This is a genomic window from Streptomyces flavalbus (assembly GCF_042674625.1).
Taxonomy (GTDB): domain Bacteria; phylum Actinomycetota; class Actinomycetes; order Streptomycetales; family Streptomycetaceae; genus Streptomyces; species Streptomyces flavalbus.
The window spans coordinates 1-114,274 of sequence record NZ_JBHTEB010000001.1 but is presented as its reverse complement, the minus strand read 5'-3'; the positions used below and the strand labels follow the sequence as shown (position 1 = coordinate 114,274).

Genomic DNA, 114,274 nt, shown 5'->3' with positions numbered 1-114,274 from the left:
GTCCGGGAGCGACCCCTCAAACTGGCGGAACCGCAGGTGCAGCGCGCGGGAGCGGGCCAGCAGCCAGGTCTCCAGGGTGAGCCGGTCCAGGGCGGCGACCCGGTCGGGGTGCTCGGCGTAGGCGGCGACGTACCCGCGTGCCGTCTGTCCGTCGGCCAGGTCGAGCCGGGCGCGGACGGGGGCGGGCGGCTCCCCGGCCGGGGCGAGCGTGGCGACCAGCGCCGGACCGGGCACGGCCGCCGCCAGCTCGGCGCGGCTGAGGCGGCGCCGCAGGGGACGGGCGCTGCCCCAGGGGGTCTCGTTGTGGTAGGCGTCGACCACCAAGATGCTGCCGTCGTCGGTCTCCACCGTTTCGGCGAGGAAGCTGTGCTCCATGTGCCGCCGCCCGTGGTACGGCACCCACGGCAGGTCGAAGGCGTCGGCCACGACGTACCGGCCCGGGGCCGGGCGGACGGACTCGCCCGGCCGGGTCGTACGCCACTCCAGGACCGCCAGTCCCAACGCTGCGGCCGAGTCGAGGAGTTCCTCGCGCGCGGGCCGCTCCACCGTGGGCAGCCCCCCGGGACCGTCCTCGGGCCGGAACCGCAGGACGGCGCCCAGGCGCAGATGGGTGCCCGCGCCGTACCAGCGGTCGGCCAGGACGGCCAGGTTGACCTGCACGCAGTCGAACAGCCGGGCGTCCACGGTGTCGAGGGCGCTGTCAGCGCTCATGACCGGCCCCCGCTCCCACGGGCTGCTGCCCGACACCCGGCAGGTCGGCGACGGCCCGCCGCAGCGCGCCCTCGTCCGGACCGTCCTCGGTCAACTCGCCGTCCATGAGCTGCTGGTAGGCGCCGAGGTCGAGATAGCCGTGGCCGCTGACGCAGACCAGGACGCCCTGTTGGGCGCGCGCGTGCCCGGTGGTGCTCTCGGTGCCCGCACCGGCGAGCCGCGCCGCGGCGGCCAGCGCGTGCCCCGACTCCGGCGCGGGCAGCACCATCTCGGCCCTAGTGAACCGGCGGCCCGCCTCCAGCGCCTCCACCTGGCCGACCGCGGTGGCCGTGATCTGGTCGCGGTGGCGCATCGCGGACAGCACCTTGGCGGCGCCGTGGAAGCGCAGCCCCGCCGCGTGCGAGTCGGGGATCGGGTAGGAGCTGCCGATGGTGTACATCGCCTCCAGCGGCCCGGTGCCGGTGGCGTCCGTACGGTCGTACGCGTACGTGCCCCGGGTCAGCTTGGGCGTGGTGCTGGACTCGGCGGCCACCAGCAGCGGCGGCCGGGTGCCCGTGGCGGCGGCCTCGGCGAAGAACGGCAGCGCGATCCCGCCGAAGTTGGAGCCCGCGCCGACACAGCCCACGACGGCGTCGACCCCGGCGCCGAGGGCGGCGAGCTGGTCACCCGCCTCCAGCCCGATCACGGACTGGTGCAGGATGCTGTACGTCTCCCCGCTGCCGATGCAGAACGCCGCGCCCTCGGTACGGGCGGCGTACTCCACCGCCTCCCCGATCGCCAGCGACAGGCTGTTCACCCCGGCCTCGCTCTGCCGGGCCACCTCCGTCAGACCGCTGGGGCTGGCGTGCACGGTGGCGCCGAGGGTGCGCATCAGCGTGCCCCGGTACGGCTTGCGGCGCAGGCTGGTGCCGACCATGAAGACGGTGCACCTGATGCCGAACATCGCGCAGGCGGCGGCCAGGGCGGTGCCCCACTGCCCGGCGCCGGTGCCGGTGACCAGTTCACGGACCCCGGCCCGCGCGTAGTAGTACGCCTGGGCGAGCGCGGTGTTCAGCTTGTGGCTGCCGGAGATGTTGCCGCCCTCGTACTTGACGTAGATCGGCACCCGGGCGCCGACCGCGCGCTCGAAGGCGGTGGCCCGCCACAGCGGGGTGGGCCGGAACGCCCGGTAGGCGTCGACGACCTCGGCCGGGATGTCCCAGTACTCCTGGCGGCGCACGCTCTGCCGGACCAGCTCCATCGGCAGGTTGACCTGGACGCCCTGGCCGCCGCCCGGGGCGACGGGCGGGGTACGGTCCGCGGGAAGCTGCTCCTCCAGGTGCGGCAGGACGCCGCGCCACCTGGTGGGCAGGTCGACGCCGGTCATCGCAGCGGCTCCGCTCCGAGCAGGACGACCTCGATCAGGTCGTGCACGGTCTTGAAGGCGCGACCCACGAACAGGTCGTCCGGGAGGACCACGTCGAGTTCGTCCTCCAGACGCACCAACATGCCCACGAAACCGAGGGAGTTGACGTTGAGGACGTCGCCGTTGAGGGGCTCGTCGTCGGGGATGTCGGCGGGGCGCAGCGGCAGCCGGGACTCGGCGATGACCACGCGCTTCACGGACTCGGCGACCGCGTCACGGTCCAGTCCGGTGATCATGGTTGCTCCAAGGGGTGTGGTGGTGGGAGAGGGGTCAGAAACGGGAGGCCGCGTCCGGGCCGCCGCGCAGGGTGCCGTCGGCCCGCACGACCACGCTGTGGGTGAGCAGGGAGCCGAGCGTGACCGGGCCGCGGACGTGCATCCGGCCGGTGCTGATGGACAGTTCGGAGCCGAGCTGGAGGGTGGGGCCGTCGTGCAGCCGCAGCGAGCCGTTGACGACGAGCGCGGCGGCGTCGGCGCGCCGGGTGAACTCCTCGGCCACGGCGGCGTCGGTGGCGATGACGCCCTCGGTGTGGCCGGAGCCGTACCGGCGGACGTGCGCCAGGGCCTCGTCGAGGCCCGCCACCGGGTACACGCCGATCGTGGCGTCCAGGAACTCCCGCCCCAGGTCGTGCTCCCGCAGTTCGGAGAGCCGCCAGGGCCGCCCCTCCGAGTCCTCGGCGGCAGGACGCGGCGCGGGTATCCGCGGGTCCAGCCGCAGGGTCACCCGCCGGTCGCCGCGCTCCGCGGCCCGCAGCAGCGCCGCCACGAAGTCCGCGGCGACCTCGCGGTCCACCAGCGTCATCTCGGCGGTGTTGCAGGCGGTCGGCTCCGGCAGCTTGCTGTCCAGGGCTGCCTCGGCGGCCAGGTCCAGGTCGGCGCTGCGGTGCACGTACAGGTGGTTCACGCCGCCGCCGCTGGCGATCACCGGGATCGAGGACGCGGACCGGCAGTAGTCGATCAGCGAGGGGCTGCCGCGCGGGATCAGCACGTCGATCGCGTCGGGCCGCTTGAGCAGCGCCCGCAGCCGCGCTCGGTCGGGGTCGTCGAGGACGGTGACCAGTCCGGTGGGCAGGTGGGCGGCCTGCAGGGCCTTGTGGGCCACGGCGGCCAGCACCTCGTTGGTGCGGGCTATCTCCTTGCCGCCGCGCAGCAGCACGGCGTTGCCGACCGCGACGGGCAGCAGGGCGCCCTCCACGGTGACGGTGGGGCGGGCCTCGTACACCATGAACACCACGCCGAGCGGCTTGGGCACGCGCAGGCGCACCCCCCAGTCACCGACCGGGACCCCGGCCCCGGGCGCGGTGACGTCGGTGAGTTCGGCGCGGACCGTCTCGGTGAGCCGCCGCAACCCGTCGAGGTGGTCGTCGGTCAGCCGCAGCCGGTCCAGGAGTACGGGGGACAGTCCGCGTTCCTCGGCGCGGGCGACGTCCTCGGCGTTGGCCGCGAGGACGGCGGGCCAGTGCTCGGTGAGCGTCTCGGCCAGGGCGGCGCAGTAGCGGTCGTAGGCGGGGTCGCCGGGGGGCGGCGCGGCCTCGGCGGCGGCGCGGGCGGTGGTGAGCTGTGCGTCGGTCATGGTCTCCTACCACATGAACTGGCCGCCGTCGACGATCAGCTTCTGGCCGGTGACATAGCCGCCGAGCGGGCCCACCAGGTACTCCAGGGCGTCGGCGATGTCGTCGGGGGAGGCGATGCGTCGTTGCGGGATCTCGGACAGCACGGCGGCGCGGTGCTGGGGGTCGTCGAGGCGGAACCGGGTGATCAGTTCCTCGGTCTCGGTCATGCCGGGGATCAGGCAGTTGACCCGGATGCGGGGGGCCAGCTCCAGCGCCAGGCACTTGGTGAGCTGGAGCAGTCCGGCCTTCGCGGCGGCGTAGTTGGCGCCGTTGGCGCGGGGCCGGATGCCGGTGGTGGCGCCGACGTTGACGACGGTGCCGCCGTCGGCGGCGAGCATGGCCGGGGCGAGGGCCTGGGTGAGGTGGAACGGGCCGGACAGGTTGGTGTCGAGCACGCGCTGCCAGTCCGCGGGGGTGAGTTCGAGGAACGGCCGGTCGATGTTGATCCCGGCGTTGTTCACCAGGACGCTCGGGGTGCCGTACTCGGCGAGGATGTGCCGGGCCGCCTCCCGCACGGAGTCGCTGTCCGCGACATCGGCCCGCAGCACGTGCAGGCCGTGGGCGTCGGCGGCGGCCTGTGCCGCGTCCTTGTCGGAGTGGTAGAGGGCGACGGTGCGGTGCCCGAGGCGGACCAGCCGCCGGGACAGGGCGAGCCCGATGCCGCGGGTGCCGCCGGTGACCACGGCGAGCGGGCGGGGATCGGTCGTCATCGTGCGTTCTCCTGGGGGACGGCTGTGGAAGGGGTGAGGCGGGCCAGGAACTCGTCCAGGTGCCCGAGCAGGTGGGGCTGGTGCGCGGGCTGGAAGACGTCGAAGTGCCCGCAGGGCAGCTCGCGCACGGTCAGCCAGTCGGCCAGCCGCCGCCAGTCGTCGACCTGCTCGGCGCGGCGCGGGCTGGCGCAGCTCATCAGCAGCGCCGGACCGGTGTGCCGCGCGGTGACGGCGTAGTCGGTGCACGCGGTGAGGTGCGCGAGGGCGGTGGCGCGGGCACGGTCGGCGTCGGTGTCAGGTTCGCGGGGAGCACCTGGCTCACCGGGATCACCGAGGGAGCGTTCCACCGCCGCCAACAGGTCCTCCCCCACCGAGTCCTCGGCGGTCTGCCGCTCGGCGAAGCTGTCGATGAGGACGACGGCGGGCGCCGGACCGTCCACGGCGAGCCGCGTCGCCAGCTCCCAGGCGAGCACCCCGCCCAGCGACCAGCCGACGAGCAGCTTCGGCCGGTGGGTGAGGCCGCGGGCCAGCCCGAGGTAGCGGCGGACCATCTCCGGGATGCTGTCGTCCGGCCGCTCCCCGGCGAGCAGTCCGTCGGCGCGGACGGCGTGCACGGACCCGTGCCGGGCGAGCCGACCGGCGACCCCGAGGTACTGGGAGATCCCGCCCCCGGCCGGGTGGATGAGCAGGCTGTCCAGCGGCCCGGACCGCCGTGCCAGCGGCACCAGCAGCCGTGCGTCGCGGGTGGACGCGTCCACCACGCCTCCCGTACGGGCCGTGGTCATCATGACCCCTCCCGGACCTGGCCGTCGATCCACGCCGCCTGCGCGCGCAGGGTGGGTTCGCGGAAGAAGTCGAGGATCGGGATCTGCACGCCGTGGGCCTCCTCGATGGCGGCCCGCGCGGTCAGCACGTTCAGCGAGTGCGCCCCGTACTCGAACAGCGAGCGGTCGACGGGGAGTCCGGTACGGCCGAGCAGTCCCGACCACAGCTCCTGGAGCCAGGCCAGCAGCGGGTCGTCGGCCACGGTGACCGCGGCGGCGGCGGAGGCGTCCTCCTCACGGACGGCGCGCTCGGCCTCCGCCAGCAGGGCCGTACGGTCCACCTTGCCGTTGCGGGTGGTGGGCACGGCGGCGACGGGGAGGACCCGCGCGGGCACCATGTACCCCGGTACGGCACCGGCCACATGACGGCGTATCTCGTCGGGCGTCGCGGCAGAGCCGTCCTCCGGTACGACGAACAGCTGCAGGTGCCGGTCCTCGCCGCCCGTGCCGTGGACGGCGGCCACCGCGAGCCGCACCCCGGGGTGGGAGGCGGCGGCGGTCTCCAGCTCGCCCAGCTCGACCCGGTGGCCGCGGATCTTCACCTGGTCGTCGTCGCGGCCGAGGAAGACGAGGACGCCGTGCTCGTCCCGGACGACCTGGTCACCGGTGCGGTACATGCGGGCGGTGCCGGGCCGGTCGGCGCGCGGGTCGGGCAGGAACCGCTCCCGGGTGCGCTCGGCGTCGTTGACGTACCCGTGCGCCGGGCAGTCGCCGCCGAGGTACAGCTCGCCGGGCACGCCGGGCGGGGCGAGGTGGCCCGTGCCGTCCAGCACGTAGGCGCTGACGTGGGTGATCGGGCGGCCGATCGGCACGTGTGTCGGCCACGCCTTGGGGTCGGACTCCAGCCGGTGGGTGGTGACGGCGTGGGTCTCGGTGGGGCCGTAGAGGTTGACCAGGCGCAGGTGCGGCCGGTCGGCGAAGAAGCCCCGGACGCCGTCGTCGAGGAGGAGCTGCTCCCCGGAGACGCACACGTAGCGCAGGTCGGGCAGCGCGTCGCCCAGGTCCTGGGCGGCGCGGGTGAAGGGGCGCAGGGCGGCGACCGGCAGGTAGACGTGGGAGACGCGCCGCTCGCGTACCCGGGCGAGCACCGCGGGCAGGTCCCTGCGGTCGGCCGGGTCGCGGGAGACCAGGGTGCCGCCCGCGATCAGGGTGGGCAGGATCTCCTGGAAGGAGACGTCGAAGCCGAGGGGCGCGTACTGGAGGAAGCGGGTGTCCTCGTCCATGGCGAGGGCGTCGAGCTGCCAGGCGGTGAGGTTCACCAGCGGGCCGTTGCCCATCAGCACGCCCTTGGGGCGGCCGGTGGAGCCGGAGGTGAACATGATGTACACCGGGTCGTCGAGGTCGGCCGCGGTGTCCGGCGCCTCCGTGCCCTCCGCGGCCAGCAGCTCCGCGGGGGACACGGTGTCGACGGCGTCCAGACCGGGACCGTCCTCGCCGACGACGAGACGGCACCCGGCGCGCTCCACCATGTACGCGAGCCGCTCGCCGGGCAGGCTCAGGTCCAGCGGCAGGAACACCGCGCGCCGCTCCAGCGTGGCGAGGACGGTCACCACCGTGTCCACCAGCGTCGTCGTGGTGAGGCCGACGACGGTGCCCGGACCCGTACCGCGCCGGGCCAGCCCGGCCGCCGCCGCGCGGACCAGGGCGTCCAGTTCGCGGTAGGTCACCCGGCGCCCGTCCTCCTCGACGGCGGTCGCGTCGGGCCGCCGGGCCAGTGCGGCGCGCACCCAGGGGCGCAGCTCGGTGTGGGGCGCGGGGCGGCCGTAGCCGTCGTCCGCGCGGGACTCGGGGAGGGAGGCGTCCTCGAAGAGTTCCGCGAGGGGCGTGCCGGGCCGCTCCGTGACCCGGGCCAGCAGATCGGTCAGCGAGTCGGCCAGCGCGGACACGAAGGGCTCAGGCAGCAGTTCGCGGTCGTGCTCCAGCTCCAGGAGCCAGCCGTCGGGGCCCGGGGTGACACCGAGCCAGAGGTCGAACTTGGCGGTGCCGTTGCCGTGTTCGCGGACCGCGCGCACGACGGCGTCGGGGCCGTCTTCCACGTCGGTGCCGTCCTGCATGGCGAGCATGGCGGAGAAGACGGGGTTGCGGTCGGTGGTGCGGTCCGGCTGGACGTGGCGCACGACGCGGTCGAAGGAGACCGCCGCCTGGCCGCGCACCCGGTCCGCCTCGGCCCGTACGGTCTCCCGCACGAAGGCGTCGAAGCCCTGCTCCCAGCGGACGTCCACGACCAGCGGCAGCGTGTTGACGAAGAAGCCGCACAGGTCGAACGAGCCCAGGGTGCGGCGGGCCATCACCGGACTGCCGAAGACCACCGGCGTGTTCCCCGAGTGCCGGGCCAGGACGGCCGCGTAGGCGGCGGAGAAGAGGACGAACGGGCTGACCCCGAGGTCCGCGCCGAGCCGGTCGAGGGCCTTCGACAGCTCGGGGGAGAGCGGGAACGCGCGGCGGTCGCCGGTGAAGGCGGTGCCGGTGGGGCGGCCGGGGCGGGGCGCGAGGACGGTGGCGGGCACCGCGCGCAGCCGCTCGGCCAGTTCGACCGCCGCCCGCTCGGCGGACGCGTCGTCGGTGGCGGCGCTCTGCGCCTCCAGCTCGCGGCGCAGCGCCCGCTCCCGGGCGACGCGCACGGTGGCCACGTCGAGGGTGCCGCGCACGGCCGACCTCAGGTCGCGGACGAACTGGCGCAGGGAGAAGCCGTCGAAGACCAGGTGGTGGACGACGAGCAGCAGCGTCGCGCGGGTGTCGTCGGCGGCGCGCAGGTGCACGGCCCGCAGCAGCGGCGCCCGCGTCAGGTCGAACGCGGTGGCGCCCAGTTCGGCCAGGACGCTGGCCCGCCGCGCCTCGAACTCCGCGGCGTCCGCGGTGACCCCGCGCAGCGGCGCCCCGCCCGCTGGGTCGGTGAGGACGGCGTGCGGGGCGGGCCGTTCGCGTACGGCGGTCCGCAGCGCGGGCTGCACGGACAGCACCTCGGTGAGGGCGCGGTCGAGGTCCGCCTCGCCGAGCCGCGGGTCCAGCTCCAGCTCGGCGACGACGTTGTAGAGGTGCGGCACGTCGACGGTGCGGTGCACCATGAGCAGGCCCTGCTGGGCGGCGGTCAGCGGCAGCGGCGGTACGGCGCTCATCGCACGCCCTCCGCGGGGGTGAGCAGCCCGCGCAGCCACTGCCGCAGGTCGGCGACGGTCCGGGCGGTGGCCAGTCCGGTCGGGTCGATCTCCTGGTCCGGGTCGGGGACCAGCTCACCGGCGATGCGCAGGACGGACAGGGAGTCCAGCCCGACCTCGGCCAGCAGGGAGGAATCCTCGAAATTCCTGCGGACATGCCTGCGGATAACCGAATCTATTTCTCCGCCGGTCATGTCGTCCTTACGGATCATTACTCAGTCTCCTCGGAAAGCGGTCGCTCCTGACGGCTCACGAAAAGCATTGAGCAATTGCCGAGAGACAGTCAAACGGCGTTCGGGCGCCCATTGACAGACTTGATGGGAGCGCCGGGGACGGGAATCTTCGATCACCGACCGGGTGGTGAAAAGGCGGAATAGAGTTTCTCTATGGGCACGAAAAAGGAGGAGGCCGGTTACCCGGCCTCCTCCGCCGTGCCCCGCGTGGCGGGGTGGTGGCTGCTACGGCGTCACGACCCGCCGCTCGTCGAACACCTCCGCCAGCGTGGCGCGGGTGACGACGCGCAGGAACGGCGGGACGGTGACGGCGACGGAGACCGCGAACAGCAGGAAGGCGGGCCGCAGCCCGAACCACTCCGCGAGCAGTCCCATCGCCCCGGCGCCCAGGGGCATGGCGCCCCAGCTGAACAGGCGGCTGACGGCGTTGTAGCGGCCGAGCATGTCGTCGGGGACCAGCCGCTGCCCGATCGTGCGGGCGTTCACCGTCCACAGGGTGCCGCCCATGCCGCCCGCGAAGGCCGCGGCGGCGACCGCCCAGAGGTGGGTGGTCAGCACCGGCACGGCCATCATGGCGAAGGTGCCGACAAGGTCGGCGAACATCACCCAGCGGCGCCCGAAGAACCGGTTCACCCAGGTCACGGCGAGCGCGCCGACCAGACCGCCGACGCCGAGGGCGCTCAGCAGCGCGCCGTACTCGCCGGGGCCCAGGTCCATCACGGAGGTGGCGAACAGCGGCATCAGCGCCAGCCAGGCGCCCCAGCAGGCGCACAGGACGGTCAGGATCAGCGCCATGGTGCGCAGCAGCACGTGCCGCCACAGGTAGCGCAGCCCCCCGACGATCTGCTGGTGGACGCTGTCGCCCACCGCCGTCCCCCCAGCGGCCCCGTCCCCCTGCCGCGCCGGACGGAACCGGCCGACCAGCAGGACGAGCACGAACGAGGCCGCCAGGTACGACACCCACGTCGCGCCCAGGGCGACGCCCGTCCCGGCGGCGACGAGGAGGCCGCCGACGAAGGGGCCGCAGAACTCGTTGCAGACCGTCTCGGCCCCGGCGATCCAGGTGTTGGCGCGCTCCCGGTCCTTCGGCGGGGTCAGGGCGGGTATCAGCGCCGAGGCCGAGGTCAGCGCGATGACCTCGGCGATGCCGAGCACCGCGCCCACGGCACAGAGCACGGCGATGGTGACGCCGTCGGCCAGCGAGGTCAGGAGCAGCGCGCCGAGGGCGGCCAGCCGCAGGGCGTTCGCCCCCCAGAGCAGGCGGCGCCGGTCGACCCGGTCGACCAGGACCCCGACGTGCAGCGCCACCAGCAGCCAGGGCAGCGTCAGTGACAGCGACACCGCCGCGACCTGCGCCGGGGAGCCGGACGCCTGGGTCGCCAGCAGCGGCAGGGCGATCTTGGTGACACCGTCCGCGAGGTTGGTGACGGCGGTGAAGCCGAGCAGGACGGCGATGTTCCGCGAGGCGTACCGCGTGGCTGGCTCCGGTGGTCGGACCGGGGGTTCCACCGCGACCCGCACCGCCGTGCCGGGGCCGCTTCCGCCCTCGTGCGCCTGAGTGTCGGCCGTCGACATCATGCCGCCCTCCCCTAACCCCTTAACGCTTTCACTGGTTAGTTCCATGGAGTGAGTCTGACACGGAACGGCGCTCTCCTGCTACCCGGTCAAACCGTTAGCCGGTTAGCCGGGTGTAGGCTGGCAACCCCGTCCCGAGGAGGTGCCATGCCCGAAGCCCCGGCGGCGGCGCTGCTCGTCGAGTCCTTCGCCAACACCGTCGACGTCGAACTGGGCACCGACGCCCTCGACACCGCGGACGGCGTCACCGCCTGGCTGACCGGCAACGGACTGCTCCCCGACGGCCACCGCGTCGGCCCGGAGGACCACGCCCTGTGCCTGCGCCTGCGCACCGGCATCCGGGAGGAGCTGGGCGTGCACGTGGGCGACGCCGCCGACGCCGCACTCCTCGCCGGTGCCGAGCAGGCGCTGCGCGAACTCCCGGTACTGATCAGCGTCGGCGCCGCCCACGACGGCGTCCTCACCCCCGCCCCGGACCTCCCCCCGGTCCGCAAGGCGCTGGCGGCCCTGGCGATCGCCTGGAGCGAGCTGGCCGTCACCGGCGAGGCCGCCCGGCTCAAGCGCTGCGCCGAGCACGCCTGCGCCTGGGTGTTCTGGGACGCCTCCAAGAACCGCAGCCGCCGCTGGTGCTCGATGCGGGTCTGCGGCAACCGGGCCAAGGCCCGCCGCCACGCCGCCAAGCAGGCGGCCGACCGGCGTCCCTGACCCCCGTCGGCCGCCCGCGGTCAGCGCGGCGCCGCCGTGGGCAGCAGCTCCGCCGCGAGGTCCGCCACCCGGCGTACGGCGTCGCCGCGCAGCAGCGCGTAGTGGTCGACGGGCACCCGCGCCGTCCGTAGCGGCCCGGCGAACAGCGCCCGCCAGCGCGCCACGTCGGCGTCGGTCAGATCGGCGGCCACGAGGAGGGCGGGCACGTCGGCCAGGAGCGGCGCGTCCCGGTACCCGCGCAGCGCCGCCGTGTGCCGCTCGTGCAGCAGGTACCGGGCGCGCAGCGCGTCCGGCGGCGCCTCGCCCCCGGCGGCGCGCAGCAGCGCGGCGAGCGTGGTGACGCCCCGGTCCGCCCGGTCGCCGAGGCGCAGCAGGTCCGGCACCTCGGCCCCGCCGGCGCGCAGCACACCGTCCGCGAACACGTCGACGGGCGACCCGGCCTGCGTGAAGTCACCGGGCACGGGCGGGTCGAGCAGCAGCAGCGGCGGGCCGCCCAGCCCACGCCGCCGCAGCTCCGCCGCCATCGCGTGCGCGAGGAGCCCGCCCATGGACCAGCCGCCGAGCAGGTCGGGCAGCGGCCCGCCGTCGAGCAGCGGCTCCAGGTGGCGCGCGACCAGCTCCTCGACCGTCGTCGGACCGGTCCCGCCGTCCTCACCGACGGTGACCCGCCAGTCGGCGGGCAGCGCGGCGGCCAGTTCCCGGTACGGCACACTGCCCACCCCCGCGCCGTGCACCATGTGCAGGTGCGGGCCACCGGGCACCCCGTCCCGCAGGGTGACCCGCGTGATCCCACGCGCGGGGCCCTCGAACTCCTCGGCACCCGCGGCGGAGGCCAGCAGCTCCGCCATCCGCCGCGGCGTGGGCTCCTCCAGCCACTCCGGTACGTCCAGCTCCCGCCCCGCGGCGGCCTCCACCGCCGCGACGAGTTCCAGCACCTGCAACGAGTGACCGCCGACGGCGAAGAAGTCGTCGTCCGCCCGCACGGCCGTACCGAGGACGCGCTCCCAGTCGGCCAGCAGCCCGTCAACCGGCAGCCCCGAACCCGACGCGACGACCGGGCCGCCCCGACGCGATGCGGGCACCCCGGCGACGGCCCGGGACGACACCCGCAGGTCACCGACGAGACCGTCCGGAGCCGTCAGCACCGCCTCGACGTCGTCCAGGAAGGCCCGTACGGCGTCCTCCCGCAGTTGGTCCGTGTCGTACTCGACCTCCAGGACCGTCTCCCCGTCCCCCTCGAAGACGCCGACGAGGAGCTGGCAGCGCGCACTGGTCGACGGGCTGGGCAGCAGGCGGGCCGGGCCGCCGCCGAGGGTGAGTCCGGAGCCGATCCCGCCGTGGTGGGTGACCAGCACCGGAGGCGTCGAGCCGAGCGCCGCGCGGTCCTCGGCGGACAGTTCGGCGAAGACCTCGGAGAAGTTGACGTGCTGGTACGGCAGGCTCTCCCAGAGGCTGTCGCGGACCCGGCCCACGACGTCGTCGAAGCGGTCGGCGTCGGTGACCTCGTCCGCCAGGAGGACGGTGTTGGCGCAGTAGCCGACCCGCCGCTGGTCCTCCTGCCCGAGCCGGTTGGCGACGACGACCCCCAGCGCCGTCCGTCCGCTCGCCCCGCCGCGCGCCAACACCGTACGGACGGCGGCGAGCTGCACCGCGAAGGCCGTGGACCCCACCCGCGCGGCGATGGCGGCGACGGCGTCCCGGGCCGGCCCGGAGAGCCGGTGCCGCACCGCCGCCCTGGAACCACCGGAACCGTCGCCGTCGGGCACGAGGGCGGCGGCGCGCACCCCCCGCAGCCGCCCCGTCCAGTACGCCCGCTCGGCACGGGCCCCCGCGGACCCCTCGCCACCGCGCCCGAACGTCCGGTACGGCACGGCCGGTTCCGGGAAGACCCGGGCGGCGGTCACCGCCGACGGCCCGCCCGCGCGCACCGCCTCGTACGCGGTGCGCAGGTCGTCCACCACCAGGTGCATGGCCCAGCCGTCCAGCACCGAGTGGTGCACGGTGATCAGCAGGTCGTGCACCTCACCCACGCTGACCAGGGCGACCCGGGCCAGCGGCGCGGACTCCAGGTCGAAGGGCGCGGCGTGCAGCCGCCCGGCCACCGCGTCGAGCAGCGACCCGGGCGTCCATCCCGCGGGCGCCGTACGCCACCCCACCACCTGCACCGGCGCCACCGCGTCCTGGTCACCCACCGGGTGGATCACCTGCACGACACCCTCGCCACGGCGCGCGAAGGCGGTGCGCAGCGCCTCGTGCCGTTCCACCACCAGCCGCCAGGCCGCGTCGAGCACCCCGGCGTCGAGCCGGGGCACCCGCAGTCGCCAGGTCAGGTTGTAGAGGTCCTTGCGCTCGGCCCGGTGCTGAATCCACCACAGGGCCTCCTGCGCGGGCGAACTGGGAATTTCCTCGGGCAACGAAGTCATGGGGTCCTCACCGGGAACACGGGAATAACCGAGCCGCTCACTCACGGACTGGTGGTCACCGGAAGGATCACCCGGCCGGACCGCCCCGGCAAACGAGCAATTCGACTTCTCTATGACCGGACCCGGCCCGAAGAAAGCACCCTTGACTTCCCGCACCCGCGAAGAAAACCATCACTTCGCAGAAGCTCCCCTTTTTCCCCTTCACCGGAGCCGGGAGCGAGCCACGTACGCGTCCCGGCGGAGGATCGGACACCGATGAACACACCCAGCACCCTGTACGGCTGGTTCGCCGCGTCCGTCGCCGCGCACGGCGACCGGCACACCGCGCTGGAAGTCGCCGGGGACCGGCTGACGTACGCCGAGCTCGACGCCACCGCGGCCCGGCTGGCCGCACTCCTCGTCGCCGAGCACGGCGGCGCCCCCGCCCGGGTCGGGCTGCTCGCGGCCCGCAGCACGGCGGCCTACGCGGGCTACCTCGCCGTACAGCGGCTCGGCGCCACCGTCGTGCCGCTGAACCCGGCGTTCCCGCCGTCCCGCAACGCCACGATCGCCCGCGACGCGAAACTGGACCTCGTGATCGCCGAGGAGAGCGCGCGGGGCGGCCACACCGAGCTGCCGGTCCCGGTGGTGCTCCTCACCCCCGCGCGGCTGGCCGGACTCCGCACGGGCGAGGTGCCCGCACTGCCCGAGCCCACGGCCGGACCCGACGACCTCGCCTACGTCCTGTTCACCTCCGGCTCGACCGGACGGCCCAAGGGCGTCCCCACGACGCACGGCAACGTCTCCGCCTACCTCAGCCACGTCATCCCGCGCTACGAACTCGGCCCGGGAGCCCGGGTCTCCCAGGCCTTCGACCTGACCTTCGACCCGTCGGTGTACGACATGTTCGCCGCGTGGGGCTCCGGCGCCACGCTCGTCGTCCCCGGCAAGAAGGACCTGCTTTCGCCGGTGCGGTTCATCAACCAGCAGCGCATCACCCACTGGAACTCCGTGCCCTCGGTGGCGTCCATCGCGCTGCGGCTGCGCGCCCTCAGGCCCGGTGCGATGCCGACGCTGCGCTGGAGCCTGTTCTGCGGCGAGGCACTCACCCTGACCCACGCGCGGGCCTGGCAGGCGGCGGCCCCCCACTCCACCCTGGAGAACACCTACGGCCCCACCGAGACGACCATCACCTGCACGGAGTTCAGGCTCCCGGCGGACCCGGAGACCTGGCCCCGCACCAGCAACGGCACCGTACCCATCGGCGTCCTCTACCCCGGGCAGGAGTACCTGGTCCTCGACGAGGACGGCCGCCCCGCCGACGAGGGCGAACTGTGCGTGCGCGGCACCCAGCGGTTCCCCGGCTACCTCGACCCGGCCGACAACGTCGACAGGTTCCTGACGTTCGACGGCGACGGCGACGGACAGGCCCGCCCGTACGACGGCACGGAGCCGCTGACGGCGACCCACTGGTACCGCACGGGCGACCGGGTGACCTGGCTCGACGGGGCGCTGGTGCACCTCGGGCGGCTCGACCGCCAACTGAAGGTGCGGGGCTACCGCGTCGAGCTGGGTGAGATCGAGGCCGCGCTGCTCGACCAGCCCGGGGTGGCGGAGGCGGCCGTGGTCGCCCTGCGCGCCCAGGACGGCGAGGCCCAGCTCGCCGCCGCCTACACCGGTACGGCCGGTGACCCGGAGGTCCTGCTGGACGCGCTGCGGGAGCGGCTGCCCGGGTACATGGTCCCGGCGAGCCTCGCCGCGCTGGCCGAGCTGCCGCTCAACGCCAACGGCAAGGTGGACCGCGCCGCGCTGACCGCCCTGCTGTCGGCCCCGGCGGCGGCCTGACCGCCGTACGGGACGGCCCGGTGGGACACCACCCACCGGGCCGTCACCGTCAGCACGCCAACGCCAGTTCCCCGGAGACGTCCTGCTCGGCCATCACCTGCTGGGCGGTGTTGAGGACGAGCGGGAACACCGGGTCGCCCTCCAGTCCGGGCCGCCAGACGCACTGGGAGAACACCTCGAAGGACGGCTTCCAGCCCACGCACCGCAACCGCCCGGTCCGCAGCTCCTGCGCCACCGTCACGGTGGGCAGCAGCGCGACCCCGATGCCCTCGCCCACACTGCGCTTGACGGCGTCGACCGAGCCGAGGCCCAGCACCCCGGCGGTCGGCACGCCCGCCTCCGCCAACTCCGCCTCGAAGGCGCGCTGGTAGCCGCTCTCCCGGTGGGCGCAGACGATCGTGTGCCCGGCCAGCTCGGCGGTGGAACCGACGGGCGCCCCGGCCAGGGGGTGGTCGGGGTGGGCCACCAGACTCAGGCTCTCCGGCCGCAGCACCAGGTGGTTGACGTCCGGTGCGATGGAGCGCGGTCCGATGAAGAACGCGAGGTCGACCTCCTCGTCCCGCACCAGCGTCACCGGGTCGTCGTCCAGGGTCCGCAGGGACAGGTCGAGGTCCTGGTGCCGCAGGTGCAGGTACTCGATCAGCGGCAGCAGACGGTAGGTCGTGATGCACTCGGAGGCGCCCACCACCAGGGACGGCGAGGTGTCCACGGGCGCGGAGACGGACTCCTGGGCCAGTTCGCTGAGTTGGACGATCCGGCGCGCGTAGCCGTACAGCCTGCGACCGGCGGGCGTGAGCCGGGCGCCGGTGGCGGTGCGGTGCAGCAGGGACGTGTCGAGCGTCTGCTCCAGCGACTTGATCCGGGCGGTGACCGTCGGCTGGGCCAGCCCCAGCACCCGGGCGGCCTGGGTGAAGCTACGGGACTCAGCGACCGTCAGGAACGCGCTGAGGTGCTTGATGTTCACCGTTCCCCCCGCGTCGAAACCGTCGGTGACGTCCACATCCGTGACGGTGAGGGCGGCTGCTCCGACCCGGCGAGAACACCGCCACCCCTCCATGTCCGTAATCGAGTCACGCCGAACCTCGCTCCTCTTCGTCTCCCTACCAACCGACCGTTACGCCGACGAACGCCCCCCGCGCGCCACCCATTCCCAGCCAACGCCCCGCCACCGCCGCCCCCACGCGGCAACGCCCCGCCGTCCAGGCCAAACCCCTTGCCCTTCAGCCCTCAGCGAACACCCGCCGCGTCAAGCGTCAGCCATCCGCCGGTGAGGTGCGGCAGGACCAGCGCCTGATGTCAGCGGCCGTGGGCCGGGCCTGGTCCCCGCCGCTCAGGTACGAGGTGGGCAGGCGTTTCCGGAAGTCGCGCAGCCAGGCATCGCCGCTCACGTACGTCACCATGGCGTCACGGAGGCGTTCGCAGTCCTTGGAGTAGCCCTTGGGCAGGGCGATGCCGTAGGACTCGAGGTCACCGAAACTGATGGCCGGGACGACCTTGAGCCTGGGGTACTGATCCGCCAACGCGGAGAGCGCCAGACTGTCCGCGGCGAGCGCGTCGACCTGCCCGTCCAGCAGGAGGCCGACGCAGGAACTGAAATTCGGCTCTACTTGGACTGTGGTCCTGTCGTACCGGCTCCCCTTGAGGGCGGCTTCCGATGTCGAACCCACCTGGACGCAGACGCGTTTGCCGTCGAGGTCGCCGGGCTTGTGGATGCTCGCCGTGGCCTCGGCGCGGACCAGGACACCTTGCCTGCTGGACGCGAAGGGCCCCACGAAGTCGACCTCGCGCATCCGGCTCGCCGTGATGACCAGCGCGGCGTCCAGGTCCACCGCACCTTCCGTCAACTCGTGGATCTGGCGGTCCCACGGGACATTGACGTAGATCGGTTCCGCCTTGATCCTCGCCTCTTTCAGCAGAGCCAGGATCACATCCACGCTGTAGGCCGAGAACCCGCCCTCGGGGGGCTGGTAGTAACCGGTCTCGACCCTGTCGACCCTCATGCCGACCTGCACCGTGTCGCCGTCGAAGAGACGGGAACCGCTCCCGGGGGAATCACCACCGGAACCCCCGTCCGCGTCGCTCGTCAGCAGATTCCCCAGCAGGGGGAAGAGCAGCGCCACGACGGACAGCGCTGTCGCGGCCAGCACGGCCCGTGACCTCGTGCGGCGGGACGGGGCTGGACTCGTCGCCGAGCGGGTATCCGCGTCCGTCGGCGCCCGCGTGCCCGTCGCGGACGGCGCCTCCGCCTCTCTGAGCGGCCCTCGGACCAGGGACAGCTTGCCGACCGCGCCGACGGAGCGGCGCTGCGGACGAGGGAGGCCGAGCCCGGCCAGCTCTTGGTCGATGTGGCGGTGCACCTCGTCCAGGGTGAGTGGACCGGGGACGGCCAGTGCCCGCAGCATCGACCCGGTGAACGCCGTGTGGGCGGCACCGGGCGGGGCGTGGGAGGGGGCGGTGGCCGTGGTGGAGGTCAGGGTGTAGGTGCCGGTCAGGTCCAACTGCCCCAGGGCCAGACCGCCTGGTCCGGCCATGGCGGAGACCGCCTGCCCGGAGAAGCAGCAATCCAGTACGAGGACCCGGGACCTGGCGCGTGCCCCACCGACCATCCGCTTCACCAGGTCGAGGTGGATGGCGGAGAAGCCCACGTTCTCGGTGTCGGTTCCGGTGAGGGCGAAGTGCAGCAGCCCGGCGTCGTCGAGCAGGCCGTGCCCGCAGTAGTAGACCAGCAGCAGGTCCTCTGACTCACGCACCGCCCGGGACAGCGCCGCGCCGACGGTGCTCTGGTCCTCGGGGTCCTCCACCACCGCGCAGTGCTCGGGCGCGAACACTCCGTGTACCGGATGGGTGAGGGTCCGCCGCAACGCGTCCAGGTTCGCCCGTACGGCGGGGATGTCGGGCAACTCGGGATCGTGGAACGTACCTGCCCCGATGAGCACCGCCCGGCTGGCCGCGCGCTCCGGGAAGCGCGGGCCACTCATCAGGGCTGCTCACCCGGGGGCGCCGGAAACCGTTCTGCCACCTCGCGCAGGAGCGCCTGGGGATCGGCGGCGCGCTTCACGTCCACCTCGATCCGCTGCCCGTCCTCGGTGCTGACCGTGATCCTGATGTCGGTGCCGCGGGAGGTGAGCCAGGTGCTCACCGACTGGATGAGCACCGCGAGGACGCCGCCCGAGCCAACGGCCACCGTCAGCAGCTCCACGGTGGAGCCCATGTGGCCCGCGGGGGGACGCTGTCGTAGGGGCCGCACCCGGCCGCGCAGGGCGTCCTCGGAGACCAGCCAGTCGCGCAGCGCGATCACCTGCGCCTCGGCACCCGGGCCCTCGACAGCCACCCTCAGTTCCGCTCCGGCGGACATACTTGGCACAACAACCCCTCGCCGTACGGCACTTGACGTGACCCCTCATGGTACGTGAGGTCGCGCAGGGGCTTCAGCGCGTCCCGCGCGGTGCCGACACGGCCAAGGGGGAGAGGTCAGGGGCGCTCCACGGGGCTGGTGACCCGCGCATCTCCGTCGGGCGGTGCGGGGATGCCCAGGATGGCGTGCATCCCCCGCAGGGCCCAGGTCTCCGTCTGGTCGTCGCCGTGCAGGAGTCGCGCCGGGGTGATGCCAGCGGCCAGGGACTCCAGTCCGTAGATGACCTGGGCCACGTCCGTGCCGGGCGGGAGGTCCCCGGCGGCGACGGCGGTGGTGATGTCGCGGCGCAGGACCTCCCGCCAGCGGGCGCGGCCCTCGGCGATCCGGTCGTGGACGGCGCCGGAGCGGCCGTCGTAGTCGTAGGTCACCTGGGTGAACAGGCAGCCACCGGGATAGCCGGGGTTGGCGGCGTAGCGGACCCAGGACGCGCAGAGGGCCAACAGCCGGGGCAGGCCCGCGTCGAGGTGGCTCACCGGCTGCCAGACCCGGGCGCGGACGTCGTCCATGACCAGGTCCACGGTCTCCAGTTGCAGCCTCTCCTTGCTGCGGAACTGGCCGATCACCCCCGCCTTGCTCATCCCCAGCCGGTCCGCGAGCTGGCCGATGGTGACGCTGTCCAGGCCCTCCACCGACGCGAGTTCGGCGGCGGCGCGCAGGACCGAGCGCCGGGTTTCGAGCGCTGACTGAGCTGATGCACGACCTGCCATACGGGCCAGCTTAGCAAACGACCGTACGCTATTGACGTACGAACGATCGTATTCTTAAATCCTCGCCATGACGCCTTCCGACTCCACCCGGCGCGCCTCCGTCGCCCTGTTGCTGGCCTGTGCGGGTACCTTCCTGAGCTTCCTCGACGCCACCGTGACCAACCTGGCGGTGCCGCCGATCGCCAGTGACTTCGACGTCTCGCTGACCACCGTCTCGTGGGTCGCCACCGCCTATGTGATCCCGTTCGCCGCCCTGCTCGCCCCGGCCGGGCCGCTGGCCGACGCGGTCGGCCGGGCCCGTCTGTTCCTCATCGGCGTCGCCGCCTTCACGGCGTCGTCGCTGCTGATCGCCGTGGCCCCGAACCTGCCCGTGCTGCTCGGCGCCCGCGCCGCGCAGGGGCTGGCGGCGGCCCTGCTGGTGCCCGCCTCGCTGGGGTTGGTGCTCGGGGAGATCCCCGCCGAACGCAGACGCGCCGCGATCGGCGCGTGGAGCGCCGCGGGCGCCCTGGCCGCCGCCGCGGGACCGGCCATCGGCGGCGTCCTGGTCGAGGCGCTCGACTGGCGCGCGCTGTTCTGCCTCAACCTGCCGGTGGGCATCTGGGTGCTGATCGCCGGGCGGAAGCTGCTGACCGGCGAGCCCCGCACCGGTGAGGCGCCCGACCTCGTGGGCGGCCTGCTGCTCGCCCTCACGGTCGGCTCCGCGGTGTACGGCCTGACGCAGGGCCCCGACCACGGCTGGACGTCGGCGTACGTGACGGTCGCCGCCAGCGTCACCGTGCTCGCGGGCGCGGCGACCGTGCTGCGGGCGCTGCGGCACCCGCGTCCGGCGCTCCGACTCGACCTGCTGCGCAGTCGGCCCTTCGCCGTCGCGAGCGGCGTCTCCTTCGCCTACGGCACCGCGCTGTTCACCACGATGCTGCTCGGCGTGCTCTTCCTGACCGGCGCCTGGGGCTACTCCGCCCTGGAGGCCGGGTTCGCGATGACCCCGGCGGCCCTCACCACCGCCGTGGTCGGCGTCGGCGTCGCACGGCTCCCCGTCACCCTCACCCCACGCACGATGGTGGCGGCGGGCTCGACCGCCATCGCCGCCTCGTCGACCACCCTGGCCCTGCTGATCGACACCGAGCCGCACTTCTGGACGCTCTGGTTCCCGGCCGGGCTCGTGATGGGAGTCGGCGTCGGCCTGGCCACCGTCGGCATCTCCAGCGCCGCCGCCTTCTCCGTCGCGCCCCAGCACTTCGCCGCCGCGACCGGCATGGTCATGGCGGCCCGCCAGGTCGGCGGCGGACTCGGCATCGCCGCCACCGCCGTGATCATCGCGGAGGTCGCGGGCGGCGGGGCGCAACCGTACGCCGCCGTGTACTGGTTCGCCGCCGCGGTCAACCTGGCCGCCGCGCTCGGCGGCCTCGCCCTGCGCGTCCCGGCCCCGGCTCCGCCGCGCCCCGCTACCTCGGCCGACCGGGCCCCGGCCGCCGCCCGTGTCCTCGAAGGAGACCAGCGATGACGTCCCGTCCGCAGACCCCCGTCGGTATCGCCGCCGAGTCGTCCGACCCGTACTGCGTGGCCGCGGACGCCGCCGCCGAACTGCTCCGCGACCTGCCGCGCCCCGCTACCTCGGCCGACCGGGCCCCGGCCGCCGCCCGTGTCCTCGAAGGAGACCAGCGATGACGTCCCGTCCGCAGACCCCCGTCGGTATCGCCGCCGAGTCGTCCGACCCGTACTGCGTGGCCGCGGACGCCGCCGCCGAACTGCTCCGCGACCTGCCGTGGCACCGGCTGGCCGTGCTGGGCGACAGCGTCACGGCCGGGGTGATGGACCCCCTCCCGGGCTACCTCCACCGCTCCTTCGCCGACCGCTTCACCGACGCCCTCGCCGCCACCCGCCCCGGCTTCGCCGCGGTCAACCTGGCCGAGCCCCACCTGCTCCTCCACGAGATACGGGACCAACAGCTCATCCCCGCCCTGGAGTTCGAACCGGACGTGGTGATGGTGAGCGCGGGCGGCAACGACGCCTTCCGCGGCTTCGACGCCGAGGCACTGCGGGCCGACCTTGCCTCGCTCCTGACGCCCCTCGCCGAGAGCGGCGCCCTCGTCATCACCATCGGCCTCTTCGACCTCGCCCGCTCGGGCCTCGTCCCGCCGGAACACGCCGAGGGCATGGCCCGCCGCTTCGACGACCTCGACCGCATCACCGCCGACCTCGCACACCGGCTCGGCGGCATCCACGTCGACACCCACCACCACCCGCTCGCCGCCGACCCGGACATCTACGCCGCCGACCGCGTCCACGCCAACGCCCGCGGCCACGCGGTCGCCTTCGCGGCGATCACCACGACCCTGGCGCAGCGTTTCTGAGGCCCTGGCCACGCCGCTCGGCCACGGGGGAAACACCCGGAAACCGAGCTGACGCCACGGTCGTCCCGGGCGTGATCGCCTCCACGGTCCCGCACGCCGTGCCGTCAGCCGACGCCGAGCTTCATGTCGGTCACGTACCAGGCGCCCTGTACCTCGGTCACCTCGAACGCGGTGTCGAGCTGATCCGCCGTCAGTCCGGTGGAGTGGGAGAGCATGATCTCGTTGAGCGTCTGGCCGTTGACGGTGATCCCCTCCCCGGGGACGACCGCCTTGCCGTCGGCCGCCGCGACCTCGGCGACTTCCGTGTCGGCCTGGCCGTTGGCCCCCTCGGGCGTGAACGACGTACGCAGGCTGTCGACCACCTTGTTCATCTGCTGGACGTCCGGGGAGTCGCTGTCACACATCGCCGCGGTGTGGGGCTTCGCGGGCTCCGAACCGGTGGCCGCCGTCCCCGTCACCCTGCACGCCCGCCCCTTGTCGTCCTCGATGATCGCGGTGACCAAGGTGGCGACGGCCTCCTCGGGCGTGGACTGACCGCCGGTTGTGGACTGGCCGTCAGTCTCCTCACCGGACGGCGTCCCGGGCGCCTCGGCAGTGACCGAGGCGCCCGGGGCGGAGCCCTCGGCGGAGGAGCCCGCATCGTCCGAGCACCCCGCGACACCTGTCACCACCGCCAGTAACGCCACTCCGACGCTTACCCTGACAACCCTGAGGCGGCTTCTGTTCGGCACTGTTCTCCGTGACCTTCCCATGGACGTCCGTACGGTGGTGCTGATCGTGTACGACGGCGAAAGCCGTCGAACGGTTCACCAGGAGATCGGGTCGACGCCCGCGACGAGGCGTTGGCGAGGGACGGGACGGCGCCGGGCAGGATCACGGCGTACACCATCGAGCCGTGCGACCAGAAGGCCGAGCGGCGTACCGATGGCGAGCGCCGTCAGGAACGCCGGTGGCCTCCGGGTTGAACTCGACGGTGCCGGGCGCGGTGTGCCACATCAGCGGCGGCGTACCGCTGGACGACGGAAGTGTCCGGACGGCCGGGGGTGGTGACCGCCGTTCCGATGCCGCCGCCCTCAGCGCAGTGACTGCACGGCGTGGAGGGCACCGAGGACGGTGGCCAGGGCGCCGAGCAGGAGACGCAGCGCTGTTTCGGGCAGCCGAGGCTGCAGGCGCGCCCCGAGGTAGCCGCCGATCAGCCCGCCGAGGCCGCAGGCCAGACCGAGGTACCAGTCGGGGGCGATGTCACCGGAGCCCGTCAGGGACAGCAGCGCGAAGGCCGCGGCCCCGGTCACGGAGGTGGCGAACGTGGAGGCGAGGGCGGCCGGTGCCACGCGGGCGACGGACATGCCCCGGCCGACCAGTACGGGGCCGAGGACGGATCCACCGCCGATCCCGTAGACGCCGCCGACGACTCCGACGACCAGGGCCAGTGCGGTGAGGGCGCGGGGCGAGGGTTCCGCGGTCGTGGCGGCCGGGCGGGCCGGAGGGTGCGCCTGATGAGCCACAGGCCCAGAGGCATCAGCAGAGCGGCGACCAGGAGGCGGAAGACGGTGGCCCCGGGGACGGCGAAGACTCGTATCACCGCGCCGATGACCACTCCCGGCAGTGTGCCCGTCACCAAGCGGCGCGTCAGTGGGCCGTACAGCGCGCCCTCGCGGTGGTGGCGCAGCAGGGCGCCCGGCCCGGCCACCACGTTGAACAGCAGATTGGTGGGCGTGACCGCCGGATTGGGCACCCCGAGGACGCTCAACTGCACGGGCAGCAGGAACACGGCACCCGAAACCCCCACCGGCGCGGTCACCCCTGCTATGAGCAGACCGACCGCCAGCCCGGCCAGCCCCGTTGACCATGTCACGGCAGTCTCCGAACGTCCCCGCTCCCGATCAGGCGGGCAGGACGAACGGCGGGTGAGCGCCGTTGAGGAAGTACTCCCCGACATCGCGGAGCCGGTGGGTGACCGGCTCGTGCAGGGTGTGGGTCCTGGCACCGCGCCAGAACCGGTCGAAGCCCAGCCGTGCGGAGGTGGAGCGGGCGCCGATGATGTCCAGGGCGCGGGTGCTGGACTCCTGCGCTGCCCTGGCCGCGGCGGTTTCGGCCATGGCCACGAGGGCGGAGATGTCCGCGCACTCGTCGTAGGTGAGGTCCTCGCCGCGCTTCAGGCCGCCCCGCACGGCTTCCAGTGCCTGATCGGTGAGTGCCGACGCCGAGCGGGTGAGGACGGTGAGTTCTCCGTAGGCGGTCTGCACCTGCGGGTCGTGCCGGGTGCCGGTCGGCCAGGCAGGGTGCCAGGGCGCGTGGCCCGCCCTGCTGTACTCACGGGCCTCGGAGAGCACCCCCTCGGCCATGCCGAGAAGGAGTTGGACGGAGAACAGTCGCCCGACCGGAGATGCCAGGGCGGCCCGGGGCGACAGCAGGTCCTCGTCCGCGGACAGGGAGCCGAGTACGTCGTCGGCAGCCACCGGTACGTCGTCGAACTCCACGCTGCCACCGGCCGCGAGTCGCTGGCCGAAGGTGTCGGTATCACCGTCGACCAGCACCCCGCGACGGGCGGGATCCACCACGACGGCGAGCGGTTCACCCGTGTCCTCCCGCACGGCGCGCACGGCGATCCGATCGGCGACCAGGACCCCGGTGGTGTAGCTCTGCCGACCGTCGAGCACCAGCCCCCTCGACGTTCGGGTCAGCATCAGAGGTGGCTCCTGACGCGCGAAACCGCCGCCCCAGCACCACTGCCCGGCCGCGGACCGCTCCTCCGTCCGCGTCGCGAGAGCGGGCCCGGCGAAGAACCGGGCGCTCCCCGACAAGAAGTAGTGACAGCCGAGCAGTTGACCGATCGCGCCGTCGGCCGCGGCGATCTCCCGGACAACGGCGTAGGCCGTGGGCCAGTCCGGGCCGTCCTCCTCGGGCTCGGTCGGCGTCAGGAGCGTCAGCAGTCCCGCCTCGCGCAGTCGGGACACCTCGTCGACCGGGGCCTTGCCCGCCTGCTCCCGGCCCGCCGCGTCCGTGGCCAGATCGTCCGCCGTCTCGCGGGCCACGCGCAGCCAGTGCGCATGACCGAGCCCGGTTCGGTCGGACGGCACGGCGGGGTGGGACGGCGCGGAGGCAAGGCCCATGGAAGTGGTCCTCTCAAGGTCGGCCGCAGGGCGCGGCGATGGAGCTCTGCTGCTGGTCGGGCACGTACGCGTAGCCCACGCGCCGAACGGTGACGGCGCGGTGCCGGTGGGTCTCGCCCGGCTCGCGGCGCAGGCGGGCGATGTGGACGTCCACCTCCGGGTGGGTCAGGTCGGGTGCACGTCCGTCGACCTCGGCGACATGACGCACCGGATCGACGCGGACGACATCGTCCGAGGGCGGCTCGGAGGTGTGGGGCTGGGTGTCTCTGCGCGCGGTGTCGCCCACCGGACGAAGACGGGGCGTGTCGGCGAGGAGCGCGTCGTGTGGGGTGGCCTGGGCCGGAAGTGCCGTGGTCATGGCGGTTGTCCCTCAGAAGCGGGTCGGCCGTCAGGCGCGGTGGGCGAGTTCGCCTGACGGCCCGGGAAGGGGGCGGCGGAGTGGCACGGGCGATGGTGCGAGGCGCGTGCCTCACGCGCGGCAGCAGGCGGCGCTGACGACGTGACCGAAGTCGACATGCCGACGACGAACGAGTCGTTGCTGCTTACGGGACATGTTCGTCATCCTGCGCACCTCCGGTGGACACCGTCAAGGATTCCCTAGTAATTCCATAGGGAAAGTAGGGAAGATCTCACACTCTGAGAGGTCGGCCGTCCACCGGAGGGGTAGCCGTCACCGGCTCGGTGGCGCTCAGGGCACGCAGCAGCGCGCGGGCGACCGCGTCGTTCTGGCGGAACGCCGGCGCGTTGGTGCGGGGGCGGGCGAAGGCGGCGACGGCCCGGCTGTTGGTGGGGGCGCCGAGGGCGATGCGGCGGGGATGAGGGCCGCCGAGGGACGGGTCGATGACACGGCCGTCCGTGGGGGAGACGGCGAGCAGGCCGGAGCGGTGGGTACGGGTGGGGTCGGCGATCACCTCTTCGGCGAGTGCGCCCTCCCGGTACAGGTTCCGCAGGAGTGGGTCCTCGGTGTGCGCCAGGGAGGGGCCCGGCAGGTACGCCTCGACAAGGGCGGTGGCGTGGAGGGTGTGCCCCGGGACGGTGGGACCGGTGGCGGTGAAGGTGCCGGTGCTCTCGTCGGTGCCGATCCGCACCCCGGCGCCCAGGAAGCGGACGATCCCGGCCCGGGACAGAGCCAGCAGCTGGCGCAGGCGGAAGCCGGGCGGGCCGGAGGCCAGGAAGCTGAAGAAGCCGTGCCACCAGCCGTCGAGTTGCTCGGCGACGGAACGCGCGGTCAGCCGTCCCGCCGCGACCAGGCGGGGCAGTTGCCCGTAGACCGAGAGCAGGGCGAGGAACGCCCCGAGGTCGGCACTGAACGCCGGGTCCTCGCGGCGGGCGACGTCCCGGGCGATGTGGTCGCGCAGGTGTTCCTGGAAGGCGTCCGGCGTGGGGAAGGCGAGGCCGTCCAGCGGGCGGTCCAGGACCTCGAAGTCCAGGCGGTCCACGGGGTCGGGTACGGCCCCGGCGACAAGGGCCGCCATCTCGGCGTCGTACCAGCCCAGTCGGTCGTAGACGGCGACGAAGTCCGGCCAGGGGAGGGCCGTGCGCTCGGGGTGGGCGTGGAACAGCTCGTGGTAGTGGCCGAAGCCGATCTCCTTGGCCATCAGCGGCCACACATCGCGCCGCAGGTCCAGCGGGCGGCCCTCGGCGACCAGCGCGTCGACCGCCTCGGGACCGAAGTGGCGCGGCAGCGGAGGCCGGGGACCCTGGAGGCGGTAGCGCGTCTTCGAGTGGTACGGCACCCCGCGCCGCGATCCGACGTGCAGAACGGGCTCGCGGCCGGACGGGAGGTAGGTGAGGGTGCCGTCGGCCTCGGTGCGGTAGCTGCCGCCGCGGCCCTCGGTGAGCAGCGCCATCAGGTCGATGAAGGCCAGTCCGAAGCCGCGCAGGATGACGTGTTCGCCGGGTCGCAGGGCGGACAGGTCGGCGTCGGCGGAGAACTCCGGCGGGAGGTGGAAGCGGCCGTGCCGGTGGGCGAAGGCGGCGTGGTCCCGGTACGCGGCGGCGGGAGTGGAACCGAGGTGTCCCTGTGCGAGGACGACCAGGTCGGCGGTGAGCGGGGTGGCGCGGTCGGCGAGGTGCACCTGCTGCGGGCCGTCCGGGGGGCCGGTGACCGAGGTCGCGGTGGTGGGGTGCCACTCGACCGTGACGGTGGGCGGCAGTTGGGCCAGTGCCCTGCGGAACACCCAGTCCAGGTAGGCGCTCTGGGCACGACGGGTGGGGAAGTCGGCCCCGTCGAGCGTGCGCAGTTCGGCGAGCACGTCAGGGTCGGTGGGCTCGGCGTACGGGGCGTGGCGCGGGCTCCGGCCGGAGAACTGGGCGGCCCACTCGGCGAGCGAGGGGCCCGGCTGTACGGGGCCGTCGATGGTGGACGACTCGTCGGTGAACATGGTGACGTCCTCGGCCATGGAGTTCATCCGCAGCAGCGCCGACTGCTCGTGGCGCCAGATGCGTCCCGGGCCGGGCGGATGCGGGTCCACCAGATGGACGCGCAGTTCCCGTACGCCGTCCCACAGTTCGGGCATGTTGGCGGCGACGCGCTCAAGCAGCCCCGTGGCGCGCGGCCCCGCGCCGACGACGACGAGGGTGGCCGGCGAAGGGCTGCTGCTCACCGGTCACCGCCGATGGCCGGGCGGGCGTCGGCGGCCGTGGCCGCGCTCAGCCGGTGGCCTACGGCGGTCAGGTGGCCGCGCAGCCGTTGCAGCGGGGTCGGCGGCAGGGCGCGGGAGTCCCCGCGCGCGTAGTACCGCTCGACGTAGAACTGGCCCGCGCTGAGCACCGTCGTGATCGCGATGTACCACAGGGTGGCGACCATCAGCAGCGGGATGACCTGGTACGTCTGGTTGTAGATGAGCTGCACCGAGTACAGCAGGTCGTGCACGGCCAGCACGCTGACGATGCTGGTGCCCTTGAGGGTGCCGATCAGCATGTTCCCGGCCGTGGGCACGATCGAGCGCATCGCCTGCGGGACGACGATCCGGCGCAGGGTCCGGCGTCTGCGCAGCCCGAGTGCCTGCGCGGCCTCCGTCTGCCCGGGGTCCACCGAGAGGATGCCACCGCGCACCACCTCGGCGGCGTACGCGGACTCGTGCAGGGTGAGGCCGATGACCGCGGTCAGGGTGGGGCCGAGCAGGTTGACCGTCTCGACGGTCAGGAACCGCGGACCGAACGGGACGCCGAGACCGAGCGTCGGGTACAGCGCGCCGATGTTGAACCAGAACAGCAGCTGCACCAGCAGCGGCGTGGAGCGGAAGACCCAGACGTAGCCCCAGCTCAGCGTCCGCAGAACCGGGTTGGCCGACAGCCGCATCACCGCCAGCAGGGTGCCGAGCAGGAATCCGAGCACCATCACCACGGCCGTCAGCCACAGGGACAGCAGCAGCCCGTCGAGCACGGCGGCGGTCGTGAAGTACCGGCCCACCACCCCCCACTGGAAGGCGTCGTTGCGGACGACGGAGTTGAGCGCCATCGCGAACAGAAGCAGCCCGACGGCGGCGGTCAGCCACCGGCCGACGTGCCGTCGCGGCACGATCCGCGGCCCCTCGGGGCCAGGAGCGCTGGCCCGTTTCGGTAGTTCCGTGGCAAGGGTCGGCGTGATGGGGGAAGGCGTGACCATGGAAAGGCTCTCCGGGGAAAGGGGGGATGGCGGGCGTGGGATGACCACCCGGTGGCACGCGCGGGGAAGCAACGGCAGAGGCGTTGCGTGCGTACGGTGCGGCCGGGGCTCGGCGTCGTCACGTTCGCCGCGTCCCTCAACGCGGCCGGGGGAGGCCGCCGCGCATCGCGGAGCCGATCCGTCGTCGATCGTATGTGCCCCTGGCGTCGATGTGTCAACAGCGCGTCGGGAAGGGCCTGCCCAGCCGGTCCGGCATCCGAGCACGGCTTGACGGCAGGCGCGATGTCCTGCTCAATTGGTCGCATGACTGCCCAGGAGCGTTTGGTTACGCGCGATCACATCGACTTCGGTCGGGTGTGGTCGGCCGCGTGTTGCGCCTGACCTGGCAGCGGGCCGACTGACCGGCCCTTCCCTCCCTCGGTGATCCCGTCGCGGGCCGAGTCCTCACCTCACGCGCGCTGCCGCAGCTCTGCTCCTCCCGACGCTCGACGTCGTCACGCCTGCACCGACCCGTCCGTCTGACGGTCTGTTCACCCATGCCCGCACACCGGGCCGTTCCGGCTGCCCGTGTGCCGCCGCACCCCTGAAAGGCCACGCCCATGCCCGTGGAGTTCCTCGGCATCGCCGCCACCAACGACGGCTCCGAAACCACACCGCGCTCCGGCGCCGCGTTCGACAAGGAGTACACGCTCCGCCTGGCCCGAGCGCACGAGGAGCACGGCTGGGACCGTGTGCTGTTCGCCTACGGATCCGGGTCGCCGGACCCCGCACCGGCCGCCGCGTACATCGCGAGCCGCCTGGACCGGCTCCAGATCCTGCTCGCCCACCGGCCCAACGTCTCGTACCCCACCTTCGCCGCCAAGACCTTCGCCACCCTCGACCAGATCAGCGAGGGCCGCCTGACCGTCCACTTCATCACCGGCGGCAACGACCAGGAGCAGGGCCGCGAGGGCGACACCCTCACCAAGGACGAGCGCTACAGCCGCACCCGCGAGTACATCCGCATCGTCAAGAAGATCTGGACCATCCACGAGCCCTTCGACCACGAGGGCCAGCACTACCGCTTCCACGACTTCGTCAGCGACGTCTTCCCCGTCCAACAGCCCCGCCCCGACGTCTCGTTCGGGGGCTCGTCGCACGCCGCGTACGCCGCGGGCGGCGCGGAGGCCGACATCTACTGCCTGTGGGGCGAACCCCTCGCGAAGACCGCCGAGCAGATCCAGAACGTGAAGGCCGCCGCGAAGGCCGCGGGCCGCACCGACGTGCCGCGCATCCAGGTCGCCTTCCGCCCGATCATCGCCCCGACCGAGGCGCTGGCCTGGGAGAAGGCCCACCGCACGGTCGGCGCGATCAAGGCCCGCAAGGAGAAGGGCGAGGCGATCACCAAGCGTCACAGCGCCCACGCACAGCCGCAGAACACCGGCTCCCAGCGCCTGCTCGCCATCGCCGAGGCGGGGGAGCGCTACGACCGGGCGCTGTGGACGCCGACCGCTGCGGCGACCGGCGGCGCGGGCAACTCCAACGCCCTGGTCGGCACCCCGGAGACGGTCGCCCAGGCGCTCCTCGACTACTACGACCTCGGCGTCGACATCCTCTCCGCCCGCGGCTACGACCTGCTCGGCGACGCCATCGACTTCGGCCGGTACGTCATTCCGATCGTCCGCGAGGAGGTCGCCAAGCGCGACGCCGAGCGGGCGGCGCGCGGGACGCACACCCTCGCGGCGGTGGGCGAATGACCTCCGTGACCCAACGGGTGCCGTCGACGGCGAATGTGACGGTCCTTCATGTCCCCGTCTCCGACCCGCGGGTGAGACCCCTGCTGCGGGAACTCGGCCACGAGTACTCCACGCGCTACGGCAAGGACGCCCACGCCGAGATCTCCCGCTATCCGGACGAGGAGTTCACCGAACCGCACGGCGGCCTGCTGCTGTTGTTGCTGGAGCACGGCGAGCCCGTCGCGGGCGGCGCCTTCCGTCGGTACGACGCGACCACCGCCGAACTGAAGCGGATCTGGACCCACTCCGCCCACCGGCGGCGTGGCCTCGCCCGACGGGTCATCGCCGAGCTGGAACGTGAGGCGGGCACACGCGGCTACCGGCGGATCTACCTCACCACCGGGCCACGCCAGCCCGAGGCCCGCGGCCTGTACCTGGCCACCGGCTACACACCCCTGTTCGACACCGAGGCCGACCCGGAGACCATCGGGCCGCTGCCCTTCGAGAAGCACCTGCCGGTCGAAGCACGCACAGCACGTACGGGAAAGGCAGCCGACCTGTGAACCCTCGCCCCCTCAGAACCCGCCCGCGCATCGCCGCGACCCTCGCGCTGCTGCCCGTACTGGCGCTGACCGCCTGTGGCTCCGGCGACACCTCCGGTGTCACACCGGCGGGCGCCCAGGCGTCCACCACGCCGACCGACGACCCGGTCGCCGCCGTACGCAAGGTCGACTCCGCCGCCGCCCTGCTCCCGGCGAACGTGCGCGAGGCGGGCAGCCTGCGCGTCGGCAGCTCGATCGGGTTCCCGCCCGGGGCGTACTACCCCAACGGCACGGACAAGGCGCCCGCGGGCCAGGACATCGACCTCGCCGACGCGGTCGCCAAGGTGCTCGGCGTGAAGCTGGAGCGGCAGGACGCCTCCTTCGAGACGATCCTGCCCGCCCTGGGCAGCGGTAAGTACGACTTCGGCACCGGCAACTTCGGCGTCACCGCCGAACGCCTGAAGACCATCGACTTCGTCACCTACGTCAACGACGGCCAGGGCTTCGCGGTGAAGAAGGGCGACACCACACTGAAGACCAAGGTCACCGACCTCACCCAGCTGTGCGGGCTGACCATCGGCACCGGCGCCGGCACCACCTTCGAGGCGACCCTCACCGCGCAGAAGGGCGTGTGCGTGAAGGCCGGCAAGAAGCCGTACGACGTGAAGGTCTACGCGGAGAACGCGGCGACCCTCACAGCGCTCCAGCAGGGCCGGATCGACGTGATCATGTCGACCATCAACGGCCTGCGTTACCAGGCGGCCCAGCCCGCCTCCCAGACCACGTTCCTCGGCGAGTTCCACCGCCTCGACGTCGGCTTCGCCTTCAAGAAGGGCTCCCCGCTCACCAAGGCGTTCCAGGCCGCCGTCAACGAGCTGATCAAGGACGGCACGTACGCCCGGATCCTCAAGAAGTGGGGCACCTCCGCCTCCGCGATCGACACGTCGCGGATCAACCCGCCCGAACACACCTGAGAGCGGAGCAGGAACCCTCACGATGTCCACGCCGCCATCCACCACCGACACCGCGCCGCCCGGCGTGGCCGTCCCGGCCACCGGCCCCGGGACGCCGCCCGCTCCGGACGACCCGGCCTCCCTCAAGGTCGTCCCCGCCCGTCACTACGCCCGCTGGGCGGCGGCCGTCGCCGTGATCGTGCTGGTCGCCCAGTTCGTGCACGGGCTGGCCACCAACCCGGTCTGGGACTGGGGTGCCTTCAGCGACTACGTGCTGTCCGAGACGATCGTGCGGGCGGTGTGGGTGACCCTCCAGCTCACCGCGTACGCCACCGTCCTGGGCTTCCTCCTCGGCACCGTCCTGGCCTTCATGCGGCTGTCGCGCAGCCCGGTGCTGCAGACCGTCGCCTGGACCTACATCTGGATCTTCAGGTCCATCCCGATGATCGTCCAGCTGGTGTTCTGGTTCAACCTGAGCGCGCTGTACGAGAGGCTGGGCTTCGGCATCCCCTTCGGCCCGGTGTTCTGGTCCGTCGACAGCAACAGCATCATCGGCACCATGGGCGCGGCCGTCATCGGGCTGACGCTGCACCAGGCCGCCTACGCCGCGGAGATCGTGCGCGGTGGGGTCATCGCCGTCGACCACGGACAACTGGAGGCGGCTGCCGCGCTGGGCATCCCCCGGCTGCGGCAGATCCGCCGGATCGTGCTGCCGCAGGCCATGCGCGCCATCCTGCCCACGGCAGGCAACGAGATCATCGGACTGCTCAAGGGCACCTCGGTGGTCTATGTGATGTCCATCGGCGAGCTGTTCTACCAGGTGCAGGTGATCTACGGCCGCAACGGCCGGGTGATCCCGCTGCTGCTGGTCGCCACCGCCTGGTACGTGGTGCTGACCTCCCTGCTGTCGGTCGCGCAGTACCACGTGGAGCGCCGCTACGCCCGGGGCGCCAACCGCACCCCGCCGCCCACCCCGCTCCAGCGCGCCCGCCGCTTCGTCCGCACCCTGCGCGGGGCCGCCGCCCAGCGCGACCAGCCCGTCGTACCCCTGAAGACCCTGGGAGACAGCCGATGAGTGAGGTGATGGTGGACGTACACGGCGTCCACAAGAGCTACGGCCCGCTGGAGGTGTTGCGCGGTGTCGACCTGGAGGTCCGCACCGGCGAGGTCACCGTGATCCTCGGCCCGTCCGGCTCCGGCAAGTCCACGCTGCTGCGCACCATCAACCACCTGGAGAAGGTCAACCAAGGCTGGATCAGCATCGACGGTGAGCTGATCGGCTACCGCCGCTCCGGCGACAAGCTGCACGAACTGAAGGAGAAGGACGTTCTGCGGCAGCGCACGAACATCGGGTTCGTCTTCCAGAACTTCAACCTCTTCCCGCACCTGACCGTGCTGGAGAACCTCGTCGAGGCACCGGTCTCCGCCCTGCGCCGTCCGCGCAGGGCGGCGGAGGAGACGGCCCGCCGGCTCCTCGACCGGGTGGGCCTCGCCGACAAGGCCGACGCCTACCCCAGGCAGCTCTCCGGCGGCCAACAGCAGCGCGTGGCCATCGCCCGCGCGCTCGCCCTCGAACCGAAGGTGCTGCTCTTCGACGAGCCCACCTCGGCACTCGACCCGGAACTGGTCGGCGAGGTCCTCGACGTCATCAAGGACCTGGCCCGCACCGGAACCACCATGATCGTCGTGACCCACGAGATCGGCTTCGCCCGCGAGGTCGCCGACACCGTGGTGTTCATGGACGGCGGTGTCGTCGTGGAGCAGGGCCCGCCCGCGGCCGTCCTGGACGACCCGCACCACGAGCGGACCCGCGCCTTCCTCTCGAAGGTCCTCTGACCACCCCTCATCCCCTCCCCCAAGCAAGGAGCACGACCATGTCCACCTCGATCACCCGCCGCACCGCCGCAGCCGCGCTCGGACTCGCCACCGCCGTCGTCCTCGCCGCGTGCAGCAACCCCGACGACGGCGGCACGACCGAGGTCGCGGCCGCGTCGGGCGGCAAGACGAAGATCAACATCAGTGCCGACCAGAACCGCGTCACCACCGACAAGGTCGACTCCATAGCCGCCGAGGTCCCCGAGAGGATCCGCAAGAGAGGCACCCTGGAGGTCGTCGACTCCTCCGGCTCCGCCGCGCCCCTGACCTTCTTCGCCACCGACAACAAGACCGTCATCGGCGTCGAGCCCGACATCGCCTCTCTGGTCGCCGACGTGCTCGGCCTCAAGCCGCACATCAACCCGGTCTCCTGGGAGAACATCTTCGTCGGCCTGGACAGCGCCAAGTACGACGTCGGCTTCAGCAACATCACCGTCACCGAGGAGCGCAAGGAGAAGTACGACTTCGCCAACTACCGTGAGGACAACCTGGGCTTCGAGGCGAAGAAGGGCAGCGGCCTGAAGATCACCGGGCCCGCGGACGTGGCGGGCAGGACGGTCGCCGTGAGCAGCGGCACCAACCAGGAGAAGCTGCTCATCGAGTGGAGCAAGGAGAACGAGAAGGCCGGTCGCGAGCCGGTGAACATCAAGTACTACCAGAACGACAGCGACACCTACCTCGCGCTCCAGTCCGGCCGCATCGACCTGTACCTCGGGCCCAACCCGACCGCCGCCTACCACGCGGCCACCACCGGGAAGACGGAGGTGGTCGGCACGTACTCCGGCGCCGGTGCCACCCTCCAGGGACTCATCGCGGCCACCACCAAGAAGGACAGCGGGCTGGTGAAGCCGCTCGCCGACGCCCTCAACCACGTCATCGACAACGGCACGTACGCCCAGGTGCTGGAGCGCTGGGGCCTGTCCGACGAGGCCGTGACCAGGTCCGAGATCAACCCGCCCGGCCTGCCCAGGACCAACAAGTAGCCGACCCGGGGGTGCGCGGGCCGTACGACGCCCGCGCACCCCGCCTTCGTACAGTACACGAGGCCATGCCCCGCGCACTCCACCTCTCCCTCGCACTCGACGGGACCGGCCACCGCCCCGCCGGGTCCCTCCCCGCCGCCCACTGGACGGACCTGATCAGCCTCGCCGAGCAGGGCGCCCTGGACTTCGTCACCGTCGGCGACCATCTCGCGCCACCACCCGACGACAGCGCCGACCGCATCGACGCGGTCGCCGCCCTCACCCACGTCGCGCCCCTGACCAGAAGGATCGGTCTGGTCCCGACGGTGACCACCACCGACCCCTTCCGCGCCTCCACCGCCCTGGCCGCCCTCGACCACGTCAGTGACGGCCGGGCCGGGTGGCTCGTCGACGTCTCCCACTCCGAGGCCCCCGCAGCCGAGCTGTGGGCCGAGGCGACCGACGCCGCCGAGGTCGCCGTCCGGCTGTGGGACAGCCGGGAGGACGACGCGGAGACCCGGGACGCCGCCACCGGCCCGTTCGTCGACCGCGACCGGTCGCACCACCTCGACTTCGAGGGCCCGCACGTCTCAGTCCGCGACCCGTCCACCGTTCCCCGCCCACCCCAGGGGCGACCGCCCCTCGCCGTCGCCCTCGACGTGCACGACTCGGACGGGCAGTGGGAACTGGCCGCGAGCCACGCCGACGTCGTACTCCTGGACGCCGATCAGCCCTCCACGGCCTGGCTCGCCCGCGGGGCGCTGCTGCGCCAGGCGGCGGAGGCCGGACGTGCCGCGGAGGCGCTCCGGGTACTGGTACGCGTCGCGGTCGATCTCGGGGGCGGCACCGAACCCGGCGCCCTCCCACCCGCCGAACTGCGCTTCACCGGCGCCGCCGCGGATCTCGCCGGTCTGCTCGCCGACTGGCACGAGAGCACCGGCGTCGACGGCTTCCACCTCCTCCCGACCTCGGCCCCCACCGGTCTGCCCGCCGTGGTCCACGACCTCGTCCCGGCGCTGCGCGAACGCGGCCTGTTCCGCGCCGACTACACCGGCCGCACCCTCCGCGACCACCTCGGCCTGCCCCGCCCCGCCCGCCGACACGACCGAGACACGGAGGCGACCCGATGACGCGCACCACGACGACCGCCACCCCACCACCGAGATCACCCCGCCGCTCACTCCCCGGCGGCAACGACACCACCGGCCGTCCGCCCGTCCGCGAAGGAGCACGCGTGAACCCGTTCAGAACCCGTCACCCCGTCCTGGTGGCACTGGGCTCGGCCGTCCTGCTGGCCGCCTCCGTCACCGTCCCGTCCGCCGCCGCGGCGGCCGTGGTGGAGGAGCAGCCGCGCTCGTCCGTCGCGCTCGACTGGTACGACACGACAGCGGCCGTCATCGCGGCGGACGCCGCCCCCACGCAGATCACGAACAGCCGTACCTGGGCGATCAGTTGGCTCGCCGCGGCCCGAGCCACCCGCGGGGTGCCGTCCGGCGTCGACCGGGGCGACTTCCAGGACGCGGCCCTGGCGTCCGCCGTACACGACGCCCTGGTGGCGCTGGTCCCCTCCCACACTCAGGAACTGGACGCCGCCCTGCGCACGACGCTCCAGGGCGTTCCCGACGGACCGGCCGAGTCGGAGGGCGTGGCGGCCGGTGCCCGCGAGGCGCGGCTGGTGCTCGCCGCCCGCGAGGGTGACGGCCTCGACCCGGCCTCGGTGAACGCGCCGTTCACCGTCCCACCGGCGGCCCCCGGAGTGTGGCAACCGACCCCGCCCGCCTACGCCCCCGCCGCGCAGTACGGCAACCGGATCGCCCGTCCCTTCCTGCTGGACAGCCCCGACCAGTACCGGCTGCCCGCACCGCCCGCCCTGGACTCCGCGCGTTACCGCGCCGATCTGGCCGAGGTCCGTGCCTACGGGGCCGTGGACAGCACCGTACGCACCCGACAGCAGACGGAGACCGCCACCTTCTGGCTGGGTTCCTCACTGACGCTGTACACCGAGCCACTGCGGGTGGCCCTCGCCCGGTCACCGCGTTCCAGCGCCGTACGGGCCAGGCTGGTGGCCCTGTTCCACGTCGCCCTGGTGGACACGCAGATCGCCACCTCCGACAGCAAGTACACCTATCTGCGGTGGCGCCCGGTCACGGCCGTCCGTACCGGTTCGATCGCCCCCGACCCCGCATGGACACCGCTGCACACCACACCGGCCCACCCCGACTACCCCAGCGGCCACAACACGTACGCGGGCGCCGCGGAAGCGGTCCTGTCGGCGCTCGTCGGGCCCCGCACGGCGCCCTTCCAGCTGACCAGCCCCACCGCCCCCGGAGTGACCCGCACCTACACCTCCTGGAGCCGACTGTCCCAGGAGAACGTGGACGCCCGCGTGTACTCCGGCATCCACACCCGCTCGGCCGACGAGGCCGGTCTCGTCCTCGGCGAGCGGGTGGCGACGCACGCCCTGCGCGACGCCGCGCGCCTGTTCGGCCCGCTGTGAGCGGCACCGGCACCAGGCGCGGCAGGGTGTCCCTTCCCGGCCCCCCGTAGACCCGCAGCGCGCGGCCAGCGCGCTCCGTTGCTCCCGCCCGTCCCTCCACCGCCGTCGCCCCCTCGTGCTCAAGGGGGCCGGGGTTCTCGTCACGGACTTCCAGGAAGGCACCCACTCGTGTCCTCGACACCTCCTCCTTCCCTGCACCTTGCCGTCGCCCTGGACGGCACCGGCTGGCACCCCGCCTCGTGGCGCGAGCCGGTGGCCCGCCCGCGCGACCTGTTCACCGCCGGATACTGGGCCGATCTGGTCGCCGAGGCCGAACGCGGCCTGCTCGACCTCGTGACCATCGAGGACGGCCTCGGCCCGCAGTCCTCGCACTTCCTGGACCCGGACGAACGCACCGACCAGGTCCGTGGCCGCCTCGACGCCGTCCTCATCGCCTCCCGCGTCGCACCGTTGACCCGGCACATAGGTCTGGTGCCGACGGTGGTCTCCACCCACACGGAGCCGTTCCACATCTCCAAGGCGATCGCCACCCTCGACTACGTCAGCGCCGGCCGCGCCGGCTTGCGCGTGCAGATCACCGCCCGCCCGAACGAGGCCGCGCACTTCGGCCGCCGCACCATCCCGCGCATCGAGGCGTACGACCACCCGGCCAGCCGCGAGCTGGTGGCCGACCTCTTCGACGAGGCCGCCGACCACGTGGAGGTGGTGCGCCGCCTGTGGGACAGCTGGGAGGACGACGCCGAGATCCGGGACGCCGCGACCGGCCGCTTCATCGACCGCGACAAGCTGCACCACATCGACTTCGAGGGCCGGCACTTCAGCGTCAGGGGCCCCAGCATCACGCCCCGCCCGCCGCAGGGCCAGCCGATCGTCAGCGCCCTCGCCCACGACACCATCCCGTACCGCCTGGTGGCCCGCGCCGCCGACATCGGCTACGTCACCCCGCACGACGCCGACGAGGCCCGCGCCGTCGTCGCCCGGATCCGCGCCGAGCAGGATGCCGCGGGCCGAGCCGCCGAACCCCTCCACGTCTTCGGCGACCTGGTCGTCTTCCTCGACGACGACCCGGCCGCCGCCACCGTCCGCCGGGAACGGCTCGACGCGCGCGCGGGACAGCCGTACACGAGTGACGCCCCCGTCTTCACCGGCACGCCCTCCGAACTCGCCGATCTGCTCCAGGTGCTGCACGGAGCCGGACTGACCGGCTTCCGGCTGCGCCCCGCCGTGCACGGCCACGACCTCCCGGCGATCACCCGGCGCCTGGTCCCCGAACTCCAGCGCCGGGGCGTCTTCCGCCGCCGCTACGAGGCCGACACCCTGCGAGGCCTGCTGGGCCTGGCCCGCCCCGCCAACCGCTACGCCGCCGCCTGAGCCGGAAGGGTCCCCGACCGATGACCAAGCCGTTGAAGCAGATCCATCTGGCCGCCCACTTCCCGGGCGTCAACAACACCACCGTGTGGAGCGACCCGCGCGCCGGAAGCCACATCGAGTTCGACTCCTTCGTCCACTTCGCGCGGACCGCCGAACGCGCCAAGTTCGACTTCCTGTTCCTCGCCGAGGGACTCCGGCTGCGTGAGCAGGGCGGGCGGATCTACGACCTGGACGTCGTCGGCCGCCCCGACACCTTCACCGTGCTCGCCGCGCTCGCCGCCGTCACCGAGCACCTCGGCCTGACCGGCACCATCAACTCCACCTTCAACGAGCCCTACGAGGTCGCCCGCCAGTTCGCCAGCCTCGACCACCTCTCCGGCGGGCGCTCCGCCTGGAACGTCGTCACCTCCTGGGACGCCTTCACCGGCGAGAACTTCCGCCGCGGCGGCTTCCTGCCGCAGGAGGAGCGCTACTCCCGCGCCAGGGAGTTCCTCGCCACGGCGAACGAGCTCTTCGACTCCTGGCACGGCGACGAGATCCTCGCCGACCAGGAGACCGGCACCTTCCTGCGGGACGCCAAGGCCGGAGCCTTCGTCCACACCGGGCAGCACTTCGACATCCACGGGCAGTTCAACGTGCCGCGCTCCCCGCAGGGCCGCCCGGTGATCTTCCAGGCCGGCGACTCCGAGGAGGGCCGCGAGTTCGCCGCCTCCGAAGCCGACGCGATCTTCAGTCGGCACGCCACCCTCGCAGCGGGCCGGGCCTTCTACACCGACGTCAAGAAGCGCCTCGCCAAGTACGGCCGCCACCACGACGAGCTGCTGATCCTGCCCGCCGCCACCTTCACCCTCGCCGACACCGACGCCGAGGCGGAGGAACTGGCCAAGGAGGTGCGCCGCCAGCAGGTCAGCGGCGCCACCGCCCTCAAGCACCTGGAGTTCGTCTGGAACCGGGACCTGTCCTCCTACGACCCGGACGGGCCGCTCCCCGACATCGACCCGGAGGTCAGCGACCGGCACATCTCCCAGGGCCGCGCCCAGGTCCGCATGTACCGCGACCCGCTGGCCACCGCCCGCGAGTGGCGTGAGCTGGCCGCCGCGAACAACTGGTCCATCCGCGACCTGGTCATCGAGACCGGCAACCGGCAGAACTTCATCGGCTCGGCCGAGACGATCGCCCGCACCCTCAACGAGTTCGTGCAGGCCGACGCCAGTGACGGCTTCGTCCTCGTCCCGCACATCACCCCGACCGGCCTCGACGAGCTCGCCGACAAGGTCGTCCCGCTGCTCCAGGAACGAGGCGTGTTCCGCACGGAGTACGAGGGCCCGACCCTGCGCGACCACCTCGGCCTGGCGCACCCCGACGACGTCCGCGACGAACGGGCGGCGTCGTGAGGTTCCTCGCCATCACCCTGATCGTGCACCGGCCGGACCCGATCACCGGCGTGCACAAGACGACCCAGGACCGCTTCCGTGAGGTCCTCGACAACGCCCTGCTCGCCGAGGAACTCGGCTTCGACGGCTTCGGCGTGGGGGAGCGGCACGAACGGCCCTTCATCTCCTCCTCGCCGACCGTCGTCCTCAGCCACATCGCGGCACTGACCCGACGCATCCGGCTGTTCACCGCCGTGACCACCCTCAGCCTCCTGGACCCGGTGCGCGCCTACGAGGACTACGCCACCCTCGACCACCTCTCCCGGGGACGGCTGGAGCTGATCATCGGCAAGGGCAACGGCACCGCCCAGCGCGAGCTGTTCCACGTCACTCCCGAGGACCAGTGGCACCGCAACGCCGAGGGCTACGAGGTGTTCCGGCAGCTCTGGCGGCAGGACAAGGTGACCGCGGCGACCCGCTTCCGTCCGCCGCTGCGGGACGCCGAGGGGTGGCCACGGCCCTACCAGCGGCCCGTCCGGGTCTGGCACGGCAGCGCCACCAGCAAGGAGTCGGTGGACCTGGCCGCCCGCTACGGCGACCCCCTGTTCTCGGCGAACGTCACCCACCCCATCGAGCCGTACGCCGAGCTGATCAGATACTACCGCGAGCGCTGGGCGTTCTACGGCCACGACCCCGCCAGGATCGCGGTCGGTGCCGGCACGGCCGGGCTCCTCGTGACCCGCACCTCCCAGGAAGCGCTCAGGGCGTACCGGCCGATCTTCGAGTCGACGCTCGCGTTCCAGCGGCAGTTCGGCCTCCCGGTGGTCTTCGAGACCGTGGAGGACTTCGTCGAGCGCAGCTCCGCCCTGATCGGCAGCCCGCAGCAGGTCATCGACAAGGTGCACCGCTACCACGAGCGGTTCGGGCACACGGTGCTCCATCTGCACGCGGACGCCAACGGGTTGACGGACGCCCAGCACCGCGCCTCGCTCCAGCTCTTCCAGTCCGATGTCGCCCCGGTACTGCGCCGCGACATTCCGGACCCGCCCTTCGCCTGGGGGCCGGTCCCGCCCGTCACCGAGGACGAGCCCACCCACGCCTGACATCCCCCTCGGCGTCCTCGACCTGGTGCCGGTACCGTCCGGCTCGACGGCCGCCGACGCCCTGCGCAACTCCATCGACCTGGCACAGCAGGCCGAGCGCTTCGGGTACGCCCGGTACTGGCTCGCCGAGCATCACCTCAACCCGGGTGTCGCGGGCACGTCCCCCGCGGTCGTCCTCGCCCTGACCGCCTCCGCCACCTCCACGATCCGGCTCGGCTCCGGCGCCGTACAGCTCGGTCACCGCACCGCGCTGAGCACCGTCGAGGAGTTCGGCCTGATCGACGCCCTGCACCCCGGTCGCCTCGACCTCGGCCTGGGCCGCTCGGGCGGTCGCCCGCCGGGACGACCGACCGCATCCCGTGCGACCGTCAACCCCGTCCTCGACGGGCCCCGGGCGAACCGCAGCCCCCGCGCGCCCGCGACCTCGGCGCTCTGGCCGCCGCCGCTGATGTCGTCGATCTGCTCGGCGTAGTCCTGTGACTCGGCGCCGGGCAGCAGAAGCAGCCTGCGCCGCAAGGCGATGCGGGGTGAGCCGAGGAGGCGTTCGAAGGTGAAGCGGGGCGGAGTCAGGAGGCCGTTCACGTCAGCCCCGCCACCGTGCTGGAGGTCGTGGACGGCTACCGGGCCTTCTTCCAGCCCTCCGACTCCCTCGACGAGCCGTACGTCAGTGTCTCGGCCGACGTGGTCGTGGCGGAGGGCGAGGAGACGGCCCACGAGCTCGCCACCGGCTACGCGGCCTGGGTCCGCAGCATCCGCACCGCCGAGGGCGCCATCGAGTACCCGACGCCCACGCCGACCGGGTGCGGTCGTACGAACTGCTCGCGCGGGAGTGGAGCCGGAGGTGAGCGGGGGAGGCCGGGCGTGCGGCAGACCGCCGCCGGGCGCCCTGCGCGCGGTCCGGCGTCCCCTCAGAGGGGTCAGACCGCCGCGGCCACCTTCACGGCGTGGGAGACCTGCGCGCGCAGCTCGGCGAACTCGCGGGAGCCGCGCAGCTCCTCGGCGTCGACGTCACCGCGCGGCAGGGTGATCGGCAGGTCCAGGGCCACGGTGCCCGGGCTCCTGGTCAGCACCACGATGCGGGAGCCGAGGAACACCGCCTCCTCCGCCGAGTGCGTCACGAACACTGCGGTCCGCCCGCTTCGTTCGGTCACCCGGCGCACGTCCTCCTGAAGCCGCTCCCGGGTGAGCGCGTCCAGCGCCGCGAACGGCTCGTCGAGCAGGAGGAGCGGGTTGTCGGCCGCGAGGGCCCGGGCGATGGCGACGCGCTGCTGCTGACCGCCGGAGATCTCCCACACCCGCCGCTTCTCGGTGCCCTCCAGACCGACCCGGGCCAACAACTCCGCGCGCCGCTCGAGCCGTTGAGCGCGGTCCACACCCGCGTACCGCAACGCCAGGTCGATGTTGCCCCGCACGGTCCGCCACGGGAACAGCCGCGGCGTCTGGAACACCACCCCGGCCGCCGTGCCGGGCCGCGGTTCGGCCCCGGAGACGCGCACCGAGCCGTGCGTGGGCCGCTCGAACCCGGCGATCAGCCGCAGCAGCGTGCTCTTGCCGCAGCCGGAGGCGCCCACCAGGACCAGGAACTCCCCGGCCGGAACGGTCAGGTCGACCGGCCCGACGGCGGTGAAGGCGCCCCCGCCCCGGCCGTACTGGTGGGTGACGTGGTCGAGACGGACGGATCCGGCGGGCGGCGAGTCGGCCTCTTGCGCGGTCTGGGCCAGCTCACCTGAGGACATCGGACAGCCCCTTGAGATAGAACGCCTCGCGGACGACGTCCTCGGGCGGTGCGGCGTCGATCTGCTTCTGGTCGGCCAGGAACCGACCGGTGTCGGTCACGTACGTGAGCAGCTTGCCCGGACTGCCCTCGGTGCCCAGCCAGTCGCCGGAGACCACCTGCTCCGGGGTGAGGAACATCCCCTGCGCGAGCTGTGCCCTGGCATCCGCGACGCTGATGCCGAGTTCGGCCGCGACGGCCCCGACCGAGCCGTCCGGATCGGACTTGAGCAGGCGCAGTGCCTCGGCCTCCGCCGTGCGCCAGGCATCGATCGCTGCCGGGTCCCTGGCGATCAGATCGTCCGACACGACGGCCAGGTCGAGCGTCGGCTTGCCCGCCGCGCCGATGTCCTTGCTGCTGGTGAGCTGGGTGCCGGTCGCCCGCAGCTCGTCCAGGGTGGGCAGCCAGACGTAGGCGGCGTCGATGTCGCCCCGCTGCCAGGCGGCGAGGATCGGCTGGGGCTGCAGGTCAATGAGCTGGACGTCGGACGGCTTGAGGCCCGCCGTCTCCAGCGCCGCCAGCAGACTGTAGTGCGAGGTGGAGGCGAAGGGAGTGGCTATCTTCTTGCCCTTGAGCCCGGCCACGTCGGTGACGCCGGTGGCCTTGCGCGCCACCAGGGCCTCGTTCTCACCCGCGACGTCGAGGATCCACGCGACCTTGTAGGGGATGGGCGAGCTGCCGGACACCCCCCGGGCGAACGGGCTGGAGCCCAGCGCGGCGATGTCGAGGGACTTGCCGAGGAACGCCTGGTTGACGCTGGCGCCGGAGTCGAACTTGATCCAGGTGATCTCGTACTCCGGCAGCGCCTTCTCCAGCAGTCTCCTCCTCTTCACGATCAAGTCGCCGCTGGGGAAGGCGAAGTAGCCGATGCGCAGCCGCTTCGAGCCCCCGGACGTCGACGCGTCACTGTCGGAGGAGCAGCCGGTGACGGCGGTGGATACGGCGGCCAGGGCGCCGGCGAGCAGGAGACGGCGGGACGGGCCTTGGGGGAGACGGGGCATGGCGGAGCCGTTTCTGTGCAAGGGGAGGGGAGTACTACGGGAACAGGTGGTCCTACGCGCGACCGCGCCACGGCACGAGGGCGCGTTCCAGCCGCAGCAGCAGGCCGTCGATGATCAGACCTGAGACGCCGATGGCGATGATGCCGACCAGCACCACCGGGGTGTTGTTGTAGTTGGCCGCGTCCTTGACCATGCCGCCGATGCCGGGCAGACCGTTGACCAACTCGGCGGCGACGAGGGAGGAGTAGGCCACGCCCACGGCGAGCCGGACCCCGGTGAGCGTCTCCGGCAGGGCGGACGGGACGACGACGTCCCTGACCACGTCCCACCGCGACGCGCCGAGCGCACGGGCGGCCTCGACCAGGCTCTTCGGTACGGCCGCGACGGCCGTGGTCGTGGACACCGCCACGGGCGGGAACGCGGCCACCGCCAGCAGCGTCACCTTGGGCTCCTCGTTGATGCCCAGCCAGATGATGAGGAGCGAGAAGTACGCCAGCGGCGGCAGCGTCCGCAGGAAGGTGATCCAGGGCTCGAACAACGAGCGCACCCAGCCGACGGTGCCCATGAGCAGCCCGAACAGCACCCCGAGCGCGATGCCGAGGCCGGCGCCGATCGCGATGCGCCGCAGGCTGATTCCCAGGTGCTCGATGAGGTGGGTGCCGTTGTAGCCGCGTACGCCGTCGTGCGTCGTGGACACGTTGATGAACGCGTCCCACACCTTGGCGGGCGGCGGGACCAGTGTCTCGCTCCACGTCCCGCTCGCCGCCAGGAGCTGCCACAGGACGAGGAACAGCAGGAGCGAGCCGATCGGCAGCGCGACATGGCGCACGCGTCCTCCCAGGCTCCTCACGGACGAGCGGGGCGCGGGCAGCACGTCGGCAGGCGCCGCGAGGTGACCAGGCTTGGACACAGGGGGAGTTGTGGACACGGGGCGTCCTCCACGGGGCGCCGGGACATGAGTGGCCGCCGTCGACGGAGGTCGGCGGCCGGGCCCGAGCGAGAGTGATGCTGAACGGAATGGACCGGCGCCCCGCGAGGAAGGATGCCGGGGCGCGTCAGAGAAGCCGGGTCAGCAACAACACGAGCCCGGGCGTCGGCACAGGTCGATGACCAGGCGTCGCACCAAGGGCTCGGGAATCATGGCCCTTTTCTACACCAGCCGCGGCACTTCACCAAGGGGCGTCCACTCCGCGGAACTGGGGCGGTCCACCTCCACCTCGACGGGGGAGGTGGACGTTCGCCCTGTTCGTACGAGCGTGTCAGATCCGCTCGTGGGGGATCTTCTCACCGGCCTCGATCGCGATCGGGAGCCGGTTCTCGGCGGGTGGCAGCGGGCAGGTCGCGAAGTCGGTGTAGGCGCACGGCAGGTTGGTGGCGCGGTTGAAGTCCAGCACCACGGTGCCGTCGGGTCCGGGCGGGTCGACGTGGAGGGCGCGGTTGGCTGGATACGTGGTCACGCCCGATGTCGCGTCGCTGAACAGCACCATGAGGCTGCCCGGCGTGGACCCGTTGAACGCGGTCAGACCCAGCGTGCGGCCTCCGAGGGGGAAGCGGACCCGGCCAGGGGCGTCGTAGACGTGCCGCAGTCCCTCGACCACGGCACCCACGGTGGTCGGCCGCGGCTCGGGGAACGGGGTGTACGTGCCGGTGACCGCCCAGCGTCGGTCGGGCGCGTAGGCGGGTGTCCCGGTGAACGCGGTGCGCGGCGGATGCTCCGGGTGCCGCGGCCGGATCAGATCCTGGCCGCCGCGCCTGGCGACCTCGATCACCGCGTCCCCCCAGACGGCGTTGACACCACCGCGTTCCGGGATGACACCGAAGACGTGCCGTCCACGCACCGCGGTGCCGTCGACGACGAGTTCCTCCCCCTCGCCGAGCACGACGGTGACGCCGTCGTCGCCCGTCGACCAGCTGCCGGGCGCGTCGGGGAAGCGCTGGGGATCGGTGGCCAGCCAGTGCAGGCCGGTGATGGCGAGGATGCCGTGCTCATGGGCGAGGGCGGAATCCCTCCGTTGGTGCCACGCCTCCCATTCCGAGACGAAGGTGTCGATGTCGGTGGCGGAATTCTGGACGGTCATGTGCACTCCTGCGGAATACGGCGCTGAGGGGCGGGGCCCGCGGGCGGAACGAGCCCAGTGGACCGCGGCAGCGGCGCGACACAGTGGGAAGAGGCTGGCGGGGCGCCGGAGGACGGAGTCAACTCACGGCGGAACAACCCGTGGTGGTGACACGCACGTAGTCGACGTGGCGGCGGGTCACGAGCACGGTCATGGCGTCAGGTAACCACACAGGGGCATACGCGCACCAGCTCGGCCGTTCGACAGTGCCGACGCTTCTGTCACAACCTCGTGAACACCGTCTCCCAGCATGTGGAATGAGATCCGGGCATTCTTGACCGGTCGGACCTCCACTGCTTTGATCGAAGGCATGAAGCGACAGGACCTCACGCGGCGACGCCACGTCGACCTTGCGCGTGTCTCCAGCTCCTGCTGTCGCTGTCGGGTCTGAGCGCACCAGCTCGGCCACCGAGGGAAACCCTCGCACTCGCGCCGATCTCCGCTCTTGAATTCCACTTCCGGCCGTTTTCCGTCGCCATGACGGCCTTCCCGGGAGCAGTGCGCCCGCACGCCTGAATTCCGACTTCGACCGTGCCCTGAGCCAGGTCGAGGTCGAGTGCTCCGGCAGGCGGGTGCTGCCCCTGGTGCGCGAACTGGAGGCTCGGGAGATCGAGTCCCAGCCCGTCGCCGCCCGTACCTGACCGCCACCGGCACGCCACCCGCAACCCATCCGGCACATCTGAGAGGTCCTCGCATGGCCACCGTCCTGTCCGTCTCCGGCAGCCCCTCCGCCACCTCCCGCACCGCTCGGCTGCTGCGCCACCTGGACGCCCGGCTCCGGGCCCAGGGGCACGAGGTGATCCCCTTCGACGTCCGTACGCTGCCGCCAGAGGCCCTGCTGCACGCCGACCTCGCCCACCCGGCGATCGTCGAGGCCATCGCCCAGTTCGAGCGCGCGGACGGAATCGTGATCGGCACCCCCGTCTACAAGGCCGCCTACTCCGGGCTGCTGAAGTCGCTGCTGGACCTGCTCCCGCAGTACGCACTCGCGGGCAAGACCGTCCTGCCGCTGGTCACCGGCGGCACCACCGCCCACGTCCTGGCCATCGACTACGCCCTGCGCCCCGTGCTGCACTCCATGGGCCCCGCCCACATCACGCCCGGCTGGTTCACGCTCGACAGGGACATCACCGTGGCCGACGACGGCACCCTGACCGTCGCGCCGGGCCCCACAGAGGCCCTGGCCCAGGTCACCGACCAGTTCTCGCTCGCCCTCGGTGGCCACCCGACCCTCCTGGCGGCCACCGGATGAGCGCCGCGACGGTGCTCGACGGCGACGCCGGGCGGGATGCCCGCCGTCGGCTCCCCCGTGCCGAACGGGCGATCCGGGGGCGGGCCGCCGAGGCGTCGATCGCGGTGGCCGCCTCCAGGGCGACGGCGCAGGAGGCGGCCCCTGGAGGTTGGCAGCGCCCTCGGCGAGGTGTCCGGCACACGACCGGCGCTCGACTCCTCGGGCCCGCAGGGCCCTTGGCGTGACGCCCACACCCCCACCCTGCACGACCCGGCCCGCTGGCAGGTCCAGCACATCGGCCGCCACGTGCTGAACGGCACCCAGCCACCGCGGCACGGCCCGCTGAGGCGCTCGATCCCGATCGGAGACCCCACGTGTCCCTCACCTTCCACTGGTTCCTGCCCACCAACGGCGACAGCCGCCACGTCGTCGGCGGTGGCCACGGCACCCCCGCCACGCGGTCCGGCCGTGATCGACCGCCGACGGTCGCCTACCTGAGTCAGATCGCCCGCGCCGCCGAGGATATGGGCTTCGTCGGCGCGCTCACTCCCACCGGCGCCTGGTGCGAGGACGCCTGGCTCACCACCGCGATGGTCAGCCAGAACACCGAGCGACTGAAGTTCCTGGTCGCCTTCCGGCCCGGCTTCGTCTCGCCGACGCTGGCCGCGCAGATGGCGTCCACCTTCCAGCGGCAGACCGGCGGACGGCTGCTGCTCAACGTCGTCACGGGCGGGGAGAGCCACGAGCAGCGCGCCTACGGCGACTTCCTCGACAAGGACGACCGGTACCGCCGTACCGGTGAGTTCCTGCGGATCGTCCGGGAGTTGTGGCAGGGCAGGACCGTCGACCTGGTCGGCGAGCACCTCCAGGTCGAGGACGCGAAGCTGGCCCGGGTGCCCGACCCGGTTCCCGAGGTGTACTTCGGCGGCTCCTCGCCGATCGCCGGGGAGATCGCCGCCCGGCACGTCGACGTCTACCTCACCTGGGGCGAGCCGCCGCCCGCCGTCGCCGAGAAGATCGCCTGGATCCGGGCGCTGGCCGAGAAGGAGGGCCGTGGCGTCCGCTTCGGCATCCGTCTGCACGTCATCACCCGGGACACGAGCGAGCAGGCATGGGCGGAGGCCCGGCGGCTGCTGGACGGCTTCGACACGGAGACCGTACGGGCCGTCCAGGCCGGGCTGGCCCGCAGCGAGTCCGAGGGGCAACGGCGGATGCTCGCCCTGCACGGCGGCAGCAGCGACGACCTGGAGATCCACCCGAACCTCTGGGCCGGCATCGGGCTGGTGCGGGGCGGCGCGGGCACGGCGCTGGTCGGCAGCCACACCGAGGTGGCCGAACGGATCGCCGAGTACCACCGGCTCGGCATCGACGAGTTCGTGCTCTCCGGCTACCCGCACCTGGAGGAGGCGTACTGGTTCGGCGAGGGCGTCCTGCCGAAGCTCGCGGAACAGGGACTGTGGACCCACCCCTTCCGCACCGTGGCGGATGTGAGGCCCCCCACCGCCGAGGTCCCCTTCGTCGGCGCCGGGAGCCCACGACGCCCCGGGTGATCGCCGACGACTCCGAGACGGTGACCGGTCCCTGGGAGGTCACCGGCACGACGGTGCCGTCACAGGGGCCGGAAGGTGTCTCCGAGGCGCAGGACGCGCAGGGCGGCCAGGGCGGCGGTGCGGAGGAGTTCGAGCAGGCGTGGCGTGGTCGGCGCGTCCACGTTGGCACCGGGGTGGACGGTGGTACCGGTCACGGCGGGCTCCAGCCGCATCGTCACCGGCGCCGCTCACCGGGCCACGGCGATCGCCACCTGTTCGGCGTGGACCTCGCCGAGACGACGGGAGGGGCCGCCGACCGGCCTGTACTCGTCGACCGGGACCAGGTAGGGAGCCACGGGACGGGCCGGGCACTCCGTGGACCGGGTCAGGGAGCACGGGCGCCCATCGCGGCGCGATGTCGGCGCGCGTCCGCTCGCACGCCTCCAGGGCCAGCGACAGCCGGGCGCCGGACGTCGGCGGGGCCACGTAGTCGTTGATGAAGCGGCGCTCGGGCTGCGGCGGGCCGTTCCCGTGGGGTTTCGTGCGGGCCTCTTGACTCGGCTCGGCCGGGGCCTGACACTCCACTAGGGAAATCCTAGTGAATTGGTAGGGAAAGATGGACGGTGCTGCGCCGGACCTCGGCGGCGACGCTGTCCGTGTCGCCGTCCGGCCGCTGCCCCTGCTGACCTCCCGCCGCCACATCGACCTCGTACGTGTGTGCAGCGCGGCGAGTTCCCCGCACGCCCGTAACCCCGCCCCCGCCTGACCCTCCCGTGCGCCTACCGCATCCCGGCCGCGCCGAAGCCGTCGCGCGCCGTCGCCGTCGTATGCCCGTGACCGAGCACTTCGAGGGAGACGTATGCCCGCCTCATCCCCGACAGCCGTGCCGTCCTTCCGGAGCAGGATCGGCTGTGACGCGCGCAGCGGTTACCACGCCGTGCCGCACCGCTACCGGCTCCACCTCTCGCCGTCCTGTCCGCACTGTCTGCAGATCGCCGTCACGCACAGCCTGCTCGGCCTCGACGACACCCTCCCGGTGACACTGCTGCCCGCCGTGCCCGACGCCCCGGACGGCGGGCATCGTGCGTTGCGGCCGCTGTACGAGGCCAGCTCGCACCAGCACCCCGGACCCACGGTGGCGCCGGTCCTCAGCGACGACTGGACCGGCAGGATCGTCAGCACCCACACCCCCGACATCCTGCGGGACCTCGCCCGGCAGTTCGGTGGCCATGGTCCTGATCTCCACCCGCGCGGCGCCGAGGACGCGCTCGAGTCCGTCGGTCGGCTCTGTGAGCGGGGCATCGCCTGGGCCGCCCAACGTGCCGGCGAGTCCGGCGGGGACCCGGCGGCCCGGGACATCGCCCTGGCCACTCTCCTGCGCGCGCTGGACGTGCTGGAGTGGCGGCTCGGTTCCCGGGAGCATGTGCTGGGCGGCGGACTCACCCTCGCCGACGTGCAGTTGTGGGTCGCCCTGGTCCAGCTGGACACGGTGCACCGCCACCACCTGGACGCCGCCGCCGTGCACCGCATCACCGACCACCCCCGTCTGTGGGCGTACGCACGGCGTCTGACGGCGCACCCCGCCTTCGGCTCCCACCTCGACCTGGACGGCATCGCCCGCAGGCACCACGCCCACTGCCGGGGCGAGGAGGCGGCCGGTGCGGCGGTGCAGATCGTGGACTGGGCGGCGTACGCACGCCATGAGGCACCGGAGCCGACGCGGCAGCCGGGCTGACCGGGGGACGGGACGTGGACGCCCGACCTCCGGAGGTCCTCATACGACTGCAATCCCGCCTCCACCATCCGCCCCGCACTGCCGCATAGCGTCCCGTGACATGCCGGACACCTCGATCGCGGCCCTGGCCGGAGGCCGGGTGCTGTCCGTGCCGGGCGGTGGGCCTCGTACCGGACGGGCGCGGACGAACAGGAGGAGCAGGCGCGCGGCACTGGCAGCGGTCCAGTACCGCAGCGGTGCGTGCCGTGCTCCCTCGTGGGTGTGGGCATGGGGGGCCTCGCTGAGGTCAGGTTCCGGTGGCCCTTGCTGCTGGCCTCCGCCGCGACCGGGTCGCGCGTGACCGCCCGCCGACCCGGACACCCCGTCTCAGTCGTCCCCGGCGTCGTCGCTCCCGCCGCTCCGCGACGAGCGGGAACCCCGGCTCGCGCCGCGGGCCAGATCGCTGCCCAGCAGCGTCGCCTTGGCCACGCCGCGCGCCCAACGCGGGGCATCGCCCCGGGCCGACCAGTAGACGCAGACGCAGCCGCCGATCAGGAGCAGAACCACGACGGACAGCATGAGTACGAGCATGTGCTTCCCCCCAGTGTGTGATGGCCCGCGCCATCCTCTCAGGTGGGGTCCCACCGCCAGCCGTCGCGTGGTGGCGTCAAGGCCGCGCCTCACTGTGTGCCGTACGGCAGCCCGTCGCACTCCGGAGCGTCCATCCGTCGGCGTCGGTGACGAGCCGAGCGGTGTCGGAACCGCACATCCCGAACGCCGGACGACCCCGCCGTGGCTACACCCTGCGCCCCTGACTCCTGCTGGCCCTGGAACCGTGGGAGCCGGGCCTGGCGGCGGTGATCCCGGCCCCACGAGGAAGCTGAGGGCGGCGTCGGCGGCGACTCCGCCCAGGGAGACGGCGGGGTGTGGCGAGGCGCGTTACCCTGCGAAGCCTTGGCGCGCCTCGCCACACCTCGGGGTCAGGCCGCGGTGATGGTTTTGATGATCCCTCTGGCGTGGGCGAAAGCTGCCCGCGATTCGGGGAGTCGGGGGAGGCCGATGAAGACGTGGAAGGCGTCGGGATAGAGGTGGATCTCGGCGTTGGTGCCGGCGGCCTTGGCCTTGGCGACCATCTTCATGGCGTCGGGGCACAGAATGTCGCGTTCGCCGTGGAAGACGCAGATCCGGGGCAGTGCGCGCAGGGTGTCGTTGACCGGGCTGAGCCAGGGGTGGCGCAGGGGGCGGTCCCCGGCCCAGCGGCGCATGGCCCATCGCGCCCCTTCGCGGCCGAGCATGGGGTCTCGCGGCTCGATGACTGGGATGTCGGGGTTGGTCAGGGTCGCGTCTGCGCAGGGCGAGAACAACAGGACCGCGTCGGGAAGAGGGCGGTGTTCGTCCCGGGCGCGGATCGTGAGCGCCATCGCGAGGGCGCCGCCCGCTGAATCGCCCGCGGCGATCACCGGCAACCCGGATTCGGTCAGGCCGTCGTAGAGCTCGTGGAGCTTGGGGTAGGTCTCGTCGCCCGTGTGCTCGGGTGCGAGCGCGTACAGAGGGACGGTCACGCGCAGCGGGGTGGTCAGCCCCAGGTTCCCGATGATGTGCCAGTGCGGTGTGACCAGCGGGTGCACGTACGCGCCGCCGTGCGTGTAGAGCAACTCGCCCACCGGCTGAACACCCTTCGGGGTGAGCGTGATGACCGGCATACCCTCGACGCTGCTCCGGCGGACGTCGTACGCCGTGCGGAGTGCGCGCGGCACCTCGGCGTTGGGGCGGTCACGGTCGACCTCCGCGGCGATCGCACCGGCCGAGGCGAGAGGCTTCGGCCGCAGCCGTAGGGCCCGCACCACCACTCTCATCGCCAGAGACACCGCGTCTCCTTCTCGCTCACGGACTTGGCCACGCACTACGTGAATGCGACATAACAAGGCAGGCAGCCTGCGGCGGCAGGCGACGCAGGTTCGACACCAAGAAAGCACGACAACATGCCCTGCGCTCGCTACGCCACCACATCACTGATCACGCGAACGCGCCATTCGACGACACGACCTAGGCATATCGTGAGGCAACGGACTGGACTTTCCGCACGCACCACCGCGTTCCCGCACCGACCGCGCCCACGTCCTCGGCACCGCAGGACGCCCCGACCCGGGAGGCCCCGATGACCACACCGCACACCACCGGACAACCCGTTCCGCTGGCCGACATGACGGCCGTCCACGCCTCGGTCACCCTGCTGGAACGCCTGGCCGAGAAACTCGGCCTCCGGGCCTCGGTGACCGCCGTGTACGGCGAGCCCGTGGTCAGCGAGGGCGTCACCGTCATCCCCGTGGCCCAGGTCGCCTTCGGGCTCGGCGGCGGCACGGGGCACGAAGTCGGCAAGGACAAGACCGGCGAGGGCGCGGGCGGCGGCGGGGGAGCGGTGGCCAGGCCCGTCGGCTTCATCGAGATCAAGGAGGGCACGGCGACGTACAAGCCGCTCCGCGATCCCTGGAGGGACGCCGTCCTGCCGCTCGCCGCCCTGCTCACAGCGGCAGCCGCCCCCCGGCTCGTACGCTCCCTCACCGGCTCCAGGACAGGGCGTTCGAGCCGTGCGTCCGCTCGCGGGGCCGGGCGTCTGCGGCGTCGTAGTCGTACATGAGCCGTGCTCCCCACGGATGTGCTCCTTCGGGGAAGGGAAGGAAGTACCAGCGGGCCGAGGGCGAGGAGACGCGGGTGGACAGTGGGGGAGGGTTCCGATGACGGAGGGGCAGGGGAGCCGGGGCGACGGGGGCATCGCCGAGGAGCAGCGCACGCCGCGGCGCACTCTCCGTACCCGGCGGGTCAGGCGCCGTTTCCGGCACTGGAAGCGGCCGGAGGACCGGCCCTGGCCGGACGTGCACGAGGACGTCGCGTACCTCACCCGGGAGTTGGGGCGCTGGCACCCCGACACCGTCGCCGCCCGTTCAAGGGTCCTCACCTGGCTCAGCCACGAGGGGCGGCACGACGAGGCCCTGCGGCTGACCGAGGCGGAAGTCGCCGACCGCACCGCGGAGTTCGGGGCCGACGATCCCGACACCCTGGGGTGGCGGTCGTCACTGGCCTGGGACCACCGCCGGGTCGGTGACCTGGACGCCGCCGTCGCCGAGGCGCGGGCCGTCGCGGAGGACTCCGCCAGGGTGCTCGGCCCCGACCACGCCGACACCCACCGCCGACGGGCGAGCCTGGCCCGGTTCCTCGCCGAGAACGGTGAAGCGGCCGAGGGCGTACGCCTGTTGCGCGCCCTGTACGCCGAGTCCCAGACCTTCGGCTGGCGGCGGAAGGACGAGACGCGGTCCATCCGTACGACCCTGGTCACGGCGCTGGAACTGAACGGCGACCTCCAAGAGGCCCTTGATCTCCTGGAGGTGGAGATCGACGCCGAGCGGGGGACGATCTACGGCGTCGACGAGAACCTCGACGACCACGAGATGAAGCGTCTGCAGGAGTGGCGCACCCGACTGGCCGCCGACGTGGCCCGGCAGGCCGGGAAACGGCGCAGGAGGTGACAGGCGGTCCGCCATGGGTGTTCCTGAGCCCCGCAGGCCCGCAGGCCCGCACGCCCGCGGGCCGCGCCCCGCTCACGGCGCGGCGTCGGCCTCCGGCACGCCGAGGAGCCGTAGGAAGGCGGTCGCCGCGGGGGTGCGGCTGCCGGGGCTCCAGATGACGTACTCGACGCGGGCGGGCGCGTCGGTGACCTCGACGGTGGTCACGCCGCCGAGCTGCGCCACGTACGCGGCGGGCAGCATCGCCACGCCGAGGCCCTGCCCCACCAGCCGGGCCAGGAAGTCCGCGTTGGTCACCTCGAACGCCACGTCCCGGGTCAGCCCGGCGGCCGAGAAGGCCAGGTCGGACTGGGCGCGACCGGCGGTCTGCGCGGGCAGGTCGACGAACACCTCCGAGGACAGCCGCCGCAGGTCGATCGCCGACTCCTCGGCCAGGGGGTGATCGGGCGCGACGACGGCGACGAGCCGGTCCCGGGCGAGTTCACGGCAGCCGACCCCCGCGGGCCGCATCGTGGTCGGCAGCCCCAGGAAGGCGACCTCGACGGCGCCCTGCTTGACCTGGTCCACGAGGTCGTCGCTCGCCCCCACGCGGAGGCTGACGCGCACCTGCGGATACCGCTCCCGGTAGTCGCGCAGCGCGGCCGGGATGTCGACGGCGGCGACGGACGGGATCAGGCCGACCGAGAGCCGCCCCCGGACCTCCCCGACGGCGGCGGCGACCTCGACGACCGCGCGCTCGGCGGCCTCCAGGCACTGGCGGGCGGCGGGGAGGAACGCCGCACCGGCCGGGGTGAGCCGCACCCGGCGCGTGGTGCGCTCGAACAGCTTCGCCCCCAACTCCTGCTCCAGGCGCGCGATCTGGTGACTGAGGGCGGACTGTACGACCAGACAGCGCTCGGCGGCCCGGGTGAAGCTGTTCGTCTCGGCGACGGCGACCACGTACCGCATCTGTTGCAGCTCCATGGTGATTCATCTTCGCTCAAGATGAATGCGATGACAAACATGTGTTGGACTCATTGATCGGTGCGGACCAAGAATGCGAGGTGCCCCGTCCGGCTCTGGCACCCGGGAACCAGGCGGCGGGTCCCCTGAGTTGACCGTTGGAGAGAAGCCATGTCCGCACCGGAACAAGTCCGCCCGATCTCAGCCGCCAGGGGCTGGCTCGGCGTCGCCGCCATCACCGCCAGCCTCTTCGTCTTCCTCACCACCGAACTGATGCCCGTAGGGCTGCTCACCCCGCTCAGCGAGAGTCTGGACATCTCCGTCGGGGCCGCCGGTCTGATGGTGACCGCGCAGGGTGTCGCCGCCGGGCTCGGAGTGCCGTTCATCGTGGCCTGGACCCGGCGCGTCAACCGGCGCCTCCTCCTGTCCACGCTGCTCGCGGTGCTGGCCCTCGGCAACCTCGTCACCGCCCTGTCACCGAACTACCCGCTGATCCTCGCCACGCGCCTGTGCATGGGGTTCGCCAGCGGTGTCTTCTGGGCGATCGGCGTCAGCATGGCCATGCGGATCGTGCCCGCACGGCACGCGAGCCGCGCGGCCGCCGTGGTCATGTCCGGCATCTCCATCGCCACGGTCGTCGGCATCCCGCTCGGCACCGTCGTCGAGGCGCACACCAGTTGGCGGACCACCTTCGGCATCTGGGCCGGGCTCAGCCTCCTGGTGTTCCTCGCGGTCGCGGCGATCGTCCCGTCGCTGCCGTCGCAGAACGCCGTGTCGGTGCGGGAGGTCTTCGGGCTCCCGGTGAGGAACGCCCGGCTGCGCACCGTCCTGCTGGTCGTCGTCTGCTTCGTGCTCGGCCACTTCGGCGCGTACACGTTCGTACGCCCCTACCTGGAGGCCGAGGCGGACGCCACCGCCACCTTCGTCACGGTGGTGCTGATCCTCTTCGGCGTCGGCGGCGCCCTCGGGAACTTCGCCGCCGGGTACACGGTCAACCGCAGCCTGCGCGGCACCTTCGTCGTCGGACTGGTGGGACTCCTGACGGCCCTGCTGCTGCTCCGCGCGACCGGCGACGCGGAGACCGGCGCCGTCATCGCCCTGGTCCTGTGGGGTCTGTCCTTCGGCGCGGTACAGCTCTCCCAGGTCAACATGACGCTCGCCGCCGCGCCGGAGACGTTCGAGGCGGCCATGTCGCTCAACACCATGGCGTACAACACCTGCATCGCGCTCGGGTCGCTGCTCGGCGGACTCCTCGTCGACCACGCGGGCGGCGTCACGAGCGTCATCTGGTTCGGCGTCGCCCTGGCCGCCGCCTCCCTGCTCCTCAGGCTCGGCACCGGCCGGAAGGGGAACACCTCGGCGGACGAGCCCGTCGCCGAGGACGACCGACTCGCCCCGACCGGCTGACCCGACGCGAAGACTGGGCTGACCCGACGGGAAGACCGCGGGGCCGCCGGGCGTTGCCGACGGGTATGAGGATCGGCGAAGCCTCCCGGGTCAGCGGCGTGAGCGCGCGGTCGCTACGGCACTACGAGGACGAGGGCCTCATCGTCCCCGGCCGGTTCGGCAACGGGTTCCGCGACTACTGCCCCTCCACCCTCGACCGGGTGCGCACCATCCGCTCGCTGCTGGAGTCCGGGCTGGCCGTGCGGCTGATCAGGGAAGTCCTGCCCCACCCCACCGACGGACCCGGCGTCGGCGCGGGTGCGGCGGACGCGGAGTTCCTGCGTGAGGTGGAGGGCTACCGCGACCGGCTCGCCGCCCGCATCGCCGCGCTCAGCGAGCAGCGGGCGGCGCTCGACGCCTACCTGGCCAAGGCCCGCCGCACGGCCCGATGAGCGCCGCTTGACCTTGACACAGGTGTGAGGGTCCTAGCTTCGGCGCATGGAGACCAACGAACCGCGGCACACCGCCGCGCGGACGGTACACGCACTGGTGCAGCGGTCACACCGGGGACCGGACGACCTGATCCTCACGACCGACCACCCGCGCCCCACGCCAGGACCCGACGAGTACCTGGTCCGCGTCGGCGCCGCCGGGGTCAACTTCGCCGACGTCATGCAGACCCGCGGCACCTACGGCGGCGGCCCGCGGGCGCCCTACGTGGCGGGCTTCGAGGCCGCGGGCGAGATCGTCGGCGTCGGGGCGGCGGTCGCGCACCCGCTGCCCGTCGGCACCCACGTCGTCGGCACCGGGCCGGGCGCCTTCGCCCAGTACATGACCATGCCCTCGGCGGGAGTCCTCCCCCTGCCGTCCGGCTGGAGCGACGCCGAAGCCCTCGGCCTGGTGCTGAACTGGGCCACCGCCCTGGCGGCACTGAAGCCCCTGGGTGAGGTCAGGGCGGGCGAGGTGGTGCTCGTCCACGCCGCGGCCGGGGGAGTGGGACAGGCAGCCGTCCGCCTCGCCCGGCACTACGGCGCACGCGTGATCGCCACGGCGTCCACGGCCAAACACGACCTGGTCCGCGCCCTGGGAGCCGACGAGATCCTGGACAGCCGACGCCCCGACCTGGCCGCGGCGATCACCCACCACACCGGCGGAGTCGATCTGGTTCTGGAATCGGTGGGGCGGGCCACCTTCGAGGCCAGCCTGTCGGTCACCAAGCCCTTCACCGGGCGCGTCGTCGTGTTCGGCGCCGCGTCCGGCGACGCCAGCCTCACCACGCACGACCTGGTCTTCACCCACCACGCCCAGATCAAGGGCCTGCACATCGGCGCCCTGGCGGCCAGGGCCCCGGCGGTCTACCGCTCCCTGCTCACGGAGATCGAGTCACTCATCGCCCAGGGCGTCTACCCACCGGGCACCCCCGAGATCCATCCCCTGGCCGACGGACCAGCGGTGCTCCGGCGACTCGCGGCGGGCGAGACCCACGGCAAGCACGCGCTCGACCCCTGGCACCCTTCCCGGGCAGGCGACCGATGAGTTCGCGCGGCGGATCGGGTCTGCCCTGGTATGACACGCATCATCGCTGACATCTCCGTCTCCCTCGACGGCTACGTCACCGGGCCCGACGCCAGCCCGCGGAACGGCCTGGGCACCGGGGGCGAAGCCCTGCACACATGGGCGTTCTCCGACGACCCGGACGACCGCGAGGTCCTGCGTGAGGGAACCGCCCGCTCGGGCGCCGTGGTCCTCGGACGCCACCTCTTCGACGTCGTCGACGGACCGCAGGGCTGGGACGACACCACCGGCTACGGCGCCAGCGAGGTCGGCAAGCCCGCGTTCGTCGTCGTGACGAGCGCGCCACCGGAGTCGGTGCGGACGGCCGACCTCGACTGGACGTTTGTCACCACCGGTCTGCCCGACGCCGTCACCGCCGCGCGCACACGGGCCGAGGCCGCGTCGGCCAAGAGCGGCAAGGACCTCGACGTCATCCTCATGGGCGGCGGCGCCACCATCGCCTCGGCGCTCGACGCCGGGCTGGTCGACACGCTGAGCCTGCACCTCGCACCCGTCATCCTGGGCGCCGGGACCCCGCTGTTCACCGGTGGGGCCCCGCGCACGCTGGTACGGCGGAGCGTGCTCCCCACCTCGACCGCGACGCACCTCACCTACGACGTGGTCCGGTGATCCCATGACCACGGTCCACGTCAACGGGGTCGCCCTGGGCATCGAGTCGTTCGGTGCCGACGACGCGCCCCTCGTCCTGCTCGTGGGCGGGACGACGATGCTCTCCTGGCCCGACGCGCTGTGCGAGCGCCTCGCCGCCGCAGGACGCCGTGCGGTGCGCTACGACCTGCGCGACAGCGGCGCGTCGACGACCACCGATCCGGAGGCGCCCGCCTACACCCTGCGCGACCTCGCCGCCGACGCCGCGGCCCTCGCCGAGGCGCTCGGCGGCGGGCCCGCTCACCTCGCCGGGATCGGCGTCGGCGGGATGGTCGCCCAGGTGGCCGTACTCGACCATCCGGCGGCGTTCTCGGCGCTCACCCTGGTCGGCACCCGCGCGGTCGCCCCGGGTCCGCCCGACGACGACCTCCCCGACCACGACGGGCCCACGATGCGTCGGCTGTTCGCACGCCCCCAGCCCGACTGGACGGACCGCGAGGCGGTCGCGGAGTTCGCCGCCGTCGGCGCGGAGATCCGCGGCGACGACCCCGCCGCCGCACGCGCCGTCGCCGCGCGCGTCTGGGACCGCACGCCCGGCACCGCGCCTCCGGTCCAGCTCGCCAACCAGTTGGGCATGGTGTTCGCCAGGCTCGACTGCGCACCGCGCTGGCGCGAGCGCCTGCCCGAGGTCCAGGTTCCCACGCTCGTCGTCCACGGCCGCCGCGACCGCTTCTTCCCCGTCGGCAACGGCGAGGCGATCGCCCGCGCGGTCCCCGGGGCACGGCTGCTCGTCCTCGAAGACGCCGCCACCGCGCTCCCCGGCGCGGCGGTCGGCGAGGTGGCGGAGGCGATGCTCACCCTCGGGTAGTGGACGGCGGGCGCCCGCTGGTGCTCGTACGGCTGGTTCAGGGGGAGGTGACCGGCGCCTCCCCCTTCTTGTCCGTGACACCGACCTCCAGGAGCGCGGTCTTGGTCGTCCCCAGGTAGACGAGGCTCGACGAGTCGAAGACCCAGGCGTACCCGTCCGGTGAACCCTCGAAGGTCAGGCCGACACCCGCCCGCCCCGCGGCGTCCTTGACGTGCTCCACCACGCGCGCGCCGGGGAGTTCGGCCATGGCCCGGTAGAGCGCGGCGCTGAGGTCGGGCAGCAGGGTGGCGCCGTCGATGATGACCCCCACGTTCTCGATGACCACCTCCGCGCGGCGGCCCGGTTCGACGTTCTCGGCGTCGCCGTAGAGCCTCTTCAGCAGGGCGTCCGGCTCCGTGGGCAGATCCTCCAACTGCCGGTAGGTCAGATATCCGGTTCCGACCCCCATGGCCATGTCCATCCGCCGGGCGGGGTCGTCGACCGCTACCCCCTTCCGCAGACCGTCCCGGCTGCCGTCCACCGGCATCCACTCCTCGCGGCGGACGGCCCCCTCGTACGGCGGGGCCGTGACGCCCTGCTCCTCCTGCCGTACGAGTTCCTCGACCGTGGTGAAGTCGACGCCCAACTCCACCGCCGAGCCCTGGGACTCGGTGTAGACGTACTGGTCGTCGCGGACCGTGACGGCGGGGCGTTCGGCCGCCGCAAGGGCGATCTGGTCCAGGAGCCGCGTGGCCTTGCGCGTGTCGTTCGCGGTGGCCTCCGTGGCGGTGCCCTCCTTGCCGTTCCGTGCGCCGTCGACCGCCACCGCGCCCAGTCCCACCACGGCGGCGAGCGCCACCGCCACGGCGACGAGGACGGGGCGGCGCCCGAGGCGGCGGCGCTCGGGGACCGTGGGTGAGTCGGACGGCTCGTGGGCGGACTCGTGGGTGAGGTGTGCCATCAGGTGTTCCTTCAGGACGCGGTGGCGGTCCTGCGCGAGCACCGGGCGGCCCGGAGCGGGCAGCATCTCGGCCAGATCCTGGTGGCTGTCCGGCTGGTCGCGTCGTCGCGGGTGAGTGTTCATCGCTTCTTCTCCTGCGGGGACCGAGCCGCCTGATGGCGGCTGCCCAGTGACTGTCCGACCGGCGCGGGGCGTTGCACGGCCCGCTGTTCGATGCCGCCCTCGGCGCGGCGGATGCCACCCGGGCCGCGACCGTCACCGCCGCGCTCAAGTTCCTGCTCGGTCAGCTTGCGCAACCGTTTCCTCGCCCGCGAGAGCCGGGCCCGCACGGTGCCGACGGCCACGCCGAGGGCCTGGGCCGCCGTGGCGGAGTCCAGGCCCTCCCACACGCAGAGCGCGAACACCTCCCGCTCCCCGCGCCGCATCCGGCGCAACGCCCGGTGCGCGGCGGCCAGTTCCTCGGTGTCCGCCAGCCGCCGCGTCACCTCCTCGGCGAAGTCCGGCACCGGGTCGGGGGGCGGAATCCTGCTCAGCGCGGCCTGGTGTCTTCGCGCCGCCCGCGTGGTGTTGCGCGTGACGTTCGTCGCGATGCCCAGCAGCCACGGGCGCAGACTCTCCTCGTCACCGTTCGAAGCGTCACCCCCCGGAACGTCACGCCTCGAAAGGTCACCCCCCGGAACGTCACCCCCCGGAACGTCACGCCTCGGAAGGTCACCCTCCAGCAGCACCCGTTCGCGTAGCCGCCACGCCTCCAGGAAGGTCAGGGACACGATGTCGTCGGCCACGACCCAGTCACCGGTCAGCCGGACGGCGTGCCGGTGGACCGCAGGGGCGTGTGCGTCGAAGAGTTGCCCGAACGCGTCCGGATCCCCGGCTCGCACGCGGGCGCGCAGTGAAAGCTTCACACTCCTCCCTGTCCTCGGCGCGAACGGTGTTGCGGTGACCCGCGTCACATGACGTCCGGAATCAGCCACCCGCCCACACTCCGACGGACAGCCCTGACGAGCAGAGCCGAGTAAGTCGCTGATCCTCAGTAGGCTGAAGCGGAGTGTAAGGCGGTAAGGCGGCGCGGGGGCGTCGAACCGGTGTCGTCAACCATCGGCAGCACCTCACCGTTCGTCCGACATGAGAGTGGGTCACAGTGACTGATGGACCTGCACGGCCGACCCTTCTCCTGGTACACGGGGCATGGCACGGCGCCTGGTGCTGGGACAAGCTGGCTTCGGCGCTGCGCGCCGAGGGGCACCGCGTCCGGACCGTCGGTCTCCCGAGCGCCGGAGGCCGGACGGGGCTGCGGGAGGACGCGCGGACGATCCGTACCGCACTCACCCACGTTGACGGCCCCGTCGTACTCGTAGGCCACTCCTACGGAGGGATACCGGCCAGCGAGGCCGCGGCCGGTGCCGGGAACGTGTCCCACCTCGTGTACCTCACGGCTTACCAACTGGACGTGGGCGAAAGCCTCCTGGGGTTCCACGGCGTCCCCACCCCGCCGGACGGGGAGGCCGTCACCCGGTCCGTACCGGAGAACCCCGTCGCGATGTTCTACGGCGACGTGGAACCGGGCGAGGCCGAGGAGGCCGCCAAGCGACTGGTGCCGCAGAGTACGAAGTCGTTCCGTGACACCCTCACGGAGGCCGGGTGGCACACCGTCCCTTCGACGTACATCGTCTGCGAGAACGACCGTGCACTCCCGCCCGAGACCCAGGAACGGCTGGCGGTGCGGTCCGGCGCCGTCCACCGCCTGGCGAGCGGTCACTCGCCGTTCTTCTCCCACCCGGCGGAGCTCGCCGCCGTCCTGACGGAGATATCGCCGGGTGTCCGACGGTCGGGCTCGACGTGACCGCCGAGGCCGTCACCTCACAGCCGTCAGTCCCTTCAGCGCGATGTTCAGTTCCAGCACGTTGACGTGGGGCTCGCCCATGAAGCCGAGAGCGCGGCCGTCGGTGTGGTCGTCCACCAGCCTCCGCACCTGGGCGACGGACAGGCCGTTGCGCTCGGCGACCCGCCTGACCTGGAGGTCGGCGTAGGCGGGGGAGATGTGCGGGTCGATGGCGGAGGCGGAGCCGGTGACGGCGTCCTTGGGCACCTGGGACTCCGGTACGTCGTTGAAGGCGGCGACCTGCTTCCTGGCGGCCCTGACGTCCTCGACGAGGGTGTCGTCGCTGGCGCCGAGCTGGCTGGAGCCGGTGGACAGGGGGTCGTAGCCGCTGTTCGAGGGCCGTCCCTGGAACCACCTGGGGTCGGGCCGGTCGGTGCCGGGCAGGTTCCAGCTCTGCCCGATCAGCCGCGAGCCGACGTCCCTGCCGTCGACCTGCACCACGGAGCCGTTGGCCTGGTCGTGGAACAGCGCCTGGCCGATGCCGGTGACCGCCAGCGGGTAGAGGACGCCGGTCAGGACGGTGAGGACGAGCAGCATCCGCAGGGCGGCCCAGGCCACGCGTCCGGTGTTCACAACGGAGTTGTTCATGCCGATCAGCCGATTCCGGGGATGAGGGAGAGGAGCATGTCGATGACCTTGATGCCGAGGAACGGGGCGACGAGCCCGCCCAGGCCGTAGACGGTGAGGTTGCGGCGGAGCATCCGGTCCGCGCCGCCCGGCCGGTAGCGCACGCCCTTCAGGGCGAGCGGCACCAGCGCGATGATGACCAGCGCGTTGAAGACGACCGCCGAGAGGATCGCGGACTCCGGCGAGGCCAGGTGCATGACGTTGAGCTTGTCCAGCGACGGGTAGGCGGCGGCGAACAGCGCCGGGATGATCGCGAAGTACTTCGCCACGTCGTTGGCGATGGAGAACGTCGTCAACGCGCCCCGGGTGATGAGGAGCTGCTTGCCGATCTCGACGATCTCGATCAGCTTGGTGGGGTTGGAGTCCAGGTCGACCATGTTCCCGGCCTCCTTCGCGGCCGAGGTGCCGGTGTTCATCGCGACGCCGACGTCCGCCTGGGCGAGGGCCGGGGCGTCGTTGGTGCCGTCGCCGGTCATCGCGACGAGCTTGCCGCCCGCCTGCTCCCGTTTGATGAGCGCCATCTTGTCCTCGGGCGTGGCCTCGGCGAGGAAGTCGTCGACCCCGGCCTCGTCCGCGATGGCCTTGGCGGTCAGCGGGTTGTCACCGGTGATCATGATCGTCCTGATGCCCATGCGGCGCAGTTCGGTGAACCGTTCCCGCATCCCGTCCTTGACGACGTCCTTGAGGTGGACGACGCCCAGGACGCGGGCGCCCCGCTCGTCGTGGACGGCGACCAGCAGCGGCGTACCGCCCGCCTCGGAGATCCGGTCCGCGGTCTCCACGGCGTCCGCGGCGGGCTGCCCGCCCTGCTCGCGCACCCAGGCGAGGACCGAACCGGCCGCGCCCTTGCGGACCTTGCGGCCGTCCACGTCGACGCCCGACATCCGGGTCCGCGCGGTGAAGGCGATCCACTCGGCGTGCGCCAGCTCGCCCTGGTGCCGCTCCCGCAGCCCGTACCGCTCCTTCGCCAGGACGACGACGGAGCGGCCCTCCGGCGTCTCGTCGGCCAGCGAGGAGAGCTGGGCGGCGTCCGCGACCTCGGCCTCGGTCGTACCGCGCACGGGGACGAACTCGGCGGCCCGCCGGTTGCCGAGGGTGATGGTGCCGGTCTTGTCCAGCAGCAGCGTGGAGACGTCACCGGCCGCCTCGACCGCACGCCCGGACATGGCGAGCACATTGCGTTGCACGAGCCGGTCCATGCCCGCGATGCCGATCGCGGACAGCAGCGCGCCGATCGTGGTCGGGATCAGACAGACCAGCAGCGCCACCAGCACGACCATCGTCAGCTCAGTGCCCGCATAGTCCGCGAACGGCGGCAGGGTCGCCACCGCCAGCAGGAACACGATCGTGAGCGAGGCGAGCAGGATGTTCAGCGCGATCTCGTTCGGCGTCTTCTGCCGGGCCGCGCCCTCGACCAGGTTGATCATGCGGTCGATGAACGTCTCACCCGGCTTCGTCGTGATCCGGATGACGACGCGGTCGGAGAGCACCTTCGTCCCGCCGGTGACGGCCGACCGGTCGCCGCCGGACTCACGGATGACCGGGGCGGACTCACCGGTGATCGCGGACTCGTCGACGGAGGCGACGCCGTCGATGACGTCGCCGTCGCCGGGGATGGTGTCGCCCGCCTCGCACACGACGAGGTCGCCTATCCGCAGGCTGGTGCCCGGGACCCGCTCCTCACGCTCACCCACCAGCCGCCGCGCGACGGTGTCGGTCTTGGCCCTGCGCAGCGTGTCGGCCTGCGCCTTGCCGCGTCCCTCCGCCATGGCCTCGGCGAGGTTGGCGAAGAGCACGGTCAGCCACAGCCACGCGCTGATCGCCCAGCCGAACCAGTCGCCGGGGTCCAGGAACGAGAACACGGTCGTCAGGACGGACCCGACGAGGACGACGAACATCACGGGGGACGTGACCACCACGCGGGGATCGAGCTTGCGGAAGGCGTCCGGCAGCGCCTTGACGAGCTGCGCGGGGTCGAACAGCCCCGAGCCGACCCCGCCGTCGGCGTACTTCTTCACGCGGTCGGTCATCACGCCAGTCCTTCGGCCAGGGGGCCCAGCGCGAGCGCGGGGAAGAACGTCAGCCCGGTGATGACCAGGATCGCCCCGACCAGCAACCCGGTGAACAGCGGCTTCTCGGTACGCAGCGTCCCCGCGGTGGCCGGGACGGGCTGCTGCCCGGCGAGCGACCCGGCCAGCGCCAGCACGAACACCATCGGCAGGAACCGCCCCAGCACCATGCACAGCCCGAGCACGGTGTTGTGGTACTGGGTGTCCGCACCGAACCCGGCGAACGCGCTGCCGTTGTTGTTGCTGGCGCTGGTGTAGGCGTAGAGCACCTCGGAGAAGCCGTGCGCGCCCACGTTGGTCATCGACGACTCACCCTTGCCGAGCGCCATCGCCAGCGCGGTGCCGACGAGCACCAGCGCCGGGGTGACGAGGATGTAGCAGGCGGCCAGCTTGATCTCCCGGCCGCCGATCTTCCTGCCGAGGTACTCAGGCGTACGGCCGACCATCAGCCCGGCGATGAACACCGCGATGACGGCCATGACCAGCATCCCGTAGAGCCCGGAGCCGACCCCGCCGGGCGCGATCTCGCCGAGCATCATGCCCAGCAGCAGCACCCCGCCGGACAGTCCTTGGAAGGAGTCGTGGAAGGAGTTCACCGACCCGGTCGAGGTCATGGTCGTCGACACCGCGAACAGCGAGGACGGCCCTTCCCCGAAGCGCTGCTCCTTGCCCTCCATCGCCCCGCCCGCGAGCTGCGAGGCGGTGCCCGGATGGGCGTACTCGACCCAGGTCACGGCGAGCACGCCGAGGAACCAGAGGGCGGCCATCGCGCCGACGATCGCGTACCCCTGCCGGACGCTGCCGACCATCTTCCCGAAGGTGCGCGGCAGCGAGAACGGGATCACCAGCAGCAGGAAGATCTCCAGCCAGTTGCTGAACCCGTTCGGGTTCTCGAACGGGTGCGAGGAGTTGGCGTTGAAGTAACCGCCCCCGTTCGTCCCCAGGTCCTTGATGGCCTCCTGGGAGGCGACGGCACCGGGACTGATGGCCTGCTGGTCACCGGTCAGCGTGGTCACGGTGTGGATGTCACCGAAGTTCTGGATCGCGCCACAGGCGATCAACACGACGGCGGCGACCACGGACACCGGAATCAGGACGCGTACGACACCACGCACCAGGTCGGCCCAGAAGTTCCCCAGCTCACCGGTCCGCGACCGGGCGAACCCGCGCACCAGCGCGACGGCCACCGCGATGCCGACGGCGGCGGAGACGAAGTTCTGCACGGCCAGGCCCATGGTCTGGGTGACGTGGCTCATCGCCGACTCACCCGCGTACGACTGCCAGTTCGTGTTGGACACGAAGGAGGCGGCCGTGTTGAACGCCTGGTCCGGGCTGATCGGCGCGAAGCCGAGGGACAGCGGCAGCCTGTCCTGCACCCGCATCAGCAGGTACAGCAACAGCACGCCGACCGCGGAGAAGGCGAGCACCGCACGCAGATAGGCGGGCCAGCGCATCTCCGCGTCCGGGTTGGCACCCATCGACCGGTAGATCCACCTCTCCACCCGCAGGTGCTTACGGGAGGAGAAGACGGCGGCCATGTAGTCGCCGAAGGGACGGTGCACCAGGGCGAGCGCGCCGATCAGCGCGGTCACCAGGAGCACATCAGCGAGGACGGGACTCATCTCGGAGCTCAGAACCTCTCCGGGAAGACGAGGGCGGCCACCAGATAGCCCAGCAGGGCCAGGGCCACCACCAACCCCACAACGTACTCGGCGGTCACAGCCTGCCCACCCCCCGGGCGATGAGGGCCACCAGCGCGAACACCGCGACGGTGGCGACGACGAAGGCCACGTCGGCCATCACAAGCTCCCTGAACGGTTCGAAAACGATCGGACCGGAACAGCGAACCTGCCGCCAGCCGGTAGGACGACCACCGCTAACGGCCCTCATACGTGCACTACGACGCCCTTGACGCACCGCTAACGCCGGACCGTGCCCACCCCCCTTGGCCCGCTAGCGGCGGTGGCCGCGTCACAGCAGCGCGGCGATGCCCTCCCGGTTCTCTGGCAGCCCGGCCGCGCGGAACCACAGCCAGTTGCCGCCGATGCTGCCCGTCGCCTCGTCGGTGTCCACGAACGCCCGCAGCAGGGCGCCTTGGGCGGAGGTGAGCGCATGGGCCGGGTCGTAGCCACCGGGGAAGGCCCTGTACAGGATCGCCCCGCGTTCGAAGTCGACGACGGACCTGCACCCGGTGGCCACCATGTCGATGGCCACAGGCGCCACCTCCTCGAACGATACGGCCAGGTCGAGGGCGGAACGCAGCACGGTGAACCGGAACCACCCGTCGAGCCCGCACAGCGGCTCGGGGAACCATCCGTCTGTCGTACGGGGGTCCCGCAGCGCGTCGAGGAGCACGGCGAGAGCGCGGGGCCGGTCGACCCGGACGGGACCGAGCGCGGCGCAGACCCGCACGGCGGGGTCGGAGGCGGCGAGCAGGTCGGAGGTGTCCGTCCCCCAGAGACTCAGCGCCCGCGCCACGCTGGCGCGCTCCCGCCGACCCGTCATGGTGCCGAGCCGATCCCGCAGCAGCGTGGCGGCGCGCGGTATCCGGTCGGCAAGGTCCGGGGCGGCAAGAAGCGGTATCGCGGCGCCGACCGCGACCTCACAGACGTGCGGGTCGGGGGAGGAGAGGAACGGCTCGACGGCGTCGTACACGGCGGGCCGGATGTCCCGGCACGCTCGCAGGGCGGCGAGTTCGTCCGGGTCACGCTCGCCCCTTCTGTCCTCGTGCCAGGGCTCCCATTCCCAGCTCGCACGGTCCCGCGCCGGATCCTCTCCGTAGGCAGCGGACTCAGCCACCTGCCCCAGCCAGCGCAGCAGTGCGGCCCGCAAGCTGCGCGGCGGCCCGTCGTCCCACGGGAAGCGTCCCTCGTGCTCGGCGAGGCCCATGGGGTGGTCGAGGATCGCCGCGACGAACAGCGCCGCGGGCGCGGTGACCGTGTACAGCGAGCCCTGATGCAGCACGCCCATGCCCAACGCGGCCAACCCATCGGACCGCACCTCGGCATCCTCGTCCACGAGGGAACACAGGGCGGCGGGGATGTCCTCGGCGGTCCCGTACGCGTGCCGGTAAGAGGCCCAGTCCGTCTCCAACAGCAACTCCTGGGCCCTCCCTGACAACCGGCTCAGGATCCGCGTCATACGGTCACGCTCACTATCCGTCATACCCACACCCTGCCAGCCCCCACTGACAACGCCCTGGACTAGGTTGGCCCGCGTGACGATCGAGGTGCCCTACCAGCCGCTTCCGGTTCACCAGTCAGACGTGCGCTATGCCCATGGCCCCGACTCCACCGCGCGGTCAGGCGTACCGGCTGGCGAGACGATCGAGTTCTCCTGGGACGACAGCGCGATCTACCCGGGGACCTCACGGAAGTTCTGGGTGCATGTGCCCGCGCGGTACCGCTCCTCGGAGCCAGCGTCGCTGATGGTGTTCCAGGACGGTTGGTGGTACCTGGACCCCGAAGGAGAGGTCCGCGGCGCGATCGTCCTGGACAATCTCGTCCACCGCGGTGACATCCCGACCACCATCGGCGTGTTCGTCGATCCGGGAGTCCTCCCCGGCGCTGAGGACCCGAAGAACCGCAACACCGAGTACGACGCCGACGACGATCGCTACGTCAACTTCCTCCTGTCGGAGATCATCCCCGAGGTAGCGAAGCGCTACTCGATCGCCGAGGACCCCGACCGGTGGGGCATCTGCGGTGGCAGCAGCGGCGGGAACTGCGCCTTCACCGCGGCCTGGCTGCGCCCGGACAAGTTCCGCCGGGTGATCGGGTACCTGTCCAGCTTCGCGCAGATGCCAGGCGGCAACCCCTACCCCGAACTCATCCCCCGTGTCCCGCGCAAGCCGCTGCGCATCTTCCTGCAGGCGGGCCACCGTGACCTGCGCTGGAACGAGGCCGAGGCCAACTGGCTCGCCCACAACCTGCGCGTCGCGGCCGCACTCGCGGAAGCGGGCTACGACTTCCGCCTCGTCCTGGGCGACGGCGGCCACACCCCCAACCACGGCGGTGTCCTCCTCCCCGACGCCCTCCGCTGGCTATGGCGCTCGGACGACCGGTGAGCTGAGGCGCGGCGACTGTGAGTCACGAGATCCGACGGGGCAACGGGCTTGTCCCCGTCCAGTACCACCAGTTCATCATCAGCGACGATGCCGGACCGACGGGCCCCGACCTGCCCCCGCAGCACAACGGGCTCGTACAGGTCACCGACGGCGTCACCGTCGTCCACACTGGCATCCACACCGGCGACGTGGACGTCACCGTCACGCTGCACGACACCGAACCGCCACCGGATACCGGTGACTGGCAGGAGATCGTCGAAATCCCCGCGCACTCCCCATCGGGCGATCTCATGGTCCGCGGCCTGATGGACGACCTCGACGAGGAACTCCCCGTCCTGTCCTCCAGCGGCCCGGGAGAGTACCGACTGCGCATCCACGCCCGCGGCCGGGACACCACGGTAGACCTCGCACCGGATGAGATAACAGAGTGGTACCTCATCCAGGCGTGGTCGGCACCAGCAGCACCAGCGCGGACGGGTCAGCAGTAGGCGCGCACGGCCCAGACGAGTGCTCGTTCGTGCTCGCGGCGACGAGGCCTTGCGTGCGGCGGCCCGACTGGGCAAGGTCGGCGCTCCTAGCAGAGCGCCGACCTTGGGCGGTTCACGCGGCAACGTGAGTCCGCTGGGTTCCTGATCGTGTGGGTGGAGCCCGCGACTCTCAGGAGGGGCCGGGGGATACCGGCGCCAGGAAAGGTTGACGCCTGGGCCTCAACGAGCGGCGAACGTGATTGGGATACCGCCGCATCTTCGCGCCGCGTGCTCAGCCGTCGGCTCGTACTCGGGCGCAAGTGGGCTGGTCACGGCGGCACCTGGCGTGAGTGGAGGTTACCCGGCCTCGGACGGTGTGCTTGGACGTATACGCATCAACGTTCTTGGGGGGATCCCCTTGCGCGGGGGGTGGATGGCACGATGCAGATCCGATCGGTGTCGGCAAACACCGGTCGGACGCACGGACTTGGAGCCCGCAACCCGCCCTCGTGCCCTGTGCCTCGCGCCCCCGTGGCGCGTGTGGGGGCGGTCCCGAACTCAGGAGACGCAACCTATGTCACGTACATCTTCCCCGGCCCCCTGCACGGCGCACGACGGGTTCTGTCGGCATCGGCCCTCCGTGTCCGATGTCGTCGTCATCGTCGTGATCACTGTGCTGGCCTGTGCCCTGTCCGCCTCCGGCATGGCACCCACGTCGATCTTCGTGGTCCTCGGCGGCGCCGGGCTCGTGGCGGCCAGCACGTTGCTGGTTCTGCACGGCGGAGGCCACCGCCTGGGGCGTGTGGTGGGGCGCGTCGCCCACGCGGTCGCCGGGCCCTGAGGCCGTCGCGGTCGTGGGGCGCAGGGAGAAGCCGATCGTCGCGTCCAACAGGGCCCTGGTCAGGTTGGCGCGCTGGCTGCGCGACCAGCGGTCGGCCAGCGGGTGTTCGTACGCCGAGCTGGCCGACCGCGCGGGCTGCCACGCCACCACCCTCCAGCGCGCCGCGTCGGGGCGGTCGGTCCCGAGCGCGCGGATCGTCCGGGCGTACGCGGCGGCGTGCGGGGCCTCGGAGGCCAAGGCGATGGAGCTGTGGCGACAGGCCCGCCGCCGGAAGGCGCGCGGCACCTCGGTGGACTCGCCGCTGGACATCGACGGTCTCGACATGTTCCAAGCTGGCCTGCGCGAACTGTACGAGGCCGCGGGCCGCCCCTCGATGCGCGACATGGAGCGGGCGGGCGGTCCCGGCCAGCTCCCGCACAGCACCGCCCACCGCATCGTGCTCGGCCTGACGGTGCCCCGTGACGTGCACCAACTGACCGGGTTCCTGAAAGCGTGCTCCGTCGCGGAGGACCGGCACTCGTTGTGGGTGGACGCATGGCGGCGCGCACTCGGGCGGGAGTCAGCGTCAGCTCCACCTCCTCTCGCCGTCCCGCAGCCCCTCGTCCAGCCCGTACAGCCTGTACAGGTCACCCAGTCCCTACCGCCCGGCGCCCCGGCGCGTGACGCGGACCGGGGGGCGGGGCCGTACTTCGCGCTGCTCGGGCCGGTGCGGGCGTGGGACGGCGGTCAGCCGCTGGGCACCGGATCGCCGCAACAGCGCGCCCTGCTCGCCGTCCTGCTGCTGCGCGAGGGTCGAACCGCGACCGCGGCCGAGCTGATCGACGCCCTGTGGGGGGAGGAACCGCCCCCGCAGGCGCTGGCGGCGGTGCGGACGTACGCCTCCCGGCTGCGGAAGCTGTTGCCTCCCGGGGTCCTGGTGAGCGAGTCGGGCGGGTACGCGATACGGGGCCTGGCCCCGGGCGCACTGGACCTTGAGGTCGCCCAGACGCTCGCGGAGCGGGCGGAGCGGGCGAGGGGCGCCGGAGACCCCCTCCAGGCGCGGAACGCGCTCCGGCAGGCACTGGCCCTGTGGGACGGGGAGGTGCTGGCAGGCGTACCCGGCCCGTACGCGGAGGCGCAGCGGGCCCGGTTGGAGGAGTGGCGGATACGACTCCTGGAGACCCGGCAGGCGTTGGACCTGGAGCTGGGCCTCCACGCGGAGGCGGTGTCGGAGCTGATCGCGCTGACGGCGGCCTACCCCCTGCGGGAGCGGCTGCGCGAGCTGCTGATGCTGGCGCTGTACCGCGCCGGGCGCCAGGCGGAGGCCCTGGCCGTGTACGCGGACACACGCCGTCTGCTGAACGAGGAGCTGGGCGTGGACCCGCGCCCCGCCTTGCAGGAACTCCAGCAGCGGATCCTCCGAGCCGACCCCAGCCTCGCGGAGCCGTCCGTGCCGGTGGCGGAACCGGGCATCGCGCAGACGTCCCCGGCCCAACTCCCGGCGACGATCCCCGACTTCACCGGTCGTAGCGCCGTCGTCTCACAGTTGAGCGAGATCCTCACCTCGGCCGCGGGCCGAGCCATGACGGTGACCGCGCTGACGGGCGTCGGCGGCGTGGGCAAGACGGCACTGGCCGTGCACGTGGCGCACCAGGCGCGCTCGGCCTTCCCCGACGGGCAGCTCTACGTCGACCTGCGCGGCGCGGGCCCCGAGGCGGCGGACCCGCGGACCGTGCTGGCCTCCTTCCTGCGCGCCCTCGGCGTGGCCGACGCGGCGGTCCCGGACTCCCTGGAGGAGCGGGCGGCGCTGTACCGCTCGGTGCTCGACGGTCGCAGGGTGCTGGTGGTGCTGGACAACGCCAAGGACACCGCGCAGGTACGGCCGCTGCTGCCGGGCACGGAAGGCTGCGCGGCCCTGGTGACGTCCCGGGTCCGCATGGTGGGCCTGGCCGGGGCGCACCTGCTGGACCTGGACGAGATGTCGCCGCAAGAGGCGCTGTCCCTCTTCACGCGGATCGTGGGCGAGGACCGGGTGGCGGCGGAGCGCGAGGCCGCGCTGGACGTGGTCGCGGCGTGCGGCTTCCTGCCGCTGGCGCTCCGTATCGCGGCGTCCCGGCTCGCCGCCCGCCGCACGTGGCCGGTCTCCGCGCTCGCCGCCAAGCTCGCGGGCGAGCGGAGCCGACTCGCCGAGCTGGCGACCGGCGAACTGAGCGTGGAGTCCGTGTTCCAACACAGCTACGACCGGTTGAACGCCGCACAGGCCTACGCCTTCCGCCTGCTCAGCGACGCTCCCGCCCCTCTCGTCTCCCTTCCGGAAACCGCGGCTCTCCTCGACCGTGACCTCCCGGAAACGGGCAGGCTGCTGGAGAGTCTGGTCGACGCCGGGCTGCTGACGCCGATGGGGCCCGAGCACTACCAGATGCACAGCCTCGTACGGCTCTTCGGCGCGGCGCGCTCCGCGTCCTGGCGGCGGCGCCAGGGCTCGTCACCTTCGTAGCGCCGGAAGAGCGGGCGACCAGCGCGTCGCGCTCACCCATGACCACGCCGACCTCGACGAGACGACAGCCCACGGATGGTCGCCCGCGCCCAGCAGGTCCAGAACACCTGGGTCAACGCTGGGCGGTGGGGCGATCCAGCAAATGCCGCCCCCGAGGCGTCAGCCGGTGCCGTACGTACGCGCCCTCCCGTTCGCTGGTGATAAGCCCGGCCTCCCGCAGGACGGTCAGATGGCCACTGACCGACGAGGCGGGCAGGGCGAGGCGGGCGGCGACGGCGCCGGTGGTCGGGGTGGTGGTGAGGGCGCCGAGGATCCGGGCGCGGTTGGTGCCGAGGAGCCGGGCCAGGGCCGCGTCGTGCCGTGCGCCGCCGCCCCGCGGCGGGGAGGGGGCGAGCGGGTACACCACGACCGGGGGCAGCTCCGGGTCCGCGATCGCCACGGGTGCGCTGTGGCAGAAGAAGGACGGGATCAGGCGCAGCCCGCGGCCCCGGGGGCGGATGACACGGTCCACCGGGTACGGCGCGCTGAGGACGGGATCCTGCCAGACGAACGGCGCGAAGGAGCCGAACACCGCCCCGATCCCGCCCTCCAGCGCCTCCATCCGCCGTGCGTGGTCGGCGGCGACGGTGGCCTCGACCTCCCACCAGTCCGGCATGAGCAGCCGCCCGTGGACGTCCCGCAAGGCGTCGGCGACATCGTCGAGGAGCGCGCGGTCCCCGCCCGCCAGACGGCGCGTCCACACCGGGAGCGTCCGGTGGCGTCCCGCCTCACGCAACTCCCGGACCAGCCGGGCACGCGGGGTCCCCCGCAGCGCCCGCAACCCGGCGGACATGCCCTCCTCCGACTCCACCGGGGTGAGGAAGTCCGGCCAGTACGCGGTCGCCGGGGCGAGGTCGTTGAGCAACCGGCAGGCCCCCCGCACCTCGCCCTGCCGTACCCGGCCGCGGGCCCGCGCCCGCCAGTGGCGCAGCCGGGCGGGCAACTGGTCGGGCGGCGCGGTCAGCACGTGCAGGCCGAGGACCGACTCCCAGATCGGGTCCGGCGAGCGCGCGAACTGCAAATGGCGGAAGTCGGCGTCAGTGAGGTGGATGCGAAGCGTCCCGGCCATACCGCAGATGAAACAACTCCCCACCGGAACACGGAAGTCCGCGTCACACCTGCGCTTTTCGGCTCAGCCGGAATACCTCCCGGGACTGGTCATGCACACGTCCATAGGATGCCTTGTCCTGTGACCCCCTGACCCCCACCCCAAGGAGTCCCCCCATGTCGTGGAGACCGTCGTGGAGATCGCCGAGGCAACCGTCGCGCAGATCGCCGTGGAGGCGCACCCTCTCCGTCCTCCTCGCGGGCGCCCTCGGCGTCGTCGGCCTCATCGGCCTCTCCGCCGCGCCCGCCCAGGCCGCGCCCACCTTCAAGGCCCCCTACCCCTGCGGCCAGCAGTGGACGTACAGCCACCACTCCGCCGAGGTCCGCCTCGCCCTCGACTTCGTCCGCTCCGACGGCGGCTCCACCGCGGGCACGCCCGTCCTCGCCTCCGCCTCCGGCACGGCGTACCGCTACTACGAGGCGGGCGGCGCCGGGAACTACGTCGTCATCGACCACGGCGGCGGCTGGAAGACGTACTACTTCCACCTCTCGGCCTTCTCGATCAGCCACGGCCAGGGCGTCGCCCAGGGCCAGCAGATCGGTACGACGGGCTCCACCGGCAACAGCTCCGGCGCGCACATCCACTACGAGCAGCTCTACAACGGCGTCGGCCAGACGATCCGCATCAACGGCGTCTCCCTGGCGCCCTACCCGGGCTCGTACTACCAGAAGTACCTGACCAGCGACAACGGCTGCTCCGGCGGGGGCGGCAAGTACTGGGTCGACACCTTCGCCAACGCCCCGGGCTACGCCTCCCCGACCAGCACCACCCAGACCGGCACGCTCTACGCGGGCACCAACTACGTCTTCTGCAAGGTCTGGGGCCGCGAGATCCGCGACGCGGCGGGCAACTACAACCACTGGTGGCTGCGCACCGACCTCGACGTGGGCCCGGCCAACCAGTACGTCTCGGCGTACTACCTCTCCCGCTGGGGCAACGACGAGGCACGTGACAACAACGGCACGGTCATCCCCAACTGCTGACCCGGCCCAGGCGGTCGCCGTCCCCCGCGCCGTGACCCGGCGCGGGGGACGGACCGCCAGCGCGGCCGGTCAGCCCAGGGGCTGGACCCACACGTTGCGGTAGCGGACCTTGTTGCCGTGGTCCTGGAGCCTGACCGGCCCGGTGGCCACGCCCTCGGCGATACCGCCGCCGGTCGACCCCTCCAGGGCCACGTCGTCGTGGACCGTCGTCCCGTTCCACACCACCGTGACCCGGGCCTTCTCCGTCAACCGGCCCTCGCTGTCGTACCGCGCGGCCCGGAAGACGATGTCGTACGACTGCCAGGTCTCCGGCGCCGTCGACGCGTTGGCGTCGGCCGCCTTCTGGAGGTAGATGGCGGCGGCCTCGTTGGTGGCGAGGTCGGTCACCCCGTAGGAGTCGAGGACCTGGATCTCGTACCGGTTCTGGAGGTAGACGCCGCTGTTGCCGCGATCCTGGCCGGTGACGTCGTCGGGGAGCCTCGGGATCCGGAACTCGACGTGCAACCGGTGGTCACCGAAGCTCTGCTTGGTACGGATGTCCCCGCAGCACACCTCGATCGAGCCCTCGTCCGTCCGGGGCCAGGCCACCGCGCGCCCGTCGGTGTGCTGCCACTGCGACAGACTGCCGCCGTCGAGCAACTGGATCCGCTCGCCGGGCCGGTTGACGTGGACCATGTCGAGGTTGACATGGCCGTCGTCGCCCTCGTCGTACCGGTAGGTGAGGGTGTTGACGCCCTTGCGCAGCGTCAGCCGTTCGGTGCGGGTGGCCCAGGTGTCCCAGTCGGCCGTCGGCGGCAGCACCGTCTGACGGACCTTCTCGCCGTTGACGTAGAGGCTGATCCTCTTGTCGCCGTGGAAGGGGTGCGGGCCGTTGGCGTAGCGCAGACCCACGTCGTACGTGCCCTTCCTGGCGACGTCGACGCGGAAGGTGGTGCTGGCGCCCTGGGTGCCGAAGCGGTCGACGAAGCCGCCACCGGAGTAGCCCTGGTGGTCCTTGTTGATCCCGGCGCCCCCGCCGAGCTTGCCCTCCTCGGCCTCGTACGCGGTGACAGGGGTCTTCTTCCCGGGGATCGCGTTCAGGGTGTACCACGCCTCGGTGCTCCACAGCTCCTCGCCGTTCTCGGCGGCGAAGGGTCGCGGGGAGCGGATGTGCACCACCCGGTCGGGCAGCAGCCCGGGGATCTCCAGCCGGACCTGCCGACGGTCGTCGGAGACGACGGCGCGGGACACGGTCAGCGGCTCCTCGTCGATCTTCGGACCGCCGTACTCCTGGGTGGGGGAGTAGCGCCACTGCCGGACCTGGTAGCCCTTGGCGAGCTTGTCGACCGTCTCCTGGGAGAGCGGCTGGGTGTACGTCAGGACGAAGCCGTCGCCCGTGGCGCGCATCGAGTGGATGTCGAAGGCGTTGCTGCCGTTCGGGGTGAGCTTCTGGAGGCCGAAGCGGAGCTTGCCCTCCTGGCCCCAGTTGCCGTCGGCGCCCAGCCCACCGGCGTAGATCGCGCCGTCCGGGCCGACGCTGATGCGGTTGACACCGGCCTCCAGGCCCTGGGTGTGCCGGAACACGGCGCCCTGGTACTCGCCGTCGACCTTCTCCAGGCTCGCCCGCTGGAGCCCGCCGTAGGTGACGTCACCGAAGAGCATCTGCCCGGCGAACGGTCCCTTCTTCAGCATCAGCGGGGTGCTGGGCGAGTTGGCGATCTCGTTCTGCGGCAGCCACAGCACCGGCTTGGTCACCGGACGGTCGTCGAAGGGACCCGGGCGCGTGCCGTCGCCGTAGCGGGTGTAGTGGTTGAAGAAGCGGTCCTGCTTGATGTTCAGCAGCTTCGACGAGGGCAGCCAGCCGCCCTGGTTGTCGGTGACGAAGAGGTCCTTGCCCGGCCCCCAGCCGATGCCGTTGGGGGTGCGCAGCCCTCCGGCGAGGTAGGAGACCTTGCCCGTCGCCCGGTCGACCTTGATGGTCGTACCGCGTCCGCCATCGGCGGGCTGCGGGTCGGTCGTGGCGCCACCGTAGTTGATGGCGACCGACAGGTTCAGGTAGAAGCTGCCCTTGTCGTAGAGCAGCCCGAAGGCGAACTCGTGGAAGTTCCCGCCGTACGGCCAGGAGGCGACGCGCCGCCTGTCGTCGATGACGTCGTCCCCGTCGCGGTCGTTCAACTCGGTGAGCTGGTGCTTCTCCGAGACGTACAGCCTGCCGTCGACGTACTTGATGCCCATGGGCTCCTTCAGCCCCGAGGCGATCTTCTTGACGGTGACCTTCTCCGGCCCGGTGTCGCCGATAACGTTGTCGAGGAGGTAGACCTCGCCGTCCGTCGTCTGGCTCTCGCCCCAGGTGGCGACCGCCAGTCGGCCGTCCGGCAGCCAGTCCATGGCCGACACCTTGGGCTCGAAACCGGCCGGACGCAGGTCGGTGAGCGTGTAGTTCGGGTGGACGTCGGCGAGCGGCAGCCCGTCGCCGGGACTGTCCTGACCGCCGACGCACTGCTTGCGGCCGGGCGCGGTGACCCGCACCACCCCGGCGTCGGTGCTCAGCGCCGAGTTGGGCACCAGGGTGAAGTCGGCGGCGCCGGGCGGCTTCCACTGGAGCGTGAGCTGCTGGCCGCCGCCCGCCTCGAAGTGCTCGATCCGCAGCGGGTGCACCCCGGCGGTCAGATGGGCGGAGCCGTCCTTGGGCTCGGCGCCGTGCAGCCCGTCGTGGTCGATGACCTCCTGCTCACCGATGGTGAGCCGGGACCCGTCGTCGCTGATCAGCCGGAAGGCGTACGTGCCGTCCTGCGGCACGGTGAGGTTCGCGAGGGCGTGGGTGACGAAGTTGCTGCCCATGCCGAAGTCGTCGTCCGTCGTCCAGTCGATGGTCGGCATCAACTTGTCGACGTTGGGGGTCTGACCGCCCTTCAGCTCGCAGAGTTCCTTCAGGGGCACCTGCACGTCGAAGACGCGCAGGGTCACGCCGGGTTCCTGGGGCGGGAGGTCCGCGGCGGCGGCCTGGGCGGCCTGAGGGGTCTGGGTGGTGGCGGAGTGGGCCGCGGTGGCGGGGGCCCAGCTTCCGGCAACGATTCCAGCGAGTACCAGACTCACGACATGTCTGCGACGTCGGCGGTACGGCCGTTGACTCACTCTTCCTCCTGGCGCTCGGGGGGAGAAGGGCATCCGCGGTCCAGTGGGTGCGGGTGCGGGTGCGGGTGAGGCTGCTGTTGCGGGGTCGCGCTGTGCCTCGGGGAGTGGTTGGTCCATGACGGTAAGGACTTTCACTTGTGGCGTCCATACTTTGTCCTCAATCAGTCAAAAGAGGGGTCCTGCGGCTCTGTTGCCCGGGGCCCCTCCGCCGGTGCCGCGGGCCGGAGCATCTGTCCGGCGGCGAGGCGGCGGTAGGTGGGGCTGGCGAGGAGGAGGTCCTCGTGCCGCCCGGTGGCCGTGACACGCCCCTGCTCCAGTACGACGATGCGGTCGGCGTGCTGCACGGTCGAGAGCCGGTGCGCGATCACGAGGACGGCGCACTCGGCGGCGAGGTCCTTCAACACACCGGTGAGCGCCGCCTCGTTGACGGCGTCGAGGTGGGAGGTCGGTTCGTCGAGCAGGAGCAGGGCCGGGCCGGTGAGCAGGGCGCGGGCCAGGGCGACGCGCTGCCGTTCGCCGCCCGACAGGGTCCCGCCGCGCTCACCGATCACCGCGGACAGGCCGCCGTCGAGCCGTCGTACGACCTCCTCCAGCCGGGCGAGCTCGACGACGCGCCGGATCTCGGCGTCGCTGGCGCCGGGCGCGCCGTACGCGATGTTGTCCCGCAGGGTGCCGTGCACGACGTGGGCGTTCTGGTCGACGACGGCGATCCGGGACCGGCACTCGCCGAGCGTCAACTCGGCCGCGGGACGCCCGCCGAAGAGGACGGTCCCCTCGTCGGGCTCGTAGAACCGCGCGACCAGCGAAAACAGGGTGCTCTTGCCCGCGCCGGACGGACCGACCAGGGCGACCTGCTGGTGGTCGGGGACGGCGAAGGAGACGCCGCGGAGGACGGGCAGGCCGGGCCGGTAGGCGAAGTGGACGTCGCGCAGGGCGAGTACGGGGGCGTCCCGCGCCGTGACCGCCGGTACGGCGGGGACCGGCCTGGCTGGCGGTGACGCTGGTTCCGCCGGGAGCGCGAGGGCCTGCTGGATGCGCTCGTGGGCGCCCATACCGCGCTGGATGAGGCCGATGGCGCGGAAAACGGAGGACAGCGGCAGGACGAGGTACGACGCGTACAGCAGGAACGCGACGAGGTCACCGAGCGAGGCACCGTCGGAGTGCACGCGCAGCCCGCCGATCACCAGGACCAGCAGGAACGAGCCCTGTACGGCGAGTTCCACGGCGGGACTCATCACGGCGGCCAACCGGGCGGTACGCACACCCGACCGGTACGCCGAGTCGATCCGCTCACCGATGCGCGCGGCCTCCCGCTCCTCGGCCTGGTGCACCCGCACCATGGGCAGGGCGCCGAGGGCACGTTCGAGGTCCGCGGCGACCGCGCCGACGGCCCCCTGCATCTGCACCGAGGCGGCCCGGATGCCCCTGAGCAGGGAGGTGACGACGCCTGCCGCCAGCAGCACGGTCAGCGTGACGAGGAGCAGCAGCAGCGGATCGATCCACCCCATCAGGGCGATGGCCCCGGCCGCCACGAGCACCCCGGTGAGGAGATCGACGAGCGCCTGGGAGACGACCTCGCGCAGCAGGGTGGTGTCGGCGGTCACGCGGGAGGTCAGATCCCCACTGCGGTGCCGGTGGAACTCCCGCATCTCCAGCCGCAGGAACCGGCCCACCAGACCATGCCGGAGCCCTCTGATCACCCCTTCGCCGGTGCGCTCCAGTAGGAAGCGGCCGACGGCCCCGGTCACCGCCTCGCCGAGGAACAGCGCGGCCAGCAGCAGGAGCCCGGTCCAGTACGGCCCCCCGGTGCCGCCGCGGTCGATGACCTCCCGGGCGAGCCACGGCTGGGCGAGCCCCAGCGCGGACCCGACCAGCGTGAGGACGGTGGCCAGCACGACGGCGTCGCGGTGCCCGGCGGTGAGGCGGTAGAGGGCGGCGATGGTGGCGGGGGTGGAGCTGGCGGGTGGGGAGGCGGAGGTGGGCGTGGGGGAGGCGGTAGGGGTGGAGGCGGTGTGGGTCACCGGTCCGCCGGTCGCTGGTCTGCGGGTCGCTGGTCTGTTGGCTTCGGCTGGCTCGATTGCCGGGCGGCTGGCCGCCGTACGGGTGCGGCGCGTGTGACGGGTGCGACGGTCACGAGCCGGGCGAAGTAGTCGTCGGGCGCGCCCTCGCCCACGGGACGCCCCTCCGCCTCGATCCAGGCGTGCGCGGTGAACGGCGGCACGACCCGGACACCGGTGCACCAGGTCGGCCAGGTACCGCCGAGCCTGCACAGCAGCGCGGCGCCGAGCGACCGCGGCAGACACCCCTTGGGCCCGGCACAGCGCAGACTGACCGCGCACAGCGCGTCCCTGGCGTTCTGCGCCCGGACACCGTCCGCCGGGACGGCGCCCCGGCGCGCCAGCTCCAGGACGGCGCGGATCCGGCGTGGCGGCAGCAGCGACAGCAGCAGCGCCGGAAGCAGCACGAGACGGGCGGCCATCCGACGCCCCCAGGGCACGTCGCCCGGCCGCTGGAGGGCGCTCGGCGTCGTCATTCGGCCAGCCCCGAGGCCCGCAACTGCCGGACGAGCGCCGCCACGTCCCGCTCCGCGCTCTCGGCGTCGACGTCGAACTCGGCCATCAGCGCGCCGCTGGCCGCCGACTCGTCGCCGCCCGCCATCAGCACACCGATCACCAGACTGGCGCTGGGATTCAACTCCCAGTACTCACCGCCTCGTTCGTCCAGCAGGACCGTGCCGTAGTCCGTCTTCGCGGAGGAGACGTGGGCGGCGAACTGTAGGGGCATGGGAGGGGTTCCCTTCAGGTCGTGCGGACGTGCGGTCAGTGGGGAGCGGCGGGGACCGGACCGGGGGCGCGCTCCAGGGCGCGGAGCCACACCTCGGCGGCGATGGTCGAGTAGAGGACGGCCTGTCGCAGTACGGGGGTGGAGGGCCGTTGGGCGAGGTGGCGCAGCGTGTCGCCGTCCACGAGGCCGAGCCGCTCCAGCCGCGAGTCCTCCCACAGCGCCATCAGGTCGGCGCGGTGTTCGCGCAGCCCGTCCGCCGCGTCCATCGAGGCGGCTGCCTTGTCGCTGCGCTGGAGGCAGTCGTCCGGTACGACGCCCCGCATGGCGGCGGTCAGGAGGGGCTTGTACTGCCAGGGTGAGACCCGTTCGTCGGGCCGTACCGACAGGCACTCCTCGATGACGCGGTCGTCGAGGAAGGGCGAGGCCATGGGGACGCCGCACCGGGCCGCCATGTGGTCCCACTGGCGGATGACGCGGGTGCAGGTGCGGATCTGCTCCAGGTCGGCGTGCAGCCCCCGGTCCGGGTGGAGTGGGCTCACGGAGGCCGACGCCTCCACGAGCGCCTGCCCGGCCAGTCGCTGGGCTTCCGGAGTGACCCACTCGAAGAGCCGGGGCGGCATACCCCAGCCGAGGCTGGTGGTGACCGTGGCGGGGAGCGGGTCGCGCAGGCGGCTGGCGGTGTCGCGGAGCCACTGGCCGTAGGACCGGGTGTCGGCGAGGGCGCGGAGCGTCCCGCCGAGGGGCCACTGCCACAGGGCCCGGAACCCCCGTAGCTGCCGCAGCGCGAACAGCGGCCGGGTGCGGGCGAGCCGGTGGTAGTACGCCTCGGAACACCAGGCCACGTGGTCACCGCCGATGCCCGTCAGATGGACGCGGCTGCCGCGCTCGGCCATGGCGGGCAGGTGGCGCAGGACGCGGGAGCGGTCCATGACGCCGATGGTCGGCTCGTCCAGCAGATCGTCGATGTGCAGCAGGTCGGTGTAGACGAGGGGGGAGGCGTGGGCGTCCCACACGACGTGCTCGACGTCCGGCAGCGCGGCGGCGGCCCGCTGGGCCCAGCGCAGGTCGGTGTCGGCGGGGTCGCGGCCGGGCCAGGTGCTGGCCACGACCCGGGCGGGGGAGCGGTCCGCGAGGAAGCAGACCGAGGTCGAGTCGAGACCGCCGGACAGGTCGCAACTGACCACGCCGCCGCGGCCGGTGCGGACGCCCACGGCGTCGGCCAGCGCCTCGCGCACCCGGGGCGCCCCGTCGGTGAGTGTGCGGACCGGCTCCGGGGCGGTCCACCAGCGTGAGTGGCGTACACCGTTCCCGTCAGGCCCGAGGTGCAGCCAGTCCTGCGGGGCCACCGCGGTGATCCCGTGCCACAGTGGCCGCTCGTACAGCGGGTGGGGGGTCGGCCACAGCAGCCGTACCGCCAACTCCCCGGGATCCGGGGGACGGTCCAGCGCGGCGGCGAGGACGTCGGCGCGGGTGGCGGCCACGGTCACGCCGCCGACGGACGCGTGGAAGACGAGCCGGAGCCCGGACGCGGTGCCCTGCACCCTGATCCGCCCGTCGAGCGCGGCGACGAGATGGAAGCTGCCGGGCTGCGCACGGGCCCACGCGTCCAACTCGGCGAGGTCCCGCAACCGAGCGGCGACGCGCTCCAACTCCTCGGCGCCGACCGCGAAGTCGCCGACGAGGGCGAGGGAGACGGAACGGACCCGGACGCTGACGATCTCGCGGTCGTCCCAATGGCCCACCAACCAGGGCCGACCTGAGGCGTGTTCGATGACACGGGTACCGGTGCGCCGCAGGGAGCGGGCCACGGTGGCCGCGTCCCCGCGGTCGGTGAGGACCGCGAAGTACGCAGAACCGGAACCGGGGCCCGCCCCTGGGCTGTGGTGCTGTCCCGTCATGACGTCGGTCGTGGGGACCGTCAGTTCTTGCTCAGGATGAGCCGGTCGTTGCCCGAGTGCTGGAGCAGGCCGGTCTTCTTGCGGAAGGTACCGAGCCGGGCGAGGGTCGGCGCTTCGTACGCCTTCTTCTTCATGGTCGTCTCCTCAGCGTTGGGTTGACCAGGTGATCCGTCCACCGGTTGGCGGTCGGCTCGTCATAGGTAGCCGCAGGGAGAGGGAGCGAGGGAAGGGGTACGGAAATAATCCGCCGATACGACAAACGCCTGAATAATGATCGCCACGTAGGCGAGCCTTCGCCTACGGAAGCCCACCTGGCACCGACCCGTCGCCTGTCGAGCACACCCGGACCCCGCCCGAAGAATCGATTTGACGGGCACTTCTGGCGCGGGCCTCACGCCAACCCGTCGGTTGGGAAGGGCCGACCCGCAGGGGGCACCGCCCGGCGCACGTTCACACCCGACCGCGCCCCTGCCGAGCATCCACTGCTACCGGGGTGAGCTGAACTTTTCGTCGCTCGCGGGGTCCGCTGAGGATGAGACGGGCGGGTGCCACATGCCGAGCCACTGCTCGGCACCCCACGCCTGGAACCGCTCCACTTCGACGAATCCGAGCTTCGCCGCGAGGCGCATCGAGCTGCCGTTGGCGGTCTGGGTGGCGAGCAGTACCGGCTCGCCGGGGAAGACGCCGCGGAACCAGTCGAGTACCGCCGCGCACGCCTCGGCGGCGTACCCGAACCCCCAGGCCCGGGGCAGGAACAGATAGCCGAGATCGGCCTTCCCCACGGCGGCCGGGCGGTGCCGCTCCGAGGCTCTCCGCAGCAGGAGCTGCCCGATCATCGCCCCATCGCGTTCCACGACGAAACTCCCGGCCCACTGCTCGGGCACCTCGGGCGTCTTGCGCTCCAGCTCGTCACGCGGGCGCGGCCCGCCGAGGTAGGTATGCACCTCCGGTGAGGTGAGCAACTCGATGAACGTCGCCCGGTCCCGCGCCTCGGCCTCCCGGAGCACAAGCCGCTCGGTCCTGATGGGCTCAGGCGGCCAGGCCACCAGTTCGAGAGCCTCCATGCGCGACATGCTTCCACACGAGTTGTCGGTGGAGGCTGTGCGATCAGTGAAGAGGTCAAGTGACCGGTTGAGACATGGCGCCGCGAACCATTCTCCTGTCGCGGGTGCGCGGCGCCGTGCGGCAGCCGGTTCCCGCCAGGCCGGGACCCGGCTGCCGCACGGTCTGGGTGGTGCCGGGCGCGATCAGTGGGCGGCGACGGTGGCGGTGTCCTCCGTCTTGGCCTCGTCCTCCGTGGCCGTAGGGGCGGCCTGGTTCGGGCCCCGCAGGATGATGTAGACGAACAGGACGGCCATGACGGCGACGCCTGCCCACATGGCCTGCTGCCATCCGTCGATGTACGACTGGCGGGCGACGTCGACCAGTTCCTTGGCACTGGAGCCCGCGCTGCCCGATGCCTCCAGCGCGGTGGCGATGCCTTCGCGGGCTGGCTCGGCGGCCTGCTCGGGGATGCCGTCCAGCTTGTCGTCGATGGCGTTGCGGTATCCGGCCGACAGGATGGCGCCGAGCAGGGCGATGCCCAGGGCGGTGCCGAACTCGCGGGTGACGTCGTTGAGGGCGGAGGCGACGCCCTGCTTCTCGCTCGGCAGGGAGCGGGTGATGGCCTCGGTGGAGGGCACCATGGCCAGGCCCATGCCGACGCCCATGACGATGATGCCCGGGAGGATCGAAAGGTAGCCGTTGTCGACGGACACGAGCAGAGCCATCAGGGCCAGGCCGATGCCGGTCAACGCGATGCCCGCGGACATGGTCGTGCGGGGGCTGGTCTGCATGGACAGTCGAGGGGCAAGGCCGGAGGCCATCATCATCGCGACGGCCATGGGCATGAGCGCCGCGGCGGACAGCAGGGAGGACCAGTCGACCACGGCCTGGAGGAAGGGGAAGAGGACCACGAAAATACCGGACTGGACACCGAAGACGACGATCAGCGTGATCGAGCCGCCCGCCAGACCGCGCTCCCGGAACAGGCGTACGTCCAGCAGGGAGGCGTCCCGGCGGCGCAGTTCCCAGGCCACGAAGACGGCTGCGGCGACGAGGCCGACGGCGAGGCTGGCCAGGGTCAGGCCCGCGGTCCAACCGCGCTCCGGTCCCTCCTGGAGACAGAAGATGAGGGCGGCCACGGAGACGACGGATATCAGAGCACCGACGGTGTCGAAGCTGTGGCCGGAGCGCTCGTGGGAGTTGGGCACCGACTTGAGCGTCAGCGCCAAGGCCATGACGACCAGCGCGATGGGCAGGGCGAACAGCCAGCGCCAGTCGGCGACGTCGACGAGGAAGGCGGACAGGAACATGCCCAGGATGCCGCCACCGCCGGCGACGCCGGTCCACACGCCGATCGCCTTGCCGCGCTGCTCCTCGGGGAAGGTCGAGGTGATCACGGCCAGGGTGATGGGCATGATCGTGGCCGCGCCGACACCGCTGGCGACCCGGGCGCCGATCATCACCTCGGCGGTCGGGGCGGCGGCGGCCACCACGTTCGAGGCGCCGAAGACAAGGAGCGAGCCGATCAGCATGGGCTTGCGGCCTATACGGTCCCCGATCGCGCCGAGCGGCAGCAGCAGCGCGGCCAGCGCGAGGGTGTAGATGTTGATGATCCACAGGACCGTGCTCTGCGAGGTCTCGAAGTCGACCGCCATCTCCGTCTGGGCGACGTTCAGCCCGGACACCGACGCGATAACGGCCATCAGCGCCATCGAGACGGCGATCAGAATGACGCGCAGCTGACGCGCGTCCGGCGCTCCCTCACCGCTCCCATCAACGGGCGCGGCCTGTGCGGGGTTTGTACTCATTGATTCCTCTCCACGGCCAGGGCTGGGAGTGCGAGGGGGCGCTGACCATCGGAACGGACAGCACTAACCCACGACTTTTGACAGTCATGCTGAAATGGTAGTAGCTGTCAGTTGGCAGGCGTTTCGGGGGGTGAGGAAGCCTTCGCCCCGCCTTGGCTGCTGACGTCGCCATGGCGTCGCCTCGTCCCTGATGCGGCCTGCTCGCTGCCTCGGTGGTGGCTTGACCGGAGACGAACTCGTCTCCGCGGCTGGGTGATCGCCCCCTCTCGCGGCTGTGAATGCGCAGCGATGTCGGCCGCCGCAGCACGTGGTCGCAAGGGAGCGGACCGAGGATCTGGACGGGAAGGCGATCTGGACGGAAAGGCGATCCGGCAGGTGGGCGATGCGCTGCCCTGAATCGCCGTCGGGGGGCGGTGTAGCGATGAAGGCACGCTGGACGCAGGTGTCTGGTTGCAGCCTCTTGGCCGGATAAAGGGCGCAGGAGCCTCAGGTGACGTCGAGGCCCGTTGCCCTTGTGTAGGTCTCTGTGGCTCCTGGCAGTCCATTGACGGCCTGGCCGACCGCTATCAGCCAACATCTGGCTTCTCGTGCCGATGAAGCGGAGTAATTAGGACTGATCAGGCGACGAGTCGGCGACTGTGTGCATGGGAGTGGGACCCTGTCTGGGGCAGGGCAACTGGCCGCAGTCTCTTGCCTGATGATGTTGCCAGCCGTTTCGATGGGGCGGTTGTCGGGGCACGGGGTGAGGGCGGATGTGAGGTGAACCAGGGGGCGGCGAGGTCCGTGTCTTGTGAGTGGGTGCGGCGGCCTCGGCCGCGACCCTTGTTCTGCTGCGTGTGCCTGCCCGTTCGTTTTCCGTCCCTGCTGCCGTCTTCCGTCCGTGTTCCAGTCTTCACTGCCGTGAGCCATATGCCGCCCCCCACCTCACTTCCCCCACTCCCGTGACTCCCGCCTTCGCGGCCCCGGCTGTCGCTGTGTGTACTTGCGGCTAGCTGTCTGCGTCCCCCGCTCTTGAGAGTTTCCGTCTGGGCAGCTTTGGGCTTATGGATGATATTGAGCCGTCTGCTGCTATTTACCCTTTTGGGGGAATGGGTGGCGGAGTGGCGCGTATTCGCCGGGTGGTGAACGGCGCGGGGCGTCTGTTATGGGGCGGGCGGGGAGCAGGGTTATGTGAGACGGTATGGGGCGTTTCTGACCGATTTGCGGGATGGGTGTGGGGTGGGTGGATGGGTGGTTGTGGGGTGGGTGGTTTGCTGTTGACAAACCGTGCGGACTGTTTTGTACTCGGTGTGTCAAATGACAGCGCACTCGTCTAGGGGGACTACGGCGTGCAGATCGACGTGTTGGGGATTGTGGATGTTCGGGTGAACGGGGTGTCGATCGCTCCGACGGCGCCGAAGCCTCGGCAGGTGTTGGCGTTGTTGGCGTTGCATGCTGGTCAGGTGGTGCCGGTGTCGGCGTTGATTGATGAGTTGTGGGCGGGGCGTCCGCCGAGGAGTGCGCGGACGACGTTGCAGACGTATGTGTTGCAGTTGCGGGATTTGATTACGGTGGCGCTGGCTGGTGGGGCCGGTGGCCCTGGTGCTGGTGCTGGTGCTGGTGGGGCCGGTGGTCCTGCTGGTGCTGGGGACGTTGGTGGCCCTGGTGTAGCTGGTGGCCCAGGTGGCGCCGGTGGCCCGGGTGTGGCTGGTGGTCCTGGTGGGGCAGCCGGTGTGGCCGGTGTGGCTGGTGGTTTTGGTGGGGTGCGGGGGGCGAAGGATGTGTTGGTGACGGCTCCTGGTGGTTACATGCTGGTCCTGGGGGATGACGGGGTCAGTGATGTGCGGGAGTTTGAGCGGTTGGCGGGGCAGGGGTATCGGGCGATGGATGTGGGTGATTTTCCGGGGGCGTCGCGGTTGTTGGGGCGGGCGTTGGGGTTGTGGAGTGGTCCGGCGTTTGCGGATGTGCAGACGGGGGCGCGGTTGGAGATGGAGGCCAAGCGGTTGGAGGAGAGCCGTTTGTGTGCGTTGGATCAGCGGATTGAGGCGGATTTGCGGTTGGGTCGTCATCGGGAGCTTCTTGCGGAGTTGACGGTGCTGACGAGTCGTTACCGGGCGCATGAGAATTTGCACGCGCAGTTCATGCTGGCGTTGCACCGGTCGGGGCGTCGGGGTGAGGCGCTGGATGTGTATCACCGGTTGCGGGGGACGTTGGTGCGGGATTTGGGGTTGGAGCCGTCGGTGCGGTTGCGGCGGTTGCAGCAGTCGATTTTGGTGGCGGCGCCGGAGACGCCGTTGGCGGGGGAGGGGCAGTTTTCGCAGGTGCCGGTGTCCTCGGGTCGTGGGGGCGGCGAGGCTCGCTGAGGCCTGTTTCGGCGTGGTGTGCGGGGGTGCCGCCTCGGGGCGGGGTGGCCGGGGGTGTGGGGCCGGGGCCGGGGTGGTGTGGGTGTTCCTGCCGTGTGGGCTGACTGTCCGGTGACTGCTGGCTCGGCTGCGGGTGCGGGTGTGGCGCCGGTGCTGGATCCGGGGGTGTCTGCTTGGCCAGCTCCCGGCCCTTGCCGTGGGGGGTGGTGTGCCGTGGTGGGGGTGGCGCTGTCTTTGGTGGTGGCGGTTGTTCTTCTGCTGCGGGGCCGGGTGCGGGGCGGGCTTGCGCGGGCTTGGCTGGGTGTCCTTTGGCGGGAGTGCGCGCGGAGGGCGACGTCATGGTGGGCGTGGGTCTTCTGCGGGGGGCTGGTGTCGTGTGCGCGGTCGTGGGCGGCGGGTGCGGGGCGTGTGGTGGTGTGGCCCGCCGTCCCGGCAGTGGAACTGCTCGTTGAGTAGGGGGCCTTGGCGAATCGCCGCTGTGCTGGAGCGTGGTCTGCGGTGAGGACGGCGAGGGCCTGGCCGCGCCGAGCCCGGAGCCGATGCGGGAAGCCTTCCCTCCCTCCCCCCTCCCTCTCTCCCTTGCTCTCCCCTCCTCCTTCTCTGGCTGTCTGCCGGTACAGCCCGGGCGGTTCTCGGCCCCGCCTCCCCGCCTCCCCGCGTCCCCGCGTCCCCGCCTTCCCGTATCCCCGCCTTCCCGTATCCCCGCGTCCCCGCGTCCCCGCGTCGCCGCGTCCCCGCCTTCCCGTATCCCCGCGTCCCCGTGTCTCTGTGTCTTCGTGTCTGTGCCGTGGGGTGGTGGCGGGAAGGTCATCGCTCCGGTCCTGTTGCTTTGGCGCGGGGTGGGTGAGGGGGCTGGTTGGTTTCCGCTGGGCTGGGTGGGGGGCGTGTCACCTGTCAGGGCCTCCTGTCGTCCGGGTGCCCTTACGCCCGACGCCGTCTTTTTTCAGGCGAGTTCACTGGCAGGCGTTCCAGGCCGCAGGGATAGGGAGGTGGGCGGTTTCGGGGTCAGCAACCGGACCTCTGGGGGGTGCTGGGGTGCTGGGGTGCTGGTGGTGCGTGGTCGGGGCGGGTTTTTGGGGGTGTGGGCCAGTGGGTTCCTGGCGGGCGTGTCGGCGGGGTTCCGGTGGGGGTGTGGTTTTCACTGTTTGCGGGTGCTGCTGCTTTACGCTGACCGCGGGGGTTGGCGGCGGGGGGTGTGACGGTAGTGCCGGGGCGGCGTGTTCCGGGCCGTTGATGCTGCCTGGCTTGTGGTGGAGCTGGTTACGGTGCCTGCCTGCCGGGCGTGCGGGGCGGCGCCGGTGGTGGGGGGCTGGTCGCGGTCTGTGTGCTGGCCCCTCGTATGGATGATACCGCCCACGCGGTTTGTTAGTGTGGGGTGTGGGGTTCCGTGCGGGGTCGTGTCCGTGGTGGTGTGGGGTGGTGTGGGCGCGGCGGGTAGCCGTCTTAGGTGTACGTTGCATGGGGTGTGAGGTGTCGGTGTCTTGGCCGGCTTTCGGCATCCCGTTGCCCAGGAGGCAGCAGATGGTGACACAGGAGCGGGCCGCGCGGACGCGGCGTTCGTTGATCCGGGCTGCGGCTGAGGTGTTTGCTGAGGTGGGTTTTGTGCCTGCGTCGTTGGGGGTGATCAGTAAGCGGGCGGGGGTGAGTAACGGGGCGCTGCATTTTCATTTCGCTAATAAGAACTCGTTGGCTGAGGCGGTGGAGGCGGAGGCGGCGGAGACGGTGCGGCGGGTGACGGAGGCGGTTCGTGCGCGGCAGGGGGATCCGTTGCAGTCGGTGGTGGATGCCACGCATGAGTTGATGGGGTATCTGGCGCAGGATGTGGTGGTGCGTGGGGGGTTCGGGTTGGCGGGGGATATCGGGCGGCGTGCGGAGTCGCCGTTGCGTAGGGAGTGGCAGCGGTGGGTGGAGGAGAGTCTGCGGCGGGCGGAGCGTAGTGGTGTGCTGGCCAGGGATGTGTCGTGGGCTGATGCGGCGCGGGTGATTGTTGCGGCGACGGTGGGTTTGGAGGTGTTGGGGGGTGCGGACGCGTCGTGGCTGTCGCGGCAGAATGTGACCCGTTTTTGGGAGTTGCTGCTGCCTCGGCTTGCTGACCGGCCGCGGGTGTCGGCTCTGGTCAGTTCGGGTTCTGCGCAGTTGTCCGCCCCGCCCGGCCGCCATCCCGTCTGACCGCCCTTTCGTGTCCTGGGTGGTGCGGGAGTGTGCGGGCGGGCCGTGATCGGCGCTGTTCGTGCTGCCTTGTTGGCGGCGCCCGTGCGGTGCCGCGCGCCCCTCACCCCCTTCGTGGGGCGGCGGATGGTCGGGGGCGTGTGGGACGGTGTGGTGGGTCTGTCGCTTGAAGGATACGGGTCACACGGTTTGTGACGCGGGGTGTGTGGGGTCGGGGGGAGTGTGCCAGGTGGTGGGGGGTGCGGGCCGGTTGCTCTGGCTTTCGCCTGGGTTGCCGGGCCGCGTGGGGGAGCCGTTCGCCGGAGCGTAACCCGCTCAGCGGCTTTTTGATCGCGTTGTCTCTCTTCGAGGCTTCCGTGAGTGCCGACGACCGGGCGGTGGCGCGCTGGCTTATGGCGGCGCAGGTCGCTTGGCTTACCGAAGTGCTGCGTCTTGTGCTCTCGCGTCCCTTGGGGCCGTGGGCGCCCCCTTGCTTCTGTGTGGCCCCTGGCCTGGTGGTGCATGTCAGGAGCGGGGAGCGGGGAGCGGGGAGCGGGAAGCGTTCGATGTCTGGGCTGGGGCCGTCCACCGAAGCGTCCTGGCAGCGCTGGTGCTGTGACCGTATAGGTTCACCGGTTTGGGGCGTCGTGTCTTCCTGTGGTTGAGCAGACGTTCAGGAGTACTCGCGTAAGGGAAGGGTCGCAGGAACGCAGCGTGTCACACGCCGGCGGATGAGCTTTGTCGTCGGGAGAGGGATAGCCTGCGTCGCTCTCGGTCGGTCTCGGTGACGACCACCGTGATCTCGTCGCCGGCCTGGACGGCATCTGCTGGAGTCTCCACTGGTGTCCAGGCGAGCTCCCGCAGGTGAACCAGTCCCTCGATGCCGTCGGCGACCTGGGCGAAGACCTCGGACGGGATCAGCTTGGTGACCTGGCCAGGCGGTTTCTGCCTCGCCGTGATGGTGTCGGCGAATATCTGAAAAGGGGAGGACCTTCTCGATCCGGTCCAGCTTCGCCTCGCGGTTGGGGTCTGGGGATTCCTTCCACGTCTGGGTGCGTTGGAAGGTCACGCCGCGGTGGGCGAGCAGGCAGCGTGACGCCTCGCGGCCGGTCCGGATCACGTGGCCGTGGGCTTTGCGCGGATAGGCGCCGAGCTTGCGCAGGGACCAGCGGGTGAAGGGCTGGCCGAGCTTGGTCGGGCGGGTGATGGCCGTCTGGACGACGAATTCCTTCCCGTCAGGGCTGAGTTGGCGGGAAGGGCCTCTCGCCCACCGAGGGTCCAGGCAGGCCGGGCCGGTCTCGTTGAAGCGGTGGATCACGTCCCGGACGGTGTCCTCGTCGGCCTGCACCAGCTGGGCGGTCACGGGCACCCGATTCCCGCCGGCCGAGGCCAGAAGCATCATCGCGCGCCGGTAGCGCACCGAGCTGGTGCTGCCCCGGCGCGCGCTCTGCTGCAGTTTCTGTCCTTCCTGGTCGGTCAGTTGGCGCACACGGGCCCCTGCACCTCCAGCGGTCGGAACGGACGTCTCCGCCCATCCCACCGCCCTGACCAGCAACCCGGCGATCCTTCCTGGTCAGAGCACTGGCCGATCTGCCTGTCGGCTGGATTGGCTTCGACGGCTGACCTCACCGGATCAGCGGCGGGGTCCGTCATTGCCCCGGTGACAGGTCACGTCTTGCCAGTTGCTGACGTGAGCTGATGGTGAGGCGGTGGGTGTCAGTCCCCGCCGGAGCGCGACGAGGAGTCGCCTGCTGGGGGAACTTCGCTTGCTGGGGGCAAAGTGGAAGGAGGTGGTGGTCTCGTCCTGGCAGAGGGTCTGGAGGAAGTCGAGGTGGCCGAGCTCGCCGCCGTGGGCGGGGTCGGGGCGGGCGCTTTTCGGGGGTTGCCGGTTGTCGCCTGAAGTTGGCTGCGGGGTGGGGCGGCGACTGCTGCGGGTCGTTGCTTGGTGCTGCGGCAGCGTCAAGCGGTGTGTCGGCGTACAAGCGAACGTGCACCACCTCGTACGGATGAAAGTGCACCATTCTTGATGCGGTGATGGGGTGCCAGCCGTGAGCCTGCTGCTGTCGTTTCGGGGTGGCAGGGAGGCCGCTGACGGTGGTTTTGGATCCACATCGCTGGCTGGAGTTGAGGCGGTTCCGGCCGCTGTACGAGTCCGGTGCGATGAGCTTGCGGGAGATCGCGAAGGAGACCGGGCTGAACCGCCGGACGGTCAGCAAGTACCTGAAGGACTCCGCGGCGGTCGCGCCGCCGAAGAGAGAAACAGCAGATCAGCGGCCTCGGCGGGTGGTGGATGAGGTCGCGCCGCTGATCGACGCGATGCTCAGGTCGGAGATCCTGCTCAAGGGCAGGGTGATCCACGACCGCCTGGCCCAGGAGTACGGGGTCGCGATCAACTACCAGCGGGTGAAGCTCTATCTGCAGGAAGCCCGGCCCCGGATCGCGGAGGAACTGGGCATCAGCCCGGGTGAGCTGGCGGGCCTGCACCGGCGCTTCGAGGTCGTCCCCGGTGCTCAGGCCCAGGTCGACTGGGGAGACGAGGGCAAGATCCTCGCGCATGTCGGCATCCCGAAGGTCTATTCCTTCCACATGACGCTGTCGTACTCGCGCGACCCGTTCTGCTGTTTCACCACCAGCCAGGACCTGGCCACGTTCTTCGACTGCCATCGGGCCGCGTTCGCGCACTTCGGCGGGGTGCCGATAAGTATCGTCTATGACCGCACCAAGACGGTCGTGCGCCGGCACGTCGCCCCGGGTGAGGCGGTTCCGCTGCACCCGGAGGCGGTCGCCTTCGCCGGCCACTACGACTTCGACATCGACGTGCTGGCCGCCTACCGGCCTCAGGGCAAGGGCCGGGTCGAGCGGCAGGTGAACATCGTCCGCGACCACGTCCTGGCCGGGCGGGCCTTCTCCTCCATCGAGGAACTCAACGCCGCCTTCGCCGCCTGGGTCCCGCTGCGGCGGGCGAAGGTCCACGGCACCCACGGTGAGGTCATCGGACACCGGGCCGTGCGCGACCACATGGCCCTGCGTCCGCTGCCGGCGGCCCCCTACGTGGTCGCCCAAAGGCACCTGCGGCATGTCGGCAAGGACTGCCTGGTCGCCTTCGACGCGAACCTCTACTCGGTGCCCGCCCGCAAGGTCCGCCCCCGCCAGCTAGTCGAGATCCGGGCCACGAAATCGCAAGTCAGCCTCCATTCCACCGTTCCCGATGCAAGCGGCCAGACCCTGCTGGCCATCCATCCGCGGGCCGTTGGCCGGGGCGCCCGCATCGTGGATGAGACGCACTGGGACGGCCTTCCCACCGGCGCAGGCCGCCGCGTCACCACCGGTGACGACGCTCTGCCCTCACCCCGACGCGGCCAGCCGCCGAAGGCGGAGGCCGGACCGCTGCAGGCTCTGCTGAACCGGGCCGCCGCCGCGAACGTCGAGGTCGGCCGCCGCCCGCTGTCGGTCTATGACGAGCTGACCGGCACCCGTCCCTTCACCACCCCGACCAAGGAAGCCCGTTGAGCGAGCTGACCAGCACCCGCATCCGCACCACCGCCGCCAAGCTCGGCCTGCCGCACCTGGCCGAGGCCCTGAACCAGTACGTCCAGCGGGCGGACGAGGCCAAGATGGGCTACCTCGACTTCCTCGACCTCGTGCTGGCCGAGGAACTCGCCGTCCGCGACGACCGGCGCTTCCGCAACGGTCTGCGGCTGTCGAAGCTGCCGCACCACAAGACGCTGGAGGACTACGACTTCTCCTTCCAGCCCGACCTCGACCCGCGCAAGGTCAAGGACCTGGCCACCCTCTCCTTCGTCGAGGACAAGGCCAACGTCGCTCTGCTCGGACCGCCCGGGGTCGGCAAGACGCACATCGCCGTCGCCTTGGCGGTCGCGGCCTGCCGGGCCGGCTACTCGATCTACTTCACCAGCCTTGACGACATGGTCCGCCACCTCAAGGCCGCCGAGGACCAGGGCCGTCTGATCAGCAAGCTCACCAGCTACCTCCGGCCCGCCGTTCTCGTGGTGGACGAGGTGGGCTACCAGCCGCTGGAACGGGCCGAGGCGAACCTGGTCTTCCAGGTCATCTCCAAGCGTTACGAGAAGGGCTCGATCATCCTGACCTCGAACAAGACCTTCGGCGAATGGGGCCAGGTCTTCGGCGACGAGGTCCTGGCCACCGCGATCCTCGACCGGCTCCTGCACCACTGCGAAGTCGTCTCGATCAACGGCAACAGCTACCGGCTCAAGAACCGCCTCCAGGCCATCGAGCGGGAGACCGACGTGGCCTAACCAGTGGTGCACATAACTTCGTACTCGGTGGTGCACTCACATAAGTACCTGGACACGGTGCGGTGAGGGGGCTCTGTGCTGCATGGTCGACGGGGCCTTCGTGCCCGTCGGCGGTCACTCGGCGGCCGGGTAGTCGAAGAGCCACCGTTCTTCCACGGCCTGTCAGGTGGTGATCGACCCGGACATCCGACGGGTTGTCGTGGCGGGTTGGCCCCGTGCCGGGTAAGCGGCACGACCTCCCGGGCTGGGCGGGGTCCGGTGCCGAGGATGGCGTCAAACCCCTCATGACGATCGCCGACGGGGGCTGCCACGGCGCTGGTCGGGTAGCGGCTGCCGGACTGTGCCCGCCGCGCTTGTGGCAGGTGTGCGCTCCCGCCTGCCCGTCTTCCCCGGCTGCGGCTTCCTGGCTGTGGGCCCGCGGCTGGGGATGCCCCTGCGGCCTGGCGGCCTGGCGGCGGCCCTGCGGCCTGCCGGGCTTGCGGGTGCGGGTGCGGGTGCGGGTGGGGGTGCCTGCTGTCGTGGTTGCGGCCTGCGGGGGGGGGGGGGGGCTTGCGGGTGGTGGGTGCCTGGGGTGGGGGGCCTGCCGGGCTTGAGGGCGCGGGGTGGGTTGGGGTGGGTTGGGGTGGCCGGGGTGGTTGGGGTTTTGGGGGCCCCGGTGTCGGGGGTGCTGGGCGGGGGGCGGTAGGGTTCCTGCCCCGGTGGCTGGGCCGGGCCCGGCCGGTGCGGGTGGTGTGCCCGGGGGTGGGGTGGGGCGGGAGCCTGGCGTGTGCGGTGGGGAGCGCAGTATACCCGCATATGGTGCCCGGGTGTGAGAAGAAAGCATTTCTAGTCGTTGGCGCGATATTTTCGGCCAATTCCTCGGGGTTTCCTTCTGCCTTTCTCGAATTACGCTGCGTCGGCTGTGGGGTCTTTGAGGATTACTCAAATGCCGCTGAAGGAACCGATGCCTCCGGTGTCGTTCGGATAGCGTGCGAGTTCGCCGACGACTTTCCGCCATCGGGAGTGTCCGACGACGAACGGAGGGAACCATGGAGATTCAGGTCTTGGGTCCGCTGTGTGCCGCCGTGAACGGGGACTCGATCGTCCCGACCGCTGGGAAGCCCCGACAGGTTCTGGCGCTGCTGGCCCTGTACCCGAGCCGTGTGGTGCCGGTGTCGACGCTGATGGAGGAGATCTGGGGGACGGACCTGCCGCAGAGCGCGATGACGACCCTGCAGACCTACATCATGCAGTTGCGGCGCTGCCTGGGCACCGCGATGGGGCCGGGCGCGCCGGGCGCGGCGAAGAACGTCCTGGCCACCCGGCACGGCGGCTATCTGCTGCAGATACCGCCGGAGTCGGTGGACGTGCACACCTACGAGCGGCTGGTCGCCGAGGGGCAGGAAGCCTTCGACGAGGGCGAGGACGAGCGAGCCGCGCGCAGTTTCCGGCAGGCGCTGGCGCTGTGGCAGGGCCCGGCCCTGGTCGACGTACGCCTTGGGCCGGTGCTGGCGATCGAGGTGACGCGGCTGGAGGAGTCGAAGCTGGTGACCACCGAGCGGCGGATCGACGCCGACCTGCGGCTGGGGCGGCACGCCGAACTCATCGCCGAGCTGACCGACCTGATCGCCCGTCACCCGCAGCACGAGGGCCTGCACGCGCAGGCGATGGTGGCCCTGTACCGGTCCGGGCGGCAGGCCTCCGCGCTGGATGTGTACCGCAAGCTGCGCGAGGGACTGATCGAGGAACTCGGTGTCGAGCCCTCCCCGCAGTTGCAGCGGCTGCACCAGGCGATGCTCTCGGTCGATCCCGAACTCGACGTGGTGGCCGGGCCGCGCCGCGGGTCCACCTTCGACCGCTACGCCGCCTGACCCCCCACCCACCCCCGGGCAGGTGGGGGGCGAGCCTGCGCCGCGCCCCCCACCCGGTGCGGGCCTGCCCGCCCCCCGCCCCCCGGTGCGGGCCTGCCCGCCCCCGCCCCCCCCGGGGAGGGCCTGGGCGCCCCGCCCCTTCGGGGGACCGGCAGCAGCTGCCCGTCCTGGGGTAGGGGGTGCCTGCCCGTTCCTTCCGGGCCGCGGGCGTCCGCCCGCCCCGGGGAGGGCGGGGTACGTGCTCGCCACCCGGCTTGGGCAGCGGGGTACGTGCTCGCCACTCGGCTTGGGCAGCGGGGTACGTGCTCGCCACTCGGCTTGGGCAGCGGGGTACGTGCTCGCCACTCGGCTTGGGCAGCGGGGTACGTGCTCGCCACTCGGCTTGGGCAGCGGGGTACGTGCTCGCCACCCGGCTTGGGAAGCGGGGCGCGTGCTCGCCACCCGGGTTGGGAAGCGGGGTACGTGCTCGCCTTGGGGCGCGGACTTTTGTGTCCGGGCCGGGGTGTCTGGTGCGAGCCCGGTCTGCGCCGCTGGGAACGGGCCCGGCCCCGGGAGTCGGTCTGGTCCTGGGGGTGGTTTTGCGGTTGGGGACGGGTTTGTGGCGGCCGGTAGGTGTCCGGTCCGGCGGCGCGGGTGCGGCGCCGGACCCGGGGGTTTCGTCTGTGCCGTCTTGCCCGGAGGTCTGCCTGCTGCGGGCCTGGTCTGGTCTGCCTGGTTCCGTGCCTACTGCGGACCTGGGCCTGCCCGGCCCCGGGCTCGGTACGTGGTGTGAGGGGCGGACACGGCGACCTTGGGACGCGGCCCACTGGGCCGCCGGTTCCGGTTCTTGCCGCACCGTGGCAGCTTCCGCGACACGGTCAACGCCTGCTGGGGTGGCGGTCTTTCTCGCCTTCGTCTTCCGCGTTCCCCCTGCTCACCTTTTGCGCTCCTGCCCGCCGTATCCCCTGGCCGCCTTTCTGTGCCCATGCCCATGCCCGCGCCGGTGCCGGTGCCGGGGGCTGCTGCTCCTGGCGCGGTAGCGGTGTGGGTGCCTGCCTGCGGGCGGGGGTGGGAAAGAAAGGGGGCGGCTGGTTGGCGTCAACACCACCCCCGGGCGGGTTTCGCGGTCCCCGGCACGCAGCCCCGGGGGCGGTGTTCGTGGAGGTCGTGGTGCGCGGTGGCGGCGGTGGGGGGCCTGTGTCGTGGGGGAGGGGGCCGGGGGGCCTCGGGTGGGTTTCGAGTGGGGTTCGAGGGCGGGCGGTGATGCTCGAAGCCGGCCCTGGTGGCAGGGGGACGCGAAGGAGGATGCCGTGTCGGACGAACCGCCAGTGCGCCTGCACTGTTTCGCACACTCCGGTGACGGCGTGTCCGTGTTCGACGGCTGGCGAAGCGCTGTCGGCCCCGGGGTCGAACCGGTCGCCGTCCGGCTGTCCGCCGCCCGCGGTGGCCGGGCGCTGACCACCCGCCAGGACCTGCTGGCGGAGGTACTGCCCCGCCTCACCACCCCGCCATCGGGCGGCCCGTACGCCCTGTACGGGCACGGGCTGGGCGCGCTGGCCGCGTTCACCGTGGCCCGCGCCCTGCAGGAGAGGGGCGCCGCGCCGCCGGTCCTGCTCGCGGTCGGGGCCTGCCCGCCGCCCGTCCCCGCGTGGGCGCCCGCCCCCCACACCAGCGACGCCGACCTGCTGCGCCTGCTGGGGCAGGACACCGTCATACCGCCCGCCAGCGACGAGGGCGTCTTCCTGCGCGCCATGCTGCCGGTGCTGCGCGCCGATCTCGAGCTGGCCCACAGTCTGCACGAGGCGGCCCGCACCCCCAGCGACGCGCCCGCCCCCGCCTCCGCGCTGCTGGTGGTCGCCTCCCAGGACAATCCACTGGCCCCGGCCTCGATCGCTGAGGGCTGGCGCCAGTTCACCCGCGGACCCGTGCACCTGCGCACCGTCCCCGGGCGCCACTTCTTCGTGCGCGGCGGCCGTGCACTGCCCCGGCTGCTGGGCCGGGCCTGCCGCGTCGCGCGCAGGCTCGCCTTACAGCCCGCGCCCATCGGCTGACCGGCGCGCCGCGGCCCGCGACCCCCGACCACCCCCCGTTCCTCTGGGGGCGGGCGCGCGGCCGGTGTGACGCAGAACCACGAAGCGAGGTGTTGACGAATGTTGGGTGAGGAGCGTGCCGACACGACGGCACTGACAGTACAGCTGGCCGCGCCCGCCGGCGTGGTCTACGCCGTCCTGGCCGACGCGGCCACCATGCCGCTGTACTTCCTGCCATGCATCCACGTGGAGCGCCTGCACTTCGACGGCGAACACGAACGCACCCGGATGTGGGCGCTGATGAACGGGCAGCTGAGGTCCTGGACCTCCTCGCGCCACCTGGACCCGGTGGCCCGCCGGATCGAGTTCTGCCAGCAGCGGCCCGGCCCCGCACCGGACTCCATCCGCGGCGTGCTCACCGTCCGCGACCGCAGCCCGCACACCACCGAACTGGAACTGCGTTTCGGTGCCCGCACCCCCGGCGCCCCACCCCCGCCCGCCTGGCAGTCCTGGATAGCCCACCTGGACAGCCACAGCCAACTCGCCGGACTGAAGAACTTCACCGAGCGGTGGACCCGCCTGGACGACCTGGTGCTGTCCTTCGAGGACTCCGTGCGCATCAACGGCCCCGCCGAACTCGCCTACGACTTCCTCTACCGCGCCGGTGACTGGCCGGGCCTCGTCCCGCACGTCACCGCCGCCCACCTCACCGAGGACGCGCCCGGCGTGCAGCGCCTGGCCCTTCAAACCCTCACCGACACCGGCAGCCGCGCCACCTCCGCGGTGCGGATCTGCTTCCCCCACGCGGGCCGCATCGTCTACAAGCAGACCGCCTGCTGGGACCTGCTCGCCTCCCACACCGGCGAGTGGTCGGTCGTCCCCGACGCCACCGGCGTGACCGTCACCTCCCGCCAGAGCGTCGTCCTGCGCGAGGAACACCTCACCACCGGCCCCGGCGCCGGGCAGCACCTGGCCCGCGCCCGCCGCCATGTGCGCACCGTCCTGGGCCAGAACTGCCTGGCCCTGCTCGCCCTGGCCAAACAGCACGCGGAAACCGCCGTCCGGATGCTCTGACCCCACCGCTCCCGACCCCCCGGCACCCCCCCCGCACCCCGGCACCCCGCACCCGCCAGCCCCCCGGGGGGCGCCCCGCGGGTTTTCCTTCGCGCTTCCTTTGCGTCCTGCCCGCCCTCATTTCCCGTTTCCGTGCGCCGCGTGCGTCGTCTGCCTCCCCGGCTGCTGTGTGCGCTGTCTTCGCGCACCAGCAAAAAGAAGGGGGGCGGGGTAGGGCCGGGGTATTTCCCGGTCCGGGGAAACCACGTCTGCTCATTCGCGGCCCTGGCCTGCGCACGCCGCTGCTGATACGGGTCTCTCGCATCCCGCTTGGGGGCCGCTGCATATCCGCTCAGGAAACGGGACTTCGGGCGCGTCCTGCCATAGCGTGCTTATTCTTGCCGTTGCGGGCGCGGGAATCAGGCCAAGACGCCGCCGCGGGGGCCGTGGTCCAGGGGGAAGAGGAGTCACGGCCCGTCCCCGGGGGGAAGAAGGGAAAAAAGAGGGGGCAGGTACGAGGGGACGAGGGGACGAGGAAAACGCAGGGCAGCAAGGGGCGGCGAAGGGGCAGCGAGAGGGCCGGCGGGCCGGGGCCCCGTCATCGCCTCCCCCCCCGGCACCACCGGCATCCCCTCATGTCCGTATCCCCGCACACCGCCCGCGCCCCCGAACACCCCCATACTGCTTTAACGTTCCCGCACCGCCTGCACGTTCCCGCACCGCCTGCACGTTCGCGGTTGACGCGTGCATGTGTTCTCGCGTGCGCCGCCGCGCCGCTTGTTGGTACTGCCGCGCCAGGAAGGAGACCGAGGGCAGCCCGCCGTGTGGCAGCGGGCCGCGCACCCGGACACCATGACTGTTCACCGTCTTCCGTACGCGCCGGTCAGTGTGGTCGTCGATCCTGGGAGGCCGCCGTATCCGGCGCCGTGGGATCTCGAGCTGCGCGGGCCGCTGGACACCGCCAGGCTGGAACGTCTCCTGGGCGGCCTGGCCCCCGCGCCGTCGGGCGGGGGGCCTGGCGGCTGGCGGCACCGGCTGCTGCGGCACGGGCCGGGCCTGCACCGGCTGCGGCTGTGGGCGCCCGCCGCGCAGTCCGCGGCCGTCCTCGCGGGCCGGATCGCCGACCGGCTCACCGGCGCGCCGGTGGCCGTGCGCCCGCTGACCCCCGCCCAGCGCGCGGTCCTGGCCACCGGTTTCGGGGGGCGTTACGCCTATGAGGCGGTGCTGGCCGAGTGGGAGACCGTGCCGGACGGTGCCGTCCTGCGCGCGGCCGCCCGGGCCGTGGTGGCCGCCCACCCCCAGCTGCGGTCGCGTCTGCATCCCACGGACGGCTGGCAGACCAGCGACGACCTGGGGCAGGGGCAGGGGCAGGACGTGGTGGTGGAGGGGGAGTTCCTCGACGAGGCCGGGTTCACCGCGCTGCTGGAGTCGGCGGCCCGCGGCCTCAGCGCGCGCGGTGGGTGGCAGGTACGGCTGGTGCTCGCCCGGGAGCGGCGGGCGGGGGCCGCACCGCGGGCCGGCCGCCTCGCGGTGCTCGCCCACCCGCTCGCCGTGGACAGCGCGTCCTGGTGTGTGCTGCTCCATGACCTGACCGCCGCCCTCACCCCCGCGCCCCGGCACCCCGACCCGCGGACGGCACCACAGCCCCAGCCAGCCCAGCCAGCCCAGCCAGCCCAGCCAACCGAGACGGCCGAGGCGACCGAGACGGCCGAGGCGACCGAGACGGCCGAGCCAACCGAGACGGCCGAGGCGACCGAGACGGCCGAGGCGACCGAGGCGACCGAGACGGCACCGGTGGCCGAGGCGGCACCGGCAGATGACGCGCAGGCGGCGCTGGCAGATGACGCGCAGGCGGCGCTGGCAGATGACGCGCAGGCGGCGCTGGCTGACTGGGTGGGGGAGCTGCGGCAGTTGGCCGGGGACGCCGTGGAGGCCGGGCACTGGGCCCAGGTCGCCGAGCGGCGCTCCCGTAGCGCCTGTGGCGGACGGCCGCCCGCCGCGCGGGGCGGCAGCGGCGCCCATGCGCCGGGCACCGGTGCGGGCACCGGTGCGGGCACCGGTGAGGCCCGGCCGACCGCCGTCGCGGTTCCGGACGACAAGACGCCCGCGGCTTCCGGCAGTGCTCAAGGCCACCGGCTGGCGCTGACCGCGGCGCTCGGCGCGGCGCCCGCCGCGTCACCGTCGGTTCTGGTCCGGCACGCCCGGTTCTCCCTGGGGCAGGAGGCGACCGAGCGGATCACCCAGAACGTGGCCCGCCGTCTGGCGCTGACCACGGAGCAGGTCCTCACCGGGGTGTTCGCGCTGGCTCTGGCCCGCTGGCAGCACAGCGACGAGGCCGTCTTCGACGTCTGCGGTGACCCGCGCGCGGGCCGCCCGCGCCTGCGCCGCCTGGTGGGCCGGCTGACCGAGCCCTACCCCGTCCACCTCACCCTCGCCCCCGGTCTTGACCCGCTGGCCCAGCTGGCCGCCCTGGCGGGGCCGCTGGCCGCCTGCGCGGGCCGCGCGAACGGTGCGGGCTTCGGCGCCTGCCGGGAGTACAGCGACGACGCCGCCCTGCGGCGTACCCTGCGCGAACTGCCGCCCGCGTGGGCCTGTCTGGCTTTGAACCCGCTCGGGGAGCAGCCCACCGGCGGCTGGCTGCCGCCGCGGGTACGCCCCGTGCCCGGCATCGCCCCGGAGCGGCCCGCGCACCCCTTACGGGTGCAGGCCCAGCTCGCCGGCGGCCGTCTGCACATCGGCCTGGACTGGATCAGCGCCCCCGCCCGCCCCGCGACCGCCCGCCCCGGCACCGACGGTTTGGGCCTGGCCGCACCCGGCGCCGACGGATCCACCGGGGGTCAGGACGCGGGCACGGGGCGGACGGTCGCCGACACGGACGTGGCGGTGTTCACCCGTCAGCTGCGCGGCCTGCTGGAGGAGTTGGCCCGCACCCCGGCTACCCCCCTTCCGCCGCCCTTCCCGGCCACCCCCCAGCAGGCCGCCCTCTACCGCAGCGGGGACGGGCGGCCCGGCACCGGACGCCATGTCGAACAACTCGTCTGGGACTGGCACGGCCCCCTGGACCTGCCCCGCTTCACCGCCGCCTGGCAGTCGGTGTTCGCCTGCGAGACGGTGCTGCGCACCGCGTTCACCGCCACCGGCGGCGCCCTTCAGCTCACCGTCCACGAGCAGGCCGCACCCGAGATCACCCGCCAGGCCCGCACCGGTGACTGGCCCGCCCTGCTGGAACGCGACCGGCTGCGCGGCTTCGACCTGCGCCGCCCCGCCCCCTTACGCCTCACCCTCCTGGACCCGCCCCCCACACCCCCCACACCGGGCACATCGGGCGGCGCACCGGGCCAGGTGGGCACCCGGATCCTGCTCACCTACCACCGGGCCCTGCTCGACACCTGGAGCGTGCACCTGCTGCTGCGCCAGTTCTACCGCGCCTACCTCGCCGACGGCGCCCTGCCCGGCGGTGAGCGCCGCCCCGACCTGCGGGACTACTCCGCCTGGCTCGCCGCCCAGGACCCCGCCCCGGCCCGCGCGTTGTGGACCGCGACCGCCCCGCCCCCCGCCACCACCCTCACCCCCGCCCCCGCCACCACCCTCACCCCCGCCCCCTTTCCCGCCCCTGCCGGTACGGGGGGTGGGCCTGGTGGTGCGGGCCGGCGGATGTGGGTGCGTCTGGACGCCGCGCAGACCGCCCGCCTGGCGCACTGGGCCGCGGCCTGGGGGACCGCGGAGAGCAGCGTCGTCCAGGCGGTGTGGGCCATGCTGCTGTACCGGGCGTGCGGCGCCAGCGGTGCGGCGCCGGTCTGTTTCGCCGTCACGGTGCCCGGCCGCGGTATCGCGCTGGACGGCGCGGACCGGATGCCGGGGCCGCTGCGTAACCCGCTGCCGGTGTCGGTGGAGGTGGACCCCGCCGACACCGTGGCGGGCCTGCTGCGCCGCCTGCGCGATGGGGCCCTGGACCTGGCGGCCTACGAGTGGGTGCCGGACGGCTGGATCCGCACCTGGCGCCGCGGCGGTGTCCCCGTCGCCAGCGCCGTCGTCTTCGAGGATCCCCCGCACCCCCTGGAGGGCCTGCACACCGCGCTCGCCGCCCGCGGCCTGGACGCGTCCTTCCCCGACCTCCTCCCGGCCCGCTCCGCCCTGCCCGCCGTGCTGCTGGCCCGCCACGACACGGCCGGGGGGCTGCTGCTGACCGCCGTCCACGACCCGGCCCACGTGGAGGAGGACACCGCCGCCGACCTCCTCGCCCACACCGTCCTGCTGCTGCGCCAACTGCCCCGCACCGCGGACGAATCCACCACCATCGGCCAGGCCCTGAACCTCCTGCCCCCCCACCCCACCTGCCGCCCCACGCCCCGCTCCGCGCCGCCCACCCCGCCCGCAGGGCCGAAAGGGCCCGCCGGGCCGGACAGGCCGGGTGGGGTGCTGGTACGGCTGCGGGTGGCCCGCGCCCCGCGGGCGGGCCGTATCGTGCTCGTCTTACCGCCCGGCGCGCCCGCCACCTGCTACGACCTGTTCACCCGCACCTATCCGGGGGTTGAGGAACTGCTGCTGCTGGCGCCCGACACCGGCCCCGCGAACGCGTGTGAGGCGCTGGCGGGGCTGACCGGCGCCCCGCTGCTGCTCGCCGGTTACGGCGGTGCCGGGGCCCTGGCCTGCAAGGTGGCCGAGCAGTTGGGCGCCGCCGGGGCCCGCCCGCCGCGGGTGGTCCTGGCCGGGGCGGACAGCGACGGCCCGGGCCGGGCCCGCGCCCTGGCCGCCGCCTTGAAGGCCGCCGCGCCCGGCGGTGCCTGGCCGCCCGCCCCGGGCGCCTGAGCGCATCCCTGCCCGCACCCGCCGACCGGGTGGGGCTCGATGTGTTTCCCACCGCCCTTCGAGCGCGCCTCGTCTGCCGGTGTGCAGGGTGGTATGTGACCGGGGTCACCCCGCCCGGCCGTGGTCCGGCCCCCGCGTGTCACCGCCCTGAGCGCTGTGAGCCGATGGAGCAGGAGGATTGGATGTACGACACCGACGACGAGGACAGCACCAGCAGCAGGGGCGGCAGCAGGCCGGGACAGGCCACGCGTGCGTGCCCGCAGCCGGTGCCCGCGCTGCGGCTGGCCGGGATCGACGAGGACGACACCTTCGAGCCCCACCTCGTCCGCGGCATCGACTGAACGCGACCCCCACCCACCCCCACACCCCGAACCCGTGAAGAGCCGGGGCCCAGGGGTGGCTGTGGGCGGGCTGCGGGCGTTCTCGACCGGTGCGCGAGTCGCCCGTGACAGCCTGCGCGTGAGGGCTGCGAAGACGTCGTGTTCAGCCCGGAGTTGACAGTCAGGCAGGTCAGGCAGCGGCACGCACCATGGGGCGGTCATGAAACGGTTGTGGCGGGGTGGGCGGCAGGCGCTGGCGGTCTGCTGCCGCCCGCTGTGGCGGTCCCTGGCCCTGTTCGGGTCCCTGTACTGCGAGCCGCGGGTCCTGCAGGAACTGTCCGGGCTGCTGCCGGGCCCGCCGCCCGACGCGGCAGGCGACCCGTGGGCGCGGCTGGCCGCGGGCGGACCACCGCCCGCGCACCCCGAACGGCTGCGCACCGACCTGCCGCTGACCCCGGCCGAGCAGCTGCTCGCCCGTGACCTGTGGCCCCACAAGGCGGGCACCCGGCAGCGGTGACCTGATGCTCCCGGCCGCCACGGTACGCGGCCGGGAGCACACCCCTGCCCCCTCTTGTCTTCGTCTGCGCCGCCTGAGGCGTTTTCCGCCCGCCCCGTGTGCCGGGGCGGGCAACGTCCAAGCCAGATCAGGCCATGCAGGCCATGCAGGCCATGCCCGGTTGGGTCGGGTGGGGTCGGGTGGGGCTGGTCACCATTCGACCAGGGCGAAGCCCGCCGCCATGCCGCCGCCGAAACCGGCCAGCAGGATCAGCTCGCCGGGGCGGAAGGCGTCCTGGCGGGCGGCGGCGTCCAGGGTGAGCAGCAGGGAGGCGGCGCCGGTGTTGGCGTAGTGCTCCAGTGTCTCGTGCATCCGGGCGTTGGGCAGTGCCATCTCGGCGAAGACGTCGTCGAGGAGGACACCGTTGGCCTGGTGGGGCACGAAGTGGCGGATGTCGTCGGGGACGGCACCGGCCTCGTGGAGGAACTGCTTGGCCAGTTGCGGCAGATGGTCGTTGACGAAGCGGCGGACCTCCCGCCCGATCATGGTGAAGTAGTGCTGGCCCTCGGCGACGGTGTCCGCGCTGGGCGGGCGGCGGCTGCCGCCCGCGGGGACCTCGATGAGGGGGAGAGGTCACCGAAGGTGTGCAGGGCGGTGTGACGGATCCGGCCGCCCGTGTCGGCCGGGCCCAGCACGAGGGCTCCGGCGCCGTCACCGAACAGGACGACCGTCTTGCGGTCGGCGGGGTTGAGGATGCTGGAGTAGACGTCCGCGCCGATGACCAGGGCGTGCCCGCCGCGGCGGGCGAGGACGCCCTCGACCGCGGACAGCGCGAAGACGGGGCCGGAGCAGACGGCGTTGACGTCGAACGCGGCGGCGCCGACCGCGCCCAGGCGCTGCTGGACGTAGGCGGCGGTGGGCGGCTGGGGGCGGTCCGGGGTGGAGGTGGCGACCACGATCACGGACAACTGGTCGGCGCTGACGCCCGCGTCCTCCAGCGCGGCCCGGGCGGCGGCGGTGGCGAGGTCGGAGGTGGCCTGGCCGGGCGCGGCCCAGCGCCGCTGCCTCATCCGCGTCTTGGCGGTGATCCAGGCGTCGTCGACCCCGGCTGCCGCGCCGACCTCATCGTTGGTGACAACCCGGTCCGGCACGTAGCCGCCCGTACCGAGGATCCTGACGTCGCTCATGCGGCGGCCCTCCCTTCAAGTGGTGTGAAAAAGCGGCGGCGGTGCGCACATGCGTCAAGGCGGGACATAGCGGGGGTGGGGGGCCTGGTGGCGCCGGACAGCACACGAAAAAGCCCCTCCGCGGGACGAGACGGGACGTCCTTTGGCAGGGCTGCCGTACGAGACCGTGTGAGGGGGTGCTGTCCGGCGCCGGGATCAGGCCGCCGGGAGGGGGGGAGTGGGTGACGGGCTCAGCGGGCCTCGTAGATGCGCTTGTGCCCGTTGAGGGCGGCCAGCCTGAACGGGCCGGTGGTCTGCGCGGGGGTGGGGTAGTCGCCGCCGTCGGTGGGGAAGGACCGCTGGTGCAGGGCCCGGTAGGCGGCGTAGTCGAGTTCGGTGCGCCGGTCGATGGCCTCGCGGTGGGCGGCGGTGCGCAGCCGGGAGCGGTAGCCGGGGGCGGGGGTGCCGCAGAAGAACTCCGCGACGCTGCCCGAGCCGTAGCTGAGGAACGCGATGGGGCGTCCGGTCAGGTCCTCGCCGGTCGTCTCCAGCAGGGCGGCCAGGCCCAGGTAGACGGAGGCGGTGTAGCTGTTGCCGACGACGCTGTTGTAGGCGGTGCTGGCCTTCACGGCCCGCTCCACGGCGTCCGCGTCGGTGTCGGCGCCGCAGTAGTTCAGCAGGTGCCGGTGGGCCTTGTAGGCCATCTTGGTGAACGGCTGGTGGTAGCAGAACGCGGCGAACTCCTCCAGCGGGCGCCCGCCTTGTTCGGTGTAGTCCTTGAAGCTGCCCTCGACGGCCTGGAGGTAGGCGGCGATGGACTCCTGCCCGTCCACCAGCGCCGCCTCACGGTAGTTGGGCCGCCAGAAGTCCATCACGTCCGCGGTGAACAGCCCGGAGGGTTCCTCGATGCGCAGCAGGGCGGGGTCGACGCCGACCAGCATCGCCACCGCCGCCGCGCCCTGGGTGGCCTCGCCGGGGCTGTCCAGGTCGTACTTGGAGACGTCGCTGGCGATGACCAGGACCTGCTGGGCGGGGTCGCGGCGGACCAGGCCGATCGCGAACTGCAGGGCCGCGGTCGCCCCGTAGCAGGCCTGCTTCAGCTCCACCACCCGGCACGCGGACGCCAGCCCCAGCAGGGAGTGCACGTAGATGCCCGCCGACTTGGCCTGGTCGATGGAGGACTCGGTGGCGAAGACGACCGTGCGGATCCGGTCGCTGCCGTGCGCCGCGATCAGCGGGGCCGCCGCCGCCGCGCCCAGGGTGACGATGTCCTCGTCGGCGGCGGGCACGCTCATCGACCGCTGGCCGATGCCGAGGTGGTACTTGCCGATCTCGGTGCCGTTGTAGGCGGCCAGCGCCGCGTGCGGCAGGACGAACTCGGTGGTCGCGAATGACAGATCGTGAATCCCGATCGCGATATCGCTGGACATGCCGTTACACACCAACCTTTTGTGTCGTAGTGTCGCGTTCCAACTGCACGTGCGCGCGCATCAGTTCACCGGGGTTGGTCTGGGCCGCCAGCAGCGACAGCTCCCCGCACAGCACGGTCGCCGCGCACAGGACGGCCAGGCGGCGGGCGTTGTGGCCGGGCTCGGCGTCCGCGCGGCAGCCCAGGCGGGCGAGGTTGGTCTCCACGAAGCCCAGGCCCTTGCCGTTGCCGACGGTGCCCACGATCAGGTTGGGCAGGGTGCAGGAGAAGTACAGGTCGCCGTCGCGGTCCTCGGCCATGGTCACGCCCTGGGAGCCCTCGACGATGTTCGCGGCGTCCTGCCCGGTGGCCAGGTAGAAGCCCAGCAGCATGTTGGCGTAGTGGGCGTTGGCGGAGCGGATACCGCCCGCGAGGAGGGTGCCGAGGAGGTTCTTGCGCAGGTTCAGCTCGGCGATCTTGCCCGCGGTGGTGTGCAGGACGCTCTCGACGATGTCGCGGGGTACGAGGAGTTCGGTGACGACGTTCTTGCCGCGGCCCAGGATGCCGTTGATGGCGGTGGCCTTCTTGTCGGTGCAGTAGTTCCCGGAGATCGACCCGTAGGAGATCCCGGGAACCGTGTTCAGCAGGTGGCTGAGCAGGGCGTCGGAGGCGAGGGTGGCCATGTTGTGGCCGGAGGCGTCGCCGGTGGAGAACTCAAACCGCAGGAACAGCAGGTTGGCGTTGATCTCGTGGCGGATGCCGATGAGCTGGGCGAAGCGGCTCCCGGCGCGCACCACGTCCCGCAGTTCCTCGATGCGGGCGTGGATCGTCTGCGCGGCCCGCAGGGCGGTGCCCGCGTCGGTGGCCTCCACCAGCACCGAGCGGGTCATCCGCTCGTCCACGAGGGTGGCGACGATGCCCTGCTCGGCCAGCATGGACACCTTCGCGCCGCGGCCCACCGACGGCCACAGCGGCGACTCGTAGGTGGCCAGCGGCACCTGGGTTTCGGTGGTGGCGACGTTGCCCGAGATCCGCAGGGGGCCCACCCACCGCATCGGGACCCCGGCGATCGCGTGTGCGTCGGTCATCGTGTGCTTTCCGTCCTGTCGTGAGCGGCAACGCCGGCGCCCGTGGCGGCACCGGGCGCGGGGGAGGAACCGGCGGCCTGCGCCGTGCCGGTGGTGGTGCGCTGGGCCAGGGGGCGGGTGTCGATGCCCCGCTGGTCGCAGAACTCCCGCAGCCCGCCCGAGATGAGCACATCGCACGCCTGCAGGTCGGCCGGGGTGCGCGCGCCGAGCATGGTCTGCAGCGCGGCCAACTGGTCCAGCCACGTCCGAAGCTGGCCGACCAGCGCGTCCACGCCGCCGTCCAGCAGGGTGCGCAGGAAACCCCCGGAGGAGCCGACCGCCTTCGCGCCCAGCGCCAGCGCGCGGGCCACGTCCAGCGGGTGGCGCACCCCGCCGGAGGCCAGCAGCGGCAGACCCGCGCCGTGGGCGTCCAGCAGGCAGGCCGCCGTGGACTGCCCCCAGCCGTGCAGGAAGGCGTACTCGCCCAGCTCCCGGCGCCCGTTCTCGATCCGCGCGAAGTCGGTGCCGCCGCGCCCGCTGACGTCCGCCGCGGCCACCCCCAGCTCCTTCAGCGCCAGCACGGTCTGACGGCTCAGGCCGTTGCCGACCTCCTTGACGATCACCGGGATGTCGACGGCCGCGGCGATCTTCTCGATCTGCGCCGCCCACGACCCGAACGAGCGGTCGCCTTCCGGCATCGCCGTCTCCTGCGCCGTGTTCAGGTGGATCTGCAGCGCGTTGGCCTGCAGCAGGTCCACCGCCCGCCACACGTTCTCCACCGACGCGGTGGCGTTCACGTTCGCGATCACGAACCCGTCCGGGTTCGCCTCGCGCAGCACCTGGAAGGTGTGCGCGCAGGAGGGGTCCTTGAAGTAGGCGTGCATGGAACCCGACGCGATCGGCACCCCGGTGGCGTGGGCGGCGGTGGCCAGGTCCCGGTTGATGACACCGGTCTTGGCGCTGCCGCCGGTCATGGCGTTGATGTAGATCGGCACCGGCCAGTCGAGGCCGGCGAACGACGTCGCCAGCGACACCTGCGGCCGGTCGATCCCGGCCAGCGCGTGGTGGACGAACGCCACCTCGTCGAACTGGTTGATCCCGCGGTGCGTGTGCTGCTGCTCGATGGCGAGCCGGACATGGTCGTCCTTGCGTTGAGCGCTCATGGTTCGGTCCCTTCCGCGGCGGTGCCCACCGGCAGGGGCAGCACCCCGGCCGCCGTCCACCGCCTGTGTACGTCGTCGATCTCGCGCGCCGCCGTGGCGTCGAGCAGCGCGATCCCGCAGTCACCGCCGCCCGCCCCGGAGGGCTTGGCCGCGCCGCCCGCGGCCTCGGCCGCCTCGCACAGCGCCGTCAGCCGGTCGGTGAAGATGCCCAGGCCCACCTCCTGGTCCAGCCGGGCCAACTGGCCGCGGGCCCGCCGGATCTGCGCCAGCAGCCCCGGCCCGTCACCGCCGTCCAGGGCGGCCGCCGCCTGGGTGACGCAGTCGGCGGCGTCCGTGACGAAGCGGCGGTGCGCGGGGCTGCCCCGCCAACTGCGCCGGTGCAGCCCGGCCACCAGCGAGGTCGTGGAGGCGGGCTGGCCCGTCCAGCCGACCTGCAGCGACAGCCCCGCGGGCGGCGGCAGGCGCCGCACGGCGAAGCCGGGCCAGGGCGCCTTGAGGGCGCGGCCGATGCCCACCCGGCGGGCCAGGTCGGTGACGAAGTCCCGGTCGGGCGCCTGGTAGAGGATCCAGCCGCCCCAGGTGCTGGCGGCCAGATCCCCGCCCGAGCCCTTCGGATCGATCCGCGCGCTGGCCAGCAGCGCCAGCCGGTACAGGTCCTCACGGCTCAGGTGCAGCCCGCTGAACGCGGCCACCGCCGAGACGGCGGCGACGGTCACCGCGCCGCTGGAGCCCAGCCCGTACTTGCGGCCCTCCTCGTGCAGACGGCTGCTGACCGTCAGCTCGAAGACGGGCAGCGGCCGTCTGCGTTCGGCCAGCAGACGGCCCACCGTCTCCACGGCCGCCACCACGTGCACCGGCCCGGCGGGCGGGCGCGGCTTTCCGCCGGGGCCGGGCGCGACCAGACGGTCCTCGTGCCAGCGCAGCCGCACCGGCGCGGGCGTCAGGTCCGAGACCAGCACCACCTCACCGGTGTCGGCGGCGGGCGGAGCGACGGTGACGGTGATCCGCCGGTCCACCGCCACCAGGATCGCCGGACGGCCCGGCTCCACCACCGCGTACTCACCCGCGACGAACAGCTTGCCCGGCGCGTGCCGCACCACCGCACCCACACCCGCACCCGCACCCGCACCCGTGCCGGTGCCGGTGCCGGTGACCGGACCCGGGCCCGTACCGGTGCCCGTAGCGGTGGCCGGACCCGTGCTGGTGCTGGTGTCCGCGGCCATCAGCTGTCCCCGCCGTCCAGCAGCCGCGCCCCCGGCCCCGGCCCGGCCACGACCACCGAGGAGGCGCCCACCACCGCGCCCACCGCGTCCGCCACCCGCGCGGCGTCCGCCCGGCGGCACAGCACCTTCACGTTCGGCCCGGCGTCCATCGTCGCGTACGCCGCCACCCCCGCCCGCCGCAGCTCAACCACCGCGTCCAGGACGGTCACCGTCGCCGGGGACAGGTAGCGCACCGCCGGACGCGCCGCCAGCATCGTGGCGTGCATCCCCAGCGCGTTGCGCTCGGCGATCTCCCCGACCGCCTCAAGGTCCCCGCGCACCAGCGCCGCCCGCATCTCGGCCAGGTCCGCCGCGCTGGAGGCGGCCCACGGCCCGTACAGCGGCGAGGTCGCCACCGTCTGCCGCATCGCCGCCCGGCTGGAGACCTCCTTGGGCCCGGCGTTGACCACCGCCACCACCAGCGCCGGATCCAGCCCGTCCGCGGCGGCGACCGGCTCGGCGTAGGACACCGCGTCCGCCTCCTCCAGGCTCGCCGTGCCAGCACCGGAGTGCCACAGCGCGAAACCACCGAACAGCGACCGCGACGCCGACCCCGACCCGCGCCGCGCCAGCCGGGACAGCTCCCGCGCGTCCAGCCGCAGCCCGTAGGCCGCCGCCGCGGCCACCGCCAGCGCGGCGAACCCGCTCGCCGACGACGCCAGCCCCGCCCCCGTCGGCACGGTGTTACGGGTCTCCACCACCGCCCGCTGCGTGCGCCCGGCACGCTCACGCACCAGGTCCAGGAAGACGGTGATCCGCCGCAGCGCCTCACCGGAGGCGCTCACCCCGTTGAACACCACCTCATCGGGCCCCGCCCCCTCACCGAGCCGGACCCGGGTGGTGGTGGGGTACACGTCCAGCGTCATCGACAGACTGTCGGTCACCGGCAGGACAAGACCCTCATCCCGCTTGCCCCAGTACTTGATCAGCGCGATGTTCGGGTGCGCGAGAGCCACCGCACCCCCGCCTTCCAGGCCGTGCGCGCCCTCGGCGTCTGGCCCCAGTACAGCGATCGGATGTTCACGGCGCATGGTTGTCGAGCCCTTTCAGCGATACGACCCACGTCTGTACGGCACCGGCCTCATGCAACTGCCGGGTGACCTGCCTGGCCCGCTCCGGCCGGGCCAGCGCGATGACACAGCCCCCCAGCCCACCCCCGGTGATCTTGGCGCCGAGGGCACCCGCCCACAGCGCGGCCTCGACCAGCGCGTCGATCCGGTTGGTGCTCAGCCCCGCCCCCCGCATCAGGTCGTGATACTCCGTCAGCCGCGCCCCGAGGTCCTCCGGCCTGCCCTCGGACAGCGCCGAACGGGCGTCCCGCACCAGATCAGAGGCGCGGCCCACGAACCGCTCCCGGGCCCCGGGATGCGCCTCGAAACCCTCCCGCAGCAGGCCGACCGCCTCCTTGGTACTGCCCGCCGTCCCGCTGTCGGCGACGATGAACAAAGCGTCCAGCCCCACCCGCAGCGGCTCCACCCGGCCCGCCTTGAACCACAGCGGCGCCGTCGCGCCCACCGCCCGCGCGTCCACGCCGCTGGCCCGGCCGTGGGCCATGTTCTCGGCCGTCTGCACCAGCTCGAACGCCGCGTCCTCCGACAGCGCGTGACCGAACAGGTCCGCCAGCGCCAGCACCGTCGCCCGCGAACTGGCCGCACTGGACCCCAGCCCCCGCCCGTGCGGCACCGAACTGTCCAGCAGCACATCCAGCCGCGGCCCGCCCGCAACCCCCAGCCGCGCCTTGAACTCGGCGATCAGCCGGCGCAGCCCGTCCGAGGCCTGCGTCACCAGCGCCCGCGACGCCGTCCCCGTCATCGTGTACGACAACTCGCCCTGGCCGTCGCCGTCCGCGGCCCACCCGGCGCTCGCCGTCACCGTGAGCTGCGGGATCGGCAGCGCGAGCGCCGCGGCGCCGTACACCACCGCGTGTTCCCCGAGCAGGATGGCCTTGGCGTGGGCGCGGCCAGTGCCCACCGAGCGGGTCCGGCGGCTTTCTGACACCCCCTCCGCTGAGGTCGGAAGAGTCAACGCACTCAGCTCCCTTTTGTCTGTTCCGCATGGAGACCGCATGGACGTCAGAAACGGCCATGCCCGCACAAGCAGCACCGGCTTGTGCGGGCATGGCCGCTTCCCAGAAAGCGTCAGGGGAAAAATGCAGGGAAATACAGGGAAATACGGGGGATGTGCAGGAGGGGGTGCGGGGGGACTTCGCGGGGACGACACGCGATCCACCACCGCACGGCAACTTTTGGGCAGGGTAGACGTGGGTAGATAGTGACACGGGCCGCGCGGGGACGCCAACACCCCACCCGCGTGACCTGGATCACGCGCGCGGTGAACGTGCCTGCGGAGCAGGGGAGTTGGGCCGCCGTGGCGGCCCGAACGCTCCTCCGGGTACGACAAGTGGACCGCCCCCGCGCGCGGCAGCGATGGCACGCGCGGGGGCGGTCCGGTCCTGCCCGTGGGGCAGGCGCCTGGCGGGGCCGGGTCAGGTCCGGCGCTGCAAGGCGATCTCGGTGAGTTCCTCGATGTCGAACTCCGAAGGGCAGTGCGGGGCGCCGTAGCGGGTGATCTTCCCGCGGCTGACCCACTTGCGGATGGTCGCCTCCGACACGCCCACCGCGAGCGCGGCCACCTTGGTGGGCACGAGACGGTGGCTGGGTGGCTTGGTCATGCGCTGACGCCCTTTCGCTGCCGCTCCATGAGTTTTCTCAGGCCCAGCCACTCGCGCATCTCCCAGGAGTGCCCCATCGAACAGGCGATGCTGCCGTGCCCGGCCTTCACGGTGGTCTTGGGGGACACGCTGATCGTCCCGGAGCAGTTGTCCACGACGCACTTGCGGATGAGGGTCTGCAGGTCACTCGGCTCGGGGTCGAGTGTCTGGCGCAGTTCCACCACCAGGGCGTCGATCTCGTCGGCGAACTCCACGGCCGGTGCCTGCGCGGCGAGCCAGGGCAGGTGCAGTGTCAGGAACCGCGCCAGGTGCGGCACGGTCCGCGGCGGGGCCGGGACGTGGAGCTTGTCGACGACCATGCCCGACCACGACTCCAGGATCGTCAGGATGTTGTGGCGGGCGTCCAGGACGGAGAAGTTCAGGTGGTCCTGCTTGCGGCTGCCCGACACCTTCGTCGGGTTCGACTGCCGCGCCGTCGTCGGTGACACCTGGTGCAGACACTCCTGGTGCAGTCCGGGCAGGGCCCGCAGACCGCGCTCCACCCGCCGGATGCACGGAGCGCACAGCAGGCACCCGGCGGCGGCCCGGCTTTCCTGGGTATGGCCCCTCGGGCATGGGTGAGACGTCATCGAAGCTCCTTCATCAGGTGGCTCGCCCCCGTGTCCATCGCGTGCGTGTCCCGTGCCTGGCCGCGGCACCCGGCTGCCGCTCAGACGCGTCACGCTCATCGTGCTCGTCGTCCTGGTGCTGCTCGTCGTGCTGGTGCTGCTCGTCGCGCTGTCCTGTCTGTCCGAACCCGTATCCGCCTGCGCCTGCGCCTGCGCCTGGGGTGGTGCTGCCGTGGCCCGGGTGGCGCGCGATGCGCCGTGCGGGCGGACAGAACCCATTACCCGACCGGCGACTCGAATCCCGATACAGCCTCGTTGGGGGCCTGCTGGGCACCGCAGGGCTCCAGCGCGCTTCCAGGCGTAAGCGAGCCCTGGTTGAGCGCCTGCGCCGACGGTTGCGAAGGAAGGAGGCACTGTGGACGGTACGCACGGAGGCGGCCGCGCAGGACGCGCCGCACTCCCCGCA

Annotated in this window: 95 protein-coding genes and 8 pseudogenes (1 of these 103 cut by a window edge); 47 read left to right on the top strand and 56 right to left on the bottom strand. The window is 72.3% G+C overall.

Annotated features, from left to right (window positions below):
* From ACFQZ6_RS00525 to ACFQZ6_RS00485, 9 genes are all read right to left on the bottom strand, one after another.
* A protein-coding gene (locus ACFQZ6_RS00525) for an acyl carrier protein (RefSeq protein ID WP_381604327.1) crosses the window boundary here: on the bottom strand, positions 1-711 show its 5' portion. It extends 507 nt beyond the left edge of the window; only the first 711 of its 1,218 coding nucleotides appear in the window; the start codon lies at positions 709-711; its stop codon lies beyond the left edge, outside the window.
* Positions 701-2,077: a TrpB-like pyridoxal phosphate-dependent enzyme gene (locus tag ACFQZ6_RS00520; RefSeq protein WP_381604326.1), complete on the bottom strand. Its 1,377-nt coding sequence runs from the start codon at positions 2,075-2,077 to the stop codon at positions 701-703. Before ACFQZ6_RS00520 ends, ACFQZ6_RS00525 begins: the two co-directional genes overlap by 11 nt.
* Positions 2,074-2,352, bottom strand: a complete 279-nt coding sequence (locus ACFQZ6_RS00515) for an acyl carrier protein (protein ID WP_381604325.1) — start codon at positions 2,350-2,352, stop codon at positions 2,074-2,076. Before ACFQZ6_RS00515 ends, ACFQZ6_RS00520 begins: the two co-directional genes overlap by 4 nt.
* 34 nt (positions 2,353-2,386) lie before the next feature.
* Positions 2,387-3,688, bottom strand: a complete 1,302-nt coding sequence (locus ACFQZ6_RS00510; protein ID WP_381604324.1) for a glutamate-5-semialdehyde dehydrogenase — start codon at positions 3,686-3,688, stop codon at positions 2,387-2,389.
* 6 nt (positions 3,689-3,694) lie between these two features.
* Positions 3,695-4,438, bottom strand: a complete 744-nt coding sequence (locus tag ACFQZ6_RS00505; RefSeq protein WP_381604323.1) for an SDR family NAD(P)-dependent oxidoreductase — start codon at positions 4,436-4,438, stop codon at positions 3,695-3,697.
* A complete protein-coding gene (locus ACFQZ6_RS00500; protein WP_381604322.1) occupies positions 4,435-5,226 on the bottom strand; it encodes an alpha/beta fold hydrolase in 792 nt (263 codons plus the stop codon). The genes ACFQZ6_RS00505 and ACFQZ6_RS00500 overlap by 4 nt, the downstream gene beginning before the upstream one ends.
* Positions 5,223-8,378, bottom strand: coding sequence for a non-ribosomal peptide synthetase (locus tag ACFQZ6_RS00495; protein ID WP_381604321.1), 3,156 nt, complete (start codon positions 8,376-8,378; stop codon positions 5,223-5,225). Before ACFQZ6_RS00495 ends, ACFQZ6_RS00500 begins: the two co-directional genes overlap by 4 nt.
* On the bottom strand, positions 8,375-8,629 hold the full coding sequence (locus ACFQZ6_RS00490) for a phosphopantetheine-binding protein (RefSeq protein ID WP_381604320.1): 255 nt from the start codon (positions 8,627-8,629) through the stop codon (positions 8,375-8,377). Before ACFQZ6_RS00490 ends, ACFQZ6_RS00495 begins: the two co-directional genes overlap by 4 nt.
* Positions 8,630-8,875: 246 nt before the next feature.
* Complete coding sequence (locus ACFQZ6_RS00485; protein ID WP_381604319.1) at positions 8,876-10,228, bottom strand: MFS transporter; 1,353 nt, start codon at positions 10,226-10,228, stop codon at positions 8,876-8,878.
* 144 nt (positions 10,229-10,372) lie between these two features.
* Between ACFQZ6_RS00485 and ACFQZ6_RS00480 the strand changes: the two genes are divergently transcribed.
* The gene (locus ACFQZ6_RS00480) at positions 10,373-10,930 is read left to right on the top strand and encodes a CGNR zinc finger domain-containing protein (protein WP_381604318.1); all 558 of its coding nucleotides are present in this window, start codon (positions 10,373-10,375) and stop codon (positions 10,928-10,930) included.
* A 20-nt stretch (positions 10,931-10,950) separates the two neighbouring features.
* Here the strand turns inward: ACFQZ6_RS00480 and ACFQZ6_RS00475 are convergent, their stop codons facing one another.
* Positions 10,951-13,353 carry a condensation domain-containing protein gene (locus ACFQZ6_RS00475; protein ID WP_381604317.1) on the bottom strand — a complete coding sequence of 801 codons (2,403 nt, stop codon included), beginning with the start codon at positions 13,351-13,353 and terminating at the stop codon, positions 10,951-10,953.
* A 255-nt stretch (positions 13,354-13,608) separates the two neighbouring features.
* On the opposite strand from ACFQZ6_RS00475, the gene ACFQZ6_RS00470 reads away from it, so the two are divergent.
* Complete coding sequence (locus tag ACFQZ6_RS00470) at positions 13,609-15,177, top strand: amino acid adenylation domain-containing protein (protein WP_381604316.1); 1,569 nt, start codon at positions 13,609-13,611, stop codon at positions 15,175-15,177.
* 49 nt (positions 15,178-15,226) lie between these two features.
* Here ACFQZ6_RS00470 and ACFQZ6_RS00465 read toward each other — a convergent pair whose 3' ends face one another.
* The 4 genes from ACFQZ6_RS00465 to ACFQZ6_RS00450 form a co-directional block, all read right to left on the bottom strand.
* The gene (locus ACFQZ6_RS00465; protein WP_381604315.1) at positions 15,227-16,177 is read right to left on the bottom strand and encodes a LysR family transcriptional regulator; all 951 of its coding nucleotides are present in this window, start codon (positions 16,175-16,177) and stop codon (positions 15,227-15,229) included.
* 253 nt (positions 16,178-16,430) lie between these two features.
* Positions 16,431-18,155, bottom strand: a complete 1,725-nt coding sequence (locus tag ACFQZ6_RS00460) for a caspase, EACC1-associated type (protein WP_381604314.1) — start codon at positions 18,153-18,155, stop codon at positions 16,431-16,433.
* Positions 18,155-18,508, bottom strand: a complete 354-nt coding sequence (locus ACFQZ6_RS00455) for an effector-associated constant component EACC1 (protein WP_381604313.1) — start codon at positions 18,506-18,508, stop codon at positions 18,155-18,157. Before ACFQZ6_RS00455 ends, ACFQZ6_RS00460 begins: the two co-directional genes overlap by 1 nt.
* Before the next feature lie 140 nt (positions 18,509-18,648).
* A complete protein-coding gene (locus ACFQZ6_RS00450) occupies positions 18,649-19,299 on the bottom strand; it encodes a TetR/AcrR family transcriptional regulator (protein ID WP_381604312.1) in 651 nt (216 codons plus the stop codon).
* Between the two features lie 67 nt (positions 19,300-19,366).
* Here ACFQZ6_RS00450 and ACFQZ6_RS00445 point away from each other — a divergent pair, with 67 nt between their 5' ends.
* Genes ACFQZ6_RS00445 through ACFQZ6_RS00435 form a run of 3 tightly spaced genes read left to right on the top strand, consistent with a single transcriptional unit; the run spans position 19,367 to position 21,653 of the window.
* Positions 19,367-20,803, top strand: coding sequence for a DHA2 family efflux MFS transporter permease subunit (locus ACFQZ6_RS00445; protein WP_381604311.1), 1,437 nt, complete (start codon positions 19,367-19,369; stop codon positions 20,801-20,803).
* Positions 20,800-20,967, top strand: a complete 168-nt coding sequence (locus ACFQZ6_RS00440; RefSeq protein ID WP_381604310.1) for a hypothetical protein — start codon at positions 20,800-20,802, stop codon at positions 20,965-20,967. Before ACFQZ6_RS00445 ends, ACFQZ6_RS00440 begins: the two co-directional genes overlap by 4 nt.
* Complete coding sequence (locus tag ACFQZ6_RS00435) at positions 20,964-21,653, top strand: SGNH/GDSL hydrolase family protein (protein ID WP_381604309.1); 690 nt, start codon at positions 20,964-20,966, stop codon at positions 21,651-21,653. The genes ACFQZ6_RS00440 and ACFQZ6_RS00435 overlap by 4 nt, the downstream gene beginning before the upstream one ends.
* Positions 21,654-21,757: 104 nt before the next feature.
* Here the strand turns inward: ACFQZ6_RS00435 and ACFQZ6_RS00430 are convergent, their stop codons facing one another.
* The 6 genes and pseudogenes from ACFQZ6_RS00430 to ACFQZ6_RS00405 form a co-directional block, all read right to left on the bottom strand.
* Positions 21,758-22,321 carry a hypothetical protein gene (locus tag ACFQZ6_RS00430; RefSeq protein WP_381604308.1) on the bottom strand — a complete coding sequence of 188 codons (564 nt, stop codon included), beginning with the start codon at positions 22,319-22,321 and terminating at the stop codon, positions 21,758-21,760.
* A gap of 405 nt (positions 22,322-22,726) precedes the next feature.
* A pseudogene (locus ACFQZ6_RS00425) lies at positions 22,727-23,508 on the bottom strand (TSUP family transporter).
* A gap of 28 nt (positions 23,509-23,536) precedes the next feature.
* Positions 23,537-24,766: an acyl-CoA dehydrogenase family protein gene (locus ACFQZ6_RS00420; RefSeq protein WP_381604307.1), complete on the bottom strand. Its 1,230-nt coding sequence runs from the start codon at positions 24,764-24,766 to the stop codon at positions 23,537-23,539.
* 13 nt (positions 24,767-24,779) lie between these two features.
* Positions 24,780-25,124 carry a hypothetical protein gene (locus ACFQZ6_RS00415; RefSeq protein WP_381604306.1) on the bottom strand — a complete coding sequence of 115 codons (345 nt, stop codon included), beginning with the start codon at positions 25,122-25,124 and terminating at the stop codon, positions 24,780-24,782.
* A 271-nt stretch (positions 25,125-25,395) separates the two neighbouring features.
* Complete coding sequence (locus ACFQZ6_RS00410) at positions 25,396-27,372, bottom strand: FAD/NAD(P)-binding protein (protein ID WP_381604305.1); 1,977 nt, start codon at positions 27,370-27,372, stop codon at positions 25,396-25,398.
* The gene (locus tag ACFQZ6_RS00405; protein WP_381604304.1) at positions 27,369-28,376 is read right to left on the bottom strand and encodes an amino acid ABC transporter permease; all 1,008 of its coding nucleotides are present in this window, start codon (positions 28,374-28,376) and stop codon (positions 27,369-27,371) included. The genes ACFQZ6_RS00410 and ACFQZ6_RS00405 overlap by 4 nt, the downstream gene beginning before the upstream one ends.
* Positions 28,377-28,975: 599 nt before the next feature.
* On the opposite strand from ACFQZ6_RS00405, the gene ACFQZ6_RS00400 reads away from it, so the two are divergent.
* The 12 genes and pseudogenes from ACFQZ6_RS00400 to ACFQZ6_RS00345 all read left to right on the top strand — a co-directional run.
* The gene (locus tag ACFQZ6_RS00400) at positions 28,976-30,112 is read left to right on the top strand and encodes an LLM class flavin-dependent oxidoreductase (RefSeq protein ID WP_381604303.1); all 1,137 of its coding nucleotides are present in this window, start codon (positions 28,976-28,978) and stop codon (positions 30,110-30,112) included.
* Positions 30,109-30,654, top strand: a complete 546-nt coding sequence (locus tag ACFQZ6_RS00395) for a GNAT family N-acetyltransferase (protein ID WP_381604302.1) — start codon at positions 30,109-30,111, stop codon at positions 30,652-30,654. The genes ACFQZ6_RS00400 and ACFQZ6_RS00395 overlap by 4 nt, the downstream gene beginning before the upstream one ends.
* The gene (locus tag ACFQZ6_RS00390; RefSeq protein ID WP_381604301.1) at positions 30,651-31,607 is read left to right on the top strand and encodes an ABC transporter substrate-binding protein; all 957 of its coding nucleotides are present in this window, start codon (positions 30,651-30,653) and stop codon (positions 31,605-31,607) included. The genes ACFQZ6_RS00395 and ACFQZ6_RS00390 overlap by 4 nt, the downstream gene beginning before the upstream one ends.
* A gap of 22 nt (positions 31,608-31,629) precedes the next feature.
* Complete coding sequence (locus ACFQZ6_RS00385) at positions 31,630-32,661, top strand: amino acid ABC transporter permease (protein WP_381604300.1); 1,032 nt, start codon at positions 31,630-31,632, stop codon at positions 32,659-32,661.
* Complete coding sequence (locus ACFQZ6_RS00380) at positions 32,658-33,422, top strand: amino acid ABC transporter ATP-binding protein (RefSeq protein ID WP_381604299.1); 765 nt, start codon at positions 32,658-32,660, stop codon at positions 33,420-33,422. Before ACFQZ6_RS00385 ends, ACFQZ6_RS00380 begins: the two co-directional genes overlap by 4 nt.
* A 38-nt stretch (positions 33,423-33,460) precedes the next feature.
* Positions 33,461-34,444, top strand: coding sequence for an ABC transporter substrate-binding protein (locus ACFQZ6_RS00375; RefSeq protein ID WP_381604298.1), 984 nt, complete (start codon positions 33,461-33,463; stop codon positions 34,442-34,444).
* A 65-nt stretch (positions 34,445-34,509) separates the two neighbouring features.
* Entirely contained in the window at positions 34,510-35,553 is a 1,044-nt protein-coding gene (locus tag ACFQZ6_RS00370; protein ID WP_381604297.1) for an LLM class flavin-dependent oxidoreductase, read from the top strand.
* Between the two features lie 104 nt (positions 35,554-35,657).
* Positions 35,658-36,920: a vanadium-dependent haloperoxidase gene (locus tag ACFQZ6_RS00365; protein ID WP_381604296.1), complete on the top strand. Its 1,263-nt coding sequence runs from the start codon at positions 35,658-35,660 to the stop codon at positions 36,918-36,920.
* 168 nt (positions 36,921-37,088) lie between these two features.
* Positions 37,089-38,291, top strand: coding sequence for an LLM class flavin-dependent oxidoreductase (locus ACFQZ6_RS00360; protein ID WP_381604294.1), 1,203 nt, complete (start codon positions 37,089-37,091; stop codon positions 38,289-38,291).
* A gap of 20 nt (positions 38,292-38,311) precedes the next feature.
* Positions 38,312-39,685 carry an NtaA/DmoA family FMN-dependent monooxygenase gene (locus ACFQZ6_RS00355; protein WP_381604292.1) on the top strand — a complete coding sequence of 458 codons (1,374 nt, stop codon included), beginning with the start codon at positions 38,312-38,314 and terminating at the stop codon, positions 39,683-39,685.
* Positions 39,682-40,767, top strand: a complete 1,086-nt coding sequence (locus tag ACFQZ6_RS00350; protein WP_381604290.1) for an LLM class flavin-dependent oxidoreductase — start codon at positions 39,682-39,684, stop codon at positions 40,765-40,767. The genes ACFQZ6_RS00355 and ACFQZ6_RS00350 overlap by 4 nt, the downstream gene beginning before the upstream one ends.
* A gap of 1 nt (position 40,768) precedes the next feature.
* Positions 40,769-41,556: pseudogene (locus ACFQZ6_RS00345) on the top strand (LLM class flavin-dependent oxidoreductase); the annotation flags it as partial.
* A gap of 128 nt (positions 41,557-41,684) precedes the next feature.
* Here the strand turns inward: ACFQZ6_RS00345 and ACFQZ6_RS00340 are convergent.
* The 4 genes from ACFQZ6_RS00340 to ACFQZ6_RS00325 all read right to left on the bottom strand — a co-directional run bounded on the left by ACFQZ6_RS00340 (position 41,685) and on the right by ACFQZ6_RS00325 (position 45,620).
* Complete coding sequence (locus tag ACFQZ6_RS00340) at positions 41,685-42,503, bottom strand: ABC transporter ATP-binding protein (RefSeq protein ID WP_381604288.1); 819 nt, start codon at positions 42,501-42,503, stop codon at positions 41,685-41,687.
* The gene (locus ACFQZ6_RS00335; protein WP_381604286.1) at positions 42,490-43,542 is read right to left on the bottom strand and encodes a taurine ABC transporter substrate-binding protein; all 1,053 of its coding nucleotides are present in this window, start codon (positions 43,540-43,542) and stop codon (positions 42,490-42,492) included. The genes ACFQZ6_RS00340 and ACFQZ6_RS00335 overlap by 14 nt, the downstream gene beginning before the upstream one ends.
* A gap of 52 nt (positions 43,543-43,594) precedes the next feature.
* On the bottom strand, positions 43,595-44,371 hold the full coding sequence (locus tag ACFQZ6_RS00330; protein ID WP_381604284.1) for an ABC transporter permease: 777 nt from the start codon (positions 44,369-44,371) through the stop codon (positions 43,595-43,597).
* 430 nt (positions 44,372-44,801) lie between these two features.
* Complete coding sequence (locus ACFQZ6_RS00325; protein WP_381604282.1) at positions 44,802-45,620, bottom strand: DUF1684 domain-containing protein; 819 nt, start codon at positions 45,618-45,620, stop codon at positions 44,802-44,804.
* A 289-nt stretch (positions 45,621-45,909) separates the two neighbouring features.
* Here ACFQZ6_RS00325 and ACFQZ6_RS00320 point away from each other — a divergent pair, with 289 nt between their 5' ends.
* From ACFQZ6_RS00320 to ACFQZ6_RS00305, 4 genes and pseudogenes are all read left to right on the top strand, one after another.
* On the top strand, positions 45,910-46,050 hold the full coding sequence (locus ACFQZ6_RS00320) for a putative leader peptide (RefSeq protein WP_381604280.1): 141 nt from the start codon (positions 45,910-45,912) through the stop codon (positions 46,048-46,050).
* A gap of 303 nt (positions 46,051-46,353) precedes the next feature.
* Positions 46,354-46,911: an NADPH-dependent FMN reductase gene (ssuE, locus tag ACFQZ6_RS00315; protein WP_381604279.1), complete on the top strand. Its 558-nt coding sequence runs from the start codon at positions 46,354-46,356 to the stop codon at positions 46,909-46,911.
* A gap of 83 nt (positions 46,912-46,994) precedes the next feature.
* Positions 46,995-47,235 (top strand): annotated as a pseudogene (locus ACFQZ6_RS00310) (SfnB family sulfur acquisition oxidoreductase); the annotation flags it as partial.
* Between the two features lie 29 nt (positions 47,236-47,264).
* Entirely contained in the window at positions 47,265-48,440 is a 1,176-nt protein-coding gene (locus ACFQZ6_RS00305; RefSeq protein ID WP_381604277.1) for an LLM class flavin-dependent oxidoreductase, read from the top strand.
* Positions 48,441-48,499: 59 nt separating this feature from the next.
* Here the strand turns inward: ACFQZ6_RS00305 and ACFQZ6_RS00300 are convergent, their stop codons facing one another.
* Positions 48,500-48,634 (bottom strand): hypothetical protein, encoded by a 135-nt coding sequence (locus tag ACFQZ6_RS00300; RefSeq protein WP_381604275.1) that lies wholly within the window; start codon positions 48,632-48,634, stop codon positions 48,500-48,502.
* 401 nt (positions 48,635-49,035) lie between these two features.
* Here ACFQZ6_RS00300 and ACFQZ6_RS00295 point away from each other — a divergent pair, with 401 nt between their 5' ends.
* Positions 49,036-49,185, top strand: coding sequence for a hypothetical protein (locus ACFQZ6_RS00295; RefSeq protein WP_381604273.1), 150 nt, complete (start codon positions 49,036-49,038; stop codon positions 49,183-49,185).
* A 93-nt stretch (positions 49,186-49,278) separates the two neighbouring features.
* Positions 49,279-50,154, top strand: coding sequence for a glutathione S-transferase C-terminal domain-containing protein (locus ACFQZ6_RS00290; RefSeq protein WP_381604272.1), 876 nt, complete (start codon positions 49,279-49,281; stop codon positions 50,152-50,154).
* 366 nt (positions 50,155-50,520) lie between these two features.
* Here the strand turns inward: ACFQZ6_RS00290 and ACFQZ6_RS00285 are convergent, their stop codons facing one another.
* The 3 genes and pseudogenes from ACFQZ6_RS00285 to ACFQZ6_RS00275 form a co-directional block, all read right to left on the bottom strand.
* Entirely contained in the window at positions 50,521-50,724 is a 204-nt protein-coding gene (locus tag ACFQZ6_RS00285; RefSeq protein WP_381604271.1) for a hypothetical protein, read from the bottom strand.
* A 76-nt stretch (positions 50,725-50,800) separates the two neighbouring features.
* Positions 50,801-50,893, bottom strand: a pseudogene (locus tag ACFQZ6_RS00280) (type I methionyl aminopeptidase); the annotation flags it as partial.
* A 220-nt stretch (positions 50,894-51,113) separates the two neighbouring features.
* Positions 51,114-52,001: an alpha/beta hydrolase fold domain-containing protein gene (locus ACFQZ6_RS00275; protein ID WP_381604269.1), complete on the bottom strand. Its 888-nt coding sequence runs from the start codon at positions 51,999-52,001 to the stop codon at positions 51,114-51,116.
* Positions 52,002-52,291: 290 nt separating this feature from the next.
* Between ACFQZ6_RS00275 and ACFQZ6_RS00270 the strand changes: the two genes are divergently transcribed.
* Together ACFQZ6_RS00270 and ACFQZ6_RS00265 are read left to right on the top strand one after the other, a co-directional pair.
* Entirely contained in the window at positions 52,292-52,771 is a 480-nt protein-coding gene (locus tag ACFQZ6_RS00270) for a GerW family sporulation protein (RefSeq protein WP_381604267.1), read from the top strand.
* A gap of 97 nt (positions 52,772-52,868) precedes the next feature.
* Positions 52,869-53,657, top strand: a complete 789-nt coding sequence (locus tag ACFQZ6_RS00265; RefSeq protein WP_381604265.1) for a tetratricopeptide repeat protein — start codon at positions 52,869-52,871, stop codon at positions 53,655-53,657.
* A 72-nt stretch (positions 53,658-53,729) separates the two neighbouring features.
* Here ACFQZ6_RS00265 and ACFQZ6_RS00260 read toward each other — a convergent pair whose 3' ends face one another.
* A complete protein-coding gene (locus ACFQZ6_RS00260) occupies positions 53,730-54,617 on the bottom strand; it encodes a LysR family transcriptional regulator (RefSeq protein WP_381604263.1) in 888 nt (295 codons plus the stop codon).
* A gap of 150 nt (positions 54,618-54,767) precedes the next feature.
* On the opposite strand from ACFQZ6_RS00260, the gene ACFQZ6_RS00255 reads away from it, so the two are divergent.
* From ACFQZ6_RS00255 to ACFQZ6_RS00235, 5 genes are all read left to right on the top strand, one after another.
* The gene (locus tag ACFQZ6_RS00255) at positions 54,768-56,003 is read left to right on the top strand and encodes an MFS transporter (protein ID WP_381604261.1); all 1,236 of its coding nucleotides are present in this window, start codon (positions 54,768-54,770) and stop codon (positions 56,001-56,003) included.
* A 65-nt stretch (positions 56,004-56,068) separates the two neighbouring features.
* Positions 56,069-56,434 (top strand): MerR family transcriptional regulator, encoded by a 366-nt coding sequence (locus ACFQZ6_RS00250; RefSeq protein ID WP_381604258.1) that lies wholly within the window; start codon positions 56,069-56,071, stop codon positions 56,432-56,434.
* Between the two features lie 46 nt (positions 56,435-56,480).
* Positions 56,481-57,518, top strand: coding sequence for an NADPH:quinone oxidoreductase family protein (locus ACFQZ6_RS00245; protein ID WP_381604256.1), 1,038 nt, complete (start codon positions 56,481-56,483; stop codon positions 57,516-57,518).
* 30 nt (positions 57,519-57,548) lie between these two features.
* Positions 57,549-58,166, top strand: a complete 618-nt coding sequence (locus ACFQZ6_RS00240; protein WP_381604254.1) for a dihydrofolate reductase family protein — start codon at positions 57,549-57,551, stop codon at positions 58,164-58,166.
* A 4-nt stretch (positions 58,167-58,170) separates the two neighbouring features.
* Entirely contained in the window at positions 58,171-59,013 is an 843-nt protein-coding gene (locus ACFQZ6_RS00235) for an alpha/beta fold hydrolase (protein ID WP_381604252.1), read from the top strand.
* Positions 59,014-59,050: 37 nt separating this feature from the next.
* On the opposite strand, the gene ACFQZ6_RS00230 is transcribed toward ACFQZ6_RS00235, so the two are convergent.
* Complete coding sequence (locus ACFQZ6_RS00230) at positions 59,051-60,076, bottom strand: CU044_5270 family protein (RefSeq protein WP_381604250.1); 1,026 nt, start codon at positions 60,074-60,076, stop codon at positions 59,051-59,053.
* The gene (locus ACFQZ6_RS35825; protein WP_449334068.1) at positions 60,073-60,858 is read right to left on the bottom strand and encodes an RNA polymerase sigma factor; all 786 of its coding nucleotides are present in this window, start codon (positions 60,856-60,858) and stop codon (positions 60,073-60,075) included. Before ACFQZ6_RS35825 ends, ACFQZ6_RS00230 begins: the two co-directional genes overlap by 4 nt.
* Before the next feature lie 236 nt (positions 60,859-61,094).
* On the opposite strand from ACFQZ6_RS35825, the gene ACFQZ6_RS00210 reads away from it, so the two are divergent.
* Entirely contained in the window at positions 61,095-61,796 is a 702-nt protein-coding gene (locus ACFQZ6_RS00210) for an alpha/beta fold hydrolase (protein ID WP_381604248.1), read from the top strand.
* A 12-nt stretch (positions 61,797-61,808) separates the two neighbouring features.
* Here the strand turns inward: ACFQZ6_RS00210 and kdpC are convergent, their stop codons facing one another.
* From kdpC to ACFQZ6_RS00185, 5 genes are all read right to left on the bottom strand, one after another.
* Positions 61,809-62,423: a potassium-transporting ATPase subunit KdpC gene (kdpC, locus tag ACFQZ6_RS00205; protein ID WP_381604246.1), complete on the bottom strand. Its 615-nt coding sequence runs from the start codon at positions 62,421-62,423 to the stop codon at positions 61,809-61,811.
* A 5-nt stretch (positions 62,424-62,428) separates the two neighbouring features.
* Positions 62,429-64,492, bottom strand: a complete 2,064-nt coding sequence (gene kdpB, locus ACFQZ6_RS00200) for a potassium-transporting ATPase subunit KdpB (RefSeq protein WP_381604244.1) — start codon at positions 64,490-64,492, stop codon at positions 62,429-62,431.
* Positions 64,492-66,153, bottom strand: coding sequence for a potassium-transporting ATPase subunit KdpA (gene kdpA, locus ACFQZ6_RS00195; protein WP_381604242.1), 1,662 nt, complete (start codon positions 66,151-66,153; stop codon positions 64,492-64,494). Before kdpA ends, kdpB begins: the two co-directional genes overlap by 1 nt.
* An 8-nt stretch (positions 66,154-66,161) precedes the next feature.
* On the bottom strand, positions 66,162-66,251 hold the full coding sequence (gene kdpF, locus ACFQZ6_RS00190; protein WP_381604240.1) for a K(+)-transporting ATPase subunit F: 90 nt from the start codon (positions 66,249-66,251) through the stop codon (positions 66,162-66,164).
* A gap of 251 nt (positions 66,252-66,502) precedes the next feature.
* Positions 66,503-67,672 (bottom strand): hypothetical protein, encoded by a 1,170-nt coding sequence (locus tag ACFQZ6_RS00185; RefSeq protein WP_381604238.1) that lies wholly within the window; start codon positions 67,670-67,672, stop codon positions 66,503-66,505.
* A 124-nt stretch (positions 67,673-67,796) separates the two neighbouring features.
* Here ACFQZ6_RS00185 and ACFQZ6_RS00180 point away from each other — a divergent pair, with 124 nt between their 5' ends.
* The 5 genes and pseudogenes from ACFQZ6_RS00180 to ACFQZ6_RS00160 all read left to right on the top strand — a co-directional run.
* A complete protein-coding gene (locus tag ACFQZ6_RS00180) occupies positions 67,797-68,597 on the top strand; it encodes an alpha/beta hydrolase (RefSeq protein ID WP_381604236.1) in 801 nt (266 codons plus the stop codon).
* Positions 68,598-68,614: 17 nt separating this feature from the next.
* Entirely contained in the window at positions 68,615-69,085 is a 471-nt protein-coding gene (locus tag ACFQZ6_RS00175) for a hypothetical protein (protein ID WP_381604235.1), read from the top strand.
* 619 nt (positions 69,086-69,704) lie between these two features.
* On the top strand, positions 69,705-69,905 hold the full coding sequence (locus tag ACFQZ6_RS00170; protein ID WP_381604234.1) for a hypothetical protein: 201 nt from the start codon (positions 69,705-69,707) through the stop codon (positions 69,903-69,905).
* Positions 69,865-70,083: pseudogene (locus ACFQZ6_RS00165) on the top strand (hypothetical protein); the annotation flags it as partial. The gene ACFQZ6_RS00170 and the pseudogene ACFQZ6_RS00165, both read left to right, overlap by 41 nt.
* A gap of 348 nt (positions 70,084-70,431) precedes the next feature.
* Positions 70,432-72,336, top strand: a pseudogene (locus tag ACFQZ6_RS00160) (BTAD domain-containing putative transcriptional regulator); the annotation flags it as partial.
* A 157-nt stretch (positions 72,337-72,493) separates the two neighbouring features.
* On the opposite strand, the gene ACFQZ6_RS00155 reads toward ACFQZ6_RS00160, so the two are convergent.
* On the bottom strand, positions 72,494-73,489 hold the full coding sequence (locus tag ACFQZ6_RS00155; RefSeq protein ID WP_381604233.1) for an ArsR/SmtB family transcription factor: 996 nt from the start codon (positions 73,487-73,489) through the stop codon (positions 72,494-72,496).
* 155 nt (positions 73,490-73,644) lie between these two features.
* Between ACFQZ6_RS00155 and ACFQZ6_RS00150 the strand changes: the two genes are divergently transcribed.
* Positions 73,645-74,511 carry a M23 family metallopeptidase gene (locus tag ACFQZ6_RS00150; protein WP_381604231.1) on the top strand — a complete coding sequence of 289 codons (867 nt, stop codon included), beginning with the start codon at positions 73,645-73,647 and terminating at the stop codon, positions 74,509-74,511.
* Positions 74,512-74,580: 69 nt separating this feature from the next.
* On the opposite strand, the gene ACFQZ6_RS00145 is transcribed toward ACFQZ6_RS00150, so the two are convergent.
* From ACFQZ6_RS00145 to ACFQZ6_RS00110, 8 genes are all read right to left on the bottom strand, one after another.
* Entirely contained in the window at positions 74,581-77,625 is a 3,045-nt protein-coding gene (locus ACFQZ6_RS00145) for a family 16 glycoside hydrolase (RefSeq protein ID WP_381604230.1), read from the bottom strand.
* A 161-nt stretch (positions 77,626-77,786) separates the two neighbouring features.
* Complete coding sequence (locus ACFQZ6_RS00140) at positions 77,787-79,565, bottom strand: ABC transporter ATP-binding protein (RefSeq protein ID WP_381617963.1); 1,779 nt, start codon at positions 79,563-79,565, stop codon at positions 77,787-77,789.
* A 77-nt stretch (positions 79,566-79,642) separates the two neighbouring features.
* Positions 79,643-80,158 carry a lasso peptide biosynthesis B2 protein gene (locus ACFQZ6_RS00135; RefSeq protein WP_381604228.1) on the bottom strand — a complete coding sequence of 172 codons (516 nt, stop codon included), beginning with the start codon at positions 80,156-80,158 and terminating at the stop codon, positions 79,643-79,645.
* Complete coding sequence (locus ACFQZ6_RS00130; protein WP_381604226.1) at positions 80,155-80,409, bottom strand: lasso peptide biosynthesis PqqD family chaperone; 255 nt, start codon at positions 80,407-80,409, stop codon at positions 80,155-80,157. The genes ACFQZ6_RS00135 and ACFQZ6_RS00130 overlap by 4 nt, the downstream gene beginning before the upstream one ends.
* A 35-nt stretch (positions 80,410-80,444) precedes the next feature.
* Positions 80,445-82,307: a lasso peptide isopeptide bond-forming cyclase gene (locus ACFQZ6_RS00125; protein ID WP_381604224.1), complete on the bottom strand. Its 1,863-nt coding sequence runs from the start codon at positions 82,305-82,307 to the stop codon at positions 80,445-80,447.
* A gap of 20 nt (positions 82,308-82,327) precedes the next feature.
* Positions 82,328-82,441 (bottom strand): keywimysin-related RiPP, encoded by a 114-nt coding sequence (locus ACFQZ6_RS00120; RefSeq protein ID WP_360226149.1) that lies wholly within the window; start codon positions 82,439-82,441, stop codon positions 82,328-82,330.
* A 351-nt stretch (positions 82,442-82,792) separates the two neighbouring features.
* Positions 82,793-83,371 carry a GNAT family N-acetyltransferase gene (locus ACFQZ6_RS00115; RefSeq protein ID WP_381604222.1) on the bottom strand — a complete coding sequence of 193 codons (579 nt, stop codon included), beginning with the start codon at positions 83,369-83,371 and terminating at the stop codon, positions 82,793-82,795.
* A 183-nt stretch (positions 83,372-83,554) separates the two neighbouring features.
* The gene (locus ACFQZ6_RS00110) at positions 83,555-85,159 is read right to left on the bottom strand and encodes an MFS transporter (RefSeq protein WP_381604221.1); all 1,605 of its coding nucleotides are present in this window, start codon (positions 85,157-85,159) and stop codon (positions 83,555-83,557) included.
* A 1,328-nt stretch (positions 85,160-86,487) separates the two neighbouring features.
* On the opposite strand from ACFQZ6_RS00110, the gene ACFQZ6_RS00105 reads away from it, so the two are divergent.
* Positions 86,488-87,501 carry an AfsR/SARP family transcriptional regulator gene (locus ACFQZ6_RS00105; protein ID WP_381604220.1) on the top strand — a complete coding sequence of 338 codons (1,014 nt, stop codon included), beginning with the start codon at positions 86,488-86,490 and terminating at the stop codon, positions 87,499-87,501.
* 1,521 nt (positions 87,502-89,022) lie between these two features.
* A complete protein-coding gene (locus tag ACFQZ6_RS00100; protein ID WP_381604218.1) occupies positions 89,023-89,670 on the top strand; it encodes a ScbR family autoregulator-binding transcription factor in 648 nt (215 codons plus the stop codon).
* Positions 89,671-90,366: 696 nt separating this feature from the next.
* Here the strand turns inward: ACFQZ6_RS00100 and ACFQZ6_RS00095 are convergent.
* Both ACFQZ6_RS00095 and ACFQZ6_RS00090 read right to left on the bottom strand, forming a co-directional pair.
* Positions 90,367-90,609, bottom strand: coding sequence for a S1 RNA-binding domain-containing protein (locus tag ACFQZ6_RS00095; protein ID WP_381617960.1), 243 nt, complete (start codon positions 90,607-90,609; stop codon positions 90,367-90,369).
* A gap of 25 nt (positions 90,610-90,634) precedes the next feature.
* Positions 90,635-91,189, bottom strand: a pseudogene (locus ACFQZ6_RS00090) (helix-turn-helix domain-containing protein); the annotation flags it as partial.
* A gap of 620 nt (positions 91,190-91,809) precedes the next feature.
* Here ACFQZ6_RS00090 and istA point away from each other — a divergent pair.
* The 8 genes from istA (at position 91,810) to ACFQZ6_RS00050 (ending at position 104,484) form a co-directional block, all read left to right on the top strand.
* Positions 91,810-93,159 carry an IS21 family transposase gene (istA, locus tag ACFQZ6_RS00085; protein WP_449334067.1) on the top strand — a complete coding sequence of 450 codons (1,350 nt, stop codon included), beginning with the start codon at positions 91,810-91,812 and terminating at the stop codon, positions 93,157-93,159.
* On the top strand, positions 93,156-93,926 hold the full coding sequence (gene istB / locus ACFQZ6_RS00080; protein WP_381604214.1) for an IS21-like element helper ATPase IstB: 771 nt from the start codon (positions 93,156-93,158) through the stop codon (positions 93,924-93,926). The genes istA and istB overlap by 4 nt, the downstream gene beginning before the upstream one ends.
* A 1,028-nt stretch (positions 93,927-94,954) precedes the next feature.
* Positions 94,955-95,776 carry an AfsR/SARP family transcriptional regulator gene (locus ACFQZ6_RS00075; protein WP_381604212.1) on the top strand — a complete coding sequence of 274 codons (822 nt, stop codon included), beginning with the start codon at positions 94,955-94,957 and terminating at the stop codon, positions 95,774-95,776.
* A 1,289-nt stretch (positions 95,777-97,065) separates the two neighbouring features.
* Positions 97,066-97,806 (top strand): thioesterase II family protein, encoded by a 741-nt coding sequence (locus ACFQZ6_RS00070; RefSeq protein ID WP_381604210.1) that lies wholly within the window; start codon positions 97,066-97,068, stop codon positions 97,804-97,806.
* 99 nt (positions 97,807-97,905) lie between these two features.
* Positions 97,906-98,859: an aromatase/cyclase gene (locus ACFQZ6_RS00065; RefSeq protein WP_381604209.1), complete on the top strand. Its 954-nt coding sequence runs from the start codon at positions 97,906-97,908 to the stop codon at positions 98,857-98,859.
* A gap of 831 nt (positions 98,860-99,690) precedes the next feature.
* The gene (locus tag ACFQZ6_RS00060) at positions 99,691-103,647 is read left to right on the top strand and encodes a condensation domain-containing protein (RefSeq protein WP_381604207.1); all 3,957 of its coding nucleotides are present in this window, start codon (positions 99,691-99,693) and stop codon (positions 103,645-103,647) included.
* Between the two features lie 182 nt (positions 103,648-103,829).
* Positions 103,830-103,988 carry a hypothetical protein gene (locus ACFQZ6_RS00055; protein WP_381604205.1) on the top strand — a complete coding sequence of 53 codons (159 nt, stop codon included), beginning with the start codon at positions 103,830-103,832 and terminating at the stop codon, positions 103,986-103,988.
* A gap of 199 nt (positions 103,989-104,187) precedes the next feature.
* Positions 104,188-104,484 carry a DUF6059 family protein gene (locus ACFQZ6_RS00050; protein WP_381604203.1) on the top strand — a complete coding sequence of 99 codons (297 nt, stop codon included), beginning with the start codon at positions 104,188-104,190 and terminating at the stop codon, positions 104,482-104,484.
* Positions 104,485-104,673: 189 nt separating this feature from the next.
* Here the strand turns inward: ACFQZ6_RS00050 and ACFQZ6_RS00045 are convergent.
* From ACFQZ6_RS00045 to ACFQZ6_RS00005, 9 genes and pseudogenes are all read right to left on the bottom strand, one after another.
* Positions 104,674-105,650 (bottom strand): annotated as a pseudogene (locus tag ACFQZ6_RS00045) (3-oxoacyl-ACP synthase III family protein).
* A 230-nt stretch (positions 105,651-105,880) separates the two neighbouring features.
* On the bottom strand, positions 105,881-107,059 hold the full coding sequence (locus tag ACFQZ6_RS00040; RefSeq protein ID WP_381604201.1) for a hydroxymethylglutaryl-CoA synthase: 1,179 nt from the start codon (positions 107,057-107,059) through the stop codon (positions 105,881-105,883).
* Between the two features lie 4 nt (positions 107,060-107,063).
* Positions 107,064-108,125, bottom strand: coding sequence for a hydroxymethylglutaryl-CoA reductase (locus ACFQZ6_RS00035; RefSeq protein ID WP_381604199.1), 1,062 nt, complete (start codon positions 108,123-108,125; stop codon positions 107,064-107,066).
* The gene (gene fni, locus ACFQZ6_RS00030; RefSeq protein ID WP_381604197.1) at positions 108,122-109,267 is read right to left on the bottom strand and encodes a type 2 isopentenyl-diphosphate Delta-isomerase; all 1,146 of its coding nucleotides are present in this window, start codon (positions 109,265-109,267) and stop codon (positions 108,122-108,124) included. Before fni ends, ACFQZ6_RS00035 begins: the two co-directional genes overlap by 4 nt.
* Complete coding sequence (locus ACFQZ6_RS00025) at positions 109,264-110,490, bottom strand: phosphomevalonate kinase (RefSeq protein WP_381604195.1); 1,227 nt, start codon at positions 110,488-110,490, stop codon at positions 109,264-109,266. Before ACFQZ6_RS00025 ends, fni begins: the two co-directional genes overlap by 4 nt.
* Entirely contained in the window at positions 110,490-111,485 is a 996-nt protein-coding gene (gene mvaD, locus ACFQZ6_RS00020) for a diphosphomevalonate decarboxylase (protein WP_381604194.1), read from the bottom strand. The genes ACFQZ6_RS00025 and mvaD overlap by 1 nt, the downstream gene beginning before the upstream one ends.
* Positions 111,486-111,549: 64 nt before the next feature.
* Positions 111,550-112,500 carry a mevalonate kinase gene (mvk, locus tag ACFQZ6_RS00015; RefSeq protein WP_381604193.1) on the bottom strand — a complete coding sequence of 317 codons (951 nt, stop codon included), beginning with the start codon at positions 112,498-112,500 and terminating at the stop codon, positions 111,550-111,552.
* Between the two features lie 514 nt (positions 112,501-113,014).
* Positions 113,015-113,200 carry a hypothetical protein gene (locus ACFQZ6_RS00010; RefSeq protein WP_360228327.1) on the bottom strand — a complete coding sequence of 62 codons (186 nt, stop codon included), beginning with the start codon at positions 113,198-113,200 and terminating at the stop codon, positions 113,015-113,017.
* Positions 113,197-113,829 carry a hypothetical protein gene (locus ACFQZ6_RS00005; protein WP_381604191.1) on the bottom strand — a complete coding sequence of 211 codons (633 nt, stop codon included), beginning with the start codon at positions 113,827-113,829 and terminating at the stop codon, positions 113,197-113,199. The genes ACFQZ6_RS00010 and ACFQZ6_RS00005 overlap by 4 nt, the downstream gene beginning before the upstream one ends.
* Between the last annotated feature and the right edge of the window lie 445 nt (positions 113,830-114,274).

Bases quoted from the DNA above. Each gene is read 5' to 3' on its own strand.
- ACFQZ6_RS00520 (WP_381604326.1), bottom strand. From the start codon at position 2,077: ATGACCGGCGTCGACCTGCCCACCAGGTGGCGCGGCGTCCTGCCGCAC.
- ACFQZ6_RS00515 (WP_381604325.1), bottom strand. From the start codon at position 2,352: ATGATCACCGGACTGGACCGTGACGCGGTCGCCGAGTCCGTGAAGCGC.
- ACFQZ6_RS00510 (WP_381604324.1), bottom strand. From the start codon at position 3,688: ATGACCGACGCACAGCTCACCACCGCCCGCGCCGCCGCCGAGGCCGCG.
- ACFQZ6_RS00505 (WP_381604323.1), bottom strand. From the start codon at position 4,438: ATGACGACCGATCCCCGCCCGCTCGCCGTGGTCACCGGCGGCACCCGC.
- ACFQZ6_RS00500 (WP_381604322.1), bottom strand. From the start codon at position 5,226: ATGATGACCACGGCCCGTACGGGAGGCGTGGTGGACGCGTCCACCCGC.
- ACFQZ6_RS00495 (WP_381604321.1), bottom strand. From the start codon at position 8,378: ATGAGCGCCGTACCGCCGCTGCCGCTGACCGCCGCCCAGCAGGGCCTG.
- ACFQZ6_RS00490 (WP_381604320.1), bottom strand. From the start codon at position 8,629: ATGATCCGTAAGGACGACATGACCGGCGGAGAAATAGATTCGGTTATC.
- ACFQZ6_RS00485 (WP_381604319.1), bottom strand. From the start codon at position 10,228: ATGATGTCGACGGCCGACACTCAGGCGCACGAGGGCGGAAGCGGCCCC.
- ACFQZ6_RS00480 (WP_381604318.1), top strand. From the start codon at position 10,373: ATGCCCGAAGCCCCGGCGGCGGCGCTGCTCGTCGAGTCCTTCGCCAAC.
- ACFQZ6_RS00475 (WP_381604317.1), bottom strand. From the start codon at position 13,353: ATGACTTCGTTGCCCGAGGAAATTCCCAGTTCGCCCGCGCAGGAGGCC.
- ACFQZ6_RS00470 (WP_381604316.1), top strand. From the start codon at position 13,609: ATGAACACACCCAGCACCCTGTACGGCTGGTTCGCCGCGTCCGTCGCC.
- ACFQZ6_RS00460 (WP_381604314.1), bottom strand. From the start codon at position 18,155: ATGAGTGGCCCGCGCTTCCCGGAGCGCGCGGCCAGCCGGGCGGTGCTC.
- ACFQZ6_RS00450 (WP_381604312.1), bottom strand. From the start codon at position 19,299: ATGGCAGGTCGTGCATCAGCTCAGTCAGCGCTCGAAACCCGGCGCTCG.
- ACFQZ6_RS00445 (WP_381604311.1), top strand. From the start codon at position 19,367: ATGACGCCTTCCGACTCCACCCGGCGCGCCTCCGTCGCCCTGTTGCTG.
- ACFQZ6_RS00440 (WP_381604310.1), top strand. From the start codon at position 20,800: ATGACGTCCCGTCCGCAGACCCCCGTCGGTATCGCCGCCGAGTCGTCC.
- ACFQZ6_RS00435 (WP_381604309.1), top strand. From the start codon at position 20,964: ATGACGTCCCGTCCGCAGACCCCCGTCGGTATCGCCGCCGAGTCGTCC.
- ACFQZ6_RS00420 (WP_381604307.1), bottom strand. From the start codon at position 24,766: ATGGGCCTTGCCTCCGCGCCGTCCCACCCCGCCGTGCCGTCCGACCGA.
- ACFQZ6_RS00415 (WP_381604306.1), bottom strand. From the start codon at position 25,124: ATGACCACGGCACTTCCGGCCCAGGCCACCCCACACGACGCGCTCCTC.
- ACFQZ6_RS00405 (WP_381604304.1), bottom strand. From the start codon at position 28,376: ATGGTCACGCCTTCCCCCATCACGCCGACCCTTGCCACGGAACTACCG.
- ACFQZ6_RS00400 (WP_381604303.1), top strand. From the start codon at position 28,976: ATGCCCGTGGAGTTCCTCGGCATCGCCGCCACCAACGACGGCTCCGAA.
- ACFQZ6_RS00395 (WP_381604302.1), top strand. From the start codon at position 30,109: ATGACCTCCGTGACCCAACGGGTGCCGTCGACGGCGAATGTGACGGTC.
- ACFQZ6_RS00385 (WP_381604300.1), top strand. From the start codon at position 31,630: ATGTCCACGCCGCCATCCACCACCGACACCGCGCCGCCCGGCGTGGCC.
- ACFQZ6_RS00380 (WP_381604299.1), top strand. From the start codon at position 32,658: ATGAGTGAGGTGATGGTGGACGTACACGGCGTCCACAAGAGCTACGGC.
- ACFQZ6_RS00375 (WP_381604298.1), top strand. From the start codon at position 33,461: ATGTCCACCTCGATCACCCGCCGCACCGCCGCAGCCGCGCTCGGACTC.
- ACFQZ6_RS00370 (WP_381604297.1), top strand. From the start codon at position 34,510: ATGCCCCGCGCACTCCACCTCTCCCTCGCACTCGACGGGACCGGCCAC.
- ACFQZ6_RS00355 (WP_381604292.1), top strand. From the start codon at position 38,312: ATGACCAAGCCGTTGAAGCAGATCCATCTGGCCGCCCACTTCCCGGGC.
- ACFQZ6_RS00340 (WP_381604288.1), bottom strand. From the start codon at position 42,503: ATGTCCTCAGGTGAGCTGGCCCAGACCGCGCAAGAGGCCGACTCGCCG.
- ACFQZ6_RS00335 (WP_381604286.1), bottom strand. From the start codon at position 43,542: ATGCCCCGTCTCCCCCAAGGCCCGTCCCGCCGTCTCCTGCTCGCCGGC.
- ACFQZ6_RS00325 (WP_381604282.1), bottom strand. From the start codon at position 45,620: ATGACCGTCCAGAATTCCGCCACCGACATCGACACCTTCGTCTCGGAA.
- ACFQZ6_RS00320 (WP_381604280.1), top strand. From the start codon at position 45,910: ATGTGGAATGAGATCCGGGCATTCTTGACCGGTCGGACCTCCACTGCT.
- ssuE (WP_381604279.1), top strand. From the start codon at position 46,354: ATGGCCACCGTCCTGTCCGTCTCCGGCAGCCCCTCCGCCACCTCCCGC.
- ACFQZ6_RS00295 (WP_381604273.1), top strand. From the start codon at position 49,036: ATGGACGGTGCTGCGCCGGACCTCGGCGGCGACGCTGTCCGTGTCGCC.
- ACFQZ6_RS00290 (WP_381604272.1), top strand. From the start codon at position 49,279: ATGCCCGCCTCATCCCCGACAGCCGTGCCGTCCTTCCGGAGCAGGATC.
- ACFQZ6_RS00285 (WP_381604271.1), bottom strand. From the start codon at position 50,724: ATGCTCGTACTCATGCTGTCCGTCGTGGTTCTGCTCCTGATCGGCGGC.
- ACFQZ6_RS00270 (WP_381604267.1), top strand. From the start codon at position 52,292: ATGACCACACCGCACACCACCGGACAACCCGTTCCGCTGGCCGACATG.
- ACFQZ6_RS00265 (WP_381604265.1), top strand. From the start codon at position 52,869: ATGACGGAGGGGCAGGGGAGCCGGGGCGACGGGGGCATCGCCGAGGAG.
- ACFQZ6_RS00260 (WP_381604263.1), bottom strand. From the start codon at position 54,617: ATGGAGCTGCAACAGATGCGGTACGTGGTCGCCGTCGCCGAGACGAAC.
- ACFQZ6_RS00255 (WP_381604261.1), top strand. From the start codon at position 54,768: ATGTCCGCACCGGAACAAGTCCGCCCGATCTCAGCCGCCAGGGGCTGG.
- ACFQZ6_RS00250 (WP_381604258.1), top strand. From the start codon at position 56,069: ATGAGGATCGGCGAAGCCTCCCGGGTCAGCGGCGTGAGCGCGCGGTCG.
- ACFQZ6_RS00245 (WP_381604256.1), top strand. From the start codon at position 56,481: ATGGAGACCAACGAACCGCGGCACACCGCCGCGCGGACGGTACACGCA.
- ACFQZ6_RS00240 (WP_381604254.1), top strand. From the start codon at position 57,549: ATGACACGCATCATCGCTGACATCTCCGTCTCCCTCGACGGCTACGTC.
- ACFQZ6_RS00235 (WP_381604252.1), top strand. From the start codon at position 58,171: ATGACCACGGTCCACGTCAACGGGGTCGCCCTGGGCATCGAGTCGTTC.
- ACFQZ6_RS00230 (WP_381604250.1), bottom strand. From the start codon at position 60,076: ATGAACACTCACCCGCGACGACGCGACCAGCCGGACAGCCACCAGGAT.
- kdpC (WP_381604246.1), bottom strand. From the start codon at position 62,423: ATGAACAACTCCGTTGTGAACACCGGACGCGTGGCCTGGGCCGCCCTG.
- kdpB (WP_381604244.1), bottom strand. From the start codon at position 64,492: ATGACCGACCGCGTGAAGAAGTACGCCGACGGCGGGGTCGGCTCGGGG.
- kdpA (WP_381604242.1), bottom strand. From the start codon at position 66,153: ATGAGTCCCGTCCTCGCTGATGTGCTCCTGGTGACCGCGCTGATCGGC.
- ACFQZ6_RS00185 (WP_381604238.1), bottom strand. From the start codon at position 67,672: ATGACGCGGATCCTGAGCCGGTTGTCAGGGAGGGCCCAGGAGTTGCTG.
- ACFQZ6_RS00155 (WP_381604233.1), bottom strand. From the start codon at position 73,489: ATGGCCGGGACGCTTCGCATCCACCTCACTGACGCCGACTTCCGCCAT.
- ACFQZ6_RS00150 (WP_381604231.1), top strand. From the start codon at position 73,645: ATGTCGTGGAGACCGTCGTGGAGATCGCCGAGGCAACCGTCGCGCAGA.
- ACFQZ6_RS00135 (WP_381604228.1), bottom strand. From the start codon at position 80,158: ATGACGACGCCGAGCGCCCTCCAGCGGCCGGGCGACGTGCCCTGGGGG.
- ACFQZ6_RS00130 (WP_381604226.1), bottom strand. From the start codon at position 80,409: ATGCCCCTACAGTTCGCCGCCCACGTCTCCTCCGCGAAGACGGACTAC.
- ACFQZ6_RS00125 (WP_381604224.1), bottom strand. From the start codon at position 82,307: ATGACGGGACAGCACCACAGCCCAGGGGCGGGCCCCGGTTCCGGTTCT.
- ACFQZ6_RS00120 (WP_360226149.1), bottom strand. From the start codon at position 82,441: ATGAAGAAGAAGGCGTACGAAGCGCCGACCCTCGCCCGGCTCGGTACC.
- ACFQZ6_RS00115 (WP_381604222.1), bottom strand. From the start codon at position 83,371: ATGGAGGCTCTCGAACTGGTGGCCTGGCCGCCTGAGCCCATCAGGACC.
- ACFQZ6_RS00110 (WP_381604221.1), bottom strand. From the start codon at position 85,159: ATGAGTACAAACCCCGCACAGGCCGCGCCCGTTGATGGGAGCGGTGAG.
- ACFQZ6_RS00100 (WP_381604218.1), top strand. From the start codon at position 89,023: ATGGTGACACAGGAGCGGGCCGCGCGGACGCGGCGTTCGTTGATCCGG.
- istA (WP_449334067.1), top strand. From the start codon at position 91,810: ATGAGCTTGCGGGAGATCGCGAAGGAGACCGGGCTGAACCGCCGGACG.
- ACFQZ6_RS00075 (WP_381604212.1), top strand. From the start codon at position 94,955: ATGGAGATTCAGGTCTTGGGTCCGCTGTGTGCCGCCGTGAACGGGGAC.
- ACFQZ6_RS00065 (WP_381604209.1), top strand. From the start codon at position 97,906: ATGTTGGGTGAGGAGCGTGCCGACACGACGGCACTGACAGTACAGCTG.
- ACFQZ6_RS00060 (WP_381604207.1), top strand. From the start codon at position 99,691: ATGACTGTTCACCGTCTTCCGTACGCGCCGGTCAGTGTGGTCGTCGAT.
- ACFQZ6_RS00055 (WP_381604205.1), top strand. From the start codon at position 103,830: ATGTACGACACCGACGACGAGGACAGCACCAGCAGCAGGGGCGGCAGC.
- ACFQZ6_RS00050 (WP_381604203.1), top strand. From the start codon at position 104,188: ATGAAACGGTTGTGGCGGGGTGGGCGGCAGGCGCTGGCGGTCTGCTGC.
- ACFQZ6_RS00040 (WP_381604201.1), bottom strand. From the start codon at position 107,059: ATGTCCAGCGATATCGCGATCGGGATTCACGATCTGTCATTCGCGACC.
- ACFQZ6_RS00035 (WP_381604199.1), bottom strand. From the start codon at position 108,125: ATGACCGACGCACACGCGATCGCCGGGGTCCCGATGCGGTGGGTGGGC.
- fni (WP_381604197.1), bottom strand. From the start codon at position 109,267: ATGAGCGCTCAACGCAAGGACGACCATGTCCGGCTCGCCATCGAGCAG.
- ACFQZ6_RS00025 (WP_381604195.1), bottom strand. From the start codon at position 110,490: ATGGCCGCGGACACCAGCACCAGCACGGGTCCGGCCACCGCTACGGGC.
- ACFQZ6_RS00010 (WP_360228327.1), bottom strand. From the start codon at position 113,200: ATGACCAAGCCACCCAGCCACCGTCTCGTGCCCACCAAGGTGGCCGCG.
- ACFQZ6_RS00005 (WP_381604191.1), bottom strand. From the start codon at position 113,829: ATGACGTCTCACCCATGCCCGAGGGGCCATACCCAGGAAAGCCGGGCC.